This window comes from Nocardia vinacea NBRC 16497 (assembly GCF_000308835.1).
GTDB lineage: Bacteria > Actinomycetota > Actinomycetes > Mycobacteriales > Mycobacteriaceae > Nocardia > Nocardia vinacea.
Map to the genome: position 1 here is coordinate 1 of NZ_BAGN01000172.1, position 89,048 is coordinate 89,048.

The following is an 89,048-nucleotide window of genomic DNA, read 5'->3' on the forward strand; positions in this document are numbered from 1 at the left end:
GACGCCCTGCACAAGAGGCTGTAACACGTTCTAGTTTCGAACCTCTAAAGTTGGTGCGCATGGGAGTAAACCAACGGGCGCAGATCGTCATGTCCGACGCCGAGATTTCCGAATTCCTGCAGCGCAGCCGCATCGCGACGCTGGCCACCATCGGCCCGAACGGTGCGCCGCACCTGACCGCGATGTGGTACGCGCTCATCGACGGCGAGATCTGGTTCGAGACCAAGGCCAAGTCGCAAAAGGCAGTGAACCTGGGCCGAGACCCCCGCGTGACCTGCATGGTCGAGGCAGGCCAGACCTACGATCAGTTGCGCGGCGTCTCGATCGAAGGCCACGCCGAGGTCATCGATGATCCGGACAAGCTGTTCGCTGTCGGCGTGAGCGTCTGGGAGCGCTACACCGGCCCCTACAGCGAAGAAGTCCGCCCGCTCGTCGAACAGATGCTCAACAAGCGCATAGCGGTCCGAGTAGTCCCGGATCGCCTCCGCAGCTGGGACCACCGCAAACTCGGCCTCCCCCAACTCCCCCTCGGTGGCACCACCGCCCAACCCCTCGACTGATCGCGCCACGCGGGCAAAATCCGCCTGACACGCCGGGTGCGGCACAGTAGCGTCAATCTTGTTCGACCTGAATCGGCAGCGCGGCGACGTCCCCCGTGGCGCGCCACCGGCCGCGACGACGAGGAGCAGACATGGCGGAAGCGGATAGTTCCAACGGCAAGGCGGCACCAAGCACCGAAGACGTCAAACGCAAGTTCAAGGAAGCCCTGGAGCGCAAAAACCAGCACCACGCCAAGTCGAACGACCACCTCGACGGACGCTCCAAGGCAACCTCCTCCCACGGCAGCGCCAGCCATAAGCGGGAGTTCCGCCGCAAGAGCGGATAGGAAGCCGAACACCCAAAAAGCCCTCCAGCTGAACCTCTGGAGGGCTTTTGCGTATCCAAAAGCTCTCGACCCAACTCCAGCAACTCAGGTCACATGAGGGCATCGAGCCCGCGCCCACACCGCCCTGATGGATAAGTCACACCGCCACGACAAAATGCCCACCGTGGCGAGGAAACAGAGCCCACCTGCACAACGGCACCCTGACCTGCCGTTCCGGGGCGAAGCCCCCGGCCAGACTCGGGGGTCCGGGGGCGAAGCCCTCCGGGTAGGGGTGTGGGGGTCCCACCCCCACAAGACAATGCGAAGCAGAAAAGGCCCATGCTCTCCATGAGCATGGGCCTCCCATCTGCGTAGCCCCGACGGGATTCGAACCCGCGCTACCGCCTTGAGAGGGCGGCGTCCTAGGCCGCTAGACGACGGGGCCAGGACTCGATCTCCCACATTTCGGTGGGTGATCTTTCCGGTTGATCTTTCGATCAGTGGAAGCTCGGTTAGCTTAGCCGACCGAAGCTCGGCGACCAAATCGCCGGATGCTGAACAACTTTCGGTCGCGCACCGAGAGACGAACAACATTCTCCGCTGGGGTACCAGGACTCGAACCTAGAATGGCTGAACCAGAATCAGCTGTGTTGCCAATTACACCATACCCCAATGACCAGGACGTTCGACCTCGTGTCCGGCTGACCCGAGGCCCTGTTCCGAGCCGAGAAGTAGAGTACCAAACCGCATACGGTCTACTACAAATCGCCTGGTCAACGCCCTGTTTTTCGGTCAAAGACGGATTTTCAGGCCGACGCCGTCCAGTCCCGCGCCGAGCGCAGCCGAGCCAGGCTCGTCTCGCGGCCGAGCAGCTCCAGCGATTCGTACAGCGGCGGGCTGATATGCGAACCCGTCACCGCCACTCGCACTGGTGCGAACGCCTTACGCGGTTTGAGCCCCAGATCATCGATGAGCGCGGTTTTGAGCGCATCCTCGATAGCGGGGGTGGTCCAGGCCGTCAGCGGCTCCAGCGCGGCAATAGCGGCATCCAATACCGGCGTCGCTTCGGAACCCAGGTTCTTCGACCCCGCCGCAGGATCAATCGCGAACTCTTCCGCGGGCGCGAACAAGAAACGCAGCAGATCCCACGCGTCGGACAACACCACGATCCGGGTTTGCACTAGTTCGGCGGCCGCGGCGAACAACTTGTCGTCGATGTCGGCGCCGATGTGGCCGTGTTCGGTGAGGAACTCACGCAAGCGGTGCGTGAAATCGCCCGGCTCCAGCAATCGGATGTGTTCGGCGTTGAGCGCATCCGCCTTCTTCTGATCGAAACGAGCCGGATTCGAATTCACTTTCGAGATATCGAAGGCCGCCACCATCTCGGCCATCGAGAAAACATCGCGATCATCCGCGATGCCCCAGCCGAGTAGCGCCAGGTAATTCAGCAAACCCTCCGGGATGAATCCCCTATCCCGATGGACGAACAGATTCGACTCCGGATCGCGCTTGGACAACTTCTTGTTGCCCTGCCCCATCACGAACGGTAGATGGCCGAACTCCGGAGTGAACTCCGCGACACCGATCCGGCGCATCGCCGCGTAGAGCGCGATTTGGCGCGGAGTGGACGAGAGAATGTCCTCACCGCGCAACACATGGGTGATCTTCATCAATGCGTCGTCGACCGGGTTAACCAGCGTATAGAGCGGATCGCCATTACCGCGAGTGAGTGCGAAATCGGGCACGGTACCCGCTTTGAAGGTGGTTTCGCCGCGCACGAGATCGTGCCAGGTGATGTCTTCGTCGGGCATTCGGAGCCGGATTACCGCCGGGCGTCCGGCGGCCCGATGGGCCTCGATCTCCTCGGGGGTGAGATCGCGGTCGTAGTTGTCGTAGCCGAGTTTCGGATCGCGGCCCGCCGCCCGATGGCGCTCCTCGACTTCCTCGGGCGTGGAGAAGGATTCGTACGCTTCACCGGCCGCCAGCAAATTCCGCACGACTTCCATATGCAGCTCGCGTCGCTGCGATTGCCGATAGGGCGCATAGGGCCCGCCGACCTCCGGCCCCTCGTCCCAGGTGAGGCCGAGCCAGCGCAGCGCATCCAGGATCGCACCATATGATTCTTCGGAATCGCGTGCGGCATCGGTATCTTCGATGCGGAAGACGAACTTGCCGCCGGTGTGGCGGGCGTACGCCCAATTGAACAGCGCCGTCCGGACCAGGCCGACATGCGGCGTTCCGGTCGGTGACGGGCAGAAGCGGACCCGTACTTCAGTCATGGCTCTCTTTCGACTAGCGCTTGGCGGCAACAGGATTGGTGAGGGTTCCGATACCCTCGACGGTCACGGAGACGTTCTGCCCGGCCTGTAGCGGGCCGACGCCCTCCGGAGTGCCGGTGAGGAGCACATCGCCGGGCAGCAGCGTCATCACCGTGGTCACCCACTCGATGAACTTCGGAATATCGTGCAGCAGAAGCGAAGTGCGGCTGCGCTGGCGGACCTCGCCGTCGACTTCGGTGACGATCTCCAGATCCGAAGGGTCGAGCGAGGTTTCGATCCACGGGCCGAGCGGGCAGAAGGTGTCGTAGCCCTTGCCCCGAGTCCACTGGCCGTCGTGCTTCTGCTGATCGCGCGCGGTCACATCGTTGGCGACGGTGTAGCCGAGCACCACGTCGAGTGCGCGGGCAGCGGGCACATCCTTGCACGGACGGCCGATGACGATCGCGAGCTCGCCCTCGTAGTCGACCTGGGATGAGCTGGGCGGCAATACGATCGACGCGTTCGGGCCGATGATCGAGGTGCTCGGCTTCATGAAGATCACCGGATCCGCCGGTGCGACCCCGCCCATTTCGGCCGCGTGTGCGGCGTAATTCTTACCGATGCAGACCACCTTGCTGGCCAGAATCGGCGCGAGCAGGCGCACATCGGCCAGCGGCCAACTCCGCCCGGTGAATGTCGGAGTACCGAACGGATGTTCCGCGATCTCCTTGGCGACGCTCTCGCTCCCCTCCCCTTCGATGCTGACGAAAGCGACTCCATCGGGACTGGCGATTCGACCTAGACGCATGCACCGCAGTCTATCGACCGCCCCTCGACCTGCTCGAACGCGCCCGACCGAGCGGTCCGGAACCGCGCGCGGCGGCGGGTTCGGCGGCTCGCGATGTGAGCAGTTCTACAGAACCACAGCGGAATCCACTTGCCCACTGGGTGTACGGTGAGTCTCGATGTTCACCCAATGAGAATTCATTCCCATATTTTGAGATTTCGAGGTGAGGCCGATGGCGACGACCGTGACCCAGATGCGCGACATCCGACGGTGGTCCATGCTCGGACTCGGCGTGTTCGCCCAGGCCTCCAGCGCCGTCTTCATCCACGGGGTTCCGTTTCTTTTGCCCGCACTGACCGCCGGTGGCATGCCATTGGCTACCGCGGGTCTGCTCGTGGCCATGCCGACCGTTGGCCTGGTATGCACGCTGATCGCCTGGGGATATGTCGTGGACCGGATCGGCGAGCACAAGGTACTGGTCGGCGGACCACTGCTGATGTTCGGCGCGGGCGTCGCGGCGGCTACCGTCACCGATCACATGCTGCTCGGCGCATTGCTGTTCCTGGGCGGCGTCGGCGCGGCGAGTACCAATGGGGCCAGCGGCCGGGTGATCGTCGGCTGGTTCCCGCCGCGGCGACGCGGACTGGCGATGGGCATTCGACAGACCGCGCAGCCCATCGGCGTCGGCATCGGCGCGCTCAGCATTCCGGCCGTTGCGGCCGCGCATGGAGTCTCGGCGGCCATTCTGGTGCCCGCGATGATGGCAGGTGTCGCCGCGCTGGGCTGCTTGATCGGGATCATCGATCCTCCTCGACCCGCGGGCGCGGCGGCGGATCGAGCCAACCCGTATCGCGGCGATTCCACGCTATGGCGCATCCATGCGGTGTCGGTGCTGCTGTGCATTCCGCAAGGGACCGTATGGACTTTCGCATTATTGTGGTTGCATAGTGACGTTGGCTGGTCGCTGCCCGTAGCAGGCGCTCTGGTGACCGGAACCCAATTCCTCGGCGCCATAGGACGAATCGGCGCGGGCGCATGGTCCGATCGCGTCGGCAGCCGAATGGGACCGCTGCGCACCGTCGCCATCGCCGCCGTAATCTCCATGGCCGCTTTGGCTTTGGCCGCATGGACGCACGCATGGTGGGCCGCGATTCCGCTGCTGATCGCCGCATCGGTCATCACGGTCTCCGATAACGGTTTGGCCTTCACGGCCGTCGCCGAGATCGCCGGACCGTTCTGGAGTGGACGTGGACTCGGCATCCAGAACACCGGCCAGAACCTCGCAATGGCCGCCATACCACCGGTTTTCGGCGCGCTGATCACCGCAAGCGGTTTCCCCGCCGCATATCTGTTGGCCGCCGTGCTGGCGATGGCCGCGGTTCCGCTGGTCCCCACTGATCGACGATCCGAATAACGGCCCCTCAGGAATTCGCGCCTGCTCCGGTTCGCCGGGGCGGGCGCGATGCATGTGCGTCGGAGCCGCCTCCGGAGGGAATCGCGGATTCAGATCGCGCTGCGCCGCAGGATCGAAGCCGATCCGAGAAGACGTTGTCCGCCCGATCTTCGACTGAACGCGGCGCCGAAACCTGGCCGGTCCTCGCGATAGGCGCCACACCCGAGGCCAAGCAATAGATTCATACCTCCGACCCACGATGTAAATCCAGCCTTGACAAGGCGAGAGTGTCAAGCCAGGCTTTACATATGTCCGATGAACAGCAGCGCGTAGACCCGCAGGACGAGCGGGCGATGCTCGGAAAGTTGTTGTCCGCCAATGCGGAACTGGTCGTGGGTGTGCTACGCCCGGAGGAGGGCAGGCCCAGCGTGCCGGTGCTCGCCGCGCTCACGGCGACCCGAAATCTCAGTCGACTCGTCGACGATATCCTGCACACCCTGGCCCGGCAGGCGCGCGAAGAAGGCCACACCTGGGCCGAAATCGGCGATCTCCTCGGCACCTCCCGACAAGCGGCCTTCCAACGCTTCAGCGGCCCGATGCCCCCGATGGGCCCGTTCCCCACACCCCCGAATCCGCCCACACCCCCGATGCCGCCCAACCCTCCCATTCCCCCGACTCCACCCGGTTTTCCCACCCCGCCAGCCGGTTTCCCCACCCCACCCCGCATGCCCATGCCACCCGGCCCACCCCCAATGCCCACCCCACCCGACATGCCGAAACCCCCGAGCCCGCCAACCCGTTGATCCCCATTTCACCGATTCCCTTACAACACAGGAGATAACCATGTCCCAAGACCCCAACTCCGTCCCCCACCCGCCCGACGCGCCGGCACCGCCGAGCCCCGCAGCACCGCCCAATTGGCAGACGCCCAACCTTTCACCACCCGGTTGGCCGCCTCCGCCGCCCGACTGGCAGACACCGCCCAACCTTTCAACGCCATCCGGTCGGCCGACCCCGCCGCCGCCTGGCCCCTCCCACGGTTGGCCGACCCCGCCGCCGCCCAATTGGGCAACACCTCCGATGTTCCCTCCGGTGCCGCCAAGCCCACCTGCCGCCCCGAATCGGCCACCGCATCCACATCCGCACAGCTGGGCGGCCCCTGGCTCAGTGAGTTCTCCTGCCGCGCAGCACCTTCCCGGCGGATGGCCCACTCCGCCGCCACCCCTTCGGGCGACAGCTGCGATGCCGTCAGATTTCGCTGCCGCCCAGCACGTGCCGGGGCGGCCGATCGCTGCCATGCAACCTGGACAGCCCAAGTCGCCACCTGAACCGATGCCGCCATCGCAGGCGAATCCAGTTGCAGCGACAGATCTTCCGCAGGATCACCAGTCCAGTGCCGAGCCGCAGGAATCCGATGACGCATCCGGGCGGCCAAGATAACCACACAATCACAACCACCTCTGAGCAGCTGGCCGAACTGCGCAAGCTAGGACCAGACGTCGCCGAATCCGTCAGTGCGGCAGCCACTGTCGTCGAACAGCGGCATCGAGCGGTCGCCGGTACAGTTTTCGATGGCATCGGGCCGATCGGCGAGCCTGCGACGCGAGTCCACGATGTCATCACGGACCCCGTCTACGACTCGATTCGTGGAATTGCCACCGCGGTCGGCAGCGCACTTACCGAGCGCGAATGGGTCAGATCTCGATCAAGGCGGCCGGATCGAAACTCACCCGAAACGGTGGATCGGCTCGGATCGCCGCGGTGAATACGGTTCCTGACGTCACCGTTGGATGGGGGTGAAAGGCTCCGTCCGCGAGCAGCATTCGGTGTATCCGGACCTCCGGATGGTGCTCGACTATCCAGTACTGCGGAATGTCGATGGCCGCGTACTCGCGAACCTTCCTGACCCGATCGGTGCGTTCACTGCCGTCGCCCGGCGCAACGATCTCCACGGCGAGCAGTACCTCCGTACCGGAAATCAGCCGGGGCGTTTCGGCGATAATCGCGGCCCGCGCAACATCTCTCGGTATCACCACGATATCGGGCTTGCGAATGCCGCTGGGCGTGTTGACTTCCCAACCACCGCCGATACATACGTGCACCGCGGCACCCCCGGCCGCGATATCGATGAGCCGCCCGAGCCGCTGCACCACGAAATCGTGACGCGCACCGCCCGCGACCGCGATCAACCAGCCGTCCTCGAGCTCGAAACCCTTACCGCCGCTCGGTAAACGGTGCAGATCCACATCGGTATACGGTCCCCGACGCTCGCTCATCGAACTCCCGCGCGTTCCTGCGAAGCCGAAAGGCCCGCACTCGGACTGGCTCGAGCGCGGGCCGTCAGGCAGAACATGTCAGACCGCCGCGGCGATCCGATCTCCGATCTCGACGGTCGAGGCCGCACCGGTGCGCGACGCGAGATCCTTGGCGACCGCCGCTTCGATGCGAGCGGCGCCTTCGGCGTTTCCGATGTGGTTGAGCAGCAATGACACCGACAGAATCGCGGCGGTCGGATCGGCCTTGGACTGCCCCGCGATATCGGGGGCACTGCCGTGGACCGGCTCGAACATGCTCGGGTTGGTGCCGGAGGCGTCGATATTGCCGCTGGCCGCCAGGCCGATTCCGCCGCTCACCGCGGCCGCGAGGTCGGTGATGATGTCGCCGAACAGATTGTCGGTGACGATCACATCGAAGCGGCCCGGATCGTTGACCATGTGGATGGTGGCGGCATCGATGTGCTGGTAGGCGGTCTGCACCTCCGGGAACTCCGCCGCGACCTCGTTCACCGTCCGCTGCCACAGCGAACCGGCGAAGGTCAGCACATTGTTCTTGTGCACCAGCGTCAGGTGCTTGCGCCGGGCCTGCGCCTTGGCGAAGGCGTAGCGGACGACGCGCTCGATGCCGAAGCGGGTATTGGTGCTGACCTCGGTGGCGACCTCATGCGGGGTCTCCACCCGGATCGCGCCGCCGGTACCGGTGTAGGGGCCCTCGGTGCCCTCGCGCACGACTACGAAGTCGATATCCGGATTGCCCGCGAGCGGACTCGTCACGCCCGGGTACAGCTTCGACGGACGCAGGTTGACGTGGTGATCCAGCGCGAACCGGGTGCGCAGCAGCAGTCCGCGCTCGAGCACACCGCTGGGCACCGACGGATCGCCGATCGCGCCGAGCAGGATCGCATCGTGCTGCTTCAGCTCCGGCAGCACCGAATCCGGCAGGATCTCACCGGTCGCGTGGTAGCGCCGCGCGCCGAGATCGTATTCGGTCTTCTCGACGCCCGGCTGCACCACGTCGAGCACCTTGAGCGCCTCCGCGATGACCTCGGGGCCGATCCCATCACCCGCGATAACAGCAAGCTTCATAACAACAAGGCTCCGTTCAGTATTGCCGACCGCCACCGTACTTCGTCCCGCACCGCATGCCCCTGTCGGGCGGGCAGCGCAGCCCGGCAGTCACCATGCGCGGCGTGACATGTCATGCCCGGCACTGGTGACGGCGCCGCGCACGGTCGAGGTACGCGGCGCCGGTAGTGGTCAGAACAGGTCGACCAGGACGATCTTGGCCGCACCGACGGATTCGGCGATCGCGGCCTGGACGTCGGCGGGGACTTCGCGGGCCACACGTAGAACCACGGTCGCGCCCTCCTTGTCGACATCCTGGCTCAGCTGCGCGGCGAGGATGTCGATCTCGGCCTCACCGAGCTTCGTACCGATCTTGCCGAGCGCGCCCGGCCTGTCCTCGTAGTTCAGCACGGCCAGGTTCAGGCCTTCGGCGCGCATATCGTAGTTGCGGCCGTTGATGTTGACGATCTTCTGCACCTGCTGCGGCTCGGTCAGCGTGCCCGCCACATTCAGCGTGCTGCCGTCGCCGAAGACCGCGCGCAGGTCGACGACGCTGCGATGGCTCGGGCTCTCCGAAACCTTGGTGACCTCGGCGGTAATGCCGCGGTCCTTGGCGAGCGCGGGGGCGTTGACGAAGGTGACCTGGTCCTCGACCAGCGCGGAGAAGATGCCGCGCAGCGCCGAAAGCTCCAGCACCGCAACATCTTGCGCGGCCAGCTCGCCACGCACCTGCACCTCGACGCTGACCGGCAGCTCGTTGGACACCGCGCCGAGCAGGTGCCCCTGCTTGCGCACGATCTCCAGCCACGGCGCGACCTCGTCGCCGACGGTGCCACTGGTGACGTTCACCGCGCCCGGCACGAATTCACCGGCCAGGGCCAGCAGCACGGACTTGGCGACATCGGTGCCTGCGCGGTCCTGCGCCTCGGCGGTGGACGCGCCCAGGTGCGGGGTCACCACGACCTGCGGCAGGTCGAACAGCGGGCTGTCGGTGCACGGCTCGGTGTCGAATACGTCCAGACCGGCGGCACGCACGTGACCGGACTTGATGGCGTCGGCGAGCGCCTGCTCATCGACCAGCCCACCGCGGGCGGCGTTGACGATGATGACGCCCGGCTTGGTCTTGGCGATGGCTTCCTTGCCGATGATGCCCTTGGTCTCGGGGGTCTTCGGCAGGTGCACCGAGATCAGGTCGGCGCGCTCGAGCAGCTCGTCCAGGGGCAGCAGTTCGATGCCGAGCTGGGCAGCGCGAGCCGGGGAGACGTAGGGGTCGTAGGCGATCACCTTGGTCTCGAAGGCGGCGAGACGCGCGGCGAACAGCTGGCCGATCCGACCGAGGCCGACCACACCGACGGTCTTGTCGAAGATCTCGACACCGTTGAACTTGCTGCGCGCCCAGGTGCGCTCACGCAGGGTGGCGTCGGCGGCCGGGATCTGGCGGGCGGCGGCCAGCAGCAGCGTGACAGCGTGCTCGGCGGCGGTGTGGATGTTGGAGGTGGGCGCGTTGACCACCATGACGCCGCGCTCGGTGGCCGCGGGCACATCGACATTGTCGAGGCCGACGCCGGCGCGGGCGACGATCTTCAGGTTCTTCCCGGCCTCGAGCACCTCGGCGTCGACGGTGGTCGCCGAGCGTACGAGTAGGGCATCCGCCTCGGGCACCGCGGCCAGCAGCGCGGGACGGTCGGGGCCGTCGACCCAGCGGACCTCGACACCGTCACCGAGCGCGTCGACGGTCGACTGGGCGAGCTTGTCGGCGATCAGAACAACAGGACGGCCTGCTTGGCTCACTGTGGGGTACTCCTGGGAGGAAAGGGGGTCGGCAATTACCGCGCACCAGCTTAGTTGGCCGGAATCCGCCGCGGCCTACCCCCCGGTAGGCGGGTGCCTCAACATGAAGGAAGGCCCCGCACCAACGGTGCGAGGCCTTGCCTCGGGGTACGCCGTCACAACGGCGTCCGCGCGGTCGAAACCATCGACCGAGACAGCGCTATCAGCCGCCGAACGAACCCGTCCACAGGGTGTTGAAAATGCCGTGCAGAGCAGCGCTACCGGTGGAGAACAGGCCGTCCAGAGCCGCGGAACCGGTGTCGATGATAACGGGGATCATGAAATTTCCTCTTCGTCGAAAACAAATCCAGTCGAACTGGCTGACACATGGCACATCGGGGCATGCGCAAATACGGTTACGAAATTCTGGCGGATTGTGACGCACACTACATATTGCACATAATTGTGATCTGGACAACTGACCAAAACATCTCTGATCAGGTCATACGTGCATGAATGCAGGTCGGGAGCGCTTTTTCGAGCTGTAATTAGCCCCGCAAAGGAAGCTTCCTAAGAGATCTCTGAGAAAATAAGTGACGCCACTTGAGATCTATCCGAGATAAGCACGGTGGAGCGCAGGCAACTTTCGGACACAGCAGACCTCGGTACCGCAATATCGCGAGTCAGCGGTATTAGTCGGCGCGATACATCAGATACGGGCGCGCCGAGATCAGCGCGACAGCAAGCATGGCGCTACCGAAATACACCGGGAGCAGATGGACGAACGCGGTGTAGTGGATGAAGAAGTGGATGACCAGCGCGCCGGCCGAACCGGCGACTGCCGCACCGAGCAGCGTCCACCACACCCAGGCCTCGCCCTGTCGCCAACCCCACAGTCCGAGGAGCACGATCGCGACCGCCGTCGCCATCAGCGCGCCGCCGAAGCCGGCCCGATCGTGGGCGATGAACGGCAGCAGGTGCGCGTTGGCGGCTTCCAGTGTGGCGGCATCGGTGTGCATGAACTCGAGATCCGTCGGCACGAACACGAAGGTGAGTCCGACGGTCGAGATGACGACGCCGCCGATGAATACGCCCACCCCGGTCGCGATCAGCAGCAACTGGCCCACGAGCGCCCGCCGCCTGATCCACTCGGGACACTCCGGCGGCACGGTCCAATGCGGCGTGGTCGGCTTGCGCCACACCGCGAGCAGGAACATCGGGAACAGCACCGCCGCCGCAGTGACGTGCAACGGCTCGACGAAGCCGATCACCAGGAAGTAGAACAGCGTCGGAAATCCGATGAGCCCGGAGAGCAGATACGCGTTGCGAGCCCAGACGCGCCCCAGCCGTATGCCGCCCCAGGCCAGGCCGGTGTACAGCACGCCGATGGCGATCATATTGCCCGCCATGGTGATTCGATCGTGCTGCAGGAAATGCACCAGGTGGTGGTTGATTTCGTGCAGTCCGTCCACGTCCGTGCCGAGGTAGTCGCGGTCATACCAGAGCAGTACGGGCCCCAAAGTGATTGCCGCCGCCCCGATTCCGGCGACGATCATGCCGATGCCGACCAGCAGGCCCCAGCACCACGCCGGCCAGCGGCGTGGGTCCAGCGGAACGTCGCGCAGGGTCGGCGGCGGCGGTGTGGTCGATTGCGCGGCCTCGATGACGCGGTTGAACCAGCTGGGTCCGGCGGCGATCAGCACCGCGGGGGTCGCGAGCACGGTGGCGGCGGAATCGGCCAGGGCCGTCACCGCTGCGGCGATATCGGGTTCGGTCAGGTAGTGCCGATCGCCGGGTTCGCCGACGATCACCTGATCGACGTGCGGCTCCAGTTCCGCGCCCACCTCGGGGTCGTCGACCAGCGCGATGACCCGGCACCGGCGATCCAGGGCGGCGGCGCGCACTGTCGCGATATCGTCGCGGCCCACCGGCCCGATCTCGACGATTGCGGCGCCCTGCACCGGCAGCACCCGGATGGCGTCTCGCGCGACCTCGACCGGAACCCGCGCACCGAATCGATCGGCCCATTCGGCGGGCAACTCGGGATGGTCGAAAACACGCTCGATCGCCCGCCCACCACCCGGCAGCGCGATCAAACCCGACAGCAACCGCAATGCCAATAGTTGCGCGCGACGCTCCCCGACCAGAGCATTCGCCACCGGGCGCATCGGGTGATAAGTCCAGTCCGGCACGATGCTCATCGTCACACACCCTCAGTCGTCGCGGCAGTACGAAAACGGTTGGTCCGCTTGGTCCCGGCCGAATTACGATCACCGACCATGTCCCTGCGCGCGATTCCGGCTTCGATGGACCCGATGGTGGTCGGGTCGATCGATGCCGAGCTCGATCGGATCGAGCGCGCGCATCGGGTGTCCGTACCGCTGGCCATCGAAAGCGGTAGCCGGGCTTGGGGATTCCCCTCGCCCGATTCGGATTACGACTGCCGGTTCGTCTATGTCGCGCATATGGACACCTACCTGTCGCCATGGCGGACAAGGGATGTCATCGAGACGCCGCTGGTCGACCTGCTCGATGTGAACGGCTGGGATCTGGCCAAGGCGCTGCGGCTGCTGGTGAACGGCAATGCGGTGCTGATCGAATGGTTGACGTCGCCGATCGTGTACCGCGGCGACGACCGGTTCCGTACCGAATTGCGTGCGGTGGCAGCGGAAGTCGCCGATCGCAACCAAGTGGCCCGGCACTACCTGCATCTGGGCAGCAGGCAGTGGGCGCTGTTCGATCACCATCGGTCGCTGAAGAAGGTGTTCTATTCGCTGCGGCCCGCGATGGCATTGCGTTGGCTGCGTGAGCATCCCGACGCGGCGGTGGCGCCGATGCATCTGCCATCGCTGCTGGAGCAGTGCGAGTTGCCCGGCGAGCTGGTTTCCGCGATTGCCGAGCTGACCGAGCTGAAGTCGCGCACCCGTGAAATGGGTAGCGGCGCAGTGCCGGTCCCGATCGCGGAGTTCATCGCGGCCGAATTCGACCGTGCGACAGATGCTTTCCCGAAGACTCCGAATCGAGATATGGATCGGGCGCGCGCGGTGACCGCCGCCTTCTTCCGCAAGGAAGTCCTGGCCGCTGGAAATGGGCGGTAGCGCGACCGGATCAGCTCCGCATCACACCTCGGCGACCGCGGCGGCGTAGGCGCGCGCCAACCGGTCGGTGGCGGTCGGTGCGTCCGGATCGGGACGCGGAATCCCGAGGTGCGACTCGCGCAGTTCGTCCATGAACTCGGCCCAGAGCTGCGGCCCGCCCTCCTCGAGGAGTTCGGCGCGTACGCGCAGTCGTTTCGTCGTCGGGCGATGCCGGAGCCCCCATGCGCCCAATTGCGCCATAATCGGCACCAGCTGGATCGCGGGCTCGGTGAGCCGGTACTGGGCCTTCTGACCGGGACGGGTGTCCTCGCGACTGAGCAGTCCGGCCGCAACGAGGCGCTTGAGCCGGTCCGACAGGATATTGGACGCGATCCCCTCCTCCGATCCGGCCAGCAGTTCGCGGAAGTGGCGGCGATTTCCGAACATCACGTCGCGCAGGACCAGCAGCGTCCATCGATCGCCGATCACCTCGATGGTGGCGTTGATCGGGCAGCCCGAACGTCCCTCGTCGCGCATGCGGCGCTCCTTCCGTCGAAATTTCTGCTTGCATTCTACAACCAGTTGCACTTAGGCTGCCCCACAAGCGATTGCAAAATGCAAGCAGATCGGGAAAAGAGAGAATCATGGCCAAGTTGCGCGTACACAACATCGCGATATCGCTCGACGGCTACATCGCCGGACCGAATCAGGGACCCGAGAATCCGCTCGGCGAGGGCGGGCTGCGGCTGCACGATTGGGTGTGGGCCACGCGCTACGCACACCAGATGGACGGGGCGGACACCGGCGAGACCGGCGTGGACAACGATTTCATGGTCGCGGGCGATGCCGGCATCGGCGCAACCATCATGGGGCGCAACATGTTCGGACCGATCCGAGGTCCGTGGGCTGATCACGAATGGCAGGGTTGGTGGGGCGACAACCCGCCCTACCACCACGACACCTTCGTGATGACCCATCACACGCGCCCGTCGCTGCCCATGGCGGGTGGCACGACGTTCCATTTCGTGAACGAAACGCCGGAAGAGGTTGCGCGCCAAGCATTCAAGGCCGCGGATGGTCAGGATGTACGGCTCGCGGGCGGCTCATCGGCGATCCGGCAGTTCCTGCGCGCCGGTCTGGTGGACGAGATGCATCTCGCGGTGGTCCCGATTCTGCTCGGCGCGGGCGAGCGGCTCTACGACGATCTCGGCACCCTGCCGGGCTACGAGATCAGCTCGGTGGCGCAGTCCCCCGCGGTCACCCATGTCACCTTGACCAAGAGCGCATGAATATCCCCCTGAAAAGACGAGAGGCCCGCACCCCCTGCCGGGTGCGAGCCTCCTAAGTCACGCTTGATCAGATAGCGCGGACGTCCTGGGCCTGCGGGCCCTTCTGACCCTGGCCAATCTCGAACTCCACGCGCTGGCCCTCTTCGAGGGACCGGAAACCCGAGCCGGAAACGGCCGAGTAATGCACGAAGACGTCAGGGCCGCCTCCGTCTTGAGCGATAAAGCCGAAGCCCTTCTCGCTGTTGAACCACTTCACACTGCCTTGAGCCATGTTCTTTACTTCTTACTTCCTGTTGATGAGTCGAGCAGATCACTTCGATGAGCCCGATCTCTCGATCAACAATGCCATCATCGGACGAATTCGGCCACATCCAGCAGGGGTAACTGTGAGCAAGCCGACGTTGGCGCAGCGCTATAGCGGCGGACGCAACACCGGTTGCGAAGGGCTGGCTATCCTGATCAAAAAGCGGGCGCGGTGCATAGATCAGCCGGTCAGCGCACACTTTTGGCTACCCGTGCGGACACTCCCGGAATCCCAGCAACCACACTGGGCACAGACGTCGGACCGAACCTGAGAATTCGTAAAGAAAATACGAGACTTCAGGCTTGGATGTGCACTAAGTGGTCGGTTTTCAGTTATGCAGCCGTGACCAAGTGTGCCACGCGATCGTCATATAGCGGGAATTTCACGCCTGCCTACTCCGCTGATTCGGCTCTGTTCAGGTAACGCACCTGCGCCGCCTTGGCCTCGTCGTACGCCGCGCGGCCCACCAGATGCGCCGGCACACCGACCTCCCACCACGCGCCCGCATCGGTCCAGGCGGACGGCTGGGTGCGCACGACCACAACGGCCGGGCGGGACTCGCTCAATGCCGCTGCCCTGGCCCGCGCGTACGCGCCGCGAAACTCGGTCAGATCGGTCGCGGTGAACACCGCGCAGCCCAATGATCTTGCGTGACTTGCGAAGTCGACGCGGGGCGGTTGCGCGTGGTTGGTGCGGCAGTCGACGTAGAAGTTGTTGAAGGGGTCACCGCCCTGTCCCTCCTGAAGCCGGGCGATTACCGCGTAGCCGTCGTTATCGCAGACGACCGCGACGAACCGATGACCCGCGAAGGCCGCGGAGAACAGTTCGGAATTGAGCATCAGATAGGAGCCGTCGCCGAGCATGGTGGTGACCAGACCGTGCACATGCGCCATGGCCGCGCCCCAAGCGCCCGCGAGCTCATAACCCATGCAGGAGAATCCGTACTCGACGTCCATGGTGGGCACGGTGCCGGTGGCCCGCCAACCGCCGATCAGCTCGCCGGGCATACCGCCCGCGGCGGTCATGACGTAGTCGTCCGGTGCGCTCAATTCGTTGACAACGCCGACGATTTGGGCGTAACTCGGAGTGCCCGGTGTCGGCGCGCGCAACTTGTCGATGTGGGCGTCCCAAGTGGTGCGGAGTCCTTCCGCACCGTCGGACCATGCGGCATCTACCTGCCAATTGACAAGAAGCGCAGCCAATTCCGACACCGATGCGGCGGCGTCACCCACGACCGCGAGCGCGCCGTGCTTCACCGCGTCGAACCGGGCCGTGTTGATGGTGATCAACCGGACGTCGGGCGCGAAAACGGTCCAGGACGCCGTGGTGAAGTCCTGTAGTCGGGTGCCGATGGCCACCACCAGATCCGCCTGTGCGGCAAGGGCGTTGGCCGATGCGGAGCCGGTTACACCGAGCGGTCCGGCATACAGCTCGTGGTCGTACGGTACGAGGGTGCGGCCAGCGGTCGTTTCTGTTATCGGAATCCCGTGCCGCTCCGCGAATTCCAGTACCAGCCGACCCGCACCCGAATAACGCACACCGCCGCCGAGGACCAGCAATGGACGTCGGGCCGATCGCAGTGCCCGTGCCGCCTCGGCCATCACGCGGGAATCGGGGCGCGAACGCGTGATTCGGTGTACGACCGGCTCGAACAGGGCATCGGGGAAGTCGTAGCTCTCGGCTTGGACGTCCTGCGGCAGTGCCAGTGTCACCGGGCCTACATCGGCCGCATCGGTCAGTACCCGGGCCGCCTGGGGCAGGGTTGCGATGAGTTGTTCCGGTCGGGTGATGCGGTCGAAGTAGCGGCTCACGGCGCGGAAGGCATCGTTGACGGTTATGGTCGGGTCGCTGAAGTGTTCGACCTGTTGCAGCACCGGATCCGGTGCGCGGCTACTGAAGGTGTCCCCCGGAAGCAGCAGCAGCGGAAGGCGATTCGCATGGGCGACACCGGCGGCGGTCACCATATTCAGCGCGCCGGGTCCGATCGAGGACGTCGCGATTCCGACCTGGCGGCGGTGCGTTGCCTTGGCCAGGCCGATGGCCGCCAGGGCCATCCCCTGCTCGGTATGCCCGCGCCAGACCGGGATTTCATCGCGACGCTCAGATAACGCGGTACCGAGGCCGAGCACATTGCCGTGCCCGAATATCGCGAAAGCGGCCGGGAACAGCGGTACTTCGCGACCGTCGAAGGTCTCCGAGTGCTGGGCGACCAGCCAGCCGACCAGCGCCTGCGCCGTTGTCAGCTTCACGGCGTCACCACACGCTGCAATTCGTGCTGCAGCGCGTCCAATTCGGCGCCACCGGCCATTTGCCGGGTCAGCTCCGGCAGGTCGATCTCCGACTTCTCGTATGAGCCGAGCATCGCGCCGCGTTTGAGCAGCAGGAAGCGGTCGCCGACCGGATAGGCGTGGTGCGGGTTGTGGGTGATCAGAATGACCCCGAGCCCTCGATCCCGCGCCTGCACGACGTACTTCAGTACGACGCCGGCCTGTTTCACACCGAGCGCCGCGGTCGGTTCGTCGAGGATGAGCACTCTGGCCCCGTAGTGCACCGCCCTGGCGATCGCGATGCACTGGCGTTGTCCGCCCGACAGTGTGCCGACCGGCTGTTCCATATCGCGGATCTCGATCCCCATGTCCGCCAACGCCTCTCGTGCGATATCCCGGCCCTTACGTCGGTCGAGCAGTCGCAGCGGACCGTATCCGACGGTCGGTTCGGAGCCGAGTACGAAGTTGCGCCAGACGCTCATCAACGGCACCACCGCGAGATCCTGATAGACGGTCGCGATGCCGCGGTCCAAAGCCGCACGGGGCGAGGACAATCGGGTCGGCTGGCCGTCCAGCTTCAGTTCCCCGCGATCGTGCTGATGCACGCCGGCGAGAATCTTGATCAGCGTCGACTTGCCGGCACCGTTGTCGCCGAGGATGCAGGTGACCTGTCCCGCATTCACCACGGTCGAGACGTCGCGCAGTGCGACGACACCGCCGTAGCTCTTGCCGATATCGATCACTTCGATCAATGGCGGACCACCCGTCACCTGACCACCACCCCTCATCGAATCGCTACGCGATGCTGTGTTCATCGGCGTACCCTTTCGGCTCGCTTCTTGAATATGTTGTTGACCAGCACCGCGGCCAGCAGCAGCACGCCGAGGAACAGCATGAACCAGTCGCTGTCCCATCCGGCGAAGACGATGCCCTGCCGCGCCATGCCGAAGATCAGCGCACCGATCGCGGCGCCGATCGCCGAACCGAATCCGCCGGTCAGCAGGCAGCCGCCGACCACGGCCGCGATGATGTAGTGCAGTTCCAGCCCGACGCCCTGATTCGCCTGCACGCTGGAGAACCGGAGAATGCTGCATGATCCGACGACCCATCCGGCGAAGGCGGTGGTCATGAAGAGCAGGATCTTCGTCCGATCGGCCGGGACGCCGACGGCCCGCGCGCTCGGCAGCGCACCGCCCACCGCGAAGATCCAGTTGCCGAACTTGGTGCGCACCAAGACAAGTGCGGCGATCGCGGTGAGCACCACCCACCACACGACCGATGCCTGCAGGTGCGTATCGCCGATGTCCAGTGTCGAGGCGAAGACCCAACCGGCCGAGTTGTATCCGTCGGCGCTGCGAATGCCCGACACCTGAACCGTTCCGGTGACCAAGCGGGTCACGCCGAGATTGAGGCCTTGCAGCGCAAGGAAAGTGCCGAGTGTGACGATGAAACTCGGTAGCCCCGTTCGCATGACGATCCAGCCATTGAAGACACCTACCGTCAGCGCGAAGAGCAGCGAAACCAACAGCGCCAGCCAGACATTCCACCCCGCGTGCACCGCGAGCAGTGCGGTGACCAGTGCGGTGGAAGCGGTCATGACACCGGCAGACAGGTCGAATTCGCCGCCGATCATCAATAGCGCGACCGCGACCGCCATGATGCCGAGCGTGGACGAATCGTCCAGCCAGGTCGCGATGCCGAGCGGACTGAGAAAGCGGTCGGTAATGATCGAGAAGAATACGAAGACGAGTGCGGCGCCGAGCAGTGCGCCGATCTCCGGTCGCACCACCGTCCGCTGTAATAGCGACGGCCCGTCCGGCGGAGTGCTCGGAGTGACCTCGGAAGTTTTGGTGGCAATAGTCATTTCATCCACTCCCTCAGCGCATGCCCAGTGCCACGCGGGCCGCCACGGCTTCGACATTGTTCTTGTCGACGAAGGCGGGACCCGTCTGCACCGGTGCGCCACCACCGACCGAGTTCAGATTGGTCCGATACAGCTGCAGCAGGACAATCGGCAGATAGCCCTGCTCGTATTGCTGCTGGTCCACGGCGAACAGCAGCTTGCCCGCCCGAATCGCCTCGACCACATCGGTATTCAGGTCGAAGGTCGCGACCGTCGCGGAGGATTGCGATTCCTTCACCCCGTCCACCGCGCGGGCGGCGACCTGTGAATTCAGCGTCAGCACGGCGTCGATGGACCTATCCGCCTCCAATGCGCCCTTGATGCGGGATTGGGCGTCGGTGGGATTGTTGATGTCCACCTGGAGCGTGGTGCCGTTGCCGAAGGCCTTGGTCGCGCCGTCACAGCGCTGATTGGCACCGATATTGCCCGCCTCGTGGATCACGCACAGCAGCTTCTTGCGGCCGGCGTCGGCGATGCGCTTACCCGCGGCCTGTCCGGCCAAAGTTTCGCTTTGCCCCACATGGCCGATCGCACCGAACTTGGCGCTCTCGCTCTCGCCGGAGTTGATGGTCACCACCGGAATGCCCGCCGCGACCGCCTTTTCGATCGAGGTCCGCAATGCCTCCGGATTCGCCATTGATACGACGAGACCGTCCACACCCTGCGCGACAGCGTTATCGATGAGTTTGGCCTGCTGGCCGGGATCGCCCGAGGAGTTGTATTCGACGCGGACGCCGAGATCCTTACCCGCTGCCTCCGCGCCGTTCTTGACGACGTTCCAGAAGGCGTCACCGGGGCTGCCGTGGGTCACCACCGCGACGGAGCCCAATTTGCCCTGGGCGACCGGGGATTGGGTCGGTGCCGGAACATCCGCACCCGGACCGGTACACGCGGCGAGTATGGTGGCCGCGGCCAGCCACGGCAGCACGCGGCGGGATCGCCGCCACCATGCCGTGCGTATTTCGAGCGACATCGTTGTCATCACTTCCCATCTAGATTCGGGCCCAAGGGGATCGGGGTGAGCCCAGCGCGGCACCTATGCCCGCAAGGTGGATCAGACTGCTGGCGGCGTCGCGGCTCGGCTGTGCTGCCGAATCGTCGGGGCGCAATGCCGTGTCCTGTTCGATGACATACCAGCCGCGGTAGCCTGCAGCGTGCACACTGCGCACCAGGGCCTCGATGTCGATATCGCCCTCGCCGAGCGGGACGTAGATGCCGCGGCGGACGGCATCGCTGTATTCCATTGCGCCGCTGCGCACTCGGTCGGCGATCGCGTTGCGCACATCCTTGAGATGGATATGTCCGATGCGATCCGGATAGCGCTGCGCGAGGCGCACCGGATCGGTGCCGCCGATGAGCAAATGGCCGGTGTCCAGGCAGAGGTCGAGATCGGAATCGACTAGGAACCTGTCGACTTCGGCTTCGCTCTCGACGTAGGTGCCGACGTGCGGATGCAGGGTGGTGCGCAGTCCGTATTCGGCGGCGACATCCCGGATGGCGGCGGCGGTTTCGATCAGGGTCCGCCACTCTTCGTCGGAAAGCGCTGGGCGCGTGTCATATCCGGCCAGGCCGGTCGCGGCCGCGAGGACGATCACCTCCGCGCCCGTCGCGGCGAACAGCGCGGCGTTCTCGCGGGCGGTCTCGATTGCCCGCGCCGGGTCGCGGTGCAGCGGGAGGGCCAGGAAGCCACCGACCGAGGTGATGTCGAATTCATCGAGCAGCGAGCGCAATTCGGCTGGATTCCGCGGTAGGTAGCCGGGTGGGCCCAGTTCCGTCGCGGAGATGCCGAGGGCGGCCATCTCGGTGAGGACGGTCCGCGCATCGAGCACGTGACCCCAGCCCGGGACTTCGCAGACTCCCCAGGAGATCGGCGCGGCCGCGATGCGCAGCGGATAGCGAGGTTGGGTCATCCGGGCTCTCCGACCTTCGGTGTCGATCGACGTTTGGCGCTATTGGAGCGCTCCAACTATGTAACGTAGGTCATACTGTGTCAAGTACTGCATCGGTCGCTGTTTTATCGCTGCTACCTGCGAAAATTGGCGCTTCCAGCGGAAATACCCGGCGCTCTTGGTGGGGAGAATGTCGGATTAGAGCGCTCTATTGATTAGGTCTGGCCGACCTTGTAACGTCCGACACTGCAGGAGCACGGCGGATGCGGAACGGAGGCGATATGGCGCGACCGACCATGGAGGACGTCGCCGCCCGCGCCGGGGTGTCCCGCGCGCTGGTCTCCCTCGTCATGCGCAACTCCCCCAAGGTCAGCGAACATCGTCGCCGCGCGGTGCTCGCGGCCGCGAAGGATCTCGGCTATCAGCCGCACATCATGGCTCGGTCGCTGGCCAGCCGGACCTCCAACATCATCGGCGTCATGGTCTCCGACCTGCGCAATGCGTTCTTCGCCGATGTGGTGGAGGGTATGGACGCGGCCGCGCAGGACGCGGGCGTGGAGCTGATCCTCAATACCGGACGCCGCAGTGCCGCCCGTGAGCGCACCGCGCTGGAGAGCCTGCTGTCCTTCCACCCCGGCGGCATCATCCTGCTCTCACCCGTACTGCCGGTGGCAGCCATCCGCGACGCCGCCGAGAAGTGCCCGATCGTGCTCATTTCGCGCAGCTCGACCATTGCCGACGTCGATACCGTCAATGACGATGGCGAGGTCGGCGCCGCACTCGCCGTGGATCATCTGGTCTCGCTCGGCCACCGCCGGATCGTGCATCTCGACGGCGGCGGGGCCTTCACCTCGGCCTCGCGCCGTCGCGGTTACCGTGCTGCAATGGCGCGCAATGGGTTGGAGCCCATGATCATTGCCAGCGAGCACACGGACTCCGGGGGCATCGCCGCGGTCCAGAAGTTGCTGAACCTGTTCTCCCGCGACAACTTTCCCACCGCACTGGTGTGCGGCAACGACTTCAACGCCGTCGGTGCGATGTCGGCACTGGAAGAGGCCGAACTCTCGGTGCCGCGGGATGTTTCGGTCGTCGGCTACGACAACACCTCACTGGCCGCGCTGCGACATATTTCCTTGACCACCATCGATCAACCGCGCGTTCAGATGGGCCGCTTGGCAATCGAAGCGCTCATCGAACGGCTGCGCGACGGTCGCACCGAACCGGTGCGCCGCCGTCTGGAACCCGCCCTGGTTGTGCGCGCGACGACCGCGGCACCACGCGACTGAAGCATTACCCCACCGCTTTTTCACCAGAAGGAGAGCCGGATGACATCTGCACTCACCGTGGGCCTGGCCGGCGTCGGCCGCATCGGCACCTTCCATGCCGAAACGCTGAAGCACCTCCCCGGTGTCGACACCGTCATCGTCGCGGACGCCGACGCCCAACGCGCCCACGCCGCCGCGGGAAAGCTCGGCGTTCAAGCCATCACCGATATCGATGCCCTACTCGCCGCACCCCTTGACGGCCTGGTGATCGCGACCGCCACCGACTCCCACCCCGAACTCATCACCCGCGCCGTCGACGCGGGCATCCCCGTCTTCTGCGAAAAGCCGGTAGCCGCCGACATCCAAGGCACCCTCTCCGTCGTCAACCACATCCAAAACTCCACCGTCCCAGTCCAAATCGGCTTCCAACGCCGCTTCGACGCCGGCTACCGCGCCGCCCGGGATGCCATCGCCTCCGGCAACCTCGGCTGGCTACACACCCTCCGCGCCACCACCCTCGACCCCACACCCCCACCCGCCGAATACATCCCCCGCTCCGGAGGTTTGTTCCGGGACTGCGGAGTCCACGATTTCGACATCATCCGCTGGGTGACCGGGCGCGAGGTAGTGGAGGTCTACGCAACCGGAGCCAACCGCGGCGAACAATTCTTCGCCGACGCGGGCGATGTGGACACCGCAGCGGTGCTGCTGCGCCTGGACGACGGCGCACTGGCCACAGTCTCCCTCGGCCGCTACAACGGCGCAGGCTACGACGTTCGTCTGGAAGCCCTCGGCTCCCGCGGCAACGCCATCGTCGGACTCGACGACCGGTCACCGTTGACTTCCGTCGAACCCGACTATGCCCCTTCGCCATACCCCGCCTACCCCGGCTTCATGGAACGCTTCCGTCGGGCCTACACCGACGAACTCGCGGCATTCCTCTCCGTGCTAACCGGCGAACTCACCAACCCCTGCACCCCCGCCGACGCACTCGAAGCGTTCTATATCGCCGAAGCATGCGAACTCTCACGCCACGAACACCGCCCAGTCGCCCTCACCGAAGTCCGCCACTGACCAACCCGCCTCGGGACCACCAGCTCCCAGCCAACTGGACCGATGATCACGGGGAATCCATGGCGGCATCGCCCGAGTAGGACCGCCACCAGTTCCCCATGATCTTGATCCGGCGAGGCGCTCGGGCGGTGAGCTCCTGCGGCGATACTGTCCTCGGGGCCGGTCGCGTATGGTTCGGTGCTTCTGCGACGGTGGACGTCGCGGGCTCAGGGCTCAGGGCTCAGGGCTCAGGGCTCAGGGCTCAGGGCCGAGATAACCGCATGCTCGTGCCAAGCGGCCACCGCTACTCATCCGATGACGAGTCCCCCGCAGCAGAAGAAGCAGCTCAGCTATGCCGAAGACCGCCGAAACACCTACGGCGAGAACGACAAGGCCTCCCGCAAGAACCTCCCACACGCGCGCCCGAGCCCACCGCGCCAACCGTCACTTCGACGCCCGAACTCTATTGAAGTCAACCGGACAGATAGGTCCCGCCCGCGCTGAGACAACAGGTCAGGATCCATCGCCGCCGCGCGTGCCGCAAATGGCCGGACACGCCACTCGGTGAGTACGTGAAATGGAAACTGGCCAAACTCATTACACAAGCCGAACGGTAGTCGCCTCCCGCGTCGATCCGGCATGCTGCACCGCGACCACCTGATTCGAATCCTCGTACAGGATCTCCCCTGGCGCATCGGAATCCAACCGCACCCACCCCACTCCATGCGCGTCAAGGATCGCGAGATACCCCTCCACCCGCCCGATCATCCCCACAGCCGCCGCCTTGAACCACGACGCCGCTCCTGGATGAACAGCACGGTCGTAAACCCCAGGGTCCACCTCACTCGGATCAACAAGGTTCGCGTTGTACCAATCATTGTTGACCCGCCGAAACCGCTCCTGCTCCCCCGTCAACACCCCCGTCCACGCCAACCCATTGACCAGCCCGAACACCCCCGGATACCGCCCATGCCGGTTCGCTTCCGCAGCTTCGAACCGCACAAACCAACGCCCGCTCACGAACCTGTTGTACCGCAAAAGATGTCAGACCCTCCTGCAACACTTCTTGTAGTCAGCGCGACCACCCACTGACCTCTAGAAGCCGGGGGATCTCATGCCATTCACCGCACTCACCACCATCTCGGTCCTCTGCATCACGGCCGCAGTCACCGCCCTGACCGCATCCGTAGTCACCGACTCCCGCGCCACCAAAGCCACCCAAGCCGCCAAGTCCTGCTTCATCGGCGACAACCTCCCCACCGACGCCTACTTCACCACCCGCTCCCACTCCACCCGCCTCTCCCAAATCTCCACCCGCCTAATGACTTCCGGCCTCCTTCTTCTTCTACTAGGAGTAGCCACTCTCGCCCTGGCGGCCTGGCAGCACAAACACGCCAGCAACTAGCGCGAGCTCTCGGCATCACGCCCTGCCGCCGCGCACCCCGCGAGAGTGGTCCGACATCAGGAGCCGTTTGGTCCAGACCACGTTCGAGAAGTTTGGTTCCAGCCGAGCCGCTCGAAACGACGTCGACGCCAGCGGATTGTCACGGCGATGATGTCGCCCGTACGGGTCACATATCAGCAGCAATCACAGCTTCCGGCTGGGACGGATCCGGCTGCTTCGGCGCCGCCGGTACCCAACCCCGCAGCGGCTGAATCACCGCCCCGTAGAACGTGTCGGTCGCCGAGGTGACGCTGGCGATGAAGCTCGCCGCCGTGCCGGATCGCCGGTTGCCCATCGGGAAGGTCTGCTCGAGTGAGAAGGACACGATAGTGCCGACCCGACCGCCCGTAAGCACCTTGGCATCCGCGCGCACCTTTTCGAGGTACTCACACGCTTCATTGCCTCGCGCCGAGAACACCGCTTCGACCTGAACATCGCCTGGTGCGTCCACGAGTTGCTTGAGCAACCACGACACCCGACGACCAGATGTCCCTTCGTTCGGCGCGTCGAGGGTCGTACGGCAGCGAACTTTGTTGGTTCGAATGTCCGCGACCACGACCAGATCCCCTGCGGTGTCAGGAATCCGCAGCACAGCCTCGAAGGTTCCGTCGGCAGCCAGCCGCTCTGTAACGGCTGCGCTTCGGGCGACCCGATCGGTGAGGTGTCGCCGGGACAGGACGTGCTTGACTGTCACACCGAGTTCAGAGGTCAGCCGCAGCGCCAGATGACGCGACAGGGACACCCACGTATCGGCGACCGTCAACGCCTTCTGGTCACTCGCACGCAATGTTCCCGCCGTGACCGCGTCGCGAACAGCAACCCAGTGGCGCCCCATGTCGACGAACTCGACGGCACCCGACCGAGGATGATCAAGGTACCGCAGGAACTCGCTCAAGATCCACACCTGCAAGTCGTCCTCGATACCGCCGTGCGAGAGCGACATTCGCGCCTCGTGCGCCACTTCCGCCCACGACAAATGACGCAGGGCGACCTTCGTCAGTTTGCGGCGGTCGACCTCGACGGGAAGTTCACCCGCGCTGGCCGGTACATCGTTCGACAGGCTGACCACCGCGTCGTACTTCTTCCGACGCGCCACGTCGAGGTAGCTCTCGAGTTGATCGCGTCTGAGCTTGCCGTTACCGGTCTTGACCTCGAGCAGACCAGTCCATATCCGACTTCCCCGAACCACTTTCAGCACCGCGTCCGGGATGACTTTCGATTCGCCCCGCTCGTATTGCACTTCGACGTATCCCTCGAAAGCGCCTACCGGGGCACCTATCCTCGCGCACAGCGCCCGAGCGAATGGACGCACGACCTGCATCGTGGCGATCAGCGCCGAGGTAGCGCGCTTCTCCTGCTCCTCGCCCGCACCGACTCCGAACACTGAGAACAATCGAGCCGGCTGCCAGTTGTCGCCCTCAGCGAGCTTGAACTCTATCGGCTTGGCCTTCTTCGCCACCCGTTTGGCGGTCCGCACACCGCGAGTCCGCACAGTGGTATTCGTCTCGTTGTGTGGTGCGCGCTCATGGATCGGCGCAGCGACATCGACGGAACCGATATCCTGCGCGACAACCGGCTCCGGCTCGCTCGCCGGTACCGCACCCAGCGGCGTAACGGACGGATCGGAATCCTCATCTTCGTCGATATCGACTCCGAAATCCGTTGCCAGGCCTGCTAATCCAGAATCCCAGCCTTGCCCTACCGCCCGCACCTTCCACTCGCTGCCCCGGCGGTACACCTCGCCGAACACGAACGCCGACTCCGAAGTTGCATCAGCGGTGACGTACTCAGCCAGGATTTTGCCCGCTGCATCAACGACCCGGAGCGCGAGTTTGCCGAGGTCCCCGAATGTTCCACTACCGACGCTACCGGCAAGCGCCACTGTGTGAACATTGTCCGGAACGGCAGATAAATCGATCGCGATCCTGGCCTGTGCGCCCTCCTCGGTCGCGCTCGTACCCAGGAATCGCACCGAACCGTCCGACGATTCCGGCTGGTTGTAGAAGACGAAATCACTGTCGGAGCCGACCTTTCCGCCGACGCCTAGCAGTAGCGCGGACGCATCGACTTCAATCTCCGACTCCACCCACCCGATCACGACATCGACCCGGATGACATCCTCCGGCAACGGCATATTCTGGCCCTTGATCAGGATCGGAGACGTCACAGCGTTCACCCTTCGACATTCGGTACGCACAGTCACAGATAGGAGCCGGGGTCAGCCGTTAACGATGCTGTCCCCCATTGCAATCGGCGCCGCAGATCCGCGGCGATGCTGTGCTTTTCGGCCGGCCCGAACCCCCTGTTACATGCCGCCAGCGGACGCGGTGGCGACATGTCGATCAGCAGCGTGTGGGTGTGCGCCGCCCGCAAAATGAAACGGTTCCGGCGCGCGTACACAGACGTGTTGGCAGCGTTCCTGTCAGCCGTTTCGTGGGATCTCAAAACCCATGCACCGCAATGGATGCCGTCGAAGCGTTCTACATTACCGAGGCGTGTGAGTTGTCATCCACCGAACGCCGCCCGGTCTCAATGGCCGAAGTCCGGCGCTGATCCCTCCGTTGCGTCGGGCCGCGCCCGACGCTCGTTGCCGCTGGACCGTCGACCTTGTCGTCTCGTAATCGCGCCTCGCCACGCACTACCCCCCTTCCGCCCAGCATCACCGCACTGCAGGCCGCGCAAAGCTCCTGACAATCCGAGTTACGCCACCAGTAGACCCCGAGCGCGCTCGTTGAAGTCCGCGACCAAGGGGTGCGGCCCGAATAACCTCATGCGCTGTTGAACGTCGCGGACCGCTTCCACCGAGCGAGACGACTTCACCTTGCTGGAGAGATCAACCGCCCGCACACCTGCCGCGTCGGCGGCATCAAGGTCGCGCTTCTGAATGTGCGTGACCGCCAACGCGGCATGAGACAACGCACCTCGCCGCGCACGATTATGCTTGCGGGCGTAGGCGATCGATTGCACTATCTGACGATAGGAGCTCTTCCAGATCGCCAGTCATCAATCCGTTTGCGAATGCTCGACACCATAGGGAGCGCGTCGATTTCACCTGTATCGAACCAGGCCACTTCCGTAGATTCATCGGACACGCGGATAGTTCCGTTGAGTGGCCTGCCCAGGAGACATATCGAAAACTCTTGTCGCACTTCACCATTATCGTAGGCAAATACATGGTCGGGATTCGTGTAGGTACCGACGATCCCAGTGATTTCGATATCGATTCCGGTTTCTTCCTTGGTCTCCCGGACACCGCACTCGGCGAGCGATTCGCCGAGTTCCATCTTTCCCCCCGGCAATGCCCACATCTCGTTGTCCACCCGGCGCTGCAGCAGGATCTGCCCGGTCTCGTTGACTACGACCACAGAAGCAGCGGGAACCAGGCTGTTCGCTTTGGGCGCATTCGGATCGTTCTCGTAATCACGTCGTACCATGCTCGATCGCCTCCCAAATACTGCGGCCTCGGGACCATAACTCTTCGACGTGATCGGAGAATCGGTCGAACATGCCGTCGTCTTGCTCACGTCTGAGATGGAACATCGGCGAGTCATGGCCGACTCGTCTCGCGAGAATCGGTGTCACGATCATGTCGTTGTCGAACCGAAAGACCGACAGGTTGACATGCCCGTTCGTGAATCGGCCCGCGATGCCATCCACTTCCCGCAGCTTGTGCAGTTCGCCGGTAGTCACCGCGATACGCGTCGACAATGTAAGTGGGACATTCTCTTCGCGCTCGCGGGCTCGGGTTACGTCATCATCCGGGTCGCCGATCAGGAAGCGAATACGGCACCCGTTCGCGGCTTTGCGGCGAAGGATATCGGCCAGATTGGCTTGTTCCAGCCACAAGAAGTAATTCGTGTAGCCCGCAAACGTCAGCTCACGGCTGGCTTTGGTGATCAACGATCGCCACAGCGAGGCCGGTGCGGCGGATCGGTAGGGAAAGACTTGAACGACTTCACGATCCGGCCCGGTCTTCAGGGTTAGGCGCACAGCCGAAGGCCACAAGACTGCCTCCTCAGCTTCGAGAACTTCGCATACCACCCAACGGTGACGGGCGTGCGGTACGCGCGTGGGGTTAGCCAACCACCGATTAACCGTTTTGGCGTCGACTTCACATCTTTCGGCGAGCTGTCGTTCGGTGATCTTGGCCCTCGCCATGGCCTGTCGCAAAGCATGATTCACGGTACGCCGACCTCCACCCTCGGGACAGCGGGAACTTTATCGTGAAGCGTCCCAAACGTCCTCGAAACGCAGTAGGAACGGCCCCGCAACTGATCGACGCTGAAGTCGTGCCCGAGAGTGGCGCCGACCGCAGTCCCAGGCAGTGAGCCAAGGCTGTTGTCGTCCGTCTTTGAACAACACGACAACAGAATCCATCAGGGGAGGTTCGATGAGTAGAGAACTGCCGCAACGTATTCGGGGTCGGTACCGCATACCGTCGCGGGTAATCGCTCCACCTCCAGTCGAATTCGTGTCGCGCATTGCCGCCGCCGTTGAACAGTGGGCAACCCAGCCAGCTCAGGGCCCAAGTACCGGCGGTTCTGGCACCGGACACCGTGAACGTGGGGCCTGATCATGCAGGCAACCGCGCTGCGGACCACGCGAACCCGAGACGGAAACAAGGTTGCGGTGTGGCAGCTGATCGGGTGCACTACCCGCATCCTGCGTGTGCAGCTGATTCCCGAATCGTTCACTGCACATCGCCTGCCGTCCAAGATACCGCTCCCAGCCGCGCAACCAGGAACGATCATGTTCGACGGCTACCCCGATCTGACCGACGCGCGGCAATTGCTTCCCAAGCACAGCGATCTGTGGGACGCCCTACAGCACGACTACTGGGCGGCACTGCTGAATCCCGGCGATATCAACCGTAGAACGCCGGGAACGTAGGTCCGATGTCTGAGTTCCCGTGTCCACCGAACGCAATCGCGCCCTCCGTAGAGGCGCTGCTTGCCGTGTTCCACGAGGACACCTTCGAGAAGCTGCAGCATGCCCCCTCGGACAGCCGGCCGGTGCTCCATCGGGCGGACGGTTCGTGGTGTGAGGTCGGCGAGGATGGCTGGCCGATTTCCAGCGGCGACACGGACAAAGACAAATAATCGCCATCCTGCCCCAGAACTGTTGCGGGCAGACTTCGTACACCTCGACATCGACGCCCTATACCGATCTGAAGGATAGATCCTGTGATTGCTGCCGCTTTGATGAACTGGTTGACCCGGCGCCGCATGATGCCCCATGTCGAAGTGGTCATTGTCCGAAATCCCGACGGGCCAACTGAAGCGCAGGTTTTCGTCCGGGGAGTCGAGCACGAAGCAACCATATTCAATATCGATGCAGGTGCTGGATGGGATTGGAGCGAATGGAAGAGCATCCGAGACTCAAACCTCTCGGCTGCGTCTCCGATAACTCGAGCGATCTTGCTGACCGCCTATGCAAACCCTCCCGGTGGCCATTACGTCGAGCGCGACAACGATGTCGGCTGGCTTGACGACCTCCCTCCAAACTCCGTGCAATAGACACGTTCCGGTAGATGAACGCCAACCCGTCCTGCAGTGAAACCAGACAAGGATGAAAGGAAGTTACTCGGATCTAAATGGATCCAGCAGCAATCCGGCTCCGGATTGTGGCACGCAGGGCGAGCGGGATTCTTCGCAACTACTTATGGAGGATCGTGCGCGCCAACGTGTCGATGGTCTTCAACAGAGCATTCGGAGGAAGGGAGAGATCGAGCGCATGGCAGTGGATGGTGATGTTGCAAGTCTTGATGGCGTGGGTAATTGCGGGCTCGTTGCCTTTGGCGTAGATCAAATGGCCCTCTTTCAAACCGAGAACGGAGCAGTATGCCAGCATCTGGTAAAGGTCGGCCTCGGGGAATCCCTTCGGCTTCTCGGCCTTGTACTTCGCGTCCACGACCGCCAGCGGGTCTCCATGAGCGTCGCACCAGACAAGGTCCGGGATGAACTTGATCCTCGACGCCGCGTCCATGTAATGGTCTTTCTGGGTCTTCGGATGCCCTCCGAACTGGCGCATCGCCATGCTCATCGCGCCAGTGACGAAGTCCTCGTATATCTTCCACATATCGAATACGAAGCCCGAGACAGCAAGAGGTCCATGCTGCTGGCCGAAGGAACTGTTGTCGAGGATCACTTCGGACAGCCGGAGAACATCGTGGTAGCGCAGGTTGAGTCGGTTCAATCCGTACGCCGGCCTTCGTTCACGAGGTGAAACGATCGTTACCTCGTCCAGGATCGTCCGTATGCGACTGAGTTGCTGGCGCGCGCCGATTCCGATATCCGGCATGCTGAGCAGGCGTAACGCGGCAAGCAGGACTAGTCGATTCTCCTGGATATCTGCCGTGAAGTCGTCGTACTCAACGGCGATCGGGACCGGCAATCCATAATTCCTAGTGATTTGCTCTTGGAATCGAACCCGCCCACGTATCACCGACAGCGAGTCTGCAGTAGAGCGGTAGCCGCGCAACAACCCACGCCCGAATGCGTCGGATGCCAAGCGGACAAACGATTCCGCGACCGCCGGAAAGAGTCCGTCAGCCTTCGCGAGTCGAACGAACTCGTCTCGCCAGATCGCAGGGTTCGAACTGTATCCGATGAAGAACAGAATTCGATTCAGCTCGGCGATCTTCGGACGGACGTTGATCTGCACCGCGCCCAGTCGGACCGAACCAACCTTTTGTCCAGGTTTAATTCTGTACTTGCCTTGCGAGATAGGAGTTATCCCAGCGATTTTGACGCGACGGAGGGCTTCACACTGGTCTTCCGAAAGATCAATCGTTCCCGGCCGACCATGCTCGACAAGGTCGACTGTGAGTGTCACGGTTGGGTGTCCGGTTCAGCATCAGTGGAAGCCACACGCTCTGCGATCTTGGCCAAGGCATATGCGTCGTGCACGTCGACACCGGTGTCGTTGAAGTGATACTCCTCCATGAGCGGTAGTACCGTGGTGCGCCACGCAACGTCCATCCCGATCTTGGAAGTGGCGCCTGGGCGCATGAAGTACGAAGGGCCGATCTTGAAGTCTTCGTCGGCAATGGATTCGTTCAGCTCGTCCACGATGTCGGCGATGACTTGGTTCTCCCCATGGTCCTTTAGCCAGTTCCGCAGTACACTCCTCGTCGGTTCCTTCGACGGATGCAGATGCACAAAGGCGAAACGACGCCGCATCGCCGAATCAACCAGTGCGACAGAGCGATCGGCTCGGTTCATCGTTCCGATAATCAGCACGTTCTTCGGCAGGCTGAACATTTCTACTTTGTCGGAGTAGAGCAGGTTTATACTCTCATCCCGATATTCCAGCAGATAGTAGAGCTCGCCGAATATCTTCGATAGATTGCCTCGGTTAACCTCGTCGATGATGAGGACGTACAGATTCCCTGAGTCTTTCCGTGCAGTAAAGGCCAATTGACGTAGCGGACCTCGGTGGATGTCGTAAGCGATCTGACCGTTCTCCGTCTCAACCGGACGGAACCCTTCGAAGAAGTCTTCGTACGAATACGAAGGGTGGAACTGCACCATCTTGACATGCTCTGCACCGGCCAGGTGCTTCGCGATAGCCTTTGCGAGATAAGTCTTTCCGGTGCCCGGCGGACCATAGAAGATCAGTTGCGGTCGGTCCCGGAGCAGGTCGATGCACTCCTGCAGCCACTCTTTCGGCATGTACAACTGCGCGGCGAGGTCATCGGTGGCATCGGGGAACTCAGGCTCGATGTGGGCCTCGGCCTCGGTCGCAGGCTGATCCTCCGCGATGGCCGCATGCCTAGGCCGCCAAGCGAACCCGAATGCCGCACTCAATATGGAGATCAGCTCTGCCGCATTCTGGCGGTTGAGCTGAATCGACTGACTGCTCTTGGGTGGAGACTCGCGCTGTTCGGATCCGAACGTCGACAGGTGGACCAGGGTCGCACCGTCGCCATCCTCGATCACCTTGTACTGACAGCTGACGGCGTCCTCGAGCTTGTGCGCCCGAACGTTCTGGGTACTGGGAATAATTTCGCGAATACGGGCCATCTGTCAGCTCTCCCCTAACCATTTTGCCGAACCCGATCATTGCCGCGATCGGAGCACGATGTGCGTGCACCAATCGCTGACTCTCCCGCTCACACGATGCGCGCGCCGCATGCACCAGGTGATTCGGGTAGCACCCAAGTCAGAATAGCGTTCGACTCACACGAAATTCCCGGGGAGACGCAGGAAGCGATTCGCACTGTCGGGAACTGTCAGATAGTCGTCTGACAGTCCCCACTGTCGGCCATGGGCAAGAGGGCTCCGGCAATTCGGTCGGCACGAAGACGATGGATTCGGACTAGTTGGCCGAGTAGTTGGGGGCGGCGCCGAAGATCATGGCAGGTCACTGGGGGTGGAGGCGGACTATGGCGGTGCCGCGGGTTAGGGCGGTGCGGAGGGAGGGGAGGTTTACGGTGCCGTCGGGGTTCAGGTGGATTTTGGCGAAGCGGCCGTGGGCTGGGTTTTGGGTGAGGATTTCGCGGTAGAGGGGGGTGGCGCGGGGTTCGTCGGTGATGACTTCGTGGGTGGCTTGGATGGTGTTGCCGCGGAGGTGGATTCGGACGGGGGTGCCTGGGATGAGGTTGTGGCGCCAGTTGGCGGCGGTGCCGATCAGGATGTGGCCTTCGTGTTCGGCGTAGCCGACGGGGTTGGCGTACTCTCGGCCGGTTTTGCGGCCGGAGACGGTGATGATGAGGAGCTTTTTGCTGAGCAGGGGGTGTAGTGGGGAGCGGAGGATGAAGCGGACGATGGCGTCGCCGGTGCGTTGGATGCGGGATTGGACGGTGGGGGCTTTTGTGCTGGTCATGGGGATGGCTCCGCTGATCGGATAATTACTGAGTTTATACTCAGAAAATACGTCCGGATCGGGCATACTGCAAGGGTTGATCGGTGCGGAGAGGAGGTTGGGGTGGCGGCAGCTGTGGATGGTGCGCGGTCGGCGCGCGGGCAGCGGGGACGGCCGTCGACGGGGGTGCGGGAGTCGGTTGTGGTTGCGGCGCAGGAGATTTTGGTGGAGGCGGGGGTGGCACGGTTGTCCACGAAGGAGGTTGCGAAGCGGGCGGGGGTGGCCGAGTCGAGCATCTTCTATCACTTCGGGGATCGAATGGGGTTGTTGCAGGCGGTGATTCAGCGGCGTTTGCGGCCGGTGAAAGATGTGCTCGGGGAGGTTGCGGAGCAGGAGGAGCTACGGACGGGGCTGGTGGCACTTCTCGAGGCATTGGAGGAGTTCTTTTTGGATGCCATTCCGGTGATGGCCGCGGTGCAGTCGGATGTGGAGTTGCGCGCGAAGTTTGCCGAGCGCACTAGGGAATTGGATATCGGACCGCATCGTGCGGTCGACGCTGTCGTCGCGCACCTGTCGATGCAGCACGCTGACCCGCGGATTCCCGACACAGTGGATCTGCGAGCCGCCGCATTGCTCCTGGTCGGTGCGGCGCACCAACGAGCGCTGCAGCGTCATCTGAGCCCGTCCGACGTGGTCGCGGCGCTGCCCACGACAGAATCCATTGTCGATACGGTTATGCCGATCCTCGGCTGAGACCGACGCGCAACCGGGTTTCCGCACACACGCCGTGTCGGCACGGAGCCCGTGCGGTCAGGCGGGAAGGAGGCGCGCGATTACCTCGGCCAACTGCTTGACGTTGCGGCATTCGTGCATCGTGATGTGCTCGGCGTACACATGAGCGGCGGAGTCGCCGGTGGACCAGGAGCGAGCCGGTTCGGGGTTGAGCCAGTAGGCGTGTTTGGCGCGGTCGGTCATTGCTTGCAAGGCAGGGAGATTCGGGTCGGTGCGGTTGGTGCGGGCGTCGCCGAGGATCAACAGCGAGGTGCGGGGGCCCAGGGCGTCCAGGTAGTTGTCGACGAAGCCTTGGAAGGCCTCGCCGTAGTTGCTGCTGCCGAAGCGGGCGACGTTGGAGTTGCGGATTATTCGGGCGGCGGCGCCGGGGGCGGGAGGTTCACCCGGGGTGAAGAAGCCGGTGATCTCGTCGCAGGTGTCGATGAAGCCGAAGCTGCGGACCCTGCTGAATTGGTCTTGTAATGCCTGGACGAGTTGCAGGGTGAATTCGGCGAAACCCGTTACGGAGCCGGATAAGTCGGCGAGTACGACTAGGTCGGGGCGGCCGTGTTTGCGGGCGCGTAGGACCGGGTCGATCGGCACGCCGCCGGTGGCCATGGAGCGGCGCAGGGTTCGGCGCATATCGATCTGGCCGCGGACCGCTTTGCGGCGGCGGGCGGCGAGGCGGGTGGCTAGTTTGCGGGCCAAAGGGTTTACCAGGCGGCGCATTTCGGCGAGGTCCTGGGTGCGGGCGCCGAGGAAGTCGACCTGGTCGGTACTGGATTCGACGCCACGGCGGGCGATGTATTCGGTGCCGCGGAGTTGGGCGGAGCGCAGGCGCGCCTCGGACTGGACGGCGGTGCGGAATTCGCGGAGGCGGCGGTCGGCTTCGATGGTGCGGACGGCGGTGTCGAGATCGGCGCCCATGCGCTCGACGATGCGATCGATAAGTTCTTCTGGCCGTAGGGATTTCATGGTCAGATAGGAGGACCAGCCCGCACCCGATGCGGTGGTGACCGGGCGCGAGGACTCTCCGGTGCCGACTCCCCCGTAGCCGCCCAGCGCGGTGAGGGCCTGCCGGGCGAGTTCGGTGACGGCGGTGCGGTCGTCCCGGGCGAGTGCGTCCACCAGGCGGTCGCGCAGATCGTCGACGGATTCGGAAGCCGACGGGGTTGCCGGTTGCTCGGCGGTGAGGAAGTAGAGATCGAAGAGCTGGTCGAACACGGCGCGCTGGCCGTTGCGGCGCAGTAGGCAGGCGGCCATGCCGGAGCGCAGGCGGTTGCGGTCGGATAGGCCGAGCGCGAGCATTGCCTCGGCGGCGTCGATGGTTTCGCTCGGGCCGGCCGAGATTCCGTGGTCGCGCAACAATCCGACGAACTCGACAAGGCGATCGGTCATTGTGTCCGAGGGTGGCTCGGAGCCGTACCGTCCGAGTGATGTCACCGCTCGTCCCCCTCCCCCGACAGCCACGATCCTTCGAGGGCGCCCGCAACAGATCCCGAGAAGGAATGTGTCAGTTGACATACCGCTGAACCGGATGCCCGCACTTCCCGGGGCTTATTCGGTGCACCCGCCAGCCCCCGATCGTCGGCCCCACATCGAACCGCCTCGACCACCAGCCGAACCCGGGTTCGGCACCCGTCGAAGCCGCTCACAACAGATCCCGAGTAGCGGTGCGGCGATCGGTGGGCGGCGTAAACTCCTCGGTGCCTCCGATATCCGTCTGCATGGCGCGGGTGTGCGGGCCGGATCGGGACAGGGGCGATCATGATGGGCTGCGTTCGTCGGAGTCGGCCGCGGGGAGTTCGAGGCGATCGATGGCTATGCGATGGTCGGATTGGTTTTTGAGGAGTACGCCGAGGGTGGATCGGACGACGGTGCCCGTGAGGTTTCGGGCGCCAAGGGCTACGAGAGTCCTTGCCCAGTCGACGGTTTCGGCGATCGAGGGAGGTTTGCGGAGGGAGAGTTCGCGGAGGGCGGCGACGGTTCGTACTACCGGCTCACCCAGGGTTTCGTCGAGCTCGGGGACCTTCATGCGGACGATCGCGCGCTCCAACTCCGCTGTCGGATAGTCGATGTGAAGGTAGAGGCAGCGGCGCTTCAGCGCTTCGGAGAGGTCGCGGTTGGCGTTCGAGGTGACGATGACGAACGGCTTGCGGACGGCGGTCACGGTGCCGAGTTCGGGGATGCTGACCTGGTAGTCGCCGAGGACCTCTAGGAGCAGTCCTTCGAGTTCGATATCGGCCTTGTCGAGTTCGTCGATGAGCAGCACGGTCGGATGCGGATTCCGGATAGCGGCCAGGAGCGGGCGTTGCAGTAGGAATTCTTCGGTGAAGACGTGGTCGCGGGTGCTGTCCCAGCTCTCGTTGTCTGTGGCGGTGATGCGCAGCAGTTGCTTGGCGTGATTCCACTCGTAGAGCGCGCGGGCCTCGTCGATGCCCTCGTAGCACTGCAGGCGCACGAGGTCGGAAGTGGTGGCGGTGGCGATCGCCTTGGCCAGTTCGGTCTTGCCGACCCCCGCAGGCCCCTCGATCAGCAGGGGCTTGCCCAGGTGACCGGCGAGGAACACCGCAGTGGCGATATCGGTGGAAGGCAGGTATCCGGCGTCGGTGAGCCGCCGCGTCACCTCGTCGACCGAGCCAAAGAACTTACTCATCGGTAACAGTCTAGAACCAGCGGATTTCCGCTCCATCCCTGAGGCCGACACCCACCGCCTGGGGGACTCGTCATACCAAAGGATGAATCTCCCTGAAATCGTGTTCGCACCATTGCCATTCGACCGGGCGCGGCGGAGTGTGGACCTGCAAATCCGTTGCAACGCCGGGCTTCCCCTGCGTCCGGCGATGCAAGGATCGCGTCTTCGCGGACGCTTGCCGCAGATAGAAAGGATCCAAGGTGTTCTCCAGAACGACTCCCCGCCGAACGCTGACCCGAGTGGTCATGGCCGGTGCACTCGCCGCAGTCCCGTTGACCGCGCTCGCCGTTCCCGCCTCGGCTGACCCGGTCACCGACGAACCCGGCGTGACCCAGGTTCGGCACCCGCACAATAGCGATTGGGATTGCGACCGCCCCGGCTTCTTCGACGACTGGAACCACCATCCCGGGCGCTGGGACGACTGCGATTTACCCGGCGGTTGGAACGACCCGTGGCGGTTCCCCCGCCACCTGTTCCCACGCGGCACATTCGGCAGCAGCTGATCGCGAACGGCCCGGCACCACAGATGCCGGGCCGTTCTCACAGTTCGGGTACCAGCCGCGATTCGGTCGCATCCCGCAGGCCGACCAGCAGTTGATGCTGCCGCGACAGTGCCGCCAGTTGCGCATCCAACTCGGACAGGCGAGCGCTCAGCGATCCGAGCGAAGCACCGCAGGGAATCAGGCCATGCTGGCCGTCCAGTGCGCAGGGCAACAGGTCCTCGATCATCTCGGTATTCAAACCGGCAGCGAGCAGTTCACGAATCCGGCCGACCAGCGCAACATCGGATTCGGCATAGATCCGATAGCCGTTGGCATCCCGTCGCGGATGCAGTAGCCGCTGCTCCTCGTAGTAGCGCAGCAATCTGCGGCTGACGCCGGTTCGTCGCTCCAGTTCACCGATTCGCATATGTCGTGCAACACAAACGCTGGACTGTCACATCCATGTGATGGCGCAGAGTGCCCCGCATGACGAATATCGCACTGAAAACCGAGGTACACGGCTCCGGTCCCGGCGTCCTGCTCGCCCACGGTGCGGGTGGGAGCATCGCGGACAACTTCGGCTCACTGATTCCGGTGCTTGCGACAAATCACACCGTGGTGGCTCCGGATTACCCGGCCGATGACACCGTGCTCGAACTCGACGCACTCGCGGATGCGCTCGTCGCCGAGGCGGTCGAGCGTGGCGTGGGCACCTTCACGATCGTCGGGTATTCCCTCGGTGCAGCCGTCGCGGTCCGCGCCGCCGTACGACACCCCGACCGCGTGCGCGCCTTGGTGCTCGCCGCCGGATTCGCCAAAGGCGACAATCGATTCCGTCTTGCCGCGCAGATCTGGGCGGATACTGTCGAACGCGGCGAGAGCGACGTCTTCGCGCGATTCATCCTGAACGTCGGGTACAGTGCACGGTTTTTGAATAGCCTGTCCCCCAACCAGATCGATGAACTCCGCACCCTGATCGCCGCCCATGAGCCCGGCGGAACCGTTCCCCAGGTCCGGCTCGCCAAGTCCGTCGACACCACCGACGACCTCCAGCACATCGCCGTCCCCACGCTCGTCGTCAATGCCACCGCCGATCTGCTGGTGGACCCGAACAATTCACGCGCACTTGCCGAGGGGATTTCCGGTGCGAAATACATCGAGATCGATGCCGGACACGTCCTGATGATCGAGCGCCCCGAAGAATGGATACGCACCATCTCCGACTATCTCTCCGACAACCCCGGATGTCGCAAACCCATTGCACGCCGCACAGAAGCTCTACCTTATGCGAAGCGGCAACTGGATATGTGACGGCTCGGGCGCTGGTACTTCGGATCGATTCGGCGCGGGGATACCCCCTACTCCAGCCCCATTGCGGCTCATACTTTCGACTGAAATAACCCTGAATCTGATTGTGGCAGGAGATTTTTCGGCGTGCGCACGCAAGAGTGGAAGAATGACAATGACGCCTCGTCGGATGCTGGCCCAAGCGGCCGTGGCGGCCGCTCTGATCGCTGTTCCCCTGACCGCCTCGGCAATTCCGGCATGGGCCGCACCGGAAACCGGTTCGGCCGGATCGGGACAGACGGTTGACTGCGAAAGTGCCGAGCACCGGGACGAGTGCGAGCAGGCGTGGCGGGACGAGCAGGCCCGGCGAGACAGGGAGGCCCGCGACTGGGCGAACAACCTGAACAATCCGGCCAACCCCTTGAGCCCCTTGAACCCGAACAACCCGGCCAACCCGAATAGCCCGACCAACCCGCGGTACCAGTGGGAGCACAGCCTCAACAACCCGGCCAACCCCATGAGTCCGCTCAACCCCGACAATCCGGCCAACCCGAACAGCCCACTGAACCCCAACAACCAGCACAGACCGAACAACAGCTAGCCCGTGCCGCGGTGGTCCGGCCTCGGACAGTCCGGACCACCGCACTGTCACCAGGGCGATCCGGCCTCATCCAGGCCGGACCACCGCAACGCACCAGGCCCGCCACAACCTGTCACGGCATCGGCACCCGGAAATGGTTGGGTTCGGCATCCGCCGGCACGTCGGTCGCCTGCGTGAACCGCTCCACCTCGGCACGCAATTCGATGAGATGCCGCGCATGCGCATCGAGCGCCTGATCCTCCGCGGAAACCGGAACCCACTGGCGCACCGGCCGCGCCTTACCGTTCTCGTCGACCGCGACGACAACCGCGAGACCGTGCGCGGCGAGCGCAGGTTCATCGGAGTGCGTATCCGTCGACGTCACATGCACGCTGACATGCATACTCCGCGGCCCGGTGTGAATCAGCCGCGCACTCACCTCGACGATGTGCCCGATGACAATCGGCCGGTAGAACCGGATCCCGCCGAAGTACGACGTGATCACATGCTGCCCAACCCAATCGGCACCGCAGACATACGCGGCCTCATCGATCCACTGCATGGTGCGACCGCCGTGCACCTTGCCACCCCAGTTGATATCCGAAGGCGCGGCCAGGAATCGCAAAATCGACGTCGGCGCGGTACCCGCCGCTGTGTACTGCTGCGCGGCCATCGCCTCCTCGATCCGCTTCCGAACCGAAACCCGCGCCCGCGCCTGCCGATGCCGCTCCAGTTCCAGAATCGATGTCGGATTCCATTGCGGCACTTCCACGGTCCGCCGGTTGTCGTCGATCGCGACGAAGATCGTCAGGCACTGCGCCGTCTGCACCGGCTTGCGTCGCGTGGGATCGGTCGAATAGACGCTGACGAGAATATGCATGCTGGTACGCCCGGTGTGCACGAGATTCGCATGCAGTTCGACCAATTCACCGACCGCGATCGGACGGTCCAGGTGAATATTGCCGACGTAGGCGGTAACGCAGTAGCAACCGCTCCACTGAGCCGCCGCCGCATAGGCGACCTTGTCGATCCATTCGAGTAGCTTGCCGCCGTCGACCGAACCGGCGATGCCCGCATCGGCCGGTTTGACGAGAAAGCGGTGGATGGCCTCGGCACGTCGACCGGCCGATGCCGGGCTCGGTACGGAAGCGGGGACAAGTGTGGTGGATGAGATGCTCACGACTCGCGATCTGTTCGGCAGACAATGGTTCCGACTGCGTTGTCCCCGAAGACGATAGGCAACCGCGCCGCTACGGGCGAGTAGCCGGCTCCGCTGATGCGGCGGTCAGTGAACTGCGCCGCAAACGAGAGTAGATGCGGTGCCGTCTGGTTCGCGGTTTGATGTTGACGAGGTTGATATCACCGCCGTAGTGGGCCAGGACACGACGGTCCATGACCGCGCGCCAGATCGGCGGGATGATCGCCAACAGGATCATGGTTGCGTAGCCAGCAGGTAGCTGCGGCGCCTGCTCCGAGCTGCGCAGGGTCTGGTAGCGGCGGCCCGGGTTCGCGTGGTGGTCGCTGTGGCGTTGTAGATGGAACAGGAATAGGTTCGTGACCAGATGGTCACTGTTCCAGCTATCACGCGGGGAGCAACGCACGTAGTTGCCATTGCGACCGCGCGCGCGAAGCAGTCCGTAGTGCTCGACATAGTTCACCGTCTCGAGCAGCCACGCGCCGATCAGCGCCTGCAATGCCAGAAATGGGATCACCACAGGCCCGAAGAGAAGGATCAGCGTGCCGAACAGCGCGGCACTCATCGACCATGCCTGCAGCAGATGATTGTCCCGGCTGAACCAGCGCTTGCCCTTGCGGGACAGGCGTTCACGCTCCAAAACGAGGGCCGAGCGGAAGCCGCCGAACATACTGCGCGGCAGGAACTCCCACAGTGATTCGCCGAAGCGGGCACTGGCCGGATCTTCCGGCGTCGCGACGCGCACGTGATGGCCGCGGTTGTGCTCGACGTAGAAATGCCCATATCCCGATTGCGCCAGTGCGATTTTCGCCAGCCAGCGCTCGAGATGCTCGACTCGATGGCCGAGTTCGTGGGCTGCGTTGATTCCGATGCCCGACGCGAACCCGAGCGTCACGGCCAAACCCAGTTTGTCGGAGATGCTCAGCGCGGATCTGGACCAGAGGTATCCCGCAATCAACAGGCCGATCAGCTGCAGCGGCAGGAAAAGGTAAGTGCACCACCGGTAGTAGCGATCGTTGGACAAGGCCTCGTAGTCCTCGTCGCGCGGATTGCTCCCGTCACTCCCTATCGCGCAGTCCAGCAGCGGGATCACCACGAGCACGATGATCGGACCGATCCACCAGAATATTTCCAGGCCCGTACGGGCCACCAGTTGTGAAGGAAATACCGCGCAAATCGGAGCGATCAACCCCAGTATCCACAGATACCGCTTGGGGTCACGTCTCTCCGTGTTCTCGAAGATCGACATATGCGCCTCGGGCCTCCAACAGAACAACACCGATAGAGCGTGCGGTCGCCGAAATCCTTTGCGGTAGAACTGTCGCTCCAGAATAGCTGTGTCTGTGCCAACTGCTGGCGAACTGTCGAAATCGCTTTCTGACCTGGCGGTTTCAGTCGGGGGTGCATCGTCGCCGTGCCCGTGCCCGTGCGTACTGCGGTCGGAGACCGAACACGGTAGGCCATAAGCATGCCCGGCGGCGGATTTCGGTCCGGGAACCGACCCGCCGCCGGGCATTTGTGTACCGAAAATCATAGTGCTACGGCAGCGCCGCGCAGTTGGATGGGGCAGGCATACCCGCAAGCCGATCGGTCAACCACTGCTGCGAGGCCACCAGTGACGGGAAGAAGGCAATCACGTGGGTGCCCACGAGTCCGGATGCGGGGGGAATTTCGGTATTCGCGTCCAACTGAACGGGCACTCCGTTACCGCACCAACCGGCGGCCACTTCGCGCACCGGCACAAATGGCGCTCCCTGGTCGTTCATGGCCGAGGCGGTAAATACCGGAACGGCCGGGGCGCGGGTGCCGATACGCTGCTCGGCGAATGCCGATCGCAATGCCGGGGACCGATCGATTACGGCGGTGAGCGGTTCACCGCTGGTGGTCCACTCGGACGTGCGCCCATGCTCCTGGGCAAGTCCGGTGGGGACCGCGCATTTGCCCTGGGATTCGTTGAGGATCGCCTTGCCGATGTCGTTGAGTTCGGCATCGAGCACCGGGCGAGTTTCCGGGTAGTCGGCGGCAATGCCGTTGAGTATCCAGGCGATTGCCGGTGCGAAATCGGCGCGGCCGTCGTTGTATCCGATGAAGTATTCGTCGTCCACCACCGGCCCACCGACGTAGGCGCCGCGTACATTCAGATCGGGGGCGTAGCTCGATTGCAGTTCGGCCGCACCGGCGGAGGCCATACCGCCCTGCGAATACCCGTAGAGGATGACCGGCGTGCCGGGGTTGAGACCGGAGCCGGGCAACTGCAGGGCGGCGCGCGCGGAGTCCAGTACCGCGTAGGCTTGCGATTTCCGGTTGAGATAGTCGTGCACGTCGGGCGTGCCGAGGCCGTGGTAGTCGGTCACCATTACCGCCATACCGCGATTCAGCAGCGAACGGATTGCCACCAGGTCGTATTCGAAGATCATGTCCAACGGCGGCTGGAACTGGACGATCTGCGACATCAGCTTCGAGGGCGCGCATTGATCGCCCTGCCCCTTGGTACCACCCGCGTACGCGACCAGCGGCTGCTCACCGGGGCCGGTCCACGGCACGGTCGGCTGCAGATACGTGCCGACCACCGCCGTAGCCGCATCGTGGGTATCGCTGCTGACGTACATGAGGCGCGTCGCCACCGCGGGGACCATTCCCGGCTGCCCGGGCGCCGACATTGCCACCGCCGCCGGTTCCGCGCGAACAATAGTGCCCCGCCCGTCCGGTAACGATGGCGGTGGAAGGTAGAAATCAGCCTCCGCGACCGGTTGCTCCCCGGCCGGTTGCGTCCATGCGTGTGGAGCGGTGACGGTCCCGCCGCCGACAACGATGAGGGTTCCCGTCAAAGCTGCGGCCAATCCAAATATTCGGCTGCGCACGATTTCGATCCTTCCTGCGATTTTGGGGGGTACCCATGGCATCTAGAATCGGATAGTGAGGGTATCGCCTGAAGTGGCGGTTTTCCGCATATCCCGACGAGAAACGCCGATCGGCGACGGCCTCGAATCCCGTAAACACCGAGGTCCATTTCGGCGTCGGTTCGAGACTTCCTCGATTGCGATCTCCGTTCGAGGCTGATCTCGCTCAGGTACGCGGCAGCGGCAAATGCGCGGCCGCCCCGCCGAAACAACAGTGGCCCACCCCGACGAATCGGGATGGGCCACTGTGGGTATTCGCGCGTATTACGCGGTTTCGGTGATCGGCCGGTCGACCCAGCTCATCAGGCCGCGCAGCTTGGCGCCGGTGACCTCGATAGGGTGCTCGGCGTTGGCCTTGCGCAGCGACTCGAGCTCCTTGTTGCCGCCCTCGACGTTGGCGACGAGGCGCTTGACGAAGCTGCCGTCCTGGATGTCGCGCAGGATGTCCTGCATGCGCTTCTTGGTGTCGGCGTCGATGACCCGCGGACCCGACAGGTAGCCACCGAATTCGGCGGTGTCGGAGACCGAGTAGTTCATGCGGGCGATGCCGCCCTCGTACATCAGGTCGACGATGAGCTTGAGCTCGTGCAGCACCTCGAAGTACGCCATCTCCGGCGCGTAGCCCGCCTCGACCATGACCTCGAAACCGGTCTTCACGAGCTCTTCGGTACCACCGCAGAGCACGGCCTGCTCACCGAACAGGTCGGTCTCGGTCTCTTCCTTGAAGGTGGTCTTGATGACGCCCGCGCGGGTGCCGCCGATGCCCTTGGCGTAGGACAGCGCCAGCGCCTGGCCCTCACCCTTCGGGTCCTGCTCGACCGCGATCAGGGCCGGAACGCCCTTGCCGTCGACGAACTGGCGACGCACCAGGTGGCCCGGGCCCTTCGGCGCGACCATGCCGATGGTCACGTTGGCCGGGGGCTTGATCAGGCCGAAGTGGATGTTGAGGCCGTGGCCGAAGAACAGCGCGTCGCCGTCCTTCAGGTTGGGCTCGATGTCGTTGGTGAAGATCGACGCCTGGGCGGTGTCGGGGGCCAGCACCATGATCACGTCGGCCCACGCGGAAACCTCCGCCGGGGTGCCGACGGTCAGGCCCGCCTCTTCGGCCTTCGGCCGCGACTTCGAACCCTCAGCGAGGCCGACGCGGACCTCGACGCCGGAGTCGCGCAGGCTCAGCGAGTGCGCGTGTCCCTGGCTGCCGTAGCCGATGACAGCGACCTTGCGGCCCTGGATGATCGACAGGTCGGCGTCGTCGTCGTAGAACATCTCGACTGCCACTGTAGGTTCCCTTCGGATCATCCCCGCCTTGGCGGGGCACACCTGTCAGACAGGTGATGAGTTTGCAAATTTCGGATCAAATCGGATCCCCCACGTGCGCGGGGAGCGCGGCACGCCGACCGTCGATCGCAGCAAGACTAGCTCGTCACCACGATCGACGGATCAGGCACTCGCCGCCACGGCGGCGAGCGTCAGCGAGTCGCTGTGATGGATTTCGGCCCACGGCCCACGGCGACCACACCGGACTGCACGATCTCCCGGATGCCGTACGGCTCGAGCATCCGCAGCAGCGCGTCGAGCTTGGACCGGGTTCCGGTCGCCTCGACGGTGAGCGCGTCCGGCGAGACGTCGATCACCTTCGCCCGGAAGAGCGTAACCGCCTCGATGACCTGGGTCCGCACACTGGCGTCCGCACGCACCTTCACCAGGATCAGTTCGCGGGCGACCGAGGTGTCGGCGTCCTGCTCCACGATCTTGATGACGTTGACCAGCTTGTTGAGCTGCTTGGTGACCTGCTCGAGCGGCAGATCCTCGACCGTGACGACGATGGTCATACGCGAGATCTCCGGGATCTCGGTGCCGCCGACCGCCAGCGATTCGATATTGAAGCCGCGGCGGGAGAACAGCGCCGCGACCCGTGCCAGCACGCCCGGCTTATCCTCCACCAGCACGCTGAGGGTGTGAGTCGTACTCACTGTTCGGTCCCCTTGCTCTTGTCGTGCAACATCGCCTCGTGGATGACGGCGGGCTCGGCGGCCTGCTCGTCCTCGTCGAAGAGTGGGCGGATGCCGCGCGCGGCCATGATCTCGTCGTTGCTGGTGCCGGCGGCGACCATCGGCCACACCTGGGCGTCCTTGCCGACGATGAAGTCGATCACCACGGGACGGTCATTGATGGCCTGCGCCTCGCGGATCGCGGCCTCCACGTCTTCCTCACGCTCGACCCGGATGCCGTGGCAGCCCAGGGCTTCGGCGAGTTTGACGAAATCAGGGATGCGCAGGGTGTGCGTGCCCAGATCGGTGTTGGAGTAGCGCTCCTCGTAGAACAGGGTCTGCCACTGGCGGACCATGCCGAGATTGCCGTTGTTGATCAGCGCGACCTTGATCGGCACGCCCTCGACGGCGCAGGTGGCCAACTCCTGGTTGGTCATCTGGAAGCAGCCGTCACCGTCGACCGCCCACACCTCTTTGTCCGGTGCGCCCATCTTGGCGCCCATGGCCGCCGGAACGGCGTAGCCCATGGTGCCGAGACCACCGGAATTCAGCCAGGTGCGCGGGTTTTCGTACTTGATGAACTGCGCGGCCCACATCTGGTGCTGACCGACGCCGGCACAGTAGATGGCGTCGGGTCCGGCCAGGCGGCCGAGCGCATCGATGACGAATTCCGGCGACAGCGAGCCGTCACTCGGCGCCGTCCAGCCGAGCGGGTAGCTCTTGCGGATGCCGTCGAGGTACTGCCACCAGTCGGTGAGGTTCAGTTTCGGTGCGCCGGAGGGGTCGGCCTTCAGCGTTTCGATCAGTTCGACGATCACCTCGCGGCAGTCGCCGACGATCGGGACGTCGGCGTGCCGGTTCTTACCGATCTCGGCCGGGTCGATATCGGCGTGGATGACCTTCGCATCGGGCGCGAAGGAGTCCAGCTGACCGGTGACGCGGTCGTCGAAGCGCGCACCGAGGGTGATCAGCAGATCGGACTTCTGCAGGGCGGCGACGGCGCCGACGGTGCCGTGCATGCCCGGCATACCCATGTTGAGCTGGTGGCTGTCCGGGAAAGCACCGCGCGCCATCAGGGTGGTAACCACCGGGATGCCGGTCAGTTCGGCCAGTTCCAGCAGCTGGGGCGAGGCGTCGGCCTTGATCACACCGCCGCCGACGTAGAGCACCGGCTGCTTGGACTCCAGGATCATCCGCGCGGCCTCGCGCACCTGCTTACCGTGCGGTTTGGTCACCGGACGGTAGCCGGGCAGCCGCATCTCCGGCGGCCAGCTGAAGGTGGTCTGCGCCTGCAGCACGTCCTTCGGGATATCGACGAGCACCGCGCCCGGACGACCGGACGAGGCCAGGTAGAACGCCTCCGCGATCATGCGCGGGATGTCGATGCCATCGGTGATGAGGAAGTTGTGCTTGGTGATCGGCATGGTGATGCCGGAGATATCGGCTTCCTGAAATGCGTCGGTGCCGATCAGGCCGCGCCCGACCTGGCCGGTGATGGCGACGATCGGGACCGAGTCCATCTGCGCGTCGGCGATCGGGGTGACCAGGTTGGTCGCGCCCGGACCTGAGGTGGCCATGCAGACGCCGACCTTGCCGGTGGCCTGCGCATAACCGGTGGCCGCGTGCCCCGCGCCCTGCTCGTGCCGGACGAGAACGTGACGGACCTTGGTGGAATCGAAGAGCGGGTCGTAGACCGGGAGAATCGCGCCGCCGGGAATGCCGAATACCGTGTCGACGCCGAGCTCCTCGAGGGAGCGGACGACGGACTGCGCGCCGGTGACCCGCTCGGGCGGGACCTGGCGGCGGTTCGCCGCGTTCGTCGGACCGCCAGCGGGCGCGGCCTGCTGATTCGCCGAGGGCGCCGGCCTGCGGGCCGAGGGCCCGGGCCGTGCGGTTGGTGCACTCACCGTCTTCGTTCCTAACTGTTCGTACTAGACCCCGGACAACTGTGCTTGCACGTGGTGCCTTGCGAAGCGGCCACATGCCAGGACTTTGTCCCGAACACAAAAAAGCCCCCGACAGCGCATGGCTGTTCGAGGGTGGCGCGTCGCAACGCGAGCTGACGTATTCGACTCAGGTAGTCAGGCTCAACGCTGGACGCGCCGGCCGATTACGAGCAACTCGTTTCGATTCACGCGCATGACGGTATGTGTGCGCGAGTCGATCAGTCAAACAGGTCTCATTATGTGAGACCGAGCGGGTGCTCGAGTCCGTTCACCATGATGCGAGGATGGTGGTGTGTCATCACCGCATCAGTCCGTGCCACCGGCTAAATCGTCCCACACGCCCGCGGCGGGATCGGAGACGGGTAGTTCGCCGGAACCGACCGAGCCGAAGCAGACGGCGCAGGTCATCCGCATTACGCAGATGGCCTACCTCGGTGTGGTCGTACTGCTGTTCTGTGTCTTCTTCGCCTTCGTCGGCTGGCCGATCGGACTGTGGTGGCTGCTACTGCTCCCGGTCGCGGCGGCGGTGTGGATCGAACGCACGCGCACCACGGTGTCCGAGGTCGGGCTGGATCTGCGCACGGTTTTCGGTTCACGGCACCTCGACTGGGCACAGGTCGCGGGGGTCGGCATTCCGAAGCGCGGGTTCGTGCGTGCCCATCTCACCGATGACACGGAGGTGAAGCTGCCCGCGGTGAGCTATGACCGGTTGCGTGATCTGATCCGTGCGTCGAACGGTCGGATTCCGGATCTGTTCGCGGCGGAGGCGGCGGCACGGGAGGCGGAGTACGCGGCGCGCGAGGCCGAGGCCGAAGGGCGTGAGGCCGAAACCAAGACGGCCGAAACCAACGGGCGCTCAGACGCGACGCAGACCGACACCGAGGCACCTGCCGAGACCGAGGTGCGGACGGCCGACACCGAAGCGCGCGGGGCCGAGACGAAGCAGACCGGAACCAACGGTCGCGACTCCGAGACGAACACCGAGACCAAGCCATCTGCCGCCGAGACCGAGGCGCGCGACTCCGATTCGTAGCGGTTTACCGGTGGCGGGGATATCGACCGACGCCGGTAAGCTCGCCGACGGATGCGCGATCTGGTGACCGCGCCGGTCGGACAATCCCCGCCCGCACTCACCAGACCTGTGAATACCGACGGTGCCGGAACCGACACGATGACACCGTTCGCGCCGACGACCACCCTCGCGGCGACATCATCCCGAACCACAGACCGGCGATCAGCGCCGTCGACCACCACGAAAGGCCCGCCCGCGCGCAGGAGTAACGTGGTCGGTCGCTGAATTTGCTCATTGAGCGAACTCCGCGCAGTCGCACATCAGCCCCCGCGACCTCCCGAGGATCTACATGCCACCGCTTCGTTCACGGACAACCACCATCGGCCGCAATGCCGCAGGCGCGCGCGCACTCTGGCGCGCCACCGGTATGACCGACACCGACTTCGGTAAGCCGATCGTCGCCATCGCGAACTCCTACACGCAGTTCGTACCGGGCCACGTGCATCTGAAGAATGTCGGTGAGATCGTCGCGGACGCGGTGCGCGCCGCGGGTGGTGTACCGCGGGAGTTCCACACCATCGCGGTCGACGACGGCATCGCGATGGGCCACGGCGGCATGCTCTACTCGCTGCCCTCGCGCGAAATCATCGCCGATTCGGTCGAATACATGGCGAATGCGCACACCGCCGACGCGCTGGTGTGCATCTCCAACTGCGACAAGATCACACCCGGCATGCTCAATGCCGCTATGCGCCTGAACATCCCGGCCGTCTTCGTTTCCGGCGGTCCGATGGAGGCCGGTAAGGCCGTTGTCGTCGACGGTGTCGCACAGGCACCGACCGATCTGATCACCGCGATCGCGGCCAGCGCCAATATGAATGTCAGCGAGGACGGCCTGTCCGAGGTCGAGCGCAGCGCCTGTCCGACCTGCGGCTCCTGCTCCGGCATGTTCACCGCGAATTCGATGAACTGCCTCACCGAGGCGCTCGGACTCGCCTTGCCCGGCAACGGATCCACGCTGGCCACCCATGCCGCCCGCCACGCCCTGTTCGAGCGGGCGGGCACCGTGATCGTCGATATCGCGAATCGCTGGTACCGCGAGGACGATGCGTCGGTGCTGCCGCGGAACGTGGCCAACGCCAAGGCCTTCCGCAATGCGATGGCGCTGGACGTCGCGATGGGCGGTTCCACCAATACGGTGCTGCACACCCTGGCCGCCGCGCAGGAGGGTGAGATCGACTTCGAGTTGAGCACCATCGACGAGATTTCTCGCAAAGTGCCGTGCCTGTCGAAGGTCTCCCCCAACTCCGACTACCACATGGAGGATGTGCACCGCGCCGGTGGCATCCCGGCGATCCTCGGCGAGTTGCGCCGCGCCGGACTGCTGGAGACCGACGTCACCACGGTGCACACCAAGAGCTTCGACGAATGGCTCGACACCTGGGATATCCGCTCCGGCAAGGCATCCGATGAGGCGCTGGAGCTTTTCCACGCCGCGCCCGGTGGCGTGCGCACCACCGAGCCCTTCTCCACGAACAACCGCTGGTCCGCGCTCGATACCGACGCCGAGGGGGGCTGCATCCGCGACAAGGCGCACGCCTACACGGTCGAGGGCGGCCTGGTTGTCCTGCGCGGCAATATCGCCCCCGACGGCGCGATCCTGAAGACCGCTGGCATCGATGAGGAGCTGTTCTCCTTCCAAGGCCCGGCCGTCGTGGTCGAATCCCAGGAGGAGGCGGTTTCGGCGATCCTCGGTAAGAAGATCAAGCCGGGCGATGTGATCGTGGTCCGCTATGAGGGGCCCAAGGGCGGGCCGGGCATGCAGGAAATGTTGCACCCCACCGCATTTCTGAAGGGTGCGGGACTCGGCAAGGTGTGCGCGCTGATCACTGACGGCCGCTTCTCCGGCGGGACCTCCGGTCTGTCGATCGGTCACATGTCGCCCGAGGCCGCGGCGGGTGGTGCCGTCGGACTCATCGAAGACGGCGATCAGATCCGCATCGACGTCCAAACCCGAACCCTCGAGGTGCTGGTCGATGCCGCGATCCTGGCCGAGCGACGCGCGAAAATGGATGCCTCCGAACGGCCTTGGCAGCCGGTCGACCGCATCCGCCCGGTCACCACGGCGCTGCGCGCCTATGCCGCACTCGCCACCTCCGCCGACAAGGGTGCCGTTCGCCAGGTGCCATAGTCCCGTCACGAAAGCCAACGGCGTCCCTCGTGGCAACATGAGGGACGCCGTTTCCATTTCATCCCAACAGCATTGCGGCGCAACGCATGTGCTATCGCCCAAGAAACGAACGGCGCCCTTCGATGCCGAAGGGCGCCGGTTGTGTGGACGGGTTACTCGAAGGGGCCGATGCCCGTTAGCGGGTTGCCGCCGTGCAGCCAGTACCAGGTGCCGATGGCGGCGGCTACGGCCAGGATGAGGACTACGAAGGAGCCGTAGGCGGGGCGGGTTGCCCAACCGCGGTTGCGGTCGAAGGACAGGCGGCCGGGTCCGGTCAGGAGCAGGACGACGGCGGTGCCCACGAGGATCGACTCCAGTTCCACACCGCTCTTGACCGAGGACTTGTACTGGAAGCCGGGGATCATGCCCTGCTTCCACAGCCACGCGTCGATGATCACCGCGAGCACCGCACCCGCGGCGAGCGGCGTGGCAAGGCCGAGGACCAGCAGTCCGCCGCCGCCGACTTCACCGGCGATGACCAGGATGGTCGAGAGGGTCGCGTGATCCCAGCCACCCGACGCCATCATGTCGCGGGTGCCGTCCAGCCCCGCTCCATGGAACCAGCCGGTGAGCTTCTGCAGACCGTGGTAGATGAAGGTGCCGCCGACGACGAGGCGCAGCACGAACAGGCCGAGGTCGAGGGTGCCGCGGCGGGCGTCGCCATTGCGGCGGCGTATCGGGCGGCTCGGCTCGGCGCCGGACGTGTTCGGGGCGGGCGGGATGCTGGCGTAGGAGTAGGCCGCGGCTTCGTTCGCCCTGGTCTGCTCACCGACCGAGGGGATCTCGGGATCGAGCCCGAGTTCTTCCTCGGTGCGCGGCACATCCTTGGCCAAATCGGGGCCGCTCGGCGCGGCATCGGAGGACATTCTGGGCAGCACGCCGGTGGGTGAATCGTAGGGACTGGTCACGCCACGACCGGTGGACGACACCGCCGACTGCTCCTCCGTGGGCGATGCCGCGCCCTCGGTTTTGGACGCGGCTGTGTCTTTGGGCTCTTCGGTCACGGTCGATACCCTATGCGGCCTTGCGCCCGCGTGGGCGGTCTCGAGGCGACGGCGTGTCCGTTTATCGACCCGAAGCGGCACATCGGCCGCGGTTTCCGTAACGTCTGAGCCATGAGTTTGGTTGTCGCGGGGCGTATCGCCCTGAGCCTGGCGCTCGGCTCCGTCCTGCTGGTCGGCTGCGCCCGATTCGACGATTCCGCCTCCAGCCCGTTCACACCCGAACCGACCTTCAACCCCGCCGAACCCAAATCGCCGCAGCAGAACCCCTCGCAGCGCCCACGCCCGACCGGCCCGTGCATCGATCCGGATCCGAATGTGATCACGACCTGCCTGGATTCCACCGCGGGCATCATCTCGCTCGGCGAGGATGCGCTGGTCGCCGAGCGGCGCACCGGACGCATCTACAAGACCGTCGCGGTGGATCCGAGCGATCCGCAGTCGCCGCCGATTCTGGTCGGTCAGGTGGATGTGGACGGCTCCGGTGACGGCGGCATCTCCGATATCGCCCTCTCGCCGACCTACCGCGAGGACGGACTCATCTACGCCTACATCACCACCGGATCCGATAACCGGGTGGTGCGCATCGCGGAGAACGGGCCACCGAAGACCATCCTCACCGGAATTCCGAAGGGGGCGGTCGGCAATCACGGTGCGCTGGAATTCATTTCGCCGACCGAACTGTTGGTGCTGACCGGCGATGCGGGCAATCCCGGTCTGGCAAGTGCGCCGTCGTCGCTGGCGGGCAAGGTATTGCGGATCAACTCGCCGTCACCGGGCGCCAATGCGGAGGTCGTGGTGTCGGGCCTCGGCACGGCGGGCGATCTGTGCGACGACGGTAAGGACAGCGTCTGGATCACCGATCGCACCCCGACCGAGGATCGACTGCAGCGCCTCGGCCGGGACGGATCGATCACCACCGCGTGGACTTGGCCGGATCGGCCCGGCGTGGGTGGCTGCGCGGCCGGACCCGATGTGGTGGCGATCGCGATGTCGGGGGCGAAGGCGTTGGCGATCGCGAATCCGGATGCGAACACCCACGCGATCACCGCGGCGCCGACGTTCACCGTGCAGGACAAATACGGCAGGCTCGGCGGTGCGGCAGCCGGTGCGGACGGCACCATCTGGGCGACCACCGTCAACAATGACGATAATCATGGGCCGTTCGACGATCGGGTGATCAAGATCCCGCCGCCGTCGCAGGGCACCGGGCCGGACTAACCGCGCCGATAACAAAGTGGGCGGGTCCTTTACGGACCCGCCCACTTCACGTTGGCTTCGTTGGGAAACCGCCGGTGCGGACCGAACTCAGGCGCAGGCCTGGAGCACGAGCTCACGCACGCGAGCCGCGTCGGCTTGGCCGCGCGTCGCCTTCATGACGTCACCGACGATCTTGCCCGCGGCCTGCACCTTGCCCGAGCGGATCTTCTCGGCGATATCGGGATTGGCCTCGAGCGCCTTCTGCACCTCGGCCTGCAACGCGGTCTCGTCGCTGACCATGCCGAGGCCCTTGGTCTCGACGATCTTCGCCGGATCGCCCTCGCCCGCCAGCACGAAGTCGACGACCTGCTTGGCGACCTTGTTGTTCACCGTCTTCGATTCGACGAGCTTGATCACCTCGGCCACCTGGGCGGGCGTGATCGGCAGTTCCTCCAGGGATACCTCACGCTCCTTGGCCTTTTCGGTGAGGTAGGCGACCCACCACGAGCGGGCCTCGTTGACCGGAGCGCCCGCATCGACGGTCGCGATGATCAGATCGAGCGCGCCTGCGTTCACCAGGTCGCGCATGACCTCGTCGGACAGCCCCCAGTCGGACTGGATGCGCGCGCGGCGCAGCCACGGGTACTCCGGGATCGTGCCGCGCAGCTGCTCTACCCAACCCGCCGCGGGCGCAACGGGTTCCAGGTCCGGCTCGGGGAAGTAACGGTAGTCCTCGGCGGTCTCCTTGCGGCGACCGGGCGAGGTGGTGCCGTCGCTCTCATGGAAGTGCCTGGTCTCCTGCACGATCGAACCGCCGTCGGCGAGAATGGCGGCCTGGCGGCGCATTTCGAAGCGGACCGCGACCTCGACGCTCTTGAGCGAGTTGACGTTCTTGGTCTCGGTGCGGGTGCCGAATTCCGTTGCGCCGATGGACATCAGCGAAACGTTGGCATCGCAGCGCAGCGAGCCCTGCTCCATTTTGACGTCGGAGACCTGCAGCGACTTCAGGACCTCACGCAGCGCGGTCACGTAGGCGCGCGCCACTTCCGGTGCCCGCTCCCCAGCACCGGTGATCGGCTTGGTGACGATCTCGATGAGCGGCACGCCGGCCCGGTTGTAGTCCAGCAGCGAGTGACTCGCGCCGTGGATGCGGCCGGTCGAGCCACCGATGTGGGTGGACTTGCCGGTGTCCTCCTCCATATGGGCGCGCTCGATCTCGACACGGAAGGTACTGCCGTCGTCGAGGACCACGTCGAGGTGACCGTTGGTGGCGATCGGCTCGTCGTATTGGCTGATCTGGTAGTTCTTCGGCTGGTCCGGGTAGAAGTAGTTCTTGCGCGCGAACCGGCCCCACGGGGTGATCGCGCAATTCAGGGCCAGCCCGATCCGGATCGCCGACGCCACGGCCTGCTCGTTCACCACCGGCAGCGAGCCCGGCAGACCGAGGCACACCGGGCACACCTGGGTGTTCGGCTCCGCGCCGAACTCGGTCGGACAACCGCAGAACATCTTGGTCGCGGTGTTCAGCTCGACGTGAACCTCCATGCCGAGCACCGGGTCGAACCGGTCGATGACATCGGCATAGTCCATCAAGTCGACGGTGGGTGCACTCATAGCGATCAGTCTATTGACCCGCCCGCCGCCCCCGCCAAGCGGTCAGCACCCGTCGTGTCTCTCGCGACCCCGTCGGCCCGGCGACCGCTGAGCCGTCGCATAACCAGTGCGCTCCTCGCAGAATGTGGAGCTTCTGCGAGGAGCGCACTGGATGTGCGGTAGCGCTCTGACCGGGCGGTTCGGTCAGCGGGGTTGGGTGTGTTGGGCGAGCCAGGTGGTTGTGTAGGTGAGGACGTCGGGGGCAATGGTGGTTTCGATGGTGGTGTATTCGCTGGGCAGGCCGGAATTGGCGGGTTGCATGAAGTGGTTGAGGCCGGAGAAGACGTGGACGGTGGCGTCCGGATCGGCGCCCAGGCGGTCGCGCATCGGTTGTTCGTTCTGGGTGGCGAGGACCTGCATGTCCTTGGTGCCGAAGAAGGCCAGGACTGGGATGCGCAGGGCGGAGAGCGCGGGGGCCGGGTCGTAGGTGATGAAGGACGCCATGTACGTGGTGTTGTAGGCGTCGAGGGTTTCCGCGGAGGCGCGCTGGTCCGGCGGGAGGGATTCGTTGTGGCGGTAGGCGAGGGCCTTGGCGGCGGCCAGGTCACCGGAGCGGATCAGGTTGGTCCAGTCGGTGATGTAGGTGACCTGATCATCGATCCGGGACTGGGGTGCGCCCGCCGCGCTGAGCAGTGCGCGGTTCTGCTCGATCAGCACCTCCCAGCCGGGTACAGAGGGGCCCGCCATCAGGATCGCGAAGGCGACTCCGCTGTCGGGCCGGGATGCCACCAGGGGTGCGAGGTAGCCGCCCTCGCTGTGGCCGAACAGTCCGACGCGGGCCGGATCGATATCCGGGCGGGCGCGTAGGAAGCGCACGCCGGCGGCCGCATCACCAGCGAGATCGTTGTAAGTTGCGTCGTCGAGTTTGCCGCTGGTACCGCCGACGCCGCGGTCATCGGTACGCAGTACGGCATAACCCGCGCGGGTGTAGGTGTCGGCCAGTAGCAGGAAAGGCTTGTGGCCCATGAGTTCTTCGTTGCGGTCCTGGGGGCCGCTGCCGGAGATCATCAGGATTGCCGGGAAGGGGCCGTTGCCCGCGGGCAGGGTCAGTGTGCCCGCGATGGTGATATCGCCGTTGCGGTAGGTGACGTCTTCGGAACGGTAGGGGTACGGCGGTTTCGGCTCCTGCGGATGCGCGGACGTTCCGATCTTGCCGGGCTCGAGCGTCAACGGCAGGCTCTGGCCCGCTTGCCGGAACTCACCGCTGATCCGGTTGGCCCCCTTGTCGAATTTGCCCTCGAACGCCGCATCACCCGGAGTGTTCGGAATCGCGAACGCCACCCGATCCGGTTCGGCGGAAACACCTTTCAGCTCCGCGCCGTTCACACCTTGCGACGGGATATCGATGGTGGCGCTGCCGTTATCGGCGAAACTCACCCCCACCGCCAGCGGAGCGTCGGGCACCTCGATGGATCCGTGCCAATCCCCGGTCAACGACCGGGTCTGGCCCTTATCCGATGACGAACACCCCACCACCAACGCAACGATCAGGATCAGAACCGAGACGAGCCATCGCCCAGTGCGCATGCCGCAACACTACCGATCCGCACGCCATATCGGACGAACTCGGACACCCATGGCGCCCGGCATTACTGCCATCCTCCGATACCGCGATCGCGCTCTCGAAGTATCCAGCAGCATCGTGGGCGATTGCCGCCCAGCAGCGCTGGACTGCCCAGCGACCCTACATGAGCTCACGGCCGCGCCTGTTTCGAAGATCGAACGCCGGTCAGTAATTGCGATCAGCAATCCTGGGCTCGCACCGGAGTTCGGATCGCCAGTAATTCCGCACCATCCCGGCGAGGCGAACCGAGAACGCTGCGCGGCTATCCGCACCCCCGCGCGCGTACCGAACCGGCCCGGTAGTCGCTGCCATTCGGCCCGGTCAACGTCGCCTCAGCAGGTGTATTGCCCTCCGCGCCAGCGGAATCCGGGGCGATCCTCACGCCGTGCTCACCGCCCCCGACAATCGCCTCTCTCGACCTGGACAATGACCGTTCCAGCATTCCGCCAGCGGACCGCAGGGGGCCGACCTTCACGCCCCGCGGGCGTATCGGACTGCGGCGGCGATCGCGTCCATATCGAGTTCGATGGTGGGGTCTTCCTCTTGTGCCTCTTGGAATTCCAGCACTGCGTCCGACATGCCGCCGCGGCGCGCGATGGCGAGGAGTTCACGGCGGACGTAGGCACCGAGCGGGAGTTCGGCCGCGCGGGCGCGGCGGCCGAACATGCCGAGGGCATCGGCGGGCAGATCGTAGACCTGGATGAGGGTTACCGCATCGGAGTCGAATTGCGGGGTCAGATCGCGGCCCTGGGCTTCCAGGAATTCCACGATCGTGTCCACGGAAGTTCGCCGACGCGCCATTGCGATCAGTTCCTGACGGACCTGAGCTTCGATCGATATGCCCGCGATGCGAGCACGGCGGCGGAACACGGCGACAGCATCGGTGGGCAGGTCGGATACCTGGAGTTGAGCCACGACGACCAGAGTAGCTGTGCGACAAAGAATTCGGCAGGTCTCGATTGCGCAACAACCGCCGGAATCAGCCGAAAAATGCCTCGGCTTCGCGGTAGCGCTCCTCGGGCACTCGCTTGAGCTGCTTGGTGGCCTCGGACAACGGAACCAGATCGATGGAAGTGCCGTGCAGAGCAACCATTTGGCCGAATTGTCCGGCATGTACGGCTTCGGCGGCATGCAGACCGAACCGGGTCGCCAGCACCCGGTCGTACGGGGTCGGGCTGCCGCCGCGCTGGACGTGACCGAGCACGGTGGTGCGGACCTCTTTGCCGATACGGCGTTCGATCTCGGTGCCCAGCTGCTGTGCGACACCGGTGAACCGTTCGTGGCCGAATTCGTCGATACCGCCCTCGCGCAGCGCGAATCCCGAATCGGGGGCCGGGTGCGCACCCTCGGCAACCACGCAGATGAAGTGCTTATCGCCGCGCTGGAAGCGGCGCTTGATCATCGAGCACACCGCGTCCACGTCGAAGGGCACCTCGGGAACCAGCGTGAGGTGCGCGCCGGCCGCCATGCCCGAGTTGATCGCGATCCAGCCCGCGTGGCGGCCCATCACCTCGACCAGCATGACGCGCTGATGCGATTCCGCGGTGGTGTGCAGCCGGTCGATGGCCTCGGAGGCGATGGACAGCGCGGTGTCGTGGCCGAAAGTTACGTCGGTGCAGTCGATGTCGTTATCGATGGTTTTCGGGACCCCGACCACCGGGACGCCCTCGTCGGACAGCCAACTCGCGGCGGTGAGCGTGCCCTCGCCGCCGATCGGGATCAGTGCCTCGATCCCGTTGTCGTCGAGGGTGCGTTTGATCTGGTCCAGCCCGGCACGCAGTTTGTCGGGGTTGGTGCGAGCGGTGCCGAGCATCGTGCCGCCCTTGGTGAGCAGGCGGTCGGTGCGATCGTCGTTCTGAATGGTGATCTTTCGGTCTTCGAGTAGACCACGCCAGCCGTCCTGGAAGCCGATGATCGCGTCCCCATAGCGTCCGTTCGCGGTGCGAACGACGGCACGGATGACCGCGTTCAGTCCTGGACAGTCGCCGCCTCCGGTCAAGACTCCGATACGCATGGCGCATATCTTGCACCGCTTCGCGCGATCGCGCGGTCGCACCCCCGTGAACACCGGGTAACGGCTATGACTCAATACACATAGACGATGGCGTTCTCGCCGCCGCTACAGGTTGCGAATTGGTCACCGGCCGTGCAATTCATCTGGTAATCCCGATTCTTGATCGGGCTGTGCGCCATAACCGATCGATCGGTAATGGTGCTGTCACCGCCATTCGCGTACGCCTTGCGCACCTCCTCGGCGAAGGCGCAACTGGTCACGGTGGTGCCGATCGCGGACGAGGTGAAACGGCCGAGCGCCGGATACAGCTGAGCGCACGGTTTCGCACCGGCGGGCAGGTGTGCGGGCATGGTCGTGGTCGTCGGTTGACCGGAATGTTCGCTTGCGTTGTGCACCTGCCAGCCGACAATCCCACCGATCGCCAGGACCACGAGCAACGCGCCGATCCAGACGATGCGCATCGATCGACGCGCAGGAATGGGTGTCGGATCCGGTGGATATGGTGCGTCGGATTGGGGCATCGGCATGCCGACGGTTCTCGACAGTGCCTCGGTGGTCGCGTCATGCGGTGGAATATCGCGGCGCATCGGATCCGACGAGTGCCGCCGCACGAGCGTCGGCTCGAGTCCGGTGATCTGTTGCGGTCCGCTCGCCGAGGCCGGACCGCCGGTCTGCCGCGGCCCGCTCGACTGCTGCTGGTCACCTGTTTGGTGCGGCCCTCCCGACTGCTGTGAATCGCCCGCCTGCTGCACCCGGCCTGGCGACTGCGGACCAGCTGGCTGCTGCGACCCAACAGACTGCAGCGGACCACCCGCCCGGGGCGGGCCACCTGCCTGCAGCGGGCCCTTCGACTGCTGCGACCCACCAGACTGGTGCCCGCCTGTCGGCTGCGACCGGCCCAACTGCTGCGACCCACCTGCATGCGGACCCGCCGACTGCGACCCGCCAGACTGCTGCGGCCGGCTCGGCGATTGGCGCGCAGCCGTCGATTCCGGTCCGAAGGTCGGGAAGATGATGGTCGCTGGGGCGGGTTGTGGGTGCTTGGAGATCTGGGCGGTGGGCAGGTCCGAGTTCGGTATGGAAGATGTGCCCGATACTGCGGCTCTGGCTGCCGAGGCGAGTGCACCGGCCGTTGGGTAGCGGTCGGCGGGTTCCTTGGCCATGCCGCGGGAGATGACCTCGTCCAGTGCGCCGGGCAGTCCGGCTCGTTTGGTGGTCGGGCGGGGCGGTGGTGCCGAAAGGTGGGCTCGGATGAGCGAACTCATTCCGTCGGCCGGGAAAGGTTGTGTGCCGGTGAGGCATTCGAACAGCACGCAGGCGAGGGAGTAGACGTCGGCGGTGCCGCCGATCGGGGCGGTGTCGAATCGTTCCGGCGCGATGTAGCTGTAGGAGCCGATGGCTTGGCCGGTCGCGGTGACGCTGGGGTCGCGCTCGGAGCGGGCGATGCCGAAGTCGGCTAGGTACGCGAAATCCGAAGGGGTGACCAGGACATTGGCGGGTTTGACGTCGCGATGCACCAAACCCTCGGCATGCGCGGCATCGAGGGCGGCCGCGACCTGTTCGATGATGCCGACCGCACGGGTGGGGCTCAGCGGCCCCTTGTCGCGCAGCACCGAGCGCAGATCGCTGCCGCGGACCAGCCGCATATCGATATAGAGCACTCCGTCGATTTCGCCCCAGTCATGAATCGGGATGACATGCGGTTCGGCCAGCCGTGCCGCAACCCGGGATTCGTGCCGGAACCGCTGCTGGAACCGCGGATCGCCGGCCAGCGCAATGGGCAGCAATTTGACCGCGACCACCCGGTCCTTGACCGTGTCGTACGCCTCGTAGACCTCCCCCATCCCGCCGCGGCCCAGCAACGCACGCAATTCGTAGGGTCCGAATCGCGTACCGGCCCGCGACTCCGTTTCGTCCACCCCGTTTACCTCCACCTCGCGGCCACGACCCGGCCGTGGTCCTGCGACCTCACCCGGTACGTCGGGATTCTCGGGTGCCGCCGTTACCCGGTCAAGTGTGCGCGCACGTCGCTTGACGATGCTCAGGATCGACGGCCGATGCCGGTTGTGGCCGTTACCCGATCAAGGGCACGCACACCTGGCCGGACCACAGCCGATCAGGAACAGCTGCCGCCGGAGAGTTCGTCCAGGTGTTGGGAGATGACCGTGGCCAACCGATCCAGGATGCTTATTCCGTCGGCGAGGGTGCCCGAATCGGGTTGGGTGGCAATGGCGACCGCGACCTGACCGGCCGGGCCCTCGATCAGACCGAATTGGCGGACCAGATAGGCGCCGGAGGTGTCGGGACCCCAACCGCCCTTGAATTCCGCGCCCTTGAGTTCGCCGAGGCCCCAGCGCTGACTCGACGTGATCTGTTCCATCAGATCGATCACATCCGAGCTCTGCGGTAGGCATGGCAGCCGGGAGGCGAACCGAACCTGTTCGGTGAGCGCCCAATCCGCCTGGCCGAATGCGGAGACGTCCGAGCGCGTCTTGGTGGCGGGCACCGTGGTCTTGGTATCGCTACCCTCGCGCAGCACGGCCTCGACCGCTTTGGCCGCCTCCTGGCCGGTGCCGAGGGACTGCCAGAGCGTATCGGCCGCGGTGTTATCGGATTGGGTGATCGCCGCTGTCGCCGCGTAGCTCGAGCTCGTCGAACTCTTCCGCTGTGAAGCGATGACCAGCGGCACCTTCATCGTCGACCAGGCGGGTCCGCTGGTCCAATCGCCGAAGGTCACCATCTTCTCGCCGCCGACCGCCATGATCGCCATGCCCAGCTTGCCGCGCACACTCAACTGCAGTTCCTGGAAACCGGCGGCCAGCGTGCCCGGCACGGTGATCGATAGATGCTGCTGGTCCGTATGTGCGGCGGCCGCGGTGATGCTGGGCTCCGCGGAGTGCTTGTCGGCGTCGGTGCCGCATCCGGCCACAACGAGGAGTCCGGCCAGCGCGGTACCGGCTACCGCTTTTCGCAGGCGCCCGGATAGCTCAAAATACATACTTCGACACATTCTCGTTTCGAACTCGCCCAGGTTCCGATGTCAACACGGCATCCCGACACCGTACTTGGCATCGACACCGAGCGCCCACCGCAACCGCGGCGGCACCGCCGAACCCGAACAGTGACAACGGCTTACAGCGTGGTCAACAGGCATGTACACCGTCAAGTGCGCGCTCGCCGCGGCCGGCCGTCCAGGACTGCGTACTGCCGCCCTCATCCGCGAACTCCTTGTGATCATCGCCTCAGAAAGTACTCGACGAACCCGACATAACCCACTTTTCCTGGTACCAGGGGTACTGCGCGTCTTGAAGGGATGGGCGTGTCGCCCTGGCGCACAGACTCGAACGCGGCGCAGGATAGTTCGATGGAGCTGACTTCGGTGCACATCGATAAACCGGACGATCTCAATGTCATCATCGGACAGGCCCACTTCATCAAGGCGGTCGAGGACCTGCACGAGGCATTGGTCGGGATCAGTCCGCATCTGCGTTTCGGGTTGGCATTCTGTGAGGCTTCCGGGCTACGGCTGGTCCGGACCTCCGGCAATGACGACGAGCTGACCGAGCTCGCCACCAAGAATGCCGCCGCAGTCGGCGCGGGGCATTCGTTCATCGTTTTCCTGCGTGAGGGTTATCCGGTCAATGTGCTCAATGCGGTGCAGCAGGTCCCCGAGGTCTGTGGAATCTTCTGTGCCACAGCCAATCCGGTCGAGGTGCTGCTTGCCGTGACCGAATCGGGACGCGGAATCATCGGAGTTGTCGACGGGGCTACACCGCTCGGCGTCGAAGGCCCCGGCGATAAGGAAGACCGCAGACAGCTGCTGCGCCAGATCGGTTACAAGTTGTAGCACTGCTGCGTAAATTGCGGTGATCGCGCCGATCAATGGCGCGAAAATCGCTGTATCCCAATCTGTTCCATCGATATCGCCGGGTCCGAACACCTCGCCCCGGGTCCGCCGAACCTAGTCCGAGACCGGGGCTCTCATGGCTCTACCGGCGTCATCCCAGTCGGTCGGGCAGTCGGACGAATCCGCGGCCAGCACGATTTCGAGTCCGCCCGCGAATGTCTGTCATGTGTGGTCGCTCAATGGTGATCGGTCGCGCACCTGGTGGATCCTGACCGCCCTGCCTGCGGTCAGTGACCGGCGGCAGGGGTGGGATCGACCCGTAGGACACAGCGGGTGGTGGTGTAGATAGTCGGCATGCATTCGTTGCAGTGGATACATGCCGATCGGGTGCTCTGGTCGGCTTGGATTCGGAGCAGGAGGTCTGGTTCGCGTAGGAGGGCCCGACCCATGGCGACGAATTCGAAACCCTCGGCCATTGCCGTGCGCATTGTGTCGAGGTCGGTGATGCCGCCCAATAGGATCAATGGCATTGATAGTTCGCTGCGGAATTGACGGGCGCGTTCGAGTAGGTAGGCATCGCGGTATGGGTACTCGCGCAGGAATGCACGGCCCATCAGGCGGAACCCCCAGCGTGCCGGAGCGGGAAGGACTTTCGCGAATTCCTTGCGTGGGGCGGCACCGTGGAACAGGAGCATCGGATTGAGCAGCGAGCTGCCCGCGGTGAGTTCCAAGGCATCCAGTGCGCCGTCCGATTCCAGCCAGGCGGCCACCTGCAGTGACTCCGGGAGCGATAGGCCGCCGCGCACACCGTCTTCCATATTCAGCTTCGCGGTGACGGCCAAGCGGTCGCCGACAGCTTCGCGCACCGCTACCGCGACCTCGCGGGCGAGCCGGGCGCGGTTGGCCGGGGAACCGCCGTAACGATCCTTGCGCCGGTTCAGTAACGGGCTCAGGAACGAACTCACCAAATAGTTGTGGCCGAAGTGGATTTCGACCGCATCGAAACCCGACTGCTCGGCGAGCCGCGCAGCATTCGCGTAATCAGCTATGACCGTGGCGATTTCGGACAAGTCCGGAACGTGCATCGGGCGCATACCGAGTGGGCTGAACATTCGACTCGGCGCCAGTGCCGGTGCGCGATTGGATGCGGCATTGGCCACCGGCCCCGCATGGCCGATCTGGGCGCTGACGGCGGCACCTTCGGCGTGCACGGCGTCGGTGAGTTCGCGCAGTCCCGCAACGGCTTCCGGGCGCATCCAGATCTGGTGCCGGTCGGTGCGGCCACCCGGCGATATCGCGCAGTAGGCGACCGTCGTCATCCCGACTCCGCCAGCGGCGATTTCGCGATGGAAGTCGATCAGTTCGTCGGTGACCAGTGCGTCCAGTGTTCGTCCCTCGAACGTCGCGGCCTTGATCACCCTGTTGCGCAATGCGATCGGGCCGAGTGTGGTCGGTGCGAATACTTCGTTCATCATTTCTCTCCTGGCGCGGTCAGTCCGGCGACCACGAAATCCCGCAGCGTGCGGACTGCCTCGTCCGACAGCTCACGCTCCCCGGTGTCGACACCACCGAACTGCACGATGATCAGGTCGAACGCCAATCCCCAGCGCCGCCGACTCTCGCGTTCGCTCAGCTCCGGCAGCAAGCCGACCCAGGCGTCCATGCGGAACCAGTGCCGACGCCACATCGTCGGGTGCCGACCGAGAACGAATTGGGCCAACAGCCGCAGGTGCAGCCGCCCGACAGGATCGGCCGCCAATCCGACGAACGGCTCGATCACCGCATCCACCAGCGCCGACACCGAACCGTGCGCGGTTGTCACCTCGGTCAGCCGTTCGGCCCACAATGACCCGAGCCGATCCTCCAGCAATGCCGCGACCAGCGCTTCCTTCGAGCCGAAGTGATAGTGCACCGCCGCGGGATTGGCCCCGGCCGCCGCGCAGATCGCCCGCACCGAGACATCGTCGTACCGCTCGGTCAGCAAGAGTCGCTCGGCCGCCAGCAGTAGCCGCTCGCGCGTGCCCGCCGCGGCTGCCTGTTCCACCATGACTGCAGTCAACCACGTTCCCATCATCGATTCAATCATTGATTGAATCGATGATTGCCGACTGTCAGACGCCTAGCATGGGAGCTACCTCTAGAGCTCCACGCGAGGAGAAGTGACCAGCTCAGGACGGGAGCATGATGAGCCAGCACATCACCTACCGGAGAATCTATGAAGCGCCGATTCCGTCGGACGGCACCCGCGTGCTCGTCGATCGGGTCTGGCCGCGCGGGATCCGCAAGGAGGACGCGCACCTCGACGAGTGGATGCGCGATATCGCGCCGTCGACCGAACTGCGCAAGTGGTACGGACATCAGCCCGAGCGCTTCGCCGAGTTCCGACGCCGATATCTGGCCGAGCTGCGCGATACTCAGCACCGCGACGCCGTCGCGCAACTACGCGACATCGCCCGCGAACATCCGGTGACGCTGTTGACCGCCACCCGCGACGTCGACCACAGCCAGGCCGCCGTCCTCGCGAACTGGATTGCGGCAGAGGCGAATTCGCCGGACTGACGCGTCGGGACCTAGCCGGCGTTGCGGGCGGTGCCGCGGTGAGCGGGCACACTGGTGGGATCCTCCGGCCACGCATGCTTGGGGTAGCGACCGCGCAGGTCACTGCGAACCTGCGGCCAGCCGGTGCGCCAGAACGACGCCAGATCCGCGGTGATCGCGACGGGGCGTTGGGCGGGCGAGAGCAAGTGCAGCACGATCGGGACTCTCCCCTCGGCCAGCGACGGTGTCTGCGTCCAGCCGAAGACCTCCTGCACCTTGACCGCAAGCACCGGCGGGTCGGCCGAGTAATCGAGGCGGACGCGACTGCCGGATGGCACTGGCAGGCGCTCCGGCGCGAGTTCGTCCATGCGCGCGGCATCGGGCCACGGCAGTAGGCGACGCAATGCCTGTCCCGCGCCGATGCGTTCGAGGTCGGCGCGGCGGCGCGCCGTCGCGAGTTCGGGGCCGAGCCAAGCGTCGGCATCGGCCAGCAGTGATTCGTCGTCGACCCGCGGCCAGGGGGCACCGAGTGTGCGGTGCAGGAAGTCGAGGCGTTGACGGAGGGCAACCGCGTCGGAATCCCAGTGCAGCAGAGTGAGTCCGGTCGAACGCAGGCCGCGTCGCACTGCCGCGCTGAGCAATTGGCGATCAGGATCGCGAATCTGCAACTCCGACAACACGATCGCACCCAATCGCTCGACCCGCCGGGCAACCACGTCACCGTCGACCCAATCCACCTCGTCCGCAATCTCCAGCAGACTCGATCCCGCACGTCGGGCGAGCTTTTCGTCGGCGACCGCGGCCGCCCGGATCCGCCCGTCGGAACGCCCTGGATCGCGTGTCGCCACCGCGACCGCCACCCATTCCGCATCACCCAATCCGGAACCCGGCGGCAGGGTCACCGCCGTACCACCCGCCATCAGATAGCTCGCCGAGCCAGGACTACGTCGCCGTGCCAGCCGCTCCGGATGTGCCAGTGCGACAACGAAAGCCGGATCGTCGTCGCCATCCGTCGCGTCGACCAACCGCGACAGACGCTCGACCTCCCGCCGCCAGCGCGGCGGCCGCTCACGCCGCAACGCGCGCAGACCGGCCACGAGATCGACACCGGACACGAGGGTGTCATCGTCGAGGATTGCGACAACTTCCGCCGCCGCCCGGGTGCCGACCTCTGCGGCGCCGTCGAGCAGCGCTCGTGCCAATCGGGGATGCAGTCCGACTCGTGCCATATGTCGCCCGCGCTCAGTGACTTCTCCCGCTCCGGTCACGGCTCCCAACGCGCGCAAAACATCTCGGCCAGCGGCCAATCCGCCCTGCGGCGGTGCGTCCCACCACGCGAGGCCATGGCCATCGGGTGTGCCCCAACACGCGAGCTCCAATGCGAGACGCGTCAGATCCGCCGTGCGAATCTCCGGCTCCGGATAGGCAGGCAGGGTGCCGTTCTCGTACTCCGGCCAGCAGCGCCATACCTTTCCCGGAGCCTCGCGTCCCGCGCGCCCGGCCCGTTGCTCGGCGACGGCAGCCGAAACCCGCACTGTCGCAAGGCCGGACAACCCACGTCCCCGATCGATGCGCGGCACTCGAGCCAGCCCCGAATCCACCACGGCGCGTACCCCCGGCACCGTCAAACTCGATTCGGCCACGGCGGTGGACAACACGACGCGCCGCCGTGAGTCCGGCCGCAACGCAATATCCTGCCCGGCAGCGGAAAGCCTGCCGTGCAATGGAACCAGATCCACATCTACATCGGCCAAAAGATCCATGGTTCGGCGGATTTCGGCTGCTCCGGGCAGGAAGACCAGCACATCGCCGTCGACCCCGACGAGCGCCGCCCGCGTGGCGCGGGCCACCTGCGCTTCGCTCCGTTCCCGCGGCAACGACGGAACATACGTCGTCTCCACTGGATAGGCCCGCCCCCGCACCTCCAACACCGGCGCACTACCCAGCAGCACCGAAAGACGTTCGGCCGCAACAGTTGCCGATGTAGCGAGCACCCGCAGGTCCGGCCGCAAGCCGGCCCGCGCATCCAGCAGCAACGCCAAAAGCAGGTCCGCGTCCAGATGCCGCTCATGACATTCGTCGAGGATCACGACATCCGCGCCCGCCAACTCGGGATCGCCCTGCAACCGCCGCACCAGCAACCCGGACGTGACAACCTCGATCCGGGTCCGGCCACTGACCCGCCGATCTCCCCGGACCGAATACCCGACCGTCTCCCCTACCGACTCACCCAGCAGCGCGGCCATCCGCCCCGCCGCCGCTCGCGCCGCCAAACGCCGAGGCTCGGCCACCACCACCCGCCCGAGAGTCGCCAACGCCAGCGGCACCAATGTCGTCTTCCCGGTGCCCGGAGGCGCGACCAATACGGCGGCGCCACGCTCGGTCAATATCGCGACAATGCGGTCGAGCGCGCCACGCACGGGCAGATCAGGAAGTTCGGGCAGTTTCATTGCCAACCAGTCTGCAGCCCTGCACGAAGAACCTGAACCTCACCCCGTGACGGCAATCTGCGGTGCCGGGCTGACCAGCTGGATCCCCTCCCGATGCCCACTCCCACCGCTCCGACGGCGCGTTTTGGCCCGATTCCGATGAAATGTCTTGTGCAGCACTAATACCCACGCTCACGTAGGGTTCGCTACGATAGAGAGGTGCGGATCGGAGTAGGGCTCTCCACCGCGCCGGGAGCGTGGCAGGCAGGAGCGGAAGCCGCAGCGCACGCCCACGATCAGATCGCGGGCGAGACGCCGTCGCTTGCTGTGCTGCTGGCATCACGAGCACATACCGACGATGCCTCGGCCGTACTCGCCGGAGTCCACCAGACGGTCCGGGTGCCCGCACTCGTCGGATGTGTGGCGCAGGCGATCGTAGCCGGCCGCCGTGAGATCGAGGACGAGCCCGCGGTGGCGGTATGGCTGGCAGCCGGATTGCCCGCCGCCGAGACATTCCAGCTCGACTTCGTCCGCACGGCGACCGGAGGGCTACTCGCGGGCTACCGCTTCGACGAGGCCGCACGCGACTTCCACCTGCTGCTGCCGGACCCGTTCTCGTTCCCCGCCGACATTCTGCTCGAGCACCTGAACACCGATCTGCCCGGTACCACCGTGATGGGCGGGCTGGTGAGCGGCGCGCGGGGGCCGGGCGGCTGCCGGCTGTTCCGCGACCACGATGTGGTGACCTCCGGCGCGGTCGGCGTGCGAATTCCCGGACTGCACGGTGTCCCCATCGTGTCGCAGGGCTGCCGACCGATCGGCTACCCGTATATCGTCACCGGCGCGCGTGGCGCGCTGATCACCGAATTGGGCGGCCGACCGCCGATCGTGCGATTGCGCGAGATCGTCGAGGTGCTGCCACCCGACCAGCAGGAACTGGTGACGCACGGGTTGCAGATCGGCATCGTGGTGGACGAACATCTGGCAGTGCCCGGACAGGGCGATTTCCTGATCCGTGGCCTCCTCGGTGCCGACCCGTCGAACGGCGCGCTCGAGATCGGCGAGCTCGTCGAGGTCGGCACGACCGTGCAGTTCCAGGTCCGCGACGCGGTGGGGGCGGACGAAGATCTGCGTGCGGCCCTCGTCCGCGTAGGCTCGGACCTGCCAGGAAACCCGGCGGGTGCGTTGCTGTTCACCTGCAGCGGACGGGGTCGCCGGATGTTCGGGGTCGCGAACCACGACGCCGCCCTGATCGAGGACCTGCTCGACGGCATACCGCTCGCGGGCATCTTCGCTGCGGGAGAGATCGGTCCCATCGCCGGCCGCAATGCGTTGCACGGATTCACGGCATCGATGGCGGTATTCGTCGAATGAGGGTCGACCTGCGGGTCTACGCCGAGCTGAACGATTTCCTACGGCCCGACGAGCGGTACACGGTGCTGCGTCGACCGTTCCGTCCGCACCAGAGCGTGAAGGACGTCATCGAGGCGGCCGGCATCCCGCACACCGAGGTCGACCTGGTTCTGGTCAACGGGCAACCGGTTACCTTCGGCCAGCGCCCTCGCGGCGGCGATCGGATCACCGCCTATCCCGTATTCGAGACCCTGGACATCGGCCCGGTCACCAGGGTGCGTCCACACCCACTGCGCGAACCGTGCTTCATCGCCGACGTCAATCTCGGCGGGCTCGCCAAGCTGATGCGGCTGATGGGCCTGGACGTGCACTGTCGGTGGGACGCCGACGACGCCGCACTCGCCGAGCTGTCGGCGGCCGAGCACCGGATCCTGCTCACCCGCGACCGTGGACTGCTGAAGCGGCGCAACGTAACTCACGGCATGTACGTCAGATCGGACCAGCCGGTCGATCAGATCGTCGAGGTGATCCGACGGCTGGATCTCGTCGGACGCTTGGCACCGTTCACCCGCTGCCTGCGCTGCGGTGGCGCTGTTGTCGCGGTCGCCAAAGCCGAGGTCGAAGATCGGCTGCAACCGCTCACCCGCCGCCATTACGACACCTTTCGGGAGTGCCGCACCTGCGGACGGATCTACTGGCAGGGCTCGCACCAGGTCCGACTCCGCGCCACGGTGGAGGCGATCCGCACCAGCGTGAACCAATCCCTTCTGTGCCAGTAGACGTATTTCGGCTGGGACTTGCGATAGGTCACCGCCGAGAAGTTGACGCTAGGGGAGGTGAGCGTCTCTAGGGGTGCCCTAGCTCGTCGTCCCGTTCTTCGAGCGTTTCCACGAGGGCCGCGGCGATGAGGGCCACGGCCCGATCATCGTCGTGGGCCAGTCGCCGCAGGGTCTCCAGCGCGATGGTTCCCGGCATCTCGGCGAGCGCCTGGGTCAGTCGTATCCGCACCGCCGAGTTCGCTGTGTGTGCGGTGAACTCGTCGACCAGCGCTCTCATGATCCGGTCTGCCCACTTCGCGTCCCGCGCCAACGTTCCCAAGAGCTCGGCCGCCTCGACATCGTTCGGCCCCTCGACCACCGTGCCGACAAGTTCCGGCACAGCCCGGGTCACGCCCCGCGCACCCAGTGCGAGAGCAGCATGTCTACGGACCGTCGCGTCCGCGTCCCCGAGCGCGTCCGTGAGCACCGCGGTCGCCTCGTTGCCCGGTAACTCGGCGAGCGCCAGGACCGCGCGCCGCCGGACCTCGACATCCTCCGAGACCATGCCGGATGCCACGCGGGCCACACCGTCACCGCCGGCCCGTGTGAGGGCCCACCGCAGGGCCCCGGCAACGTTCGGATCGGATTCGGCGAGGACCGCCTCGGCCAGCAGCTCGGCGGGCACCGACACGTCCTCGGCCGAGGCCAGGACGGCCTGCTGCCGCCGGGCGGCACTCTGCGAACCGAGTCCGTGCAGGAGCTCGACGATACGCAAGACGTCTTGCCAGTCGGCGGGCTCGGCGGCATCGACCGTACGGAGCCGCTCGAGGAGTTCTCGCTCCCGGTTCAGTCGTTCCTCGGTCTTTCGGATGAGGTCGCCGACCAGTCCGGACGGGGTGAATCCGGGACCGTCGAGAGCGCGTCCGATCTGGCTCAGTGACAGTCCCAGGGACCGCAGCCCCTCCACATGGAAGATCCGCCGGATGTCTTCGGGAGAGTATTCCCGGTAGCCACCCACGGTGCGGCCCGTCGGTCGTACCAGCCCGAGGGAGTCGTAGTGCCTGAGCATCCGGGCGCTCACCCCCGAGCGACGCGCCACCTCGCCGATCAGCACGCAGTTGTCTCCTCCCGGTCCGGACCGAGCGCGACGACCCGCCTCGCCGCACCGACGGCGAGGTCGAATCCGGCATCCGGGTCACGCAGGAGCCGTTCCGTGGCGCTCACGTGCGCACGCACCGTCGGGTCGTGACTTGCCATCGCCTTTCGCAGGACCGGCTCGACCACATCTCCGAGCGCGACGAGGGCACGGCTCAGACTCAGTCGTACCTCCCGGTCACCGCGGCCGAATTGCGAGGCCAGCTCCTCGGCCAGCCCTTTCTTCGCACCGTCGGGCACGAGAACGACAGCAGCGCGCCATGCACTCCGCGCGACCTCGTCGTCGGCGTCGTGCAGCAATGACCGGGTGATTGCGGGCCATGCGCCCCTGTCCCCGATCTTGGACAGCGTGTGCAGCGCTTGGCTGCGGGCCTGCGCGCGTTCGGAACGGAGTTCCGCGCGGAGTTTCGGAACCGTGATCTCCGATGGGAGACGGGTCAGCGCCCACGTGAGCATGTCGCGCACATAGAAGTCCGGCTCGATCGCGCACCGTTCTATGAGCGCATCGACGAAACCGGGCTCGGGATGCGTGCCGACTGCCAGAGCCGCCGCGAGCCGCGTCGACGAGTTCCCAGCCGCCAATGCGTCGAGCAGTCGCATGTCCTGTGGATTCCTGTGTGTCGAGTTAATGGGGACCACCTCCGACAGCCAGTGAAGGCCTTCACACAGTGACAATGTCAAGCGCACCGGCGACAAGCGGTGGACATCGCTGTACTCCACCATCGGATTGGTGGCCCAGCGCACTCTTCTGCCGCTGGGCACTCGATCCCTGGACGGTGCAACGGACGCGGGCAGCGGGGCGGCACGTCGGTGCGTTAGCAGCAGTACGGCTCGGAGGTGCGTTATCGTCGGCTTCCTAAGGGACATGCCAGCTGCCCGACGGGCAGTCTGCCCTGGCGTTCGATGCTGATCTGCGGTGGGTATCAGGGAGGAATTGTGGACATTACCGAGCTGATCCTCGATGACCACCATGAGCAGCGGCGCCTGTTCGCAATCCTGGAGCAGATCGATAGCGCGGAGACCGGGGTGCTTTCCGCGATCTGGGACAGGCTGGCCGCCTTCCTCGAGTTGCACGCGCAGGCGGAGGAGGAGATCTTCTACCCCGCGTTGCTGCAGGCGGGTATCGCGGCCCGGCGCGCGGGCGGGGTCGAGGACGAGACACTCGACGCTATCCACGACCACAACCAGATCAGGGATGCGATCGCCGAAGTGGCGCATCATCAGGTCGGCACCGATGGCTGGTACGCGGCCGTCGCGGCAGCGAACACGGCCAACAGCGATCACATGGCCGAGGAAGAACGCGAGGGCCTCACCGACTTTCGCCGCCTGGCCGGGCTGGCGCGCCGCCATCAGCTGGCTGTCGCCTTCGCCGCTTACGAGGCGCGCAACTACGCCGGCGTCCAGCCCGTGGACAAGGATCCCGTCAGCTACGTCCGCGAAGCAGAGGAGAAGGCGCGGACCGACGCGAGCGGATCGCTGAGTGTCGGCACCCTGAAGCGGAACTGACCCGGCAGACCGGCCGCGGCAGTCAGTACCGCAACATCCCCTCATGCATTCCGCGCTGACCGAACCGGCGAGCGTGGGACGTCCGAAGAGCAACGCGCCGAGGCCATCTCGGGCCATTGCAGTGCGCGGTCATGCCGATCATCCCTCGCAAGGGTGGCCGTGACCGGCGTACTGTCTCACCGGAGGCCGAGCGCTGCCGAGCATCCTGCCCAAGGGCCCCAGCCCTGAGCGGCGAGTACCTGCTCGGCGACGGCGATCTGCTGCTCGCGGGTGGCTTTGTCGGCAGTCTGCCCATACGCGGCACCGCCGTATGCAGCCCATGTGCCCGGCGAGAACTGCAGGCCGCCCTGAAACCCGTTGCCAGTGTTGATACTCCAATTACCGCCCGACTCACACGCGGCGAGGCTATCCCATTCCTGATCGGTAGCGGCGGAAGCTTGGCCAACGTATGCCATGCCTGCCCCGCCGATGATCGCGCTGGTGGCGACGATCTTCTTGAGTGGGGTGCCCAGAGCGCTCATATCGCAGTTCCTTTCGAGTCAGCAAACCTATACAGGTGTCCAAGCATGAAAGGTGATCACTGGATCTTTGGAGCCGTTCGAGTGTGTGCCGGGCGCGGCGAGCTGAAGGGGCAGTCCTCGATTTCGTGTCCACATCGAAATACAGACCCATGCGTGAACCTATTGACAACTGTCGGTCGGTCGAAAATCTGCGGCGACCGACCGGACGAATGTCGGTGTGCACGCGCGGCAATGTTCCTGCACGGTGCTCGGGCGATCGGCGATATCTCCGCATATCGCTCAGCGTGCGCTGGCGATGACCTGGCCGAGAAGTTCCCACGTGCTACGGCGGGATCGAGTGCACGCTCGAACAAACTCCGATCAATGGGCGACCGCGTCCTCGCCGAGGAATCCACCCGATTGGTACCGCCACAGCTGCGCGTATGTTCCTTCCGCAGAAAGCAACTCCTGGTGTGTCCCCTCCTCGACGATTCGCCCGTGGTCGAGCACCACCAACCGGTCCATTCCGGCCACAGTGCTCAGCCGATGCGCGACGACCAGCGCCGTACGCCCTTGCATCAACTCCCAGAGCGCTTGCTGCACAAGCAATTCGCTTTCCGAGTCGAGAGCGCTGGTGGCCTCGTCCAGGAGCAGGATAGGCGCGTCCCGCAGGATGGCCCGAGCCAGCGCGACCCGCTGACGCTGGCCGCCGGACAGTTTCACGCCGCGCTCGCCGATGAGCGTTTCCATACCCTGCGGCAGCGCGTCCGCGAACTCGGTGACGTGCGCGGCCTTGGCGGCCCGCAGAATCTCCTCGTCCGTGGCGTCCGGGCGTGCGAACCGGATGTTCTCACTCAGGGTCCGGTGAAACATGGCCGGATCCTGTGGCACGTAGGCGATCAGACTGCGCAGATCCGCCTGCCGCAGCCGAGCTATGTCCTGCCCGCCGATGCGTATGGTTCCGGATTGGATATCCATCAGCCGCAGAAGTAGTTGGGTGATGGTGGTCTTGCCACCACCGGATCGTCCGACCAGGCCTACTTTGGTGCCCCTGGGCACGTGCAGATCCAATTCGTGGAACAGCTGCCGCGCACCCCCATACGTGAAGTTCACTCTCTCGAACCGCACGTCGAATCCCTTGGGCTGCAGTGGTTCCGGATGTTCGGTATCGAGCACCTTCGGTTCTTCCAGCAGTAGTTCGGTAAACTGCGCCGCCTCGGTGAGCACGGTCTCCAACCGCCGGTAGATCTGGTTGAACCGGAACATGATCCCGGTGGCGTTGAAGTAGTAGGTGAATGCCACCACAATGGCCTCCACCCCCGTATTTCCGCCGCTGAGACCCAACGCGATCAGGAGGCCGATCACGTTGGTGAGCGCCACCAGCGGCGCCACCAGCGTATCTATCCGCAGGTTGGCGTAATCCCAGGAGCGCAACGACTTTCGCCGCGAGGAGGCCACCCGCCGCTGATGCTCGGCCGCCTCCTGTGGTTCGGCAGCGAAGGCACGCACCACCTGCATATTGGCCAGGCTGTCGGCCACATGCCCGGAAACCAGCGCAATGGCGGCCTCTCGGTCGTCCACCAGCTTCTGGCGACGCTGGATCAACGGCATGATGACCAGCGCGGTCACCACGATCATCCCCACCAGCACGGCGACCAGCACGGGGTTGTAGCGCCACAACACAACCGAGGCGAACAGCAGCGGCACCAGTGCCGCCAGAATCTCGAAAGCGAGGGTGTCCACGAACTGTTCGAACCGAGCCGCGAAGCTGAGCGAGCGCTTCGTCAGTGAACCGGCGAAGTTGTTGTGGAAGAACGCCGCGTCCTTGGCGAGCAGCTCGTCCATGGCAAGCACGTACAGGTGCTCGATTCCGTAGGCATCGACTCGATTCAAGCAGTGAATCCCGATGCGCCACAGCAGTTCCGCGAGCAACAGGGTGCCAGCGAAGGCGAGGATATATGAAGCCAGAGCCCCGAAACTCGTATCCCCGGTTACCGCGACCCGACCGACCATCATGGCGACGATCAGCGGTGCGATATACAGATTGCAGATATTGCCGAGTGCCGGCGCCAGCAGCGCCGGAATCGTTGTGGCCTTGCGAGAGGCCATTTCCCGGCCATAAAAACGCAGCACCAGCTTGACCGCCGTCGCGCGTGAACTCATGCTCCCCCTCGACTCGAATTGAACGAGCGACACAGGTGAGCAATGATCCCGCGTCCAGGCGGGTTACGGCCAGCGAATATTTGCCGACCGCGAGCTGGATCCACGCTGGGGCCAGTCGGTTGCTGCGTGGGTTCACTACGAGCAGTCGGGCTACCAGTTTCGAGCCACCGATTTCGGTTCCGGCCGAGTTGAACGGGTCGGCCGGCTGGGTGCGTCCCACGACGACACCTGGTTCGGCCCGCGAGCAACCAGTTCGGGTTTCGTCCGCTCCGGATGGGTGGCCCGGCGGCGGCGGGCACGCAGCTCACCATGGGGGCGCAGCAGCCGGTACATCGTCGAGATCGAACACAGGTAGGTGGCATCAGTCCGACAGGAAGGGTCTCACGACCGAAATGCGAAACCCGAGGAGACCGAGACAGGGCCGCGGTAGGGCGCTGCCGACGCAGAGGCTGTGAAGGTGGCGTCAAAATTGGCTGATACCAACATTTTCCGCGCGCTGTGGTGTCAAATTTCAACTGCATCAATGGTGTAGATGACCGATGCCACTAGTCAGGAGCGTGTGCGTGCCCCGTGAGATCGATTCCGCTGTCTTCCCGCACCTGGATGCGGACCTGGACCGTGTCCGTGACGTTCTCGGGCCCATACAGTTTCGTGGCAGACCCGAGCTGACCGCACTCACCGACGAGGGCCCGGATACATCTCGTCGGATGGTGCGTCCGACGCTGACGTTGCTGTCGTACTACCTGCTCACCGATCCCGCGACCCCGGCCGACGACCGGGCGGTACGCGCCGCTGCCGGGGTGGAGTTGCTGCATCTGGGGTCGCTGTATCACGACGACGTCATCGACAACGCCGACCAGCGTCGCGGCCGCCCCAGCACCAACGCGGTGTGGGGTTCGCACCTGGCCGTGTTGGCTGGGGACTGCGTGACGACCTCGGGCACGCGCATGCTGGTCGAACTCGGCCATCGCGAGGTCTCCGCGGGGGCGATCGCGAGTGAGCAGATGTGCGCGGGCATGGTGATCGAGGCCGCCGATGAGTATGTGGCTTCTCGCAGTGAGCAGTCCTACCTGGACGCGATCGACGGTAAAACGGCGGCGTTGTTGTCGTTTGCGTGCCGGGTCGGCGCGATGCAGGCCGGCCGGCCCGAGGATGCAGAAGAGGCGTTGGCCGAGTTCGGCCGACAGTTCGGGCTGGCCTACCAGTTGTGTGACGACATCCTCGATTTGACCTCGACCGCCGAAGAAATGGGCAAGCCGGTCAACACGGATCTGTTCGAGGGCATCTACACATTGCCCGTGATTCGTGCGGCTGCCCGCGACCAACGTCTTGCCCGCCTGCTGGGCCGTCGAATGACGCGGGAGCAAGCCGCACATGCCCGTGAGCTCGTCATCGCCTCCGGCGCCGTGGACGAAGCGCGGGCGATGGCCGATGAATTCATGGACCAGGCTGCCGGTCGACTTGCCGATGTGCCCGCCGACCCACGCGCCCGCCACGTGATGCTCGCCTACGCCCGGTCCATCCTCGACCGGCGAACTTCTCGCCCGGTCGTTTCAGGACCCTCGACGCCACCATCCCAGGCCGGCGCCGAGTCGGTCTCGCCGCAGGCCATGGAATGGCTGAGGAGCTGGATGGTGGACACCGGCCTGATCGTCTCCCCGGCCGAGTTCGACCACAACCACCGGTGGGTGGGAGTGTTCCGGTTGCCTGCGCAACAGCTCTTGGCCCCGGCGGACGCGGCCCGTGAACAGGCCTTCGTCGGCATAACCGCGCTGCTGGCCGTGTGGGATGACCTGTTCGATGATCCGCAGCTGGGGGACCCGGAAGCTGTCACCGCGCTGAGGCGTGGGCTGGTGGCTGTGCTGCGCCAGGATCCGCAGGTACCGTGGCGATCCGGCGCGATCGCGACGGCGTGGGCGAGTGTGTGGCCGCGAGTGCGCGAGGGCCGCACCATCGAATGGCAGGAGCGGTTCCTGGGCACCGTCGGAGAGTGGTTCGAAGCCTGCGAACGCGAAGCGCACCACCGCATCGACCACTATGTCCCCACCACGGCCGACTGGCTACCGCTGCGTAACTCGGCCGGTGCGTTCGACATCGCTGCCGCCGTGTTGGAGATACACCAGGATTGGGAAGTGCCGTCGACGCTGCGGAACCACCCGGTGATCCGCCGTCTCGAAGAACTTATCTCCTGGGTGGGCATGGTGGAGAACGATCTGGTGTCACTGGATCGGGACGAGGCCGACCATATCCCCTACAACCTGGTCCGGGCCATCCGTCAGGAAACCGGGTGCACCCGGAGTGAAGCCATCGAGCAGGTGCAGCGCCAGCTGACCGAGAAACGCGCTCGGATCGACGCGGTGATCCGCTACCTCCCCGCTCTCCTCCGCGTACTTCCCGGTCTATCCGGCCGAAGGAAGGAGTACATCTCGCTCTACGAGAACCTGAGGGATGTGGCGTTCACGGCGCATCACGCCGATCGATACGCGCAAAGCTCGGCTTCCGCAGCGCCGCACTTCGAACGCTTGCGCCGTGATGTCTACTACTACCCCGCCGTTGATTCGGCTCCTAGCAGGCCGTAACCGCCCGCGGTTGGGGCACTTTCACTGCTCCGCCGGCTCTCCGGACCTCGTCGGTCCGGACCGGCGAGCGGTTCCGTAACTGTGCCCGGCCGACGAATGTTCTCCGGTGCGATGCCGCGAATTAGCCTTCCCGGCACGGGTTTTCGTCGCTGCTTGGTAGCATGCGAACGGATGCCGGGCCACTGCATCGACGGCAGGCAAGGGGCGATGATGGAAGTGGAGAACGTCCACCACTCATACGGCAGGCGGTCGGTGCTGCGTGGCATCGACATCATGCTGCCCGCGGGGACGCTGGTGGGCATCGTCGGTGAGAACGGGGTGGGGAAGTCGACGCTGTTGAAGGTCCTTTCCGGAGAGCTGCGACCGGACCGGGGAACGATCCGGCACCGTGGCCGGTTCGGTTACTGCCCGCAGCAGGTGGTCCTGAACGACGCCTTTACGGTTCGTCAACACCTGGACTTCTTCGCCGCGGCTTATGCCGTTCCGGATCTGCGGCGGGCCGAGGAGACCATGGAGATCCTCCGGTTCTCCGAATACATCGGTGAGCGGGTCGCGACGCTGAGCGGCGGCACCCGGCAGAAGCTCAACCTGACGTTGGCGGTGATGCACGACCCGCAGGTTCTGCTGCTCGACGAGCCATACCAGGGATTCGATTGGGAAACGTATCTGCGTTTCTGGGATCTGGTCACCGAGTTCCGTGACAGCGGACGGTCGGTTCTGGTCGTCTCGCATCTGGCCCACGACACCGACAAGCTGGATCAGGTGTGGCGGTTGCACAACGGCGTCCTACACAGCAGACAGGAGAACGCCGGATGAGCGGGAGTGTGCGGCTGTTCGTGATCGCTACGCGCTACGGCCTCATCGAGCATGCTCGTAACCGATTCGCCATGGTGTTGGTGGCCGCCTTCGTCCCCATATTGATCACTCTGGTGCGCGTGGCCGTCACCGACATCGAGGTGCCGTTCCGGCTTCGAGACACCGGTCTCGTGCTGCGCGCCAACGGCAATCAGCTCGCCCAGATCAGTGGCGCCATGATGGCGGTCTCACTGATTATCGGGTTCATGATGTTCGCGGCGACTTTCAGCAGCGGAGCATTCGACCGGCGTCTGTCGATGGCCGGATATCCCCGGGTTGCGCTGGGGCTGGCGAAGATCGCCTGCCTCGTGGTGGCCTCGGTGGTGGTCTGTGCGTACGCCACCGCAGTCATCTGCTGCTACTGGTCGCCTCGGCAGCCTGTCCTGCTCGCTGCGGCGCTTTTCGGCGCGGCGATGACCTACGGGGCACTGGGTGTCGCCCTCGGCGCACTGCTGCGCCGTGAGGTAGAGGGCATGTTCGCCATCGCGATGATCAGCTGCTTCGACATGGCCGTGCAGAACCCCATCGCCAGCATCGGGGCAGACAGCGAGCTCGTGCGCTGGCTGCCCTCCTACGGGGCCATGCAGGCTTCGACCGCGGCCGGCTTCTCCGACACCACACCATTCGCGGGCTTCGCCATGCAACTGGCCTGGTTCGCTGCGAGCGCCCTCGTCGGACTGATCGCTTTCCATCTGCGCACCCGCTCGTCTCTTCGGCCCACGATGTGGATCCGCCTCCGCGGACCTCGTATCCCGGGACCGACGAAATCCGGACAGCTGGCGAAGCATTGAGGGTGTGTGTCCCGCCCGATCAGCACGGTGGATCGGGCGGGACACACCCTGGCTTTGTCAGTCGTGGGGGCTTACAGCGGTAGGAGCCGGTTCGGCCGCCTGGTAGTAGATCTCACGGCGCAAACGTTCCAAGTCCGGCGCTGCGGAAGCGGATGTTGGCTCGTACCGATCGCTCTCACGTCCCCAGAGCGCCACATTCGTGATGTTCGCGTATATCTGCGCGTAGTCCTTCCTCTTGCCCGACAGGCCGGGAAGCACGCGGATGAGTCCGGGGATGTAGCGGATCACCGCCTCGAGCTGGGCGCGATGCTCCGCCACCTGGCGCTGCACCTGCTCGACGGCTTCGCCACGGGTGCAGCCGGTCTCGTGACGGACCGCCCGCACCAAGTTGTAGGGGACTTGGTCGGCCTCGTCCTGATCCAACCCCACCAGGTCGTTCTCCACGAAGGTCACCCAGAAGGCGAGTTCCTCGAACCGGCGGATCACGGGGTGACTGCGCAGCCTCGACGGCAGTTCCCCGTCCTGGTACACCTCCATGCAGGCGAGGGCGATTTCGATCCCACTGGTCGCGATCCGCAGCGGCAGGTAGTCGGCCGTGGTTGGGACATAGCCGTTAATGCGATGGTGCGCTTCGCGTTCGGCCGCTTCGAACCACTCCTCGAGGCCGTCGAGGAACCGCTCCTGCCAGCGGGCGGTCCGGCCCTCACGCAGACGCGGCCACAAACTCGCCCAGGCCGTTGAGATCGCGCCGGGCCGCGCCTCCGGGTCCTGGCGCACCATCGCCACCATGCCGCGCCTCAGCGCGGTGACGGCCTGCGGGTCCTTCAGCTGCGGATCCTCGAAGAGGTCGTCCAACGCGAGGACCAGCACGGCCATACCGTAGGTCGTCTGTTCACGTGCCGCGTCCGCTGCCGGGGTCAAGGTCTGTGCCGGAACCTGGATCGCTCCTGTCCACCGGTGGTAGTCGGCCTCGGCAGGAGTGAGAGCAAGCCCGGTGTCCACCAGCCAGCTCCGCAACCATTCTGCGACGTGCGGCGGGAGCCCGGCGCCACGAGCTCGGGATGGCTGCGTCGCACGCGGGTCGACCGCGGTACCGGGAGTTCGCCGGTCGAGGATGGACCTGGCGTAGGCGATCATCGCGTGGCGGGCGCGTGGGTCGGCGGGCACATCGGCAAGTCGACCGGCAGCCTGGTCCATGAATTCATCGGCCATCGCCCGCGCTTCGTCCACGGCGCCGGAGGCGATGACGAGCTCGTGGGCCCGCGCGGCTTGCTCACGCGTCATGGCTCTGCGTAGCAGCCGGACAAGGTTCCCGTCGCGGGCGGCCGCGCGGATCACGGGAAGGGTGTAGATGCCCTCGGGCAGATCCGCGTTGACCGGCTTGCCCATTTCTTCGGCGGTCGAGGTCAAATCGAGGATGTCGTCACACAACTGGTAGGCCAGCCCGAACTGTCGGCCGAACTCGGCCAACGCCTCTTCTGCATCCTCGGGCCGGCCGGCCTGCATCGCGCCGACCCGGCATGCCAGCGAGAGCACCGCCGCCGTTTTACCGTCGATCGCGTCCAGGTAGGACTGCTCGCTGCGGGAGGCCACATAGAGGTCGGCGGCCTCGATCACCATGCCCGCGCACATCTGCTCACCCGCGATCGCCCCCGCGAGAACTTCCCGTCGACCGAGTTCGGCCAGCATGCGCACGCTCGCGAGCATCACCGAGTCCCCACCCAGGACCGCCATATGCGAACCCCACACCACATTGGCACTGGGACGGCCACGACGCTCGTACGCGTGATCTACGACGTCGTCGTGGTAGAGCGAGCCCAGATGCAGCAACTCGACGGCAGCAGCGGCGCGCACCACCCGATCGTCGGCCGGGGTCGCGGGATCGGTGAGCAGGTAGTACGACAACAGGGTCAAAGTGGGACGAACCAAACGGCGAGAGGTGTCCGGCCCATCGTCGGTGAGTGCGGTCAGTTCAGGCCTGCCCTCTAGTCGAACAGGTCCGAGAACGTCACGGACGCGGTCCAAGTCCGCATCCAGATGTGGGAAGACAGCCGAATCGATTTCACGTGACACGAGGGCACTCCTGACTGGTTACATCGGTCATCTGCAACACCATTGATCAGTGGAATTGGACACCAACTTCGCACGGAAGATGTTGGTATCAGCCAATTTTGATGCCTCCACAACGTTGGCGATGCCCGATGGCGAGCGCCGTCGTCGGCGAGTGCCTCGGAGACGCGCTGGTTGGACAGGAGGTCGTGTTGGCGGCTGGTCGGCGCGCAAGTTGAGCGCGGTGGTGCCGGCGAGCACCCTCGTGTGTGGCCTCAGCCAGCGGCAGCCATCGCCGATTACCTCGTGACCGGCGCCGCGGGTTTCATCGGCGCGAACTACGTGCAGCGTTTGGTCGAGGCCTCGAGGTCCACCTCATACCCGTGAGCCAGTATCAGCACCGACCAAAGGCAGTCGGCGAGTTCATGTTCGAGGCCTTCACGGCTCGCGGCCTGGATCCTGTTCCTTCCTGAGAGCTTTGCGAGATCGCCCATATCGATTCCGAGACGTGCTCGGCGGCATAGGGTTTCGGTTGCCGGCATGCGAGTCATACGGTCGAACGCAGCTGTGGACCGTTGTGCCGTCTGCTCTTACCGGGTGTTGCAGAAGCTGGTTGCGGTTGGCATCATTGGCCACCGTATGCCGTTGGTTTCTGATTCCGCGTCTCACAGCCTCGACGGTTTGTCCGTTGGTGATGCGCTGGGTGCTCAGTTCTTCGTGCCCGGCCACTCCGTCGCTGATCTGCTCGCCGGGCGAGTGCCAGCGGCCCCGTGGCAGTGGACCGACAACACCGAGATGGCCTGTTCGGTGTACTCGGAAGTCCGCGGCCGCGGCTGTATCGACCGGGACGCACTCGCAGGTGCCTTCGCTGATCGCTGCGAACCGTATCGTGGCTACGGCGGCGGCACAGTCGTTGTGCTGCACGAGATTCGCGACGGGCGCCCCTGGGAGGAAGCGGCCGCAGCGGCTTTCGACGGGCGCGGATCATGGGGAAATGGGGCTGCGATGCGGGTCGCCCCGCTCGGGGCGTACTTCGCGGGAGACCTGCGCCGAGCGGCAGCGCAGGCCGCGCTCTCCGCCGAGGTCACCCATCGGCACCCGGAAGCGATCGTGGGCGCCATGGCGGTCGCCGCCGCAGCGAGCTACGCTGCGGCGACTCGTGGAAAAGGCTGTGTACCAAGTGAATTGCTGGCCGTGGTAGAGCCGTATCTGGTTAATGGTCGGACCGCGGACGGTGTCCGGCGAGCTCGAAAGCTACTCGGCCGATCGGTAGCCGAAGCAGCTTACGAACTCGGCAACGGCGCACAAGTAAGCGCCCAGGACACGGTGCCGTTCACGCTGTGGGCAGCCGCCACCTTTCTCTGTGACTACCCGGCCGCCGTCACCGCGTGCATCGAGGCCGGCGGGGATGTGGACACGACAGCCGCGATCGTCGGTGGAATCGTGGCAGCACACACAGGGATCGGAAGCCGAGACACGATACGCGGAATACCGGAACAGTGGTTATCGGCACGTGAGCCCCTGCCCCCGTGGGCGCATGCAAGCCATCATCGTTGGGAATCGTGACGCCGGTATCGCCGGGATGACCCTGACTCACGACCTGCCTTACCCCCACGCCGCCGAGAACGCCGTGATCGTGAAAGTACACGCCGCCGGGTTCACCCCCGGCGAGTTGGACTGGCCCGGCACCTGGACCGACCGCGCCGGCCGGGACCGGACCCCGAGCGTGCCTGGGCACGAGTTGTCGGGAGTGATCGTCGAGCTGGGGTACGGCACCACGGGTTTGACTGTCGGCCAGCGCCGGACCCAACTCACCGAGCTCGCCACGCGCCTGCGTGACGGCCGCATCAAGCCGGCCGTCGGTGCCGTCCGCTGGATGACAAACGAACTCGCTGCAGTTTCGGGCCGGCGCGCGCGGAAAACACCCGTACAGACTGTCGGGTCGAGCCACAACCATTGAGCGGCAGGCAATCTCGCGCGACGCTCGCACATGCCGACCACGGGGCATCACGAGCCACGATGTCGGGTCTTGCCGAACCCGGGTGCAGGCAACCGACGGCAAGAGACGGGTGAGATCCTCGGTGCCGGCCAATGGCGAGGCAGCGCCGATGTTGACTGCAGAGCGGCGCGGCCATGCCGCTGGGCGAGCGGTCGCACGCGAGAAGTGTTGGGCTCAGAGCATGCCGGATTAGCCGATTGCATGCTGCCGTCGGAACTGCGCGGTGATTCGGTCGATGAAATCCCGCTGATCTGCGGATTTGGACGGCAGAATGTCGCCATGCGCATATTTGCCCGATTGTTGCAGTCTGTCGTCGCCGGCGTGCTGGTCGTGGCAGCCGGTCATTGCGTCGCAGCCGCCCCCGCCGCGAGCGACGCCCATATTCGGTTGCCCTGGCTGACTGCTGAGCCGGACGGAGTGCAGGCGCCGGGGGCAGCGCTGGCAGACGGAATCACCGGCACGATGCTGTGGTCGCGACAGGCGAACACCCCGGTCCCGATAGCCAGCATCACGAAGGTGATGACGGCACTGGTAGTGATCAATGCCGGCGACCTCGACCGGGCTATCACCGTGCCGCAAGAAATCATCGCCTACGGCACCAAGTACGACGGAAGCAACGCCGGCCTGGTCCCCGGCGAGGTGCTCACCGCACGACAGCTCCTGTACGCGATGATGCTGCCATCCGGCTGCGATGCCGCCTACACCCTTGCCGAGGCGTACGGGCCCGGCCAAGACGGCTTCATCGCCAAAATGAACGAGACGGCGCGTCAAATGGGCCTGGCGGGAACATATTTCACCGACCCCAGCGGGCTGCCCGCCCCCACCGACCACTCCACTTACTCCACACCGGCGGACCTGGTTGCGCTCGGCCTACGCGCGATGAGCCTGCCGGTGTTCCGCGACATCGTCAGGTCGCGGAGCTATCACCTGCCCGCCGGCCCGGGCAACCACGATCATCTCTGGCAGACCACGAACTCCCTGCTGCGTGACTATCCCGGCACTATCGGCATCAAAACCGGATCCACCGACGCGGCGGGAACGTGCCTGCTGTTCGAGTCGGTCAGGGCAGGAATACCGCTGATCGGTGTGGTCCTGCACAGCTCACCCGACAGCAACGTCGCCGCGAAGGAGGACGCCGAGCGCATGTTGAACTGGGCCTACGACCCGATCCTGAGCGCGCTGCCGATCAGCTAGCACCGAATGCGGAAGCTGCCTGCGGATCCCGGTTCGCGCCAGGACGATCCGCGGCCACAGGACGACCGTATCCGCCAACCTGGATACAGCCAGCGCATGTAGTCACACGTACCGCGATCGGGGTGGTGAATAGCTCGCCGATCGCGGTCATCGTGGGGCATCGAGGCGCTGCTGACTCTGCACGGGACTCCACCCACCTCGGCGATTTCGCGCTCGTGACGATGCTTGGCTTGTAGGGGTTGCGGATCGTCGAAGCGTGTGGTGACCGGTTGTGTGAATCCTGCTCGGGGCATCAAATGTGACGAAGTCCAACTGTGGAATGTGATGTAGGTCATTGCCCGAGAAGGCGTCGTTGGGCATCGTCGGCAATTCGTTTTTGGAATGAACCTGGTTGGAGACGCCCAAATGGCCGACCACGATTTTGCTTACGACCTCACGCTGGACGAGGCACGACGGCGCAGCGCCGTCGTCGCGGCGCTCGGTGACGACTGGGATCCGGTCGCGGTGCTCGCCGAGGAAGACCTGGCGTACGACATGCTGTACTCGAATCTCGACGACGAGCAGCAGCGGATCTACGAGGAACTCGTCCAGGCCGGGATCCTGCCGGATCGGGCCACGCGCCAGATCGCCGACTGATCTCACCACCGAGCACGAACCATGACTGGTGTTCGGCGTGTTGCCTCCCGCGAGTCGTGACCTAGCTCCTCCGGCTCTCGGCTGAGTTTCGTGGGCAATGAATGCGCAGTAATGCGTATCCCAACGGCCACGCGGCCTCACCCTGAGATTCGTCGGGCGGTGGCCGAGTCGCGGGATCCCGACAGGACCCCGCGACCAGCCGCACCGCACCGACCCGACACCCGTCAGGCAGCGTCGAGGGCCGCGGTGATCTTGCGGGCCATCGCGACCACGGCGGGACTGGACTCGCCCTTACCCGGCTGGGCGGCGGCCTCGACGGCGACCAGAACGGTATCGCGGAAGTTGTCGGCCTCCTCTGGATGCTGCTTGCCGAGCAGGCTCATCGCCGCGGTCAGGCTCGGCAGCACCTGATCGGCCAGTTCGGCAACGGACTTACCTGGCAAGTGAATGTCCTTGGACTTTGCGGCCAGCACATGCCCGACCAGTCCGGTCGCCGAAGTCAAGGCGATGCAGCCCTGCGAGATGCCCTTGTGCGGCGCACCGGCGGCGGCCATCAACGACACCGCGCCATAGGCGGCGGTACGCAAGGTGCTCTTGTCCTGATCGGTCAGGGTGATGGTGACAGACATCTCGTGTACTCCTCGAAATCGGTTGTGGCACCGTGTCGGTGCCGGTCGTTTTGTTCGATGTACACACTGTCGCCGCACCGACTGACACCGACCTGACACACACCTGACACCCCCACTGACACCGCGATCGGCCATCAACGCGCCAGCTGACCCGCTGACGATCACACAGCCCGAGACCACTGTGGCTCAGCACGTCCATGCCCCGGAACGCCCGGTCAGCAAATGAGATCCATTGCGGCTCATGACATTCGCACATGCCGATGTGCGTGCATCGATGAAGTCGGTGAACCGGACGGCGGACCCGGTGTTGTTTCAGTTCTATTCGTGTCCGAGCAAATCGAGCACTTGCTCGTGCAGGCGGCCGTTGGTGAATACGGCGGCGCCGGATGAGATGCTGCGTCCTTTGTGGAGGTCGCTGAACTGTCCGCCTGCTTCCTCCACGATCGGTACAGCGGCGGCGATGTCCCAGGGTCCGGCAGTCTGGTGAAGAAAGATATCGGCCTGTCCGGCAGCCACGAGCATGGCGCCCTGGCATGCTCCGGCCCAGTCCGACAGCGGCCCACCGTCAGCACATCGCGCGAGAAGGGTATCGGCTGTGACCAGACGCTGTGTTGGAACCCAGTCTGCGACAGGCCAGATTACAACGGTGGCCTCGCCGAGGGTATCGGTCCTCGTCACCGTCAGCGCCTGGTTCGGTCCGAGTTGTCCATCCAGGCAGGTACTGGTCCACGCTCCTGCGGTGCGTGAGGCCCACCATCGGCGCTGCAGGGCCGGGGCGGAGATCATGCCGGTGAGTACCTCGCCGTCGTCTTCGACTGCGACCAAGGTGCTCCACTCGGCCCGTCCCGTGCAGAAGTTGCTCGTCCCGTCGATCGGGTCGATAACCCACCGGCGTGTGGCATTGCCGTGAGTACCGAATTCTTCTCCGACCCAACAGTCCTGAGGGCGGGCGTTCGCGAGTCGAGCCCGGATGGCTTGCTCTACGGCGCGATCGGCCACCGTGACCGGGCTGCCGTCAGGCTTGGACTGCGTCGCGACACTCCCGGCCGTGAAGTACCGCATAGAGATGGTGTCGGCAACATCCGCCAACTGCTGAGCAAGTGTCAGATCGTCCATCGGGGTCACAGGTACCAGAGCTTAGAAGTGGCCGGCTGCTCGGTCGCAAGATCGACCCGAACCAGGTGGCACATTTCAAGACAGCGCACGATGATGTCGCGTTCCGGTCGTTCGTGAACCACGGTGGTTGAGGCACAAGCGATCTCGTCGAACGTCCGCACATGCGGATTTGCGCGCACTGACGCCGCCCGAAGCAACCAGGACCGCTCGATCCTGTGGCGGGAGCGTGTTAGCGGGTAGCGCCGAACGGGATCGTGTTGCGTGCGTTGCGCAGGATCGATGGCAGTCGTGAGGCGTGGGTGATTGCGCGGAACTGCCAACTGTCTTCTGCGGGAACGATTCCGGCCGACTGCATGGCGTCGAGTAGGTCGAAGAGGGTCTCGCCCTCGTACATGCGGCCGTCGGGGGTGAAGTGGTAGCGGTCGACGGCGGTGCATTGGACGAAGGTCCCGACACCATGGATCGCGGGCGCGGACTCGTCGTAGGGGTAGAACCGCAATGGTCCGTCGTGGTGTCCACTGCCGATGTAGCGGATGGCTATTCGGGTTTCGCCCTCCGGTGTGATGTCGATGTAGACCTGCCCCGGTAGCGGGTCGTAACGCCAGTCCGGGATGGCGTCGAAGAACGCGAAGTTGTATGCGACGAACTCCTCCTGGCCGACCATCACCCGACCGAAGGTGGTCGGATCCTTGTATCGGAGGTCGTCGGTGTACAACTCGTCGTTGCGCGACATGTCCCGTGCCAGCCAACTCCACCAGTACTTCTTCGCCCATTCCAGCATCCAGGCGATATCGACACCGAAGGTCTTGTAGTGCTGGATCTTTCGTTCGAAGTCGACAAACCATTGGCGGGTCATGGCATTGAGCTCGTCCTCGGTGAGCACCGGGACCCGGCCGCCTGCGCGGTTGCCTGCCAGAAACTGCGGTAGCGGCTGCCGCAGGCGCGGTTTCGCCAGTGCCTGCTCGAACAATGCTTCGTCGAACATGTGCCGACTCCTTTTCATCAGGCGAACCGCCCAACTGGAAACGGCCGATTCTAGTTCATGATTGCATGGCATCGGTCTAGAATCAACCGTTTCCAGTTGGCGTTCGGGAGTCGAAGTGACAGAAGAAGGACCAAGCGGCGAAGCCGATGTGTCGTCGCCGCCTACCGCCCGGCAGTGGCGCGGCCAGTCCTTGGCCGACCGTTCGCTCGTCCGCCGACGGCAGCTGTTGCAGTCCGGATACGAACTGCTCGGCGTCGGCGGAGTCGCCGATGTCACGGTGCGGGCAGTCTGCCGGCATGCCCAGCTGAGCCCGCGCTATTTCTATGAAAGCTTCACCGACACAGACGAATTGATCGTCACTATCTACGACGAATGCAATAGCGAAATCGCGTCCGCTATCGCCGCTGCGGTGCCGCGGGCAAATCTCGCGGAGTCTGTGCGGGCCGCGATCGATGCCGCAGTCCAGTATTTCGAGACCGATATTCGTCGTGTCCGGGTTCTGCTGCGGGAACCGTTGACCAGCCAATTGCTCGCCACGCGGCGAGCGGCCGTGGCACCGGCTTTCCTGACCTCGATCATGGCGGCCGCTGGGATGACCGACTTGTCACCTCTCGGCGACGCCGAACTCGCCATGTCCGCCAGTGCGCTGTCCGGCGCGCTGGTATCGCTGATGCTCGACTACACCGACCAACGTCTCGCTGTCACCGCCGCCCAGGTCGCCGACTATGCGACCCGACTCGTCCGGACCACCGTGCTCGACCTGTCGTTCCCGAAACAGACCGCGGACCCACATGACGTCGGCTACGACGAATGACGGATCGAGCCGCAAATCATCCGGTAGTGCCGCGACTCGGGTACTGGCGTCGGTCCTCGGTGGCAGGATGCGGGTGTGGGTGACTATTTCGAACGAATCGTCGACCTCGATGTGGCCTCGGCCGACGCGAGCACGCTGGCCGAGCACATGGTGGACTGGATGGTGTCGCGACGATGGCTGCTTCGCGAGACTTCACGCGAGGCGATGTACAGCCTCCAGGTCGACGAAGGCTATGTCCCAGGCCCCGACTGGCCGCGGATCACCCATGATTGGGGCGCCGACTGGGTCCCCGGCCCCGTCGCCGTCATCGTCGGCCGCCACGACCACTGTCCCGGCCAGGGCGGCATCGAACCGGCCTCCGCAGTATGCCCACGCTGCCAGGCCACCACCGTGATCATCGACTACCCGCAACAATGGCAAGCCGATCCCGCCGTATGGCAGCCGTTCTCGGACGCGATCGACGCCTGGAAACAAACAGGCACCGGCTCAGCAATCTGCCCCTCCTGCACCACACCGAGCCCCATCACCACCTGGCAATGGGCAGACGGCTTCGCCCTGGGCACCCTCGCCTTCGACTTCTGGGGTTGGCCGCCCCTCACCGAGGACTTCATCACCGAATGCGCCACCCAACTCGGGCACCGAATCGAACACCACACCGGCAAGTTCTGAACCGAGGCTGCCAACGATCAGCTGAGCGCGGCGCGGTGACCGTCGAGCTCGGCACGCAGCTCGACGGGAACGGGTCGCGGCCGATTCGCGGGGTCCCGACAGGACCCCGCGACCAGCCGCACCGCACCGACCCGACACCCGTCAGGCAGCGTCGAGGGCCGCGGTGATCTTGCGGGCCATCGCAGCCACAGCGGGACTGGACTCGCCCTTACCCGGCTGGGCGGCGGCCTCGACGGCGACCAGAACGGTATC

80 protein-coding genes, 2 tRNA genes and 3 pseudogenes are annotated in these 89,048 nt (G+C 65.0%); 34 read left to right on the forward strand and 51 right to left on the reverse strand.

Annotated elements, in window-relative coordinates; genetic code table 11:
• Positions 1 to 59 precede the first annotated feature (59 nt).
• Complete coding sequence (locus ON44_RS23010; RefSeq protein WP_040693500.1) at positions 60 to 560, forward strand: pyridoxamine 5'-phosphate oxidase family protein; 501 nt, start codon at positions 60 to 62, stop codon at positions 558 to 560.
• 131 nt (positions 561 to 691) lie between these two features.
• Entirely contained in the window at positions 692 to 886 is a 195-nt protein-coding gene (locus ON44_RS23015) for a DUF5302 domain-containing protein (protein ID WP_040693502.1), read from the forward strand.
• A 351-nt stretch (positions 887 to 1,237) separates the two neighbouring features.
• On the opposite strand, the gene ON44_RS23020 is transcribed toward ON44_RS23015, so the two are convergent.
• The 4 genes from ON44_RS23020 to ON44_RS23035 all read right to left on the reverse strand — a co-directional run bounded on the left by ON44_RS23020 (position 1,238) and on the right by ON44_RS23035 (position 3,931).
• A tRNA-Glu gene (locus ON44_RS23020) sits at positions 1,238 to 1,310 on the reverse strand.
• Positions 1,311 to 1,465: 155 nt separating this feature from the next.
• A tRNA-Gln gene (locus ON44_RS23025) sits at positions 1,466 to 1,537 on the reverse strand.
• A gap of 134 nt (positions 1,538 to 1,671) precedes the next feature.
• A complete protein-coding gene (gltX, locus tag ON44_RS23030; protein ID WP_040693505.1) occupies positions 1,672 to 3,144 on the reverse strand; it encodes a glutamate--tRNA ligase in 1,473 nt (490 codons plus the stop codon).
• A 13-nt stretch (positions 3,145 to 3,157) separates the two neighbouring features.
• Positions 3,158 to 3,931: a fumarylacetoacetate hydrolase family protein gene (locus ON44_RS23035; protein WP_040693506.1), complete on the reverse strand. Its 774-nt coding sequence runs from the start codon at positions 3,929 to 3,931 to the stop codon at positions 3,158 to 3,160.
• Between the two features lie 211 nt (positions 3,932 to 4,142).
• Between ON44_RS23035 and ON44_RS23040 the strand changes: the two genes are divergently transcribed.
• From ON44_RS23040 to ON44_RS53520, 3 genes are all read left to right on the forward strand, one after another.
• Entirely contained in the window at positions 4,143 to 5,324 is a 1,182-nt protein-coding gene (locus ON44_RS23040; protein ID WP_040693507.1) for an MFS transporter, read from the forward strand.
• A 287-nt stretch (positions 5,325 to 5,611) separates the two neighbouring features.
• Positions 5,612 to 6,106: a hypothetical protein gene (locus ON44_RS48505; RefSeq protein ID WP_083898079.1), complete on the forward strand. Its 495-nt coding sequence runs from the start codon at positions 5,612 to 5,614 to the stop codon at positions 6,104 to 6,106.
• 114 nt (positions 6,107 to 6,220) lie between these two features.
• Positions 6,221 to 6,631, forward strand: coding sequence for a hypothetical protein (locus tag ON44_RS53520; RefSeq protein ID WP_157187263.1), 411 nt, complete (start codon positions 6,221 to 6,223; stop codon positions 6,629 to 6,631).
• Positions 6,632 to 6,997: 366 nt separating this feature from the next.
• Here ON44_RS53520 and ON44_RS23050 read toward each other — a convergent pair whose 3' ends face one another.
• The 4 genes from ON44_RS23050 to ON44_RS23065 all read right to left on the reverse strand — a co-directional run bounded on the left by ON44_RS23050 (position 6,998) and on the right by ON44_RS23065 (position 12,606).
• Positions 6,998 to 7,579 carry a Uma2 family endonuclease gene (locus ON44_RS23050; RefSeq protein ID WP_040693511.1) on the reverse strand — a complete coding sequence of 194 codons (582 nt, stop codon included), beginning with the start codon at positions 7,577 to 7,579 and terminating at the stop codon, positions 6,998 to 7,000.
• 78 nt (positions 7,580 to 7,657) lie between these two features.
• Positions 7,658 to 8,665 carry a 3-isopropylmalate dehydrogenase gene (locus tag ON44_RS23055; protein WP_040693513.1) on the reverse strand — a complete coding sequence of 336 codons (1,008 nt, stop codon included), beginning with the start codon at positions 8,663 to 8,665 and terminating at the stop codon, positions 7,658 to 7,660.
• Positions 8,666 to 8,836: 171 nt separating this feature from the next.
• Positions 8,837 to 10,435 carry a phosphoglycerate dehydrogenase gene (gene serA / locus ON44_RS23060; protein WP_040693514.1) on the reverse strand — a complete coding sequence of 533 codons (1,599 nt, stop codon included), beginning with the start codon at positions 10,433 to 10,435 and terminating at the stop codon, positions 8,837 to 8,839.
• A gap of 671 nt (positions 10,436 to 11,106) precedes the next feature.
• Entirely contained in the window at positions 11,107 to 12,606 is a 1,500-nt protein-coding gene (locus ON44_RS23065; RefSeq protein ID WP_040693599.1) for an SAM-dependent methyltransferase, read from the reverse strand.
• 87 nt (positions 12,607 to 12,693) lie between these two features.
• Here ON44_RS23065 and ON44_RS23070 point away from each other — a divergent pair, with 87 nt between their 5' ends.
• On the forward strand, positions 12,694 to 13,512 hold the full coding sequence (locus ON44_RS23070; protein ID WP_051182354.1) for a nucleotidyltransferase domain-containing protein: 819 nt from the start codon (positions 12,694 to 12,696) through the stop codon (positions 13,510 to 13,512).
• Positions 13,513 to 13,533: 21 nt separating this feature from the next.
• Here the strand turns inward: ON44_RS23070 and ON44_RS23075 are convergent, their stop codons facing one another.
• Entirely contained in the window at positions 13,534 to 14,028 is a 495-nt protein-coding gene (locus tag ON44_RS23075) for a winged helix-turn-helix transcriptional regulator (protein WP_040693516.1), read from the reverse strand.
• 107 nt (positions 14,029 to 14,135) lie between these two features.
• On the opposite strand from ON44_RS23075, the gene ON44_RS23080 reads away from it, so the two are divergent.
• Positions 14,136 to 14,780 carry a dihydrofolate reductase family protein gene (locus ON44_RS23080; RefSeq protein WP_040693518.1) on the forward strand — a complete coding sequence of 215 codons (645 nt, stop codon included), beginning with the start codon at positions 14,136 to 14,138 and terminating at the stop codon, positions 14,778 to 14,780.
• A gap of 67 nt (positions 14,781 to 14,847) precedes the next feature.
• On the opposite strand, the gene ON44_RS23085 is transcribed toward ON44_RS23080, so the two are convergent.
• The 6 genes from ON44_RS23085 to ON44_RS23110 form a co-directional block, all read right to left on the reverse strand.
• Entirely contained in the window at positions 14,848 to 15,051 is a 204-nt protein-coding gene (locus tag ON44_RS23085) for a cold-shock protein (RefSeq protein ID WP_040693519.1), read from the reverse strand.
• A 425-nt stretch (positions 15,052 to 15,476) separates the two neighbouring features.
• On the reverse strand, positions 15,477 to 17,333 hold the full coding sequence (gene iolD, locus ON44_RS23090; RefSeq protein ID WP_040693520.1) for a 3D-(3,5/4)-trihydroxycyclohexane-1,2-dione acylhydrolase (decyclizing): 1,857 nt from the start codon (positions 17,331 to 17,333) through the stop codon (positions 15,477 to 15,479).
• On the reverse strand, positions 17,330 to 18,166 hold the full coding sequence (locus ON44_RS23095) for an ATP-binding cassette domain-containing protein (protein ID WP_218007620.1): 837 nt from the start codon (positions 18,164 to 18,166) through the stop codon (positions 17,330 to 17,332). The genes iolD and ON44_RS23095 overlap by 4 nt, the downstream gene beginning before the upstream one ends.
• A complete protein-coding gene (locus tag ON44_RS23100; RefSeq protein WP_040693607.1) occupies positions 18,163 to 19,215 on the reverse strand; it encodes an ABC transporter permease in 1,053 nt (350 codons plus the stop codon). Before ON44_RS23100 ends, ON44_RS23095 begins: the two co-directional genes overlap by 4 nt.
• 13 nt (positions 19,216 to 19,228) lie before the next feature.
• Positions 19,229 to 20,236 (reverse strand): sugar ABC transporter substrate-binding protein, encoded by a 1,008-nt coding sequence (locus ON44_RS23105; protein ID WP_245567288.1) that lies wholly within the window; start codon positions 20,234 to 20,236, stop codon positions 19,229 to 19,231.
• Between the two features lie 10 nt (positions 20,237 to 20,246).
• Positions 20,247 to 21,164 carry a TIM barrel protein gene (locus ON44_RS23110; RefSeq protein ID WP_040693522.1) on the reverse strand — a complete coding sequence of 306 codons (918 nt, stop codon included), beginning with the start codon at positions 21,162 to 21,164 and terminating at the stop codon, positions 20,247 to 20,249.
• Positions 21,165 to 21,406: 242 nt separating this feature from the next.
• On the opposite strand from ON44_RS23110, the gene ON44_RS23115 reads away from it, so the two are divergent.
• Positions 21,407 to 22,429, forward strand: a complete 1,023-nt coding sequence (locus tag ON44_RS23115) for a LacI family DNA-binding transcriptional regulator (RefSeq protein WP_245567289.1) — start codon at positions 21,407 to 21,409, stop codon at positions 22,427 to 22,429.
• 39 nt (positions 22,430 to 22,468) lie between these two features.
• Complete coding sequence (locus ON44_RS23120) at positions 22,469 to 23,482, forward strand: Gfo/Idh/MocA family protein (protein ID WP_085998602.1); 1,014 nt, start codon at positions 22,469 to 22,471, stop codon at positions 23,480 to 23,482.
• A gap of 576 nt (positions 23,483 to 24,058) precedes the next feature.
• Here ON44_RS23120 and ON44_RS23125 read toward each other — a convergent pair.
• Complete coding sequence (locus tag ON44_RS23125) at positions 24,059 to 24,481, reverse strand: hypothetical protein (RefSeq protein ID WP_040693523.1); 423 nt, start codon at positions 24,479 to 24,481, stop codon at positions 24,059 to 24,061.
• Between the two features lie 94 nt (positions 24,482 to 24,575).
• On the opposite strand from ON44_RS23125, the gene ON44_RS23130 reads away from it, so the two are divergent.
• Positions 24,576 to 24,866, forward strand: a complete 291-nt coding sequence (locus ON44_RS23130; protein ID WP_040693525.1) for a hypothetical protein — start codon at positions 24,576 to 24,578, stop codon at positions 24,864 to 24,866.
• A 166-nt stretch (positions 24,867 to 25,032) separates the two neighbouring features.
• On the opposite strand, the gene ON44_RS23135 is transcribed toward ON44_RS23130, so the two are convergent.
• The 4 genes from ON44_RS23135 to ON44_RS23150 form a co-directional block, all read right to left on the reverse strand.
• Positions 25,033 to 27,039, reverse strand: a complete 2,007-nt coding sequence (locus tag ON44_RS23135; protein ID WP_040693616.1) for a TerD family protein — start codon at positions 27,037 to 27,039, stop codon at positions 25,033 to 25,035.
• A 566-nt stretch (positions 27,040 to 27,605) separates the two neighbouring features.
• On the reverse strand, positions 27,606 to 27,872 hold the full coding sequence (locus ON44_RS23140) for a hypothetical protein (RefSeq protein ID WP_040693526.1): 267 nt from the start codon (positions 27,870 to 27,872) through the stop codon (positions 27,606 to 27,608).
• On the reverse strand, positions 27,872 to 28,339 hold the full coding sequence (locus ON44_RS23145) for an NUDIX domain-containing protein (RefSeq protein WP_040693528.1): 468 nt from the start codon (positions 28,337 to 28,339) through the stop codon (positions 27,872 to 27,874). Before ON44_RS23145 ends, ON44_RS23140 begins: the two co-directional genes overlap by 1 nt.
• A complete protein-coding gene (locus ON44_RS23150; RefSeq protein ID WP_040693531.1) occupies positions 28,326 to 29,087 on the reverse strand; it encodes a DUF5919 domain-containing protein in 762 nt (253 codons plus the stop codon). The genes ON44_RS23145 and ON44_RS23150 overlap by 14 nt, the downstream gene beginning before the upstream one ends.
• Before the next feature lie 393 nt (positions 29,088 to 29,480).
• Between ON44_RS23150 and ON44_RS23155 the strand changes: the two genes are divergently transcribed.
• From ON44_RS23155 to ON44_RS23160, 3 genes are all read left to right on the forward strand, one after another.
• The gene (locus ON44_RS23155; protein ID WP_040693533.1) at positions 29,481 to 29,795 is read left to right on the forward strand and encodes a hypothetical protein; all 315 of its coding nucleotides are present in this window, start codon (positions 29,481 to 29,483) and stop codon (positions 29,793 to 29,795) included.
• A 5-nt stretch (positions 29,796 to 29,800) separates the two neighbouring features.
• Positions 29,801 to 30,004 carry a hypothetical protein gene (locus tag ON44_RS50410; protein WP_157187264.1) on the forward strand — a complete coding sequence of 68 codons (204 nt, stop codon included), beginning with the start codon at positions 29,801 to 29,803 and terminating at the stop codon, positions 30,002 to 30,004.
• Between the two features lie 84 nt (positions 30,005 to 30,088).
• A complete protein-coding gene (locus tag ON44_RS23160; RefSeq protein WP_245567290.1) occupies positions 30,089 to 30,421 on the forward strand; it encodes a hypothetical protein in 333 nt (110 codons plus the stop codon).
• 139 nt (positions 30,422 to 30,560) lie between these two features.
• On the opposite strand, the gene ON44_RS23165 is transcribed toward ON44_RS23160, so the two are convergent.
• The 3 genes from ON44_RS23165 to ON44_RS46995 all read right to left on the reverse strand — a co-directional run bounded on the left by ON44_RS23165 (position 30,561) and on the right by ON44_RS46995 (position 33,731).
• Positions 30,561 to 31,739: an McrC family protein gene (locus ON44_RS23165; RefSeq protein ID WP_040693535.1), complete on the reverse strand. Its 1,179-nt coding sequence runs from the start codon at positions 31,737 to 31,739 to the stop codon at positions 30,561 to 30,563.
• Positions 31,736 to 32,929 (reverse strand): McrB family protein, encoded by a 1,194-nt coding sequence (locus ON44_RS23170; RefSeq protein ID WP_051182357.1) that lies wholly within the window; start codon positions 32,927 to 32,929, stop codon positions 31,736 to 31,738. The genes ON44_RS23165 and ON44_RS23170 overlap by 4 nt, the downstream gene beginning before the upstream one ends.
• Positions 32,930 to 33,269: 340 nt before the next feature.
• Positions 33,270 to 33,731, reverse strand: coding sequence for a nitroreductase/quinone reductase family protein (locus ON44_RS46995; RefSeq protein ID WP_157187265.1), 462 nt, complete (start codon positions 33,729 to 33,731; stop codon positions 33,270 to 33,272).
• 102 nt (positions 33,732 to 33,833) lie between these two features.
• Here ON44_RS46995 and ON44_RS23180 point away from each other — a divergent pair, with 102 nt between their 5' ends.
• A complete protein-coding gene (locus tag ON44_RS23180) occupies positions 33,834 to 34,463 on the forward strand; it encodes a TetR/AcrR family transcriptional regulator (RefSeq protein WP_218007621.1) in 630 nt (209 codons plus the stop codon).
• A gap of 57 nt (positions 34,464 to 34,520) precedes the next feature.
• Here ON44_RS23180 and ON44_RS23185 read toward each other — a convergent pair whose 3' ends face one another.
• Both ON44_RS23185 and ON44_RS23190 read right to left on the reverse strand, forming a co-directional pair.
• Complete coding sequence (locus tag ON44_RS23185) at positions 34,521 to 35,879, reverse strand: vWA domain-containing protein (protein ID WP_040693538.1); 1,359 nt, start codon at positions 35,877 to 35,879, stop codon at positions 34,521 to 34,523.
• Between the two features lie 367 nt (positions 35,880 to 36,246).
• Positions 36,247 to 37,137, reverse strand: a complete 891-nt coding sequence (locus tag ON44_RS23190; protein ID WP_040693539.1) for an AAA family ATPase — start codon at positions 37,135 to 37,137, stop codon at positions 36,247 to 36,249.
• A gap of 239 nt (positions 37,138 to 37,376) precedes the next feature.
• Here ON44_RS23190 and ON44_RS23195 point away from each other — a divergent pair, with 239 nt between their 5' ends.
• Positions 37,377 to 37,679: a hypothetical protein gene (locus tag ON44_RS23195; RefSeq protein WP_157187266.1), complete on the forward strand. Its 303-nt coding sequence runs from the start codon at positions 37,377 to 37,379 to the stop codon at positions 37,677 to 37,679.
• A gap of 37 nt (positions 37,680 to 37,716) precedes the next feature.
• On the opposite strand, the gene ON44_RS23200 is transcribed toward ON44_RS23195, so the two are convergent.
• Positions 37,717 to 38,085, reverse strand: coding sequence for a MerR family transcriptional regulator (locus ON44_RS23200; RefSeq protein ID WP_040693544.1), 369 nt, complete (start codon positions 38,083 to 38,085; stop codon positions 37,717 to 37,719).
• 59 nt (positions 38,086 to 38,144) lie between these two features.
• Between ON44_RS23200 and ON44_RS23205 the strand changes: the two genes are divergently transcribed.
• On the forward strand, positions 38,145 to 38,969 hold the full coding sequence (locus ON44_RS23205; protein ID WP_063721610.1) for an alpha/beta fold hydrolase: 825 nt from the start codon (positions 38,145 to 38,147) through the stop codon (positions 38,967 to 38,969).
• Between the two features lie 145 nt (positions 38,970 to 39,114).
• Entirely contained in the window at positions 39,115 to 39,546 is a 432-nt protein-coding gene (locus tag ON44_RS53770; protein ID WP_306306507.1) for a hypothetical protein, read from the forward strand.
• A 112-nt stretch (positions 39,547 to 39,658) separates the two neighbouring features.
• Here the strand turns inward: ON44_RS53770 and ON44_RS23215 are convergent, their stop codons facing one another.
• The 6 genes from ON44_RS23215 to ON44_RS23240 all read right to left on the reverse strand — a co-directional run bounded on the left by ON44_RS23215 (position 39,659) and on the right by ON44_RS23240 (position 47,518).
• Positions 39,659 to 40,630, reverse strand: coding sequence for an acyl-CoA thioesterase (locus tag ON44_RS23215; protein ID WP_373283198.1), 972 nt, complete (start codon positions 40,628 to 40,630; stop codon positions 39,659 to 39,661).
• Between the two features lie 145 nt (positions 40,631 to 40,775).
• Positions 40,776 to 41,969: an alkane 1-monooxygenase gene (locus ON44_RS23220; RefSeq protein WP_040693547.1), complete on the reverse strand. Its 1,194-nt coding sequence runs from the start codon at positions 41,967 to 41,969 to the stop codon at positions 40,776 to 40,778.
• 289 nt (positions 41,970 to 42,258) lie between these two features.
• Positions 42,259 to 43,344 (reverse strand): lipase family protein, encoded by a 1,086-nt coding sequence (locus tag ON44_RS23225; RefSeq protein ID WP_157187267.1) that lies wholly within the window; start codon positions 43,342 to 43,344, stop codon positions 42,259 to 42,261.
• A 540-nt stretch (positions 43,345 to 43,884) separates the two neighbouring features.
• A complete protein-coding gene (gene ilvC / locus ON44_RS23230) occupies positions 43,885 to 44,886 on the reverse strand; it encodes a ketol-acid reductoisomerase (RefSeq protein ID WP_174415126.1) in 1,002 nt (333 codons plus the stop codon).
• A gap of 203 nt (positions 44,887 to 45,089) precedes the next feature.
• Positions 45,090 to 45,593 carry an acetolactate synthase small subunit gene (gene ilvN / locus ON44_RS23235; protein WP_040693551.1) on the reverse strand — a complete coding sequence of 168 codons (504 nt, stop codon included), beginning with the start codon at positions 45,591 to 45,593 and terminating at the stop codon, positions 45,090 to 45,092.
• Positions 45,590 to 47,518, reverse strand: coding sequence for an acetolactate synthase large subunit (locus tag ON44_RS23240; RefSeq protein WP_040693554.1), 1,929 nt, complete (start codon positions 47,516 to 47,518; stop codon positions 45,590 to 45,592). Before ON44_RS23240 ends, ilvN begins: the two co-directional genes overlap by 4 nt.
• Before the next feature lie 331 nt (positions 47,519 to 47,849).
• Here ON44_RS23240 and ON44_RS23245 point away from each other — a divergent pair, with 331 nt between their 5' ends.
• Positions 47,850 to 48,590: a PH domain-containing protein gene (locus ON44_RS23245; RefSeq protein ID WP_083898082.1), complete on the forward strand. Its 741-nt coding sequence runs from the start codon at positions 47,850 to 47,852 to the stop codon at positions 48,588 to 48,590.
• A 328-nt stretch (positions 48,591 to 48,918) separates the two neighbouring features.
• Positions 48,919 to 50,760 carry a dihydroxy-acid dehydratase gene (ilvD, locus tag ON44_RS23255; RefSeq protein ID WP_040693560.1) on the forward strand — a complete coding sequence of 614 codons (1,842 nt, stop codon included), beginning with the start codon at positions 48,919 to 48,921 and terminating at the stop codon, positions 50,758 to 50,760.
• A gap of 152 nt (positions 50,761 to 50,912) precedes the next feature.
• On the opposite strand, the gene ON44_RS23260 is transcribed toward ilvD, so the two are convergent.
• Positions 50,913 to 51,803, reverse strand: a complete 891-nt coding sequence (locus ON44_RS23260; RefSeq protein ID WP_040693563.1) for a DoxX family protein — start codon at positions 51,801 to 51,803, stop codon at positions 50,913 to 50,915.
• A 111-nt stretch (positions 51,804 to 51,914) separates the two neighbouring features.
• Here ON44_RS23260 and ON44_RS23265 point away from each other — a divergent pair, with 111 nt between their 5' ends.
• Entirely contained in the window at positions 51,915 to 53,021 is a 1,107-nt protein-coding gene (locus tag ON44_RS23265) for a PQQ-dependent sugar dehydrogenase (RefSeq protein WP_040693565.1), read from the forward strand.
• An 87-nt stretch (positions 53,022 to 53,108) separates the two neighbouring features.
• Here the strand turns inward: ON44_RS23265 and gatB are convergent, their stop codons facing one another.
• The 6 genes from gatB to ON44_RS23295 all read right to left on the reverse strand — a co-directional run bounded on the left by gatB (position 53,109) and on the right by ON44_RS23295 (position 61,229).
• Positions 53,109 to 54,614: an Asp-tRNA(Asn)/Glu-tRNA(Gln) amidotransferase subunit GatB gene (gene gatB / locus ON44_RS23270; protein WP_040693566.1), complete on the reverse strand. Its 1,506-nt coding sequence runs from the start codon at positions 54,612 to 54,614 to the stop codon at positions 53,109 to 53,111.
• A 183-nt stretch (positions 54,615 to 54,797) separates the two neighbouring features.
• Entirely contained in the window at positions 54,798 to 56,180 is a 1,383-nt protein-coding gene (locus ON44_RS23275; RefSeq protein ID WP_040693569.1) for an alpha/beta hydrolase family protein, read from the reverse strand.
• Positions 56,181 to 56,688: 508 nt separating this feature from the next.
• Positions 56,689 to 57,132, reverse strand: coding sequence for a hypothetical protein (locus tag ON44_RS23280; protein ID WP_040693571.1), 444 nt, complete (start codon positions 57,130 to 57,132; stop codon positions 56,689 to 56,691).
• Positions 57,133 to 57,196: 64 nt separating this feature from the next.
• Positions 57,197 to 58,231 carry an ATP-dependent 6-phosphofructokinase gene (locus tag ON44_RS23285; protein WP_040693633.1) on the reverse strand — a complete coding sequence of 345 codons (1,035 nt, stop codon included), beginning with the start codon at positions 58,229 to 58,231 and terminating at the stop codon, positions 57,197 to 57,199.
• A gap of 71 nt (positions 58,232 to 58,302) precedes the next feature.
• Positions 58,303 to 60,150: a serine/threonine-protein kinase gene (locus tag ON44_RS49515; RefSeq protein ID WP_040693634.1), complete on the reverse strand. Its 1,848-nt coding sequence runs from the start codon at positions 60,148 to 60,150 to the stop codon at positions 58,303 to 58,305.
• 197 nt (positions 60,151 to 60,347) lie between these two features.
• Positions 60,348 to 61,229 carry a serine hydrolase gene (locus ON44_RS23295; RefSeq protein WP_051182361.1) on the reverse strand — a complete coding sequence of 294 codons (882 nt, stop codon included), beginning with the start codon at positions 61,227 to 61,229 and terminating at the stop codon, positions 60,348 to 60,350.
• Between the two features lie 366 nt (positions 61,230 to 61,595).
• Between ON44_RS23295 and ON44_RS23300 the strand changes: the two genes are divergently transcribed.
• Positions 61,596 to 62,078, forward strand: coding sequence for an adenosine-specific kinase (locus ON44_RS23300; RefSeq protein ID WP_040693573.1), 483 nt, complete (start codon positions 61,596 to 61,598; stop codon positions 62,076 to 62,078).
• A gap of 287 nt (positions 62,079 to 62,365) precedes the next feature.
• On the opposite strand, the gene ON44_RS23305 is transcribed toward ON44_RS23300, so the two are convergent.
• Together ON44_RS23305 and ON44_RS23310 are read right to left on the reverse strand one after the other, a co-directional pair.
• On the reverse strand, positions 62,366 to 63,550 hold the full coding sequence (locus tag ON44_RS23305; RefSeq protein ID WP_040693575.1) for an NADH:flavin oxidoreductase: 1,185 nt from the start codon (positions 63,548 to 63,550) through the stop codon (positions 62,366 to 62,368).
• Positions 63,550 to 64,125 carry a TetR family transcriptional regulator gene (locus tag ON44_RS23310; RefSeq protein ID WP_040693577.1) on the reverse strand — a complete coding sequence of 192 codons (576 nt, stop codon included), beginning with the start codon at positions 64,123 to 64,125 and terminating at the stop codon, positions 63,550 to 63,552. The genes ON44_RS23305 and ON44_RS23310 overlap by 1 nt, the downstream gene beginning before the upstream one ends.
• 134 nt (positions 64,126 to 64,259) lie before the next feature.
• On the opposite strand from ON44_RS23310, the gene ON44_RS23315 reads away from it, so the two are divergent.
• Positions 64,260 to 64,637 (forward strand): DUF488 domain-containing protein, encoded by a 378-nt coding sequence (locus ON44_RS23315; RefSeq protein ID WP_306306508.1) that lies wholly within the window; start codon positions 64,260 to 64,262, stop codon positions 64,635 to 64,637.
• Between the two features lie 11 nt (positions 64,638 to 64,648).
• Here ON44_RS23315 and hrpB read toward each other — a convergent pair whose 3' ends face one another.
• Positions 64,649 to 67,066 carry an ATP-dependent helicase HrpB gene (gene hrpB, locus ON44_RS23320; RefSeq protein WP_174415122.1) on the reverse strand — a complete coding sequence of 806 codons (2,418 nt, stop codon included), beginning with the start codon at positions 67,064 to 67,066 and terminating at the stop codon, positions 64,649 to 64,651.
• Positions 67,067 to 67,264: 198 nt separating this feature from the next.
• Between hrpB and ON44_RS23325 the strand changes: the two genes are divergently transcribed.
• Positions 67,265 to 68,419 carry an FIST signal transduction protein gene (locus tag ON44_RS23325; RefSeq protein ID WP_040693579.1) on the forward strand — a complete coding sequence of 385 codons (1,155 nt, stop codon included), beginning with the start codon at positions 67,265 to 67,267 and terminating at the stop codon, positions 68,417 to 68,419.
• Positions 68,416 to 69,177: a Mut7-C RNAse domain-containing protein gene (locus tag ON44_RS23330; protein WP_040693582.1), complete on the forward strand. Its 762-nt coding sequence runs from the start codon at positions 68,416 to 68,418 to the stop codon at positions 69,175 to 69,177. Before ON44_RS23325 ends, ON44_RS23330 begins: the two co-directional genes overlap by 4 nt.
• A 67-nt stretch (positions 69,178 to 69,244) precedes the next feature.
• Here the strand turns inward: ON44_RS23330 and ON44_RS23335 are convergent, their stop codons facing one another.
• Complete coding sequence (locus ON44_RS23335; RefSeq protein ID WP_040693584.1) at positions 69,245 to 70,270, reverse strand: MerR family transcriptional regulator; 1,026 nt, start codon at positions 70,268 to 70,270, stop codon at positions 69,245 to 69,247.
• Positions 70,264 to 70,911, reverse strand: coding sequence for a HEAT repeat domain-containing protein (locus tag ON44_RS23340; protein WP_245567291.1), 648 nt, complete (start codon positions 70,909 to 70,911; stop codon positions 70,264 to 70,266). Before ON44_RS23340 ends, ON44_RS23335 begins: the two co-directional genes overlap by 7 nt.
• Before the next feature lie 336 nt (positions 70,912 to 71,247).
• Between ON44_RS23340 and ON44_RS23345 the strand changes: the two genes are divergently transcribed.
• A complete protein-coding gene (locus ON44_RS23345; protein WP_040693587.1) occupies positions 71,248 to 71,817 on the forward strand; it encodes a hemerythrin domain-containing protein in 570 nt (189 codons plus the stop codon).
• Positions 71,818 to 71,999: 182 nt separating this feature from the next.
• On the opposite strand, the pseudogene ON44_RS23350 reads toward ON44_RS23345, so the two are convergent.
• The 3 genes and pseudogenes from ON44_RS23350 to ON44_RS51340 form a co-directional block, all read right to left on the reverse strand.
• A pseudogene (locus tag ON44_RS23350) lies at positions 72,000 to 72,338 on the reverse strand (transglycosylase family protein); the annotation flags it as partial.
• Between the two features lie 360 nt (positions 72,339 to 72,698).
• Positions 72,699 to 74,480, reverse strand: a complete 1,782-nt coding sequence (locus tag ON44_RS23355; RefSeq protein ID WP_245567292.1) for an ABC transporter ATP-binding protein — start codon at positions 74,478 to 74,480, stop codon at positions 72,699 to 72,701.
• Positions 74,481 to 74,693: 213 nt separating this feature from the next.
• Positions 74,694 to 74,843 (reverse strand): annotated as a pseudogene (locus ON44_RS51340) (IS3-like element IS1141 family transposase); the annotation flags it as partial.
• A gap of 200 nt (positions 74,844 to 75,043) precedes the next feature.
• Here ON44_RS51340 and ON44_RS23360 point away from each other — a divergent pair.
• The 3 genes from ON44_RS23360 to ON44_RS23370 all read left to right on the forward strand — a co-directional run bounded on the left by ON44_RS23360 (position 75,044) and on the right by ON44_RS23370 (position 78,705).
• Positions 75,044 to 77,059 carry a polyprenyl synthetase family protein gene (locus tag ON44_RS23360; RefSeq protein ID WP_040693590.1) on the forward strand — a complete coding sequence of 672 codons (2,016 nt, stop codon included), beginning with the start codon at positions 75,044 to 75,046 and terminating at the stop codon, positions 77,057 to 77,059.
• Positions 77,060 to 77,230: 171 nt separating this feature from the next.
• On the forward strand, positions 77,231 to 77,875 hold the full coding sequence (locus tag ON44_RS23365) for an ABC transporter ATP-binding protein (protein WP_245567293.1): 645 nt from the start codon (positions 77,231 to 77,233) through the stop codon (positions 77,873 to 77,875).
• Positions 77,872 to 78,705: an ABC transporter permease gene (locus ON44_RS23370; RefSeq protein ID WP_051182363.1), complete on the forward strand. Its 834-nt coding sequence runs from the start codon at positions 77,872 to 77,874 to the stop codon at positions 78,703 to 78,705. The genes ON44_RS23365 and ON44_RS23370 overlap by 4 nt, the downstream gene beginning before the upstream one ends.
• A 57-nt stretch (positions 78,706 to 78,762) precedes the next feature.
• Here the strand turns inward: ON44_RS23370 and ON44_RS23375 are convergent, their stop codons facing one another.
• On the reverse strand, positions 78,763 to 80,778 hold the full coding sequence (locus ON44_RS23375) for a polyprenyl synthetase family protein (protein WP_218007622.1): 2,016 nt from the start codon (positions 80,776 to 80,778) through the stop codon (positions 78,763 to 78,765).
• Positions 80,779 to 81,393: 615 nt separating this feature from the next.
• Between ON44_RS23375 and ON44_RS23385 the strand changes: the two genes are divergently transcribed.
• The 4 genes and pseudogenes from ON44_RS23385 (at position 81,394) to ON44_RS23400 (ending at position 84,583) form a co-directional block, all read left to right on the forward strand.
• Complete coding sequence (locus ON44_RS23385; RefSeq protein WP_040693658.1) at positions 81,394 to 82,320, forward strand: ADP-ribosylglycohydrolase family protein; 927 nt, start codon at positions 81,394 to 81,396, stop codon at positions 82,318 to 82,320.
• Positions 82,292 to 82,573, forward strand: a pseudogene (locus ON44_RS47775) (alcohol dehydrogenase catalytic domain-containing protein); the annotation flags it as partial. The gene ON44_RS23385 and the pseudogene ON44_RS47775, both read left to right, overlap by 29 nt.
• A gap of 210 nt (positions 82,574 to 82,783) precedes the next feature.
• Positions 82,784 to 83,947 carry a D-alanyl-D-alanine carboxypeptidase family protein gene (locus ON44_RS23395; RefSeq protein WP_245567295.1) on the forward strand — a complete coding sequence of 388 codons (1,164 nt, stop codon included), beginning with the start codon at positions 82,784 to 82,786 and terminating at the stop codon, positions 83,945 to 83,947.
• Between the two features lie 405 nt (positions 83,948 to 84,352).
• On the forward strand, positions 84,353 to 84,583 hold the full coding sequence (locus tag ON44_RS23400; RefSeq protein ID WP_364487644.1) for a DUF6400 family protein: 231 nt from the start codon (positions 84,353 to 84,355) through the stop codon (positions 84,581 to 84,583).
• A gap of 224 nt (positions 84,584 to 84,807) precedes the next feature.
• Here ON44_RS23400 and ON44_RS23405 read toward each other — a convergent pair whose 3' ends face one another.
• The 3 genes from ON44_RS23405 to ON44_RS23415 form a co-directional block, all read right to left on the reverse strand.
• Positions 84,808 to 85,212: a hypothetical protein gene (locus ON44_RS23405; RefSeq protein WP_040693594.1), complete on the reverse strand. Its 405-nt coding sequence runs from the start codon at positions 85,210 to 85,212 to the stop codon at positions 84,808 to 84,810.
• Positions 85,213 to 85,530: 318 nt separating this feature from the next.
• On the reverse strand, positions 85,531 to 86,328 hold the full coding sequence (locus tag ON44_RS23410) for an inositol monophosphatase family protein (protein ID WP_040693666.1): 798 nt from the start codon (positions 86,326 to 86,328) through the stop codon (positions 85,531 to 85,533).
• 229 nt (positions 86,329 to 86,557) lie between these two features.
• Positions 86,558 to 87,313 carry a nuclear transport factor 2 family protein gene (locus tag ON44_RS23415; protein WP_040693596.1) on the reverse strand — a complete coding sequence of 252 codons (756 nt, stop codon included), beginning with the start codon at positions 87,311 to 87,313 and terminating at the stop codon, positions 86,558 to 86,560.
• Between the two features lie 115 nt (positions 87,314 to 87,428).
• Here ON44_RS23415 and ON44_RS23420 point away from each other — a divergent pair, with 115 nt between their 5' ends.
• Together ON44_RS23420 and ON44_RS23425 are read left to right on the forward strand one after the other, a co-directional pair.
• The gene (locus ON44_RS23420; protein WP_157187268.1) at positions 87,429 to 88,127 is read left to right on the forward strand and encodes a TetR/AcrR family transcriptional regulator; all 699 of its coding nucleotides are present in this window, start codon (positions 87,429 to 87,431) and stop codon (positions 88,125 to 88,127) included.
• A 75-nt stretch (positions 88,128 to 88,202) separates the two neighbouring features.
• Entirely contained in the window at positions 88,203 to 88,796 is a 594-nt protein-coding gene (locus tag ON44_RS23425; RefSeq protein ID WP_040693597.1) for a hypothetical protein, read from the forward strand.
• The last annotated feature ends 252 nt before the right edge of the window (positions 88,797 to 89,048 follow it).

Bases quoted from the DNA above. Each gene is read 5' to 3' on its own strand.
- ON44_RS23340 (WP_245567291.1), bottom strand. From the start codon at position 70,911: ATGCGACTGCTCGACGCATTGGCGGCTGGGAACTCGTCGACGCGGCTC.
- ON44_RS23300 (WP_040693573.1), top strand. From the start codon at position 61,596: ATGGAGCTGACTTCGGTGCACATCGATAAACCGGACGATCTCAATGTC.
- ON44_RS23265 (WP_040693565.1), top strand. From the start codon at position 51,915: ATGAGTTTGGTTGTCGCGGGGCGTATCGCCCTGAGCCTGGCGCTCGGC.
- ON44_RS23185 (WP_040693538.1), bottom strand. From the start codon at position 35,879: ATGACCGATCGCCTTGTCGAGTTCGTCGGATTGTTGCGCGACCACGGA.
- ON44_RS23100 (WP_040693607.1), bottom strand. From the start codon at position 19,215: ATGACTATTGCCACCAAAACTTCCGAGGTCACTCCGAGCACTCCGCCG.
- ON44_RS23040 (WP_040693507.1), top strand. From the start codon at position 4,143: ATGGCGACGACCGTGACCCAGATGCGCGACATCCGACGGTGGTCCATG.
- ON44_RS53770 (WP_306306507.1), top strand. From the start codon at position 39,115: ATGACAATGACGCCTCGTCGGATGCTGGCCCAAGCGGCCGTGGCGGCC.
- ON44_RS23055 (WP_040693513.1), bottom strand. From the start codon at position 8,665: ATGAAGCTTGCTGTTATCGCGGGTGATGGGATCGGCCCCGAGGTCATC.
- ON44_RS23095 (WP_218007620.1), bottom strand. From the start codon at position 18,166: ATGAACACAGCATCGCGTAGCGATTCGATGAGGGGTGGTGGTCAGGTG.
- ON44_RS23365 (WP_245567293.1), top strand. From the start codon at position 77,231: ATGCCGGGCCACTGCATCGACGGCAGGCAAGGGGCGATGATGGAAGTG.
- ON44_RS23275 (WP_040693569.1), bottom strand. From the start codon at position 56,180: ATGCGCACTGGGCGATGGCTCGTCTCGGTTCTGATCCTGATCGTTGCG.
- ilvC (WP_174415126.1), bottom strand. From the start codon at position 44,886: ATGTTCTACGACGACGACGCCGACCTGTCGATCATCCAGGGCCGCAAG.
- hrpB (WP_174415122.1), bottom strand. From the start codon at position 67,066: ATGAAACTGCCCGAACTTCCTGATCTGCCCGTGCGTGGCGCGCTCGAC.
- ON44_RS23155 (WP_040693533.1), top strand. From the start codon at position 29,481: ATGCAGGCAACCGCGCTGCGGACCACGCGAACCCGAGACGGAAACAAG.
- ilvD (WP_040693560.1), top strand. From the start codon at position 48,919: ATGCCACCGCTTCGTTCACGGACAACCACCATCGGCCGCAATGCCGCA.
- ON44_RS23405 (WP_040693594.1), bottom strand. From the start codon at position 85,212: ATGTCTGTCACCATCACCCTGACCGATCAGGACAAGAGCACCTTGCGT.
- ON44_RS23050 (WP_040693511.1), bottom strand. From the start codon at position 7,579: ATGAGCGAGCGTCGGGGACCGTATACCGATGTGGATCTGCACCGTTTA.
- ON44_RS23115 (WP_245567289.1), top strand. From the start codon at position 21,407: ATGCGGAACGGAGGCGATATGGCGCGACCGACCATGGAGGACGTCGCC.
- ON44_RS23105 (WP_245567288.1), bottom strand. From the start codon at position 20,236: ATGACAACGATGTCGCTCGAAATACGCACGGCATGGTGGCGGCGATCC.
- ON44_RS23010 (WP_040693500.1), top strand. From the start codon at position 60: ATGGGAGTAAACCAACGGGCGCAGATCGTCATGTCCGACGCCGAGATT.
- ON44_RS23400 (WP_364487644.1), top strand. From the start codon at position 84,353: ATGGCCGACCACGATTTTGCTTACGACCTCACGCTGGACGAGGCACGA.
- ON44_RS23015 (WP_040693502.1), top strand. From the start codon at position 692: ATGGCGGAAGCGGATAGTTCCAACGGCAAGGCGGCACCAAGCACCGAA.
- ON44_RS48505 (WP_083898079.1), top strand. From the start codon at position 5,612: ATGTCCGATGAACAGCAGCGCGTAGACCCGCAGGACGAGCGGGCGATG.
- ON44_RS23205 (WP_063721610.1), top strand. From the start codon at position 38,145: ATGACGAATATCGCACTGAAAACCGAGGTACACGGCTCCGGTCCCGGC.
- ON44_RS23285 (WP_040693633.1), bottom strand. From the start codon at position 58,231: ATGCGTATCGGAGTCTTGACCGGAGGCGGCGACTGTCCAGGACTGAAC.
- ON44_RS23315 (WP_306306508.1), top strand. From the start codon at position 64,260: ATGATGAGCCAGCACATCACCTACCGGAGAATCTATGAAGCGCCGATT.
- ON44_RS23070 (WP_051182354.1), top strand. From the start codon at position 12,694: ATGTCCCTGCGCGCGATTCCGGCTTCGATGGACCCGATGGTGGTCGGG.
- ON44_RS23080 (WP_040693518.1), top strand. From the start codon at position 14,136: ATGGCCAAGTTGCGCGTACACAACATCGCGATATCGCTCGACGGCTAC.
- ON44_RS23355 (WP_245567292.1), bottom strand. From the start codon at position 74,480: ATGAGTTCACGCGCGACGGCGGTCAAGCTGGTGCTGCGTTTTTATGGC.
- ON44_RS23075 (WP_040693516.1), bottom strand. From the start codon at position 14,028: ATGCGCGACGAGGGACGTTCGGGCTGCCCGATCAACGCCACCATCGAG.
- ON44_RS23295 (WP_051182361.1), bottom strand. From the start codon at position 61,229: ATGTATTTTGAGCTATCCGGGCGCCTGCGAAAAGCGGTAGCCGGTACC.
- ON44_RS23035 (WP_040693506.1), bottom strand. From the start codon at position 3,931: ATGCGTCTAGGTCGAATCGCCAGTCCCGATGGAGTCGCTTTCGTCAGC.
- ON44_RS23370 (WP_051182363.1), top strand. From the start codon at position 77,872: ATGAGCGGGAGTGTGCGGCTGTTCGTGATCGCTACGCGCTACGGCCTC.
- ON44_RS23130 (WP_040693525.1), top strand. From the start codon at position 24,576: ATGCCATTCACCGCACTCACCACCATCTCGGTCCTCTGCATCACGGCC.
- ON44_RS23410 (WP_040693666.1), bottom strand. From the start codon at position 86,328: ATGGACGATCTGACACTTGCTCAGCAGTTGGCGGATGTTGCCGACACC.
- ON44_RS23310 (WP_040693577.1), bottom strand. From the start codon at position 64,125: ATGGTGGAACAGGCAGCCGCGGCGGGCACGCGCGAGCGGCTACTGCTG.
- ON44_RS23330 (WP_040693582.1), top strand. From the start codon at position 68,416: ATGAGGGTCGACCTGCGGGTCTACGCCGAGCTGAACGATTTCCTACGG.
- ON44_RS23085 (WP_040693519.1), bottom strand. From the start codon at position 15,051: ATGGCTCAAGGCAGTGTGAAGTGGTTCAACAGCGAGAAGGGCTTCGGC.
- ON44_RS23135 (WP_040693616.1), bottom strand. From the start codon at position 27,039: ATGCCGTTGCCGGAGGATGTCATCCGGGTCGATGTCGTGATCGGGTGG.
- gatB (WP_040693566.1), bottom strand. From the start codon at position 54,614: ATGAGTGCACCCACCGTCGACTTGATGGACTATGCCGATGTCATCGAC.
- ON44_RS23415 (WP_040693596.1), bottom strand. From the start codon at position 87,313: ATGTTCGACGAAGCATTGTTCGAGCAGGCACTGGCGAAACCGCGCCTG.
- ON44_RS23200 (WP_040693544.1), bottom strand. From the start codon at position 38,085: ATGCGAATCGGTGAACTGGAGCGACGAACCGGCGTCAGCCGCAGATTG.
- ON44_RS23120 (WP_085998602.1), top strand. From the start codon at position 22,469: ATGACATCTGCACTCACCGTGGGCCTGGCCGGCGTCGGCCGCATCGGC.
- ON44_RS23220 (WP_040693547.1), bottom strand. From the start codon at position 41,969: ATGTCGATCTTCGAGAACACGGAGAGACGTGACCCCAAGCGGTATCTG.
- ON44_RS23170 (WP_051182357.1), bottom strand. From the start codon at position 32,929: ATGGCCCGTATTCGCGAAATTATTCCCAGTACCCAGAACGTTCGGGCG.
- ON44_RS23190 (WP_040693539.1), bottom strand. From the start codon at position 37,137: ATGAGTAAGTTCTTTGGCTCGGTCGACGAGGTGACGCGGCGGCTCACC.
- ON44_RS23145 (WP_040693528.1), bottom strand. From the start codon at position 28,339: ATGGTACGACGTGATTACGAGAACGATCCGAATGCGCCCAAAGCGAAC.
- ON44_RS23385 (WP_040693658.1), top strand. From the start codon at position 81,394: ATGCCGTTGGTTTCTGATTCCGCGTCTCACAGCCTCGACGGTTTGTCC.
- ON44_RS23110 (WP_040693522.1), bottom strand. From the start codon at position 21,164: ATGACCCAACCTCGCTATCCGCTGCGCATCGCGGCCGCGCCGATCTCC.
- ON44_RS46995 (WP_157187265.1), bottom strand. From the start codon at position 33,731: ATGACCAGCACAAAAGCCCCCACCGTCCAATCCCGCATCCAACGCACC.
- ON44_RS23305 (WP_040693575.1), bottom strand. From the start codon at position 63,550: ATGAACGAAGTATTCGCACCGACCACACTCGGCCCGATCGCATTGCGC.
- ON44_RS50410 (WP_157187264.1), top strand. From the start codon at position 29,801: ATGTCTGAGTTCCCGTGTCCACCGAACGCAATCGCGCCCTCCGTAGAG.
- gltX (WP_040693505.1), bottom strand. From the start codon at position 3,144: ATGACTGAAGTACGGGTCCGCTTCTGCCCGTCACCGACCGGAACGCCG.